The 108,367-nt window shown below is 68.8% G+C and carries 120 protein-coding genes and 2 pseudogenes (1 of these 122 cut by a window edge); 53 read left to right on the forward strand and 69 right to left on the reverse strand.

The genetic code is table 11. From position 1 onward, the window contains the following. The coding region (locus GQS65_RS13075; protein WP_303646298.1) for a TFIIB-type zinc ribbon-containing protein at positions 1-224 on the reverse strand (224 nt) is incomplete at its 3' end. Positions 225-437: 213 nt separating this feature from the next. On the opposite strand from GQS65_RS13075, the gene GQS65_RS13080 reads away from it, so the two are divergent. After that, complete coding sequence (locus GQS65_RS13080) at positions 438-959, forward strand: DUF84 family protein (RefSeq protein WP_158205087.1); 522 nt, start codon at positions 438-440, stop codon at positions 957-959. A 34-nt stretch (positions 960-993) separates the two neighbouring features. On the opposite strand, the gene GQS65_RS13085 is transcribed toward GQS65_RS13080, so the two are convergent. Both GQS65_RS13085 and GQS65_RS13090 read right to left on the reverse strand, forming a co-directional pair. After that, positions 994-2,799: a flippase-like domain-containing protein gene (locus GQS65_RS13085; RefSeq protein WP_158205088.1), complete on the reverse strand. Its 1,806-nt coding sequence runs from the start codon at positions 2,797-2,799 to the stop codon at positions 994-996. Positions 2,800-2,997: 198 nt separating this feature from the next. Continuing rightward, a complete protein-coding gene (locus GQS65_RS13090; RefSeq protein ID WP_158205089.1) occupies positions 2,998-3,153 on the reverse strand; it encodes a hypothetical protein in 156 nt (51 codons plus the stop codon). Between the two features lie 195 nt (positions 3,154-3,348). On the opposite strand from GQS65_RS13090, the gene GQS65_RS22140 reads away from it, so the two are divergent. Both GQS65_RS22140 and GQS65_RS13100 read left to right on the forward strand, forming a co-directional pair. Continuing rightward, positions 3,349-3,528 carry a twin-arginine translocation signal domain-containing protein gene (locus GQS65_RS22140; protein WP_368280195.1) on the forward strand — a complete coding sequence of 60 codons (180 nt, stop codon included), beginning with the start codon at positions 3,349-3,351 and terminating at the stop codon, positions 3,526-3,528. A gap of 97 nt (positions 3,529-3,625) precedes the next feature. After that, positions 3,626-3,895, forward strand: a complete 270-nt coding sequence (locus GQS65_RS13100; protein WP_158205091.1) for a hypothetical protein — start codon at positions 3,626-3,628, stop codon at positions 3,893-3,895. Between the two features lie 12 nt (positions 3,896-3,907). Here GQS65_RS13100 and GQS65_RS13105 read toward each other — a convergent pair whose 3' ends face one another. The 4 genes from GQS65_RS13105 to GQS65_RS13120 all read right to left on the reverse strand — a co-directional run bounded on the left by GQS65_RS13105 (position 3,908) and on the right by GQS65_RS13120 (position 8,795). Then, the gene (locus GQS65_RS13105) at positions 3,908-5,635 is read right to left on the reverse strand and encodes a radical SAM protein (RefSeq protein WP_158205092.1); all 1,728 of its coding nucleotides are present in this window, start codon (positions 5,633-5,635) and stop codon (positions 3,908-3,910) included. Positions 5,636-5,871: 236 nt separating this feature from the next. Continuing rightward, a complete protein-coding gene (locus tag GQS65_RS13110; RefSeq protein ID WP_158205093.1) occupies positions 5,872-7,104 on the reverse strand; it encodes an NAD(P)/FAD-dependent oxidoreductase in 1,233 nt (410 codons plus the stop codon). Next, complete coding sequence (locus GQS65_RS13115; RefSeq protein WP_158205094.1) at positions 7,101-7,835, reverse strand: creatininase family protein; 735 nt, start codon at positions 7,833-7,835, stop codon at positions 7,101-7,103. The genes GQS65_RS13110 and GQS65_RS13115 overlap by 4 nt, the downstream gene beginning before the upstream one ends. Positions 7,836-7,958: 123 nt before the next feature. After that, entirely contained in the window at positions 7,959-8,795 is an 837-nt protein-coding gene (locus GQS65_RS13120; RefSeq protein ID WP_158205095.1) for a DUF429 domain-containing protein, read from the reverse strand. A gap of 51 nt (positions 8,796-8,846) precedes the next feature. Between GQS65_RS13120 and GQS65_RS21425 the strand changes: the two genes are divergently transcribed. Together GQS65_RS21425 and GQS65_RS13125 are read left to right on the forward strand one after the other, a co-directional pair. Further along, positions 8,847-9,005, forward strand: a complete 159-nt coding sequence (locus GQS65_RS21425) for a DUF7559 family protein (protein ID WP_199268464.1) — start codon at positions 8,847-8,849, stop codon at positions 9,003-9,005. A 40-nt stretch (positions 9,006-9,045) separates the two neighbouring features. After that, on the forward strand, positions 9,046-9,633 hold the full coding sequence (locus GQS65_RS13125; RefSeq protein ID WP_158205096.1) for an Hsp20/alpha crystallin family protein: 588 nt from the start codon (positions 9,046-9,048) through the stop codon (positions 9,631-9,633). A 114-nt stretch (positions 9,634-9,747) separates the two neighbouring features. Here the strand turns inward: GQS65_RS13125 and GQS65_RS13130 are convergent, their stop codons facing one another. From GQS65_RS13130 to GQS65_RS13150, 5 genes are all read right to left on the reverse strand, one after another. Further along, positions 9,748-10,548 carry a DUF7388 family protein gene (locus GQS65_RS13130; protein ID WP_158205097.1) on the reverse strand — a complete coding sequence of 267 codons (801 nt, stop codon included), beginning with the start codon at positions 10,546-10,548 and terminating at the stop codon, positions 9,748-9,750. Positions 10,549-10,794: 246 nt separating this feature from the next. After that, positions 10,795-11,394 (reverse strand): NUDIX hydrolase, encoded by a 600-nt coding sequence (locus GQS65_RS13135; RefSeq protein WP_158205098.1) that lies wholly within the window; start codon positions 11,392-11,394, stop codon positions 10,795-10,797. 85 nt (positions 11,395-11,479) lie between these two features. Next, entirely contained in the window at positions 11,480-12,007 is a 528-nt protein-coding gene (locus tag GQS65_RS13140) for a DUF7109 family protein (protein WP_233265132.1), read from the reverse strand. Next, complete coding sequence (locus GQS65_RS13145; protein ID WP_158205099.1) at positions 12,004-13,101, reverse strand: glycosyl transferase family 2; 1,098 nt, start codon at positions 13,099-13,101, stop codon at positions 12,004-12,006. Before GQS65_RS13145 ends, GQS65_RS13140 begins: the two co-directional genes overlap by 4 nt. Positions 13,102-13,183: 82 nt before the next feature. Then, complete coding sequence (locus tag GQS65_RS13150) at positions 13,184-14,446, reverse strand: MFS transporter (RefSeq protein WP_368280146.1); 1,263 nt, start codon at positions 14,444-14,446, stop codon at positions 13,184-13,186. A 330-nt stretch (positions 14,447-14,776) separates the two neighbouring features. Here GQS65_RS13150 and GQS65_RS21430 point away from each other — a divergent pair, with 330 nt between their 5' ends. Further along, positions 14,777-14,947 carry an HVO_0758 family zinc finger protein gene (locus tag GQS65_RS21430; RefSeq protein WP_199268465.1) on the forward strand — a complete coding sequence of 57 codons (171 nt, stop codon included), beginning with the start codon at positions 14,777-14,779 and terminating at the stop codon, positions 14,945-14,947. A gap of 24 nt (positions 14,948-14,971) precedes the next feature. Here GQS65_RS21430 and GQS65_RS13155 read toward each other — a convergent pair whose 3' ends face one another. The 14 genes from GQS65_RS13155 to GQS65_RS13215 all read right to left on the reverse strand — a co-directional run bounded on the left by GQS65_RS13155 (position 14,972) and on the right by GQS65_RS13215 (position 29,231). After that, complete coding sequence (locus GQS65_RS13155; RefSeq protein WP_158205100.1) at positions 14,972-16,063, reverse strand: aldo/keto reductase; 1,092 nt, start codon at positions 16,061-16,063, stop codon at positions 14,972-14,974. A 79-nt stretch (positions 16,064-16,142) separates the two neighbouring features. Further along, on the reverse strand, positions 16,143-17,042 hold the full coding sequence (locus tag GQS65_RS13160) for an NAD-dependent epimerase/dehydratase family protein (RefSeq protein ID WP_158205101.1): 900 nt from the start codon (positions 17,040-17,042) through the stop codon (positions 16,143-16,145). After that, positions 17,039-17,467 (reverse strand): DUF5791 family protein, encoded by a 429-nt coding sequence (locus GQS65_RS13165; protein ID WP_158205102.1) that lies wholly within the window; start codon positions 17,465-17,467, stop codon positions 17,039-17,041. The genes GQS65_RS13160 and GQS65_RS13165 overlap by 4 nt, the downstream gene beginning before the upstream one ends. A gap of 69 nt (positions 17,468-17,536) precedes the next feature. Continuing rightward, on the reverse strand, positions 17,537-20,479 hold the full coding sequence (locus tag GQS65_RS13170) for a DUF7286 family protein (RefSeq protein ID WP_158205103.1): 2,943 nt from the start codon (positions 20,477-20,479) through the stop codon (positions 17,537-17,539). Further along, positions 20,479-21,294 (reverse strand): DUF7284 family protein, encoded by an 816-nt coding sequence (locus tag GQS65_RS13175; protein ID WP_158205104.1) that lies wholly within the window; start codon positions 21,292-21,294, stop codon positions 20,479-20,481. The genes GQS65_RS13170 and GQS65_RS13175 overlap by 1 nt, the downstream gene beginning before the upstream one ends. Further along, positions 21,291-21,698, reverse strand: coding sequence for a DUF7285 family protein (locus tag GQS65_RS13180; protein ID WP_158205105.1), 408 nt, complete (start codon positions 21,696-21,698; stop codon positions 21,291-21,293). The genes GQS65_RS13175 and GQS65_RS13180 overlap by 4 nt, the downstream gene beginning before the upstream one ends. Continuing rightward, a complete protein-coding gene (locus tag GQS65_RS13185) occupies positions 21,676-22,146 on the reverse strand; it encodes a DUF7283 family protein (RefSeq protein ID WP_158205106.1) in 471 nt (156 codons plus the stop codon). Before GQS65_RS13185 ends, GQS65_RS13180 begins: the two co-directional genes overlap by 23 nt. A gap of 106 nt (positions 22,147-22,252) precedes the next feature. Next, positions 22,253-24,079, reverse strand: a complete 1,827-nt coding sequence (locus tag GQS65_RS13190; RefSeq protein ID WP_158205107.1) for a type II secretion system protein — start codon at positions 24,077-24,079, stop codon at positions 22,253-22,255. Continuing rightward, on the reverse strand, positions 24,076-25,953 hold the full coding sequence (locus GQS65_RS13195; protein WP_158205108.1) for an ATPase, T2SS/T4P/T4SS family: 1,878 nt from the start codon (positions 25,951-25,953) through the stop codon (positions 24,076-24,078). Before GQS65_RS13195 ends, GQS65_RS13190 begins: the two co-directional genes overlap by 4 nt. A gap of 21 nt (positions 25,954-25,974) precedes the next feature. Next, a complete protein-coding gene (locus tag GQS65_RS13200; protein ID WP_158205109.1) occupies positions 25,975-26,400 on the reverse strand; it encodes a DUF7311 family protein in 426 nt (141 codons plus the stop codon). Between the two features lies 1 nt (position 26,401). Next, positions 26,402-26,863 carry a DUF7310 family coiled-coil domain-containing protein gene (locus tag GQS65_RS13205; RefSeq protein WP_158205110.1) on the reverse strand — a complete coding sequence of 154 codons (462 nt, stop codon included), beginning with the start codon at positions 26,861-26,863 and terminating at the stop codon, positions 26,402-26,404. A 115-nt stretch (positions 26,864-26,978) separates the two neighbouring features. Then, complete coding sequence (locus tag GQS65_RS13210) at positions 26,979-28,328, reverse strand: alkaline phosphatase family protein (protein ID WP_158205111.1); 1,350 nt, start codon at positions 28,326-28,328, stop codon at positions 26,979-26,981. 107 nt (positions 28,329-28,435) lie between these two features. Continuing rightward, positions 28,436-28,561 carry a hypothetical protein gene (locus tag GQS65_RS21935; protein WP_267902917.1) on the reverse strand — a complete coding sequence of 42 codons (126 nt, stop codon included), beginning with the start codon at positions 28,559-28,561 and terminating at the stop codon, positions 28,436-28,438. Positions 28,562-28,697: 136 nt separating this feature from the next. Further along, positions 28,698-29,231 carry an inorganic diphosphatase gene (locus GQS65_RS13215; protein ID WP_158205112.1) on the reverse strand — a complete coding sequence of 178 codons (534 nt, stop codon included), beginning with the start codon at positions 29,229-29,231 and terminating at the stop codon, positions 28,698-28,700. Positions 29,232-29,437: 206 nt separating this feature from the next. Between GQS65_RS13215 and GQS65_RS13220 the strand changes: the two genes are divergently transcribed. Continuing rightward, a complete protein-coding gene (locus GQS65_RS13220; RefSeq protein WP_158205113.1) occupies positions 29,438-29,800 on the forward strand; it encodes a PadR family transcriptional regulator in 363 nt (120 codons plus the stop codon). A gap of 37 nt (positions 29,801-29,837) precedes the next feature. On the opposite strand, the gene GQS65_RS13225 is transcribed toward GQS65_RS13220, so the two are convergent. Continuing rightward, positions 29,838-30,425 carry a DUF7108 family protein gene (locus GQS65_RS13225; protein ID WP_158205114.1) on the reverse strand — a complete coding sequence of 196 codons (588 nt, stop codon included), beginning with the start codon at positions 30,423-30,425 and terminating at the stop codon, positions 29,838-29,840. Beyond that, positions 30,418-31,008 (reverse strand): ribonuclease HI, encoded by a 591-nt coding sequence (gene rnhA, locus GQS65_RS13230; protein ID WP_158205115.1) that lies wholly within the window; start codon positions 31,006-31,008, stop codon positions 30,418-30,420. The genes GQS65_RS13225 and rnhA overlap by 8 nt, the downstream gene beginning before the upstream one ends. Before the next feature lie 164 nt (positions 31,009-31,172). Between rnhA and GQS65_RS13235 the strand changes: the two genes are divergently transcribed. The 4 genes from GQS65_RS13235 (at position 31,173) to GQS65_RS13250 (ending at position 34,002) form a co-directional block, all read left to right on the forward strand. Then, positions 31,173-32,129 (forward strand): transcription initiation factor IIB, encoded by a 957-nt coding sequence (locus GQS65_RS13235; protein WP_158205116.1) that lies wholly within the window; start codon positions 31,173-31,175, stop codon positions 32,127-32,129. Positions 32,130-32,288: 159 nt separating this feature from the next. Next, a complete protein-coding gene (gene nreA, locus GQS65_RS13240; protein ID WP_158205117.1) occupies positions 32,289-33,560 on the forward strand; it encodes a DNA repair protein NreA in 1,272 nt (423 codons plus the stop codon). Beyond that, complete coding sequence (locus tag GQS65_RS13245; RefSeq protein WP_158205118.1) at positions 33,557-33,703, forward strand: hypothetical protein; 147 nt, start codon at positions 33,557-33,559, stop codon at positions 33,701-33,703. Before nreA ends, GQS65_RS13245 begins: the two co-directional genes overlap by 4 nt. 44 nt (positions 33,704-33,747) lie before the next feature. Continuing rightward, positions 33,748-34,002: a preprotein translocase subunit TatA gene (locus tag GQS65_RS13250; protein WP_158205119.1), complete on the forward strand. Its 255-nt coding sequence runs from the start codon at positions 33,748-33,750 to the stop codon at positions 34,000-34,002. On the opposite strand, the gene GQS65_RS13255 is transcribed toward GQS65_RS13250, so the two are convergent. Both GQS65_RS13255 and GQS65_RS13260 read right to left on the reverse strand, forming a co-directional pair. Then, on the reverse strand, positions 34,003-34,446 hold the full coding sequence (locus tag GQS65_RS13255) for a DUF302 domain-containing protein (RefSeq protein ID WP_368280149.1): 444 nt from the start codon (positions 34,444-34,446) through the stop codon (positions 34,003-34,005). A gap of 109 nt (positions 34,447-34,555) precedes the next feature. Further along, positions 34,556-34,978: a DUF5789 family protein gene (locus tag GQS65_RS13260; protein WP_394351451.1), complete on the reverse strand. Its 423-nt coding sequence runs from the start codon at positions 34,976-34,978 to the stop codon at positions 34,556-34,558. 72 nt (positions 34,979-35,050) lie between these two features. On the opposite strand from GQS65_RS13260, the gene GQS65_RS13265 reads away from it, so the two are divergent. From GQS65_RS13265 to GQS65_RS13275, 3 genes are read left to right on the forward strand one after another with little or no spacing between them, the layout of a single operon-like run. Further along, positions 35,051-35,488 carry a DUF5788 family protein gene (locus GQS65_RS13265; RefSeq protein ID WP_158205120.1) on the forward strand — a complete coding sequence of 146 codons (438 nt, stop codon included), beginning with the start codon at positions 35,051-35,053 and terminating at the stop codon, positions 35,486-35,488. Beyond that, positions 35,485-37,290, forward strand: coding sequence for a helix-hairpin-helix domain-containing protein (locus tag GQS65_RS13270; RefSeq protein WP_158205121.1), 1,806 nt, complete (start codon positions 35,485-35,487; stop codon positions 37,288-37,290). The genes GQS65_RS13265 and GQS65_RS13270 overlap by 4 nt, the downstream gene beginning before the upstream one ends. Positions 37,291-37,292: 2 nt before the next feature. Then, on the forward strand, positions 37,293-37,745 hold the full coding sequence (locus GQS65_RS13275; RefSeq protein ID WP_368280150.1) for a Mut7-C RNAse domain-containing protein: 453 nt from the start codon (positions 37,293-37,295) through the stop codon (positions 37,743-37,745). Positions 37,746-37,763: 18 nt separating this feature from the next. Here GQS65_RS13275 and GQS65_RS13280 read toward each other — a convergent pair whose 3' ends face one another. Next, on the reverse strand, positions 37,764-38,654 hold the full coding sequence (locus tag GQS65_RS13280) for a DUF7139 domain-containing protein (protein WP_158205122.1): 891 nt from the start codon (positions 38,652-38,654) through the stop codon (positions 37,764-37,766). Between the two features lie 109 nt (positions 38,655-38,763). Here GQS65_RS13280 and GQS65_RS13285 point away from each other — a divergent pair, with 109 nt between their 5' ends. After that, positions 38,764-39,150: a hypothetical protein gene (locus GQS65_RS13285; RefSeq protein WP_158205123.1), complete on the forward strand. Its 387-nt coding sequence runs from the start codon at positions 38,764-38,766 to the stop codon at positions 39,148-39,150. A gap of 3 nt (positions 39,151-39,153) precedes the next feature. On the opposite strand, the gene GQS65_RS13290 is transcribed toward GQS65_RS13285, so the two are convergent. Then, positions 39,154-40,023: a CPBP family intramembrane glutamic endopeptidase gene (locus GQS65_RS13290; protein ID WP_158205124.1), complete on the reverse strand. Its 870-nt coding sequence runs from the start codon at positions 40,021-40,023 to the stop codon at positions 39,154-39,156. Between the two features lie 6 nt (positions 40,024-40,029). Further along, positions 40,030-42,057 (reverse strand): ATP-dependent protease LonB, encoded by a 2,028-nt coding sequence (lonB, locus tag GQS65_RS13295; RefSeq protein ID WP_158205125.1) that lies wholly within the window; start codon positions 42,055-42,057, stop codon positions 40,030-40,032. A gap of 166 nt (positions 42,058-42,223) precedes the next feature. Here lonB and GQS65_RS13300 point away from each other — a divergent pair, with 166 nt between their 5' ends. After that, on the forward strand, positions 42,224-42,748 hold the full coding sequence (locus GQS65_RS13300) for a nicotinamide-nucleotide adenylyltransferase (protein WP_158205126.1): 525 nt from the start codon (positions 42,224-42,226) through the stop codon (positions 42,746-42,748). Between the two features lie 11 nt (positions 42,749-42,759). Here GQS65_RS13300 and GQS65_RS13305 read toward each other — a convergent pair whose 3' ends face one another. Continuing rightward, the gene (locus GQS65_RS13305; RefSeq protein WP_158205127.1) at positions 42,760-43,308 is read right to left on the reverse strand and encodes an NUDIX domain-containing protein; all 549 of its coding nucleotides are present in this window, start codon (positions 43,306-43,308) and stop codon (positions 42,760-42,762) included. Between the two features lie 77 nt (positions 43,309-43,385). On the opposite strand from GQS65_RS13305, the gene GQS65_RS13310 reads away from it, so the two are divergent. The 3 genes from GQS65_RS13310 to GQS65_RS13320 all read left to right on the forward strand — a co-directional run bounded on the left by GQS65_RS13310 (position 43,386) and on the right by GQS65_RS13320 (position 45,330). Next, the gene (locus GQS65_RS13310; RefSeq protein ID WP_158205128.1) at positions 43,386-44,177 is read left to right on the forward strand and encodes an SAM hydrolase/SAM-dependent halogenase family protein; all 792 of its coding nucleotides are present in this window, start codon (positions 43,386-43,388) and stop codon (positions 44,175-44,177) included. After that, positions 44,177-44,791, forward strand: a complete 615-nt coding sequence (locus GQS65_RS13315) for a trimeric intracellular cation channel family protein (RefSeq protein WP_158205129.1) — start codon at positions 44,177-44,179, stop codon at positions 44,789-44,791. The genes GQS65_RS13310 and GQS65_RS13315 overlap by 1 nt, the downstream gene beginning before the upstream one ends. Before the next feature lie 101 nt (positions 44,792-44,892). Then, positions 44,893-45,330 carry a hypothetical protein gene (locus GQS65_RS13320; protein WP_158205130.1) on the forward strand — a complete coding sequence of 146 codons (438 nt, stop codon included), beginning with the start codon at positions 44,893-44,895 and terminating at the stop codon, positions 45,328-45,330. Here GQS65_RS13320 and GQS65_RS13325 read toward each other — a convergent pair. From GQS65_RS13325 to GQS65_RS13345, 5 genes are all read right to left on the reverse strand, one after another. Beyond that, positions 45,273-46,124, reverse strand: a complete 852-nt coding sequence (locus GQS65_RS13325) for an alpha/beta hydrolase (RefSeq protein ID WP_158205131.1) — start codon at positions 46,122-46,124, stop codon at positions 45,273-45,275. The genes GQS65_RS13320 and GQS65_RS13325 overlap by 58 nt on opposite strands. Positions 46,125-46,265: 141 nt before the next feature. After that, positions 46,266-47,837, reverse strand: a complete 1,572-nt coding sequence (gene thsA / locus GQS65_RS13330; protein ID WP_368280153.1) for a thermosome subunit alpha — start codon at positions 47,835-47,837, stop codon at positions 46,266-46,268. A 112-nt stretch (positions 47,838-47,949) separates the two neighbouring features. After that, positions 47,950-48,936, reverse strand: coding sequence for a glycosyltransferase family 2 protein (locus tag GQS65_RS13335; RefSeq protein ID WP_158205132.1), 987 nt, complete (start codon positions 48,934-48,936; stop codon positions 47,950-47,952). Between the two features lie 33 nt (positions 48,937-48,969). Next, positions 48,970-49,677 (reverse strand): methyltransferase domain-containing protein, encoded by a 708-nt coding sequence (locus GQS65_RS13340; RefSeq protein WP_368280155.1) that lies wholly within the window; start codon positions 49,675-49,677, stop codon positions 48,970-48,972. 60 nt (positions 49,678-49,737) lie between these two features. Beyond that, on the reverse strand, positions 49,738-50,136 hold the full coding sequence (locus GQS65_RS13345; protein ID WP_158205134.1) for a pyridoxamine 5'-phosphate oxidase family protein: 399 nt from the start codon (positions 50,134-50,136) through the stop codon (positions 49,738-49,740). A gap of 179 nt (positions 50,137-50,315) precedes the next feature. Between GQS65_RS13345 and GQS65_RS13350 the strand changes: the two genes are divergently transcribed. The 5 genes from GQS65_RS13350 to GQS65_RS13370 all read left to right on the forward strand — a co-directional run bounded on the left by GQS65_RS13350 (position 50,316) and on the right by GQS65_RS13370 (position 53,339). Further along, complete coding sequence (locus GQS65_RS13350) at positions 50,316-50,612, forward strand: MarR family transcriptional regulator (protein WP_158205135.1); 297 nt, start codon at positions 50,316-50,318, stop codon at positions 50,610-50,612. Positions 50,613-50,656: 44 nt separating this feature from the next. Next, positions 50,657-51,469 (forward strand): MBL fold metallo-hydrolase, encoded by an 813-nt coding sequence (locus GQS65_RS13355; RefSeq protein ID WP_158205136.1) that lies wholly within the window; start codon positions 50,657-50,659, stop codon positions 51,467-51,469. 58 nt (positions 51,470-51,527) lie between these two features. Then, complete coding sequence (locus GQS65_RS13360; RefSeq protein ID WP_158205137.1) at positions 51,528-52,358, forward strand: YkgJ family cysteine cluster protein; 831 nt, start codon at positions 51,528-51,530, stop codon at positions 52,356-52,358. Between the two features lie 40 nt (positions 52,359-52,398). Then, the gene (locus GQS65_RS13365; RefSeq protein ID WP_158205138.1) at positions 52,399-52,791 is read left to right on the forward strand and encodes a TRAM domain-containing protein; all 393 of its coding nucleotides are present in this window, start codon (positions 52,399-52,401) and stop codon (positions 52,789-52,791) included. 311 nt (positions 52,792-53,102) lie between these two features. After that, entirely contained in the window at positions 53,103-53,339 is a 237-nt protein-coding gene (locus tag GQS65_RS13370; protein ID WP_158205139.1) for a DUF7123 family protein, read from the forward strand. Positions 53,340-53,385: 46 nt separating this feature from the next. On the opposite strand, the gene GQS65_RS13375 is transcribed toward GQS65_RS13370, so the two are convergent. The 11 genes and pseudogenes from GQS65_RS13375 to GQS65_RS13425 form a co-directional block, all read right to left on the reverse strand. Continuing rightward, complete coding sequence (locus tag GQS65_RS13375) at positions 53,386-54,000, reverse strand: MarR family transcriptional regulator (protein WP_368280157.1); 615 nt, start codon at positions 53,998-54,000, stop codon at positions 53,386-53,388. Positions 54,001-54,045: 45 nt separating this feature from the next. Continuing rightward, positions 54,046-55,284: an SPFH domain-containing protein gene (locus tag GQS65_RS13380; RefSeq protein ID WP_158205140.1), complete on the reverse strand. Its 1,239-nt coding sequence runs from the start codon at positions 55,282-55,284 to the stop codon at positions 54,046-54,048. A 72-nt stretch (positions 55,285-55,356) separates the two neighbouring features. Next, positions 55,357-55,947, reverse strand: a complete 591-nt coding sequence (locus GQS65_RS13385) for an NfeD family protein (protein WP_158205141.1) — start codon at positions 55,945-55,947, stop codon at positions 55,357-55,359. A 148-nt stretch (positions 55,948-56,095) separates the two neighbouring features. Then, positions 56,096-56,332 carry a DUF7312 domain-containing protein gene (locus tag GQS65_RS13390; protein WP_158205142.1) on the reverse strand — a complete coding sequence of 79 codons (237 nt, stop codon included), beginning with the start codon at positions 56,330-56,332 and terminating at the stop codon, positions 56,096-56,098. A gap of 77 nt (positions 56,333-56,409) precedes the next feature. Beyond that, positions 56,410-58,494: a methionine--tRNA ligase gene (metG, locus tag GQS65_RS13395; RefSeq protein ID WP_158205143.1), complete on the reverse strand. Its 2,085-nt coding sequence runs from the start codon at positions 58,492-58,494 to the stop codon at positions 56,410-56,412. 272 nt (positions 58,495-58,766) lie between these two features. Then, positions 58,767-59,339, reverse strand: coding sequence for a YqaA family protein (locus GQS65_RS13400; RefSeq protein WP_158205279.1), 573 nt, complete (start codon positions 59,337-59,339; stop codon positions 58,767-58,769). Positions 59,340-59,463: 124 nt separating this feature from the next. Continuing rightward, positions 59,464-60,525 (reverse strand): tyrosine decarboxylase MfnA, encoded by a 1,062-nt coding sequence (gene mfnA, locus GQS65_RS13405; protein ID WP_158205144.1) that lies wholly within the window; start codon positions 60,523-60,525, stop codon positions 59,464-59,466. A 49-nt stretch (positions 60,526-60,574) separates the two neighbouring features. Further along, positions 60,575-61,471, reverse strand: a complete 897-nt coding sequence (locus GQS65_RS13410; RefSeq protein ID WP_158205145.1) for a DUF7537 family lipoprotein — start codon at positions 61,469-61,471, stop codon at positions 60,575-60,577. A gap of 111 nt (positions 61,472-61,582) precedes the next feature. Further along, positions 61,583-63,869: pseudogene (gene ppsA, locus GQS65_RS13415) on the reverse strand (phosphoenolpyruvate synthase). Positions 63,870-64,022: 153 nt separating this feature from the next. Continuing rightward, positions 64,023-64,919, reverse strand: a complete 897-nt coding sequence (locus GQS65_RS13420; protein WP_158205146.1) for a PhzF family phenazine biosynthesis protein — start codon at positions 64,917-64,919, stop codon at positions 64,023-64,025. A gap of 119 nt (positions 64,920-65,038) precedes the next feature. Beyond that, on the reverse strand, positions 65,039-65,266 hold the full coding sequence (locus GQS65_RS13425) for a hypothetical protein (RefSeq protein WP_158205147.1): 228 nt from the start codon (positions 65,264-65,266) through the stop codon (positions 65,039-65,041). Positions 65,267-65,430: 164 nt separating this feature from the next. On the opposite strand from GQS65_RS13425, the gene GQS65_RS13430 reads away from it, so the two are divergent. From GQS65_RS13430 to GQS65_RS13440, 3 genes are all read left to right on the forward strand, one after another. Beyond that, on the forward strand, positions 65,431-65,823 hold the full coding sequence (locus tag GQS65_RS13430) for a pyridoxamine 5'-phosphate oxidase family protein (protein WP_158205148.1): 393 nt from the start codon (positions 65,431-65,433) through the stop codon (positions 65,821-65,823). Positions 65,824-65,922: 99 nt separating this feature from the next. Continuing rightward, positions 65,923-66,615: a phosphoribosyltransferase gene (locus GQS65_RS13435; protein ID WP_158205149.1), complete on the forward strand. Its 693-nt coding sequence runs from the start codon at positions 65,923-65,925 to the stop codon at positions 66,613-66,615. An 81-nt stretch (positions 66,616-66,696) separates the two neighbouring features. Then, on the forward strand, positions 66,697-67,626 hold the full coding sequence (locus GQS65_RS13440; protein WP_233265133.1) for a prenyltransferase: 930 nt from the start codon (positions 66,697-66,699) through the stop codon (positions 67,624-67,626). Here GQS65_RS13440 and GQS65_RS13445 read toward each other — a convergent pair. Further along, positions 67,603-68,355, reverse strand: a complete 753-nt coding sequence (locus GQS65_RS13445; protein WP_158205150.1) for a DUF547 domain-containing protein — start codon at positions 68,353-68,355, stop codon at positions 67,603-67,605. The two genes, GQS65_RS13440 and GQS65_RS13445, sit on opposite strands and share 24 nt — an antisense overlap. Before the next feature lie 72 nt (positions 68,356-68,427). Between GQS65_RS13445 and mtnP the strand changes: the two genes are divergently transcribed. Further along, positions 68,428-69,276, forward strand: a complete 849-nt coding sequence (gene mtnP / locus GQS65_RS13450; RefSeq protein WP_158205151.1) for an S-methyl-5'-thioadenosine phosphorylase — start codon at positions 68,428-68,430, stop codon at positions 69,274-69,276. A 30-nt stretch (positions 69,277-69,306) separates the two neighbouring features. Here mtnP and GQS65_RS13455 read toward each other — a convergent pair whose 3' ends face one another. From GQS65_RS13455 to GQS65_RS13470, 4 genes are read right to left on the reverse strand one after another with little or no spacing between them, the layout of a single operon-like run. Further along, the gene (locus GQS65_RS13455; RefSeq protein ID WP_158205152.1) at positions 69,307-69,768 is read right to left on the reverse strand and encodes a hypothetical protein; all 462 of its coding nucleotides are present in this window, start codon (positions 69,766-69,768) and stop codon (positions 69,307-69,309) included. 41 nt (positions 69,769-69,809) lie between these two features. Then, a complete protein-coding gene (locus tag GQS65_RS13460) occupies positions 69,810-70,838 on the reverse strand; it encodes a segregation and condensation protein A (RefSeq protein ID WP_158205153.1) in 1,029 nt (342 codons plus the stop codon). Further along, positions 70,831-74,397 (reverse strand): chromosome segregation protein SMC, encoded by a 3,567-nt coding sequence (smc, locus tag GQS65_RS13465; protein WP_158205154.1) that lies wholly within the window; start codon positions 74,395-74,397, stop codon positions 70,831-70,833. The genes GQS65_RS13460 and smc overlap by 8 nt, the downstream gene beginning before the upstream one ends. Before the next feature lie 25 nt (positions 74,398-74,422). After that, a complete protein-coding gene (locus GQS65_RS13470; RefSeq protein WP_158205155.1) occupies positions 74,423-74,683 on the reverse strand; it encodes a DUF7518 family protein in 261 nt (86 codons plus the stop codon). Between the two features lie 177 nt (positions 74,684-74,860). Here GQS65_RS13470 and GQS65_RS13475 point away from each other — a divergent pair, with 177 nt between their 5' ends. From GQS65_RS13475 to GQS65_RS13490, 4 genes are all read left to right on the forward strand, one after another. After that, positions 74,861-75,727 (forward strand): alpha/beta fold hydrolase, encoded by an 867-nt coding sequence (locus tag GQS65_RS13475; RefSeq protein WP_158205156.1) that lies wholly within the window; start codon positions 74,861-74,863, stop codon positions 75,725-75,727. Positions 75,728-75,885: 158 nt separating this feature from the next. Beyond that, the gene (gatB, locus tag GQS65_RS13480; RefSeq protein WP_158205157.1) at positions 75,886-77,367 is read left to right on the forward strand and encodes an Asp-tRNA(Asn)/Glu-tRNA(Gln) amidotransferase subunit GatB; all 1,482 of its coding nucleotides are present in this window, start codon (positions 75,886-75,888) and stop codon (positions 77,365-77,367) included. 143 nt (positions 77,368-77,510) lie between these two features. Continuing rightward, positions 77,511-78,119 carry an ArsR/SmtB family transcription factor gene (locus GQS65_RS13485; RefSeq protein WP_158205158.1) on the forward strand — a complete coding sequence of 203 codons (609 nt, stop codon included), beginning with the start codon at positions 77,511-77,513 and terminating at the stop codon, positions 78,117-78,119. A gap of 6 nt (positions 78,120-78,125) precedes the next feature. Continuing rightward, a complete protein-coding gene (locus tag GQS65_RS13490) occupies positions 78,126-79,706 on the forward strand; it encodes a S8 family serine peptidase (RefSeq protein WP_158205159.1) in 1,581 nt (526 codons plus the stop codon). Positions 79,707-79,708: 2 nt separating this feature from the next. Here GQS65_RS13490 and GQS65_RS13495 read toward each other — a convergent pair whose 3' ends face one another. Beyond that, a complete protein-coding gene (locus tag GQS65_RS13495) occupies positions 79,709-80,200 on the reverse strand; it encodes a hypothetical protein (RefSeq protein ID WP_158205160.1) in 492 nt (163 codons plus the stop codon). A 247-nt stretch (positions 80,201-80,447) separates the two neighbouring features. Here GQS65_RS13495 and GQS65_RS13500 point away from each other — a divergent pair, with 247 nt between their 5' ends. Next, a complete protein-coding gene (locus tag GQS65_RS13500; protein WP_368280162.1) occupies positions 80,448-82,934 on the forward strand; it encodes a DNA topoisomerase I in 2,487 nt (828 codons plus the stop codon). A 35-nt stretch (positions 82,935-82,969) separates the two neighbouring features. Here the strand turns inward: GQS65_RS13500 and GQS65_RS13505 are convergent, their stop codons facing one another. Together GQS65_RS13505 and GQS65_RS13510 are read right to left on the reverse strand one after the other, a co-directional pair. After that, positions 82,970-83,284 (reverse strand): ArsR/SmtB family transcription factor, encoded by a 315-nt coding sequence (locus GQS65_RS13505; protein WP_158205161.1) that lies wholly within the window; start codon positions 83,282-83,284, stop codon positions 82,970-82,972. A 111-nt stretch (positions 83,285-83,395) separates the two neighbouring features. After that, positions 83,396-83,893 (reverse strand): ester cyclase, encoded by a 498-nt coding sequence (locus GQS65_RS13510; protein WP_158205162.1) that lies wholly within the window; start codon positions 83,891-83,893, stop codon positions 83,396-83,398. A 135-nt stretch (positions 83,894-84,028) separates the two neighbouring features. Here GQS65_RS13510 and GQS65_RS13515 point away from each other — a divergent pair, with 135 nt between their 5' ends. From GQS65_RS13515 to GQS65_RS13560, 10 genes and pseudogenes are all read left to right on the forward strand, one after another. Further along, positions 84,029-84,745 carry a phosphoglycerol geranylgeranyltransferase gene (locus GQS65_RS13515; RefSeq protein WP_158205163.1) on the forward strand — a complete coding sequence of 239 codons (717 nt, stop codon included), beginning with the start codon at positions 84,029-84,031 and terminating at the stop codon, positions 84,743-84,745. A 37-nt stretch (positions 84,746-84,782) separates the two neighbouring features. Next, positions 84,783-85,415 carry a helix-turn-helix domain-containing protein gene (locus GQS65_RS13520; protein ID WP_158205164.1) on the forward strand — a complete coding sequence of 211 codons (633 nt, stop codon included), beginning with the start codon at positions 84,783-84,785 and terminating at the stop codon, positions 85,413-85,415. Positions 85,416-85,454: 39 nt separating this feature from the next. Next, on the forward strand, positions 85,455-86,759 hold the full coding sequence (aspS, locus tag GQS65_RS13525; protein WP_158205165.1) for an aspartate--tRNA(Asn) ligase: 1,305 nt from the start codon (positions 85,455-85,457) through the stop codon (positions 86,757-86,759). 154 nt (positions 86,760-86,913) lie between these two features. Further along, positions 86,914-87,153 (forward strand): annotated as a pseudogene (locus GQS65_RS13530) (cation:proton antiporter domain-containing protein); the annotation flags it as partial. A 134-nt stretch (positions 87,154-87,287) separates the two neighbouring features. Further along, positions 87,288-88,478 (forward strand): MFS transporter, encoded by a 1,191-nt coding sequence (locus tag GQS65_RS13535; protein WP_158205166.1) that lies wholly within the window; start codon positions 87,288-87,290, stop codon positions 88,476-88,478. Between the two features lie 81 nt (positions 88,479-88,559). Then, positions 88,560-89,393, forward strand: coding sequence for a pantoate kinase (locus GQS65_RS13540; protein ID WP_158205167.1), 834 nt, complete (start codon positions 88,560-88,562; stop codon positions 89,391-89,393). Positions 89,394-89,450: 57 nt separating this feature from the next. Next, complete coding sequence (locus tag GQS65_RS13545; protein ID WP_158205168.1) at positions 89,451-90,458, forward strand: M48 family metallopeptidase; 1,008 nt, start codon at positions 89,451-89,453, stop codon at positions 90,456-90,458. A gap of 53 nt (positions 90,459-90,511) precedes the next feature. Next, the gene (locus GQS65_RS13550; protein WP_158205169.1) at positions 90,512-91,267 is read left to right on the forward strand and encodes a 4-phosphopantoate--beta-alanine ligase; all 756 of its coding nucleotides are present in this window, start codon (positions 90,512-90,514) and stop codon (positions 91,265-91,267) included. 105 nt (positions 91,268-91,372) lie between these two features. After that, positions 91,373-91,531, forward strand: a complete 159-nt coding sequence (locus tag GQS65_RS13555; RefSeq protein ID WP_158205170.1) for a hypothetical protein — start codon at positions 91,373-91,375, stop codon at positions 91,529-91,531. 90 nt (positions 91,532-91,621) lie between these two features. After that, positions 91,622-92,545, forward strand: coding sequence for an FAD-dependent oxidoreductase (locus tag GQS65_RS13560; protein WP_158205171.1), 924 nt, complete (start codon positions 91,622-91,624; stop codon positions 92,543-92,545). A 52-nt stretch (positions 92,546-92,597) separates the two neighbouring features. Here GQS65_RS13560 and GQS65_RS13565 read toward each other — a convergent pair whose 3' ends face one another. The 7 genes from GQS65_RS13565 to truD all read right to left on the reverse strand — a co-directional run bounded on the left by GQS65_RS13565 (position 92,598) and on the right by truD (position 96,636). Then, complete coding sequence (locus tag GQS65_RS13565; RefSeq protein WP_158205172.1) at positions 92,598-92,855, reverse strand: DUF3194 domain-containing protein; 258 nt, start codon at positions 92,853-92,855, stop codon at positions 92,598-92,600. Positions 92,856-92,858: 3 nt separating this feature from the next. Continuing rightward, positions 92,859-93,263 (reverse strand): prefoldin subunit beta, encoded by a 405-nt coding sequence (locus GQS65_RS13570; RefSeq protein WP_158205173.1) that lies wholly within the window; start codon positions 93,261-93,263, stop codon positions 92,859-92,861. Between the two features lie 166 nt (positions 93,264-93,429). Further along, positions 93,430-93,756, reverse strand: coding sequence for a KEOPS complex subunit Pcc1 (locus GQS65_RS13575; RefSeq protein WP_368280166.1), 327 nt, complete (start codon positions 93,754-93,756; stop codon positions 93,430-93,432). Between the two features lie 4 nt (positions 93,757-93,760). Beyond that, positions 93,761-93,895, reverse strand: a complete 135-nt coding sequence (locus GQS65_RS13580; protein ID WP_158205174.1) for a DNA-directed RNA polymerase subunit P — start codon at positions 93,893-93,895, stop codon at positions 93,761-93,763. A gap of 23 nt (positions 93,896-93,918) precedes the next feature. Next, positions 93,919-94,194 (reverse strand): 50S ribosomal protein L37ae, encoded by a 276-nt coding sequence (locus tag GQS65_RS13585; RefSeq protein WP_158205175.1) that lies wholly within the window; start codon positions 94,192-94,194, stop codon positions 93,919-93,921. Positions 94,195-94,465: 271 nt separating this feature from the next. Next, entirely contained in the window at positions 94,466-95,188 is a 723-nt protein-coding gene (locus GQS65_RS13590; RefSeq protein ID WP_158205176.1) for a DUF2103 domain-containing protein, read from the reverse strand. A 74-nt stretch (positions 95,189-95,262) separates the two neighbouring features. Next, positions 95,263-96,636 (reverse strand): tRNA pseudouridine(13) synthase TruD, encoded by a 1,374-nt coding sequence (truD, locus tag GQS65_RS13595; RefSeq protein WP_158205177.1) that lies wholly within the window; start codon positions 96,634-96,636, stop codon positions 95,263-95,265. Between the two features lie 181 nt (positions 96,637-96,817). On the opposite strand from truD, the gene GQS65_RS13600 reads away from it, so the two are divergent. Then, positions 96,818-97,906: an NADH:flavin oxidoreductase/NADH oxidase gene (locus tag GQS65_RS13600; RefSeq protein WP_158205178.1), complete on the forward strand. Its 1,089-nt coding sequence runs from the start codon at positions 96,818-96,820 to the stop codon at positions 97,904-97,906. A 19-nt stretch (positions 97,907-97,925) separates the two neighbouring features. Here GQS65_RS13600 and pth2 read toward each other — a convergent pair whose 3' ends face one another. Further along, on the reverse strand, positions 97,926-98,264 hold the full coding sequence (gene pth2 / locus GQS65_RS13605; protein WP_158205179.1) for a peptidyl-tRNA hydrolase Pth2: 339 nt from the start codon (positions 98,262-98,264) through the stop codon (positions 97,926-97,928). 87 nt (positions 98,265-98,351) lie between these two features. On the opposite strand from pth2, the gene GQS65_RS13610 reads away from it, so the two are divergent. The 5 genes from GQS65_RS13610 to GQS65_RS13630 all read left to right on the forward strand — a co-directional run bounded on the left by GQS65_RS13610 (position 98,352) and on the right by GQS65_RS13630 (position 102,344). After that, a complete protein-coding gene (locus tag GQS65_RS13610) occupies positions 98,352-99,074 on the forward strand; it encodes a Yip1 family protein (RefSeq protein ID WP_158205180.1) in 723 nt (240 codons plus the stop codon). A gap of 106 nt (positions 99,075-99,180) precedes the next feature. After that, a complete protein-coding gene (gene dcd, locus GQS65_RS13615; protein ID WP_158205181.1) occupies positions 99,181-99,768 on the forward strand; it encodes a dCTP deaminase in 588 nt (195 codons plus the stop codon). Between the two features lie 34 nt (positions 99,769-99,802). After that, positions 99,803-100,699, forward strand: coding sequence for a thiamine-phosphate synthase family protein (locus tag GQS65_RS13620; protein WP_158205182.1), 897 nt, complete (start codon positions 99,803-99,805; stop codon positions 100,697-100,699). Then, positions 100,696-101,376 (forward strand): methyltransferase domain-containing protein, encoded by a 681-nt coding sequence (locus GQS65_RS13625; RefSeq protein ID WP_368280169.1) that lies wholly within the window; start codon positions 100,696-100,698, stop codon positions 101,374-101,376. The genes GQS65_RS13620 and GQS65_RS13625 overlap by 4 nt, the downstream gene beginning before the upstream one ends. A gap of 110 nt (positions 101,377-101,486) precedes the next feature. Continuing rightward, entirely contained in the window at positions 101,487-102,344 is an 858-nt protein-coding gene (locus GQS65_RS13630; RefSeq protein ID WP_158205183.1) for a DUF7537 family lipoprotein, read from the forward strand. 404 nt (positions 102,345-102,748) lie between these two features. Here the strand turns inward: GQS65_RS13630 and engB are convergent, their stop codons facing one another. Beyond that, positions 102,749-103,366, reverse strand: a complete 618-nt coding sequence (gene engB, locus GQS65_RS13635) for a GTP-binding protein EngB (protein ID WP_158205184.1) — start codon at positions 103,364-103,366, stop codon at positions 102,749-102,751. Between the two features lie 72 nt (positions 103,367-103,438). Here engB and GQS65_RS13640 point away from each other — a divergent pair, with 72 nt between their 5' ends. Beyond that, positions 103,439-104,140 carry a 5-formyltetrahydrofolate cyclo-ligase gene (locus tag GQS65_RS13640; protein WP_158205185.1) on the forward strand — a complete coding sequence of 234 codons (702 nt, stop codon included), beginning with the start codon at positions 103,439-103,441 and terminating at the stop codon, positions 104,138-104,140. Here the strand turns inward: GQS65_RS13640 and GQS65_RS13645 are convergent. Continuing rightward, positions 104,130-104,954, reverse strand: coding sequence for a hypothetical protein (locus tag GQS65_RS13645; RefSeq protein WP_158205186.1), 825 nt, complete (start codon positions 104,952-104,954; stop codon positions 104,130-104,132). The genes GQS65_RS13640 and GQS65_RS13645 overlap by 11 nt on opposite strands. A 153-nt stretch (positions 104,955-105,107) precedes the next feature. On the opposite strand from GQS65_RS13645, the gene GQS65_RS13650 reads away from it, so the two are divergent. Next, a complete protein-coding gene (locus GQS65_RS13650; protein ID WP_368280171.1) occupies positions 105,108-106,466 on the forward strand; it encodes a TIGR00341 family protein in 1,359 nt (452 codons plus the stop codon). Here the strand turns inward: GQS65_RS13650 and GQS65_RS13655 are convergent. Beyond that, entirely contained in the window at positions 106,454-107,440 is a 987-nt protein-coding gene (locus GQS65_RS13655) for an NOG1 family protein (RefSeq protein ID WP_158205187.1), read from the reverse strand. The two genes, GQS65_RS13650 and GQS65_RS13655, sit on opposite strands and share 13 nt — an antisense overlap. Before the next feature lie 116 nt (positions 107,441-107,556). Between GQS65_RS13655 and GQS65_RS13660 the strand changes: the two genes are divergently transcribed. Beyond that, complete coding sequence (locus GQS65_RS13660; protein WP_158205188.1) at positions 107,557-107,916, forward strand: DUF5518 domain-containing protein; 360 nt, start codon at positions 107,557-107,559, stop codon at positions 107,914-107,916. 143 nt (positions 107,917-108,059) lie between these two features. Then, a protein-coding gene (locus GQS65_RS13665) for a DUF5518 domain-containing protein (protein ID WP_158205189.1) crosses the window boundary here: on the forward strand, positions 108,060-108,367 show its 5' portion. The gene runs 103 nt beyond the window's last position; only the first 308 of its 411 coding nucleotides appear in the window; the start codon lies at positions 108,060-108,062; its stop codon lies beyond the right edge, outside the window.

The following is a 108,367-nucleotide window of genomic DNA, read 5'->3' on the forward strand; positions in this document are numbered from 1 at the left end:
TTTTGGTCTTTCTCCGCGGAGTCGAACGCCCGCCACTCGGGGCCGCGGTCGACGGCGTCCTCCTCGACGACGAGCCCGCAGTCCTCACAGACCGTCTCGCCGTGTTCGCTGTCGTTGATCAGTGAGCCTCCGCACTCCGGACAGTCGAGTCCCTCGCGCTCGTCGCTCCGCTCACTCTCCGCTTCGGTCGTTCTCTCTCGGGTTCTGGTATTCGGGTCACTCATTGGCTGAGGGCGCACGCTATCCGGGCAGGTATCCCCCGAAAATCCCGGACGGCTGGTTAGTGGATTACGTTCGCCCGAAACGTTCTTAACCATTCCGATACTCCTTCGAGTGGATACCAGAGATAACAATACTGTCACTTTGGTGTGAGTGTCCCACGTGCCCGACGGAGACGGTCCGCAAGAGCGAACATCCGGCGTGCGCACCACCGGTTCATGTACGTCGTCGTCGGGAGCGGTAACCCCGTCAAGCGCCGGGCCGTCGAGTCGGTCGTTCCATCGACGTGGACCGTCGAAGCGAGACGCGTCGCCTCGGGCGTCGCCGAACAGCCACGCGGACACGTCGAGACTCGGACCGGTGCGGAGAACCGCGCTCGTGCCGCATTCGAGGCCGCAGACCACCGCGAGGGCCGGACGCTCGGCGTCGGCATCGAGGGCGGTGTCGGCACGTTCGAGGGGAGCGAGACGCCGTTTCTCGTCAACTGGGCGGCCGCGACGGACGGCGAGCGCGTGACCTGTGCGGGCGGACCGTCGTTCCCGCTGCCCGAGCACGTCGCCCGCCGCGTCGCCGACGGCGAGGAACTCGGCCCCGTGATGGACGACGAACTCGGGGAGTCGGACGTCAAGAAGAAACAGGGCGCGGCGGGCGTGTTCACCGCCGGGATGGTCGACCGGGAGACGAGTCTCTCGACGGGCGTCGCCGCGGCGCTCGGCCCGTTCGTCTCCGAACAGTACTGAGCGCGACGGACCCGACGTGGTCGGACGCGTCGGGTCAGTCGTCCGTCTTCGACGCGTCGGGGGTCACGTCGCGTGACTCCTCGACGGCCGTCGTCAGCGAGACGTTGAGCAGGAGCGTCGAGACGACGCCACCGGCGAGCGTCACGAGGTTCTTCACCGCGTGGTCGACGACGGCCGCGCCGATGACGACGGGGTACGAGAGGGGCGTGAGCGCGACGAAGATGAGCGAGAACGCACCCTCGTAGAGGCCGATACCGCCGGGAGTCAGCGGGAGCACCTTCGCGAGGTTCCCGACGCTCACCGCGAAGAACCCCACGCTGACGAGTACCACCGGCGACAGCGTGACGTCGAACGCCGCGAACACGAGCAGCGCCGTGAGCACGTCCAGCGACCAGATAGCGAGACTCGACGCGCCGATGCGAGCGAAGGCGCGTCCGTCGCCCGCCACCTGCTGGACGTCACCGACGAACCGTTCGATGACGCCCGCGACGTAGTCGGCGTAGGAGTCGGAACTCAGTCGGCGGACCCCCCGGCGGACGAGGTTCGTCTCGGCGCGCGCGCTGACGAGGATGAGCGACACCGCACAGAGCGTGGCGACACCGACGAACGCGGCGACGGTGAACGCCTGTCGACCGCTCTGTGCGAAGTCACCCTCGACGGCCCCGAACCCGGTCGGGTCCGACAGTCCCGTCGCGGCCAGTCCGAGCAGGACGCTCCCTGCCAGCACCGTGATGGTCAGCAGGTCGAAGACGCGCTCGACGGCCAGCGACGCGAACCCCGAGGGGTACGGAATCCCCCGGCGGGCCTTGACGATGTACGCCCGGACGCCGTCCCCGAGTCGGGCGGGGAAGACGAGATTCCCCGTCTGTGAGATGAACACCGCCCCGGTCAGGAACCCGACCTTCTCGTGGTAGCCCAACTCCGCGAGGATGTCGTGGTAGCGCGCCCCCCGAAGCGGCCACGACAGCAGGTAGACCACCGCCGCCGCGACGACGTACGTCGGGTCGGCCTGCGCCATCTCGGCGAGGACCTGTTCGAAGTCGATGTACGACGTCATCAGGAGGACGGCGACGGCGACCAGCAGCGTCCCGGCGGCCATCGTCGCTCGTGGCGTCGCCCGCGGTTTGACGGAGAACTCGTACCAGCAGCGCAGAATCTGGCTGCCCATCCCGAAGACGTCCCGGACGAGGTCGACCTTCGTGTCGCCCTTCGGCGTCCAGCGCACGGGGAACTCGTTGATGCGGTAGCCCTGGCGCTGGGCGCGAACGAGCACCTCGGTGTCCCAGAACCAGTGCTGGTCCTCCACGTCGTCGAGCAGCGAGAACAGCGCCTCGCGGTCGAACGCCTTGAACCCACACTGGTGGTCACGGACGTCCGACCCGAGCATCGTCCGGGTGAGCGTGTTGAATCCACGGGAAGGGACGCCACGCTTCCGGGGGCGTTCGGCCACCTCGCCGGGCATCCAGCGCGATCCGGTCGCCACGTCGTACTCCCCGGTACGCACGGACTGGACCAACTCCTCGAGGTGGCGCATGTCCGTGGCGAGGTCCGTATCGAAGTAGACGAGCGTCTCGCCGTCGGCCTCGCGGAACGCCCGGACCAGCGCGCCGCCCCGGCCGAGTCGCTCGTCGGAGTGGACGTGTCGGACACGGTGGTCACGCCCCGCGAAACGAGCGGCTATCTCCGGGGTACGGTCGGCACAGCCGTCCTCCGCGACGATGACTTCGAACGAATCCTCGGGGAGAAACGAACCGAGCGTGTCGAGGGTCGTCTCGATGGTCCCCTCGATGGTCGCCTCCTCGTTGTACGCGGGGAGGACGACGCTCACCTCGATGGTCATTGCTCGCGGTTGCGCGCTGTGACGTATGAACCTTCTGGGTGCGTATCGAATCAGGCGTGGATGGATCGCCGGAGACAAATCAAAACAGGCGGCGGTCAGTACTACAAGCGGAACGCAAGACACGATATCGACCGTTTCGCAACCACGGATAAGTACCACCCATCGATGTGTCGGGAAGTCGAACCTCTCGGAGACGGACTACTGGAGTGCTGACCGCACCAGCTGTACGGCCACCATCACGATAGCGACAAATGCAGCAGCGACGCCGCCGAAGAACACGCCACGAATCAGTACCTCGAAGAGCGATGCGTCGCCTCCGGTGATCCACTGATGCGCAACGAAGAGGAGTATCATCAGTACGAGGAGCCACCCCATTCAGTCGAAGTGCGTGGAGCATGAACGCTGGTCATCAGACTGGTCAGATGCGCTACGGAATAGTAACGCTGCTTACTCTTTTCTGTGCATACAACTAAGTCGAGCGGTATCTAGTGACAGAACAAGCTTGAGCTGGATTGAAGCCATCGGTGTTCTCAGAACTACGAGTTCTAAATCGATAACAACAGTCGTCGGGATTTCATGAAGGCAATGGGAGTCGGTGCAGCTTCACTGATGCTGACGGGGAGTGTCTCCGCGAAGCCGGGAAAAAAACAGCCAAACCGGAGACGGGGGAGACAAAAACGGGCCCGAGGTCCAACCGCAATTCATCACAAACGCAACGGGAGTGTTTAGCCCACAGACTGTCAACACTGGTCAATACACCACGCTTCAGAGTACTTGGGGGGTGACCACGCCGACGGTTACCGACTATCATCAGTTCGATGTACTCGTGGAAGCCGATAAGGTCTACAGACCCACGATAACCTCCGGGAACTTCCAGGCGGGGGATATCAAGAAGAACTGGGTATACGCGAGTGATAGTCCAATCGGGCCTGCATACCACTTCCAGGCAAAGACGTGGATAACCGCACCCTTCGGCACAACCGTCTATCTCAACTCGAAGATGAAGGCGAACGCTGCCAGCGGACGAGCAAAGTCGTACACTGGCGCGTACTGGCCGTACCCAGCGTGGGCAACTGCTTGGTTGGACAGCAACTGAATTTGTCCGTACTCAGTCCGCGCCTTCGGGCGACCGAACCTCCGCGAAGTCGACCAGCGAGGTCTCCACACGCTCTTCGGCGTCCGAGAGCGCGTCGAACGGCCGGTCCACCACGAGGTTCCCGGCACGCTGCTTGCCGAGACCGGGAATCGCGGTGAGTTCGTCCATCGACGCCGCGTTGACGTCCAGCGGGTACGGCACCCCCGACACCGAGCGATAGCCGTGGTCGGTGACCGCGAGGTCAAGCGTCTGTCCGAGTTCGTGTTCGCCCGGAATCGCCACGAGCAGGGGGTAGGTCCCCAACTGGCGGCCGAACGTCTTGCCGTCCTGGTGGTACTCCAGGTGGACGTCCGGCAGGCGTGTGCCGGCGGGGGCCACGCGGCGCAGCATCGGCCGGTCGATCTCCTCGCGGACGCGGGTCTTGTACTGCTTGAACAGCTTCTTGTGGTCTTTCGCTATCTGTGACCCCGTCTCGGACATCTCGGTGCCGTCGAACGCCATCACCTGCCGGATGTTGACCCGCCGGAGCATCAGGCCCGCGTCGTACACCCGGTGGAGGAACTGCTCGTTGAGTTCGTAGGTCTCGCGGGTCTCGCCCTTCAGCCCGTGGAGCAGGTTGATGCCGGGCAGGAGTTTCGGGAGTCGTGTAGCCGCGTCTTCCCCGTGTGTGGGGGCCTTCGAGGGGTCTTCACCCGGTCGCCACCCCGCCGCCTCGTTGACGATGCGGACCGCCTCGAAACACTCGTCGGCGGTGACGTTGAGATTGTTCTCCTCCTGGACGACGGGGTCGGCGGATTCGAGGCCGAACGCGGCGGTGTCGCCGGGCGTGTTGTGTTCGGCGATGACCTCGATACCCTCCCGCGAGCGCTCGGGGTACTCCACGACGGTGATGGGGTTCATATTGTCGAGGTGGAGCGTGCCGAGGTCGGGGGCCACCGCCCGAATCCCGCCGTACAACTCGCGTAGAGCGTCGGGGTTCGGAGCCTCGCCGTCCCCACCGTACGCGAGGATGTCGGCCTGTCGACCCAGTCGGAAGTGCCGGACACCACGTTCGTAGAGTGCCTCGACCTCCGAGACGACCGTCTCGGGCGGCCGGAAGGTGGGGTTGCCGTACAGCGGTTCCGTACAGAACGAGCAGCGATACGGACAGCCCCGACTCGTCTCCAACTCGGCGATGAGGTAGTCGGGGTGGTTCGGGTGACTCTCGACGACGAACGCGCCCTGCTTCGCCCAGCGCGTCACCTCCTCGACGTCGCGCATCCGGTTGTTGAACCCTTCGAGGCCGCTCTCGACGAGGTCGAACGCGGCCGCCTCGACGTCGCCCTTGGCGACGAAGTCGTAGTCGAGGTCCTTGCGCTCCATGTCGCTCCCGCCCTCGTTCTGGTCGCCGACGCCGAAGCGGACCGGCCCGCCCATCAGCGTCGTCCCGTCGGCGGTCCACGCCATCCGACGGACCTCGTCGGGTTCGGCGGGCGTGCCGCCGACGTACTTGCCGGGAACGGTCATCCCGCCGATGTAGACCAGCAGGTCGGCCTCCTCGACGTCCTGCCACTTGCCGGGCGTCTCGCGGAGCGCGTCGATGGTGTGGTAGGTGATTCGCTCCTCGGGGACGCCGGCGTCAACGAGCGCGCCGGCGGTGTATCGGGGGTACGTCGAGACGTACGGCGGCACCCCGAAGTGTGCCGGCTCGTCGACGTAGCCGTCCACGAGCGTCACGTCGAGCGTCGCCGGGTCGGTCATGGGCGTCTTACCGGGCCGACGTGGAAAACGATGACGACACTGGATGGTTCGCTCAGTTCGTCTCCGAGAAAAGCAGAGGACGACACCTCGGAAGCCCCCGCGCTCACGACTCGGTACGGCGGGCGCGCTCTTCGGCTCGCTCGTTTCACTCGCTCCCCTGCGGCGCTCGCCCGTCCGCGCCTTCGCCCTGAGCGCGGCCCCTTCCAGTCCCACCCCGCAGACGACGGTCGTGGCAGTCAGTCCAGTTCCATCCCCTCGACGATGTCGAACTGTTCGTCCCCGTCGAACCGGTTCGGGTCGAAGGCGTCGATACCGTCGCCGCCGAGCATCTGGTCGGCCATCCGCTCGGCCATCGCGGGGGCACGCATGAAGCCGTGGCCCTGCCAGCCGGCGGCGACGTAGAGTCCGGGTGCACGCTCACCGAACAGCGGGTGCCCGTCGGGCGTCGCGGTACAGAGGCCCGCCCACGCTCGGTCGACGGGGTAGCTTCGTCCGAACGCGGTTTCGAGGTAGCCGGCGCAGTCGGCGACGAACCAGTCGTCCGCGTCACGGTCCCAGTCGTCCGGGTCACGCTCGATGAGTTCGGTGCCGTCACCAGAATCCCACGGGTTCTGGTTTGCTTGTGAATCGCCGCGCGATTCACAACCGTCCCCGACGAGGAGACCACCTTCACGCGGCCGGAGGTAGTAGCCGCCCGACGCGTCGTAGCACATCGGTGCGCGGTCGGTGATGGGGTCCGCCTCGGTGACGAGTGCCTGCACGCGGTAGGGTTTGAGCGGAATCGGGTGGCCGGCGTCGGCGAGCACCTGCCGAGAGTGTGCGCCCGCGGCGACGAGGACGGCGTCGAAGTCCTCGTGGCCGTCGTCCGTCTCGACCGTCGGCCCGCCCTCGCCCGGCAGGAGTCGGGCGGTCGTCCCCTCTCGAACCTCGACACCCGCCTCGCGCGCTTCGTCGGCCATCGCCGCCGTGTACGCGCCGGGGTCGGTGTAACCGGCGTTCCGGGCGACCGCAGCCACCAGCACGTCGTCGGTTCGGAGGTCCGGGAACTCCCCGCCGAGGGTCGTCGGGTCGACCAGCGAGACGTCCCGGTCGTGGTCGCGCATCCGGGCGACGCCCTCGCGGATGGCCTCCGCACGTCGCTCGTCGCCCTCCCGGACGAGGATGACGTAGGGGCAGTCGACGAACTCGAACGCGCCCGTCCCGGAGAACTCGCGGAAGCGGTCGAGCGCACGCTCCCCGAGTTCGGCGTCGATACGGTCGGCGTAGGCGTCGTAACAGACACCCGCCGCCCGGCCGCTCGCACCGTCGGCGACGGCTCCGCGCTCGTACAGCGTCGCGCTCGCCCCGCGTACGGCGAGGTCGTGGGCGGTCGTGACGCCGACCGCGCCACCACCGACGACGGCGACCTCGACGGCGCGTTCGACCTCGACGGCACCGACGGGCGTGACCGCGCTCGCACCCTCGCTCATCGGTGGGGTTCGGCGAGCAGGTCCTCGAAGGGCCGGTCGGCCAGCCAGTCCACGAAGGCGTCGAGTTCGGCGACGCTCTCCTCGAACATGTCCTCGCCGAGCATCGCCGACCCCTCGGCGGGGTGGCCGACCGCGCCGCTCTCGGTGAAGTCCGCGGTGTCGAACCCGATAGACGCGCCGTGAACGCGCTTGCCCCACGACTCGGTACCGTCCTGCTCGGCCTCGACGAGCCGCTCCTCGTCGACGAGGGCCGGTGCGAGGTGCTGGACCATGCTCGTCTCGTGCTGGTCGGCGTGGCCGATGACGTAGTTCGCCGCGTCCCACCAGTGCCACGGCGCGCAGAACGCCGTCTCCTCGGCTCTGAGGGTGCGGGCCGCCCGCTCCAGCGCGGGCTTGTTCCCGCCGTGGCCGTTGACGACCGCGACCTTCCGGACGCCGTGGCCCGCGAGGCTCTCGACGGTCTCTCGGACGAACCGCTCGAACGTCTCGTCGCTGACCGAGAGCGTCCCGTGGAACTGCCGGTGGTGGTCGCTGACGCCGACGGCGAGCGTCGGGAGGACCGTCGCGTTCGGGTTGTCGAGGGCCCCGGCGATGCGGTCGGCGACGAGGTGGTCCGTCGACAGCGGGAGGTGCGGGCCGTGCTGTTCGGTCGACCCGACGGGGAGGACGCCGACCGAGACGTCGTCCAGCGCGTCGGCGAACGACCGTGTCGTGTGGTCTGCGAGCGACATACGCGCCGATGGCGAGGGAGCCACTTAACTGCCCGAGCAGTGGCGTCGTCCGACACACCGTGATGGTTGGTTACAATACTGAGGCTCTCGGCCTGTCACGAACGGTCACGGCGGGAAGACCGTTCAGACGTAGATGTAGCCCTCCACCGGGTGGTACTCGCGGTCGGGGTCGAACCCGTCCCGACTCGCCCGACAGGTCGCGGACGCTGCGAGCACCGCGTCGAGGGCGTCCCCGCCCTCGTCGTCCAGCGCCGCGTCCCGGACCGACTCGCTCAGGGTGAGCATCTCGGGGAGTCCGTCGAGGATGCGCTCGCGGCGTTCGCGGTACTCCTCGCGGTCGGCGGCGCTGGCGTCCTTGTAGCGCTCGCTGGGGAGGTCGAGCGAGCGGAGCGTCGCGGCGGGGTAGACCTCACAGAGTGTCGGTCGGTCGTCGACCTCGGTCTCCCCGTCACGGCCCTGCATCGGTGCGACGACCGCGGCACCGTCGGTGACGAGCGGTCCGAGGACGTCCCGAATCCCGTAGAACGTCTGGTGGGCGACCAGCCAGTGGTACGGCGAGGACGCTCCGACCTGTTCGTCGGTCGTCCGGTCGACGAACGTGCGCTCGCCGTCGGTCCGGTACTCGACGCGCTCGCTACAGACCGCCTGCATGTCCTCGGGGCCGTCGAACTCGCCGGGGAACCAGCGGAGGAACTCCGGCCAGTACTCCGCGTCGTGGACCGCCACCGGGAGACCGAACGAGAAGTCCAGCCCGGCGGCGTCCGCCCGCTGGAGGCGCTCGACGAGTTCGGCGAGTGCCGGCCCGCGCTCGGCCGTGCCTGCGAGGTCCGCCAGCGAGCGACACCGTTCGACGTGGAGGCCGTCGGGTCCGTCATCGTCGGCTTCGAGACGAGCCTCGGCCAGCCACGTCTTCTCGCCGGCCGCCGCCGCGCCGCTGAAGTCGACGCCGTAGATGTCCATACCACACACGAGGCCGCCGTATTGATTAGCGGTCCGGGCGTAGCCCCGTCCATGCCGAAGACGATGGAGGTCAAGTGTACGGAGTCGGAGTGCGAGTTGGACATGTTCGAGCTACACTACACCTACGATATGCCCGACGAGACGGGCATCGAGGACTTCACCTGTCCGTACTGTGGCTCGCGGGACGGACTCGAAGAGATCGTGCTCTGAGCGGGGAACGACTAAGAGCATGACGGGCGAACCTCGACACATGTTCAAGGAGTTGGGCGAGCGCGTCGAGAGTACCGTCCTCGAAGGCATCGGTCGGTCCTCCGCGCGCTGGCAGGAGCGCACCCCGCTGAAGGTCGACCTGTTGGAGAGCGACGAGGCCTTCCTCGCCGTCTTCGACGCCCCCGGCGTCCGCCGTGAGGACGTCGAGGTCCGGTTCGACGAGAACACGCTGTTCGTCCGTATCGACCGCTTCCGGGAGTTCTACGACGACCACGACATGCGTCTCCCCGGTCGCGGCCTCTCACTGGACGGGTCGGTCGACCTGCCGACGGACGCCACCGTCGACGCCCGCGAGGCCGAAGCGACCGTCACCCAGAACGGCACGCTCCGCGTCCGCATCCCGAAGACCGAGACCGGCCGCGAGGTGACCGTCGACGACGAGTCGGTCCCTCACGACACCGACGGCGACTCGACGGAGGAGGGGTCCAGTGACGCGCTCGGTGACACGAGCGTCGACACCGACGACGTGGGCAGCGCCAACGACGCCGAGACGGGACTCGACGAAGAGGAGATTCCCGACGGCCCCGAGGACGACGCGTTCGAGGGACCGGACGACGGCGAGCAGTAGCGAGTCCCCGTCTGCCGGCGAATCGTCGGGGCGTACCGTCGAGAGGACAACGACGAGGAGCAGTCCGCACACCCACACGACCGTTCTCCGCTCTCTGCTCTCTACCCCGCGGCGCTACCGGAACGCGTCGAGGCCACGTGCCGGGTAGCCGACCACCGTCTCGACGCCCGCCTCGTGGAGCCTCTCGACCCGTTCGGCCACCTCGGCGGGCGTCCCCGCCAGCGCGTAGTCCGCACTCGCCGCGAGCAACACCTCCCGAGCGCGGCCCGTCGCCGTCGCGTCCGTCGCACAGCCATCGGGCAGTGCCGCCCGGACGGGACCGCGCCGTGCGACGTACCCACCGAGCGCGTCGAGCAGCGCGTCCTCGTCGTCGGTGAGCACCGTCGGTGCGTACACCGCGAGCGACCCGTCGAACCCCATGCGACGCATCGCGCGGATCTCGCCGACCGTCGAGCGGTCGAGCAGGTCGTACTGGACGGCCTCGTCGGCGACCGAGAGCGCGAGTCGTTCGACGCTCTCGGTGCCGACCCACGGCGTCACGTCGCTCCCGTGCTCGGCGTGCCAGTCCAGCGCGGCCCGCAAGCGGGGGGCGACGGCTCGTGCTCGCTCGGCGTCGTCGAGGTACGCGCCGTTGCCCGCGACGAACGTCAGCGCGACGTTCTCGGGGACCGCCCGGAGCAGCGAGTCGTCGCCCAGCGGGTCGAACCCGTCGGCGCGGACCGGCGCGGTGAGCAGGAGCGTGCGGTCGGCGGCGAGGGCGACGAGCGTCTCCGGGTCCGGCAGGTGGGCACCGCCCTCGTAGTCCAGCGCGAGCGTGTCCACGTCGAGGCGGGCGGCGACCGTGAGGTCGTGTTCGATCGGTTTCAGCGCGAGCGCGTCCAGTCCGGTTCGGGTGTAGGTGTCACTCGTCAACATAGCGTTCGTCGGGTCGAGAAGGCGTGGCTATAGCGAACGCGGAACGCGACCAGCCACGGGTGCGACCATAGACGTGTTCGGGTGTGGGACGGGTAAGAGCGTGTCGCTGTCCGGCAGGAATTGCCTCGGTGGAGTCGTTCAGTTCGAGGTTGATTCCGTTAGAGCAGTCCCGAACAACGCTGAAGCCCTCGCACGGAGGACTCGCTCGAGACCACGAACTCGACCACAGAGCCAGTCATCGAACACTCAAACGGGGAAGTCGGCGTCCGGGTCGACGACCCGGTCCGGTTCGGCGGGCGCACGCCAGTCGGTCGCCAGTTCGAGGAACTGCACGAGCATCCGGCCGGTCGCCCCCCAGACGGTGTAGCCGTCGACGTGGAAGTAGTGGATACGGAACGACCCACGGCGCGGGTCGTCGCGGCGCTCGGACTCGTAGTTCGCCGGGTCGGTCAGGTCCGCGACCGAGAGGATAGCGACCTCGGCGACTTCGCGGCCGTCGGGGACGAACTCCGCGTCCGGGACGCGAGCGACGAACGGTCGCACGGAGTAGTCGGTGATGGTCGGGATGTCGTCGAGTCGTCCCACGACCTCGACGGTCGAGGGGTCGAGCGCCACCTCCTCGTTGGCCTCGCGTAACGCCGTCGCCAGCAGGTCCTCGTCGTCGGGTTCGGCTCCACCGCCCGGAAACGCCATCTGCCCGGCATGCTCCCCGAGGTGGTCGGCACGCTTGACGAACACGACCGCAGGACCGTCGGGTCGGTCGACGACGGGCACCAGCACGGCCGCCTCGCGGCTCGGACCGGTCACGCCGACCGGGTCGTGCGCGGCGAGACGGGAGAGGTCCATACCCCGCAGACGGCGGGCGTCGATTTACGTCCTACGCCCCCCGTGTTGTGTGGTACCACTCCCCGTCTCGTGTCGGGGCAGTCACTCAGTCGGGTCCGGCGTCGTCGAGTCGCTGTCGGACCTCGCGCACGTCGACCGGTCCCCACGCTTCGAGGTCGTAGCTCACGTCGACCAGTCGCTCGACGGTGGACGCGTCCTCGACCCCCTCACCCGGACCGAGTGCCCGTGCTGCCTCCTCGCGGAACCGCTGCTCGGCGGCCCGGGCGACGGCCTCGGTCGGCGGCGTCTCGTGGGTCACGTCGAGGATGTGCGGGAGGTCCGCGGCGTTCTCGGGCAGGGTCGGGAACGCCGCCGGTCCGACCACGAGCAGGCCGTCGTACTCGACGAGGTGGTAGGAGGCGACTGCCTCCTCGACCACGGTGTCGGGCGGGGTGTCGACGCCGCGTTTGAACGCGAGTTCGGCGAGCGCCTTCCGCAACTCGGCGGGCGCGAGCGCCCCGAACAGGTCGACGATACCCGCGAGGTCGTCGGCGTCGACGGCGAGCGTCTCGGTCTCCGACCCCTCCGGCGCTCCCGCCGCCGACTCGTCGTCCCCGTCGCTCTCCTCGCTCATCGCTCGGCCTCCACGTCGACGGTCGTGGCCTCGTGAACGTCGTCCCCCGAGATGGGCGCGTCGCGCCACGCCGGCAGTCGCGCGTCGGTCTCGGGCGCGCGGATGGCTCCCGCGTACTCCGCGACCTGCTGGCGTTCGCCCGCGGTGTCGTACTCGAAGCCGTTGAACGCCGCGTCGGTGGCGTACTGACGAACGAGCGCGTCGGCGGCCTCGCGGTAGGCGTCGGGAAGCGTCCCGAAGTCGACGTCGAGACCGACGTCGGCGAGCGCGTGGAACAGCGCGTCAGCGACCTCCTCGCTCATCGTCCCGAGACCGCTCGGCCCGGAGACGGCGCGGTGGTCGTGCTCGTGGAACCCGAGGTCGACCTGTGCGGTGCCCTCGAAGCCGGCGTGGGCGAACGCGTCGCCGAGCGTGCCGACTTCGAGGCCCCACCCGCGCTGGACGCGCAGGGTCGCCGCGAGGTCCGCCGTCGCGGCGAACTCGCCGGCCAGCGCGTAGCGGAACGCGTCGAGGTAGTCGAGCAACGGCGCGTCGTGGCGCGATTCGAGCGCCCGGACCAGCGGCGTGTAGAACAGCCGAAAGAGCCGTCCGTAGAGTTTCTGGTCCTCGACACGGGCGTAGTAACCCTTCGTGAAGGCGAACCCGCGAGCGAGCGGGAACAGCAGGCGGGCGACGTGTCGCTCGGAGTAGTTCGTCGCGTCGGCGTCGTGGACGACGACGTACTCGCTGTCGCCGGCCAGCGCGACGCCGAGTGCCAGCCAGACGTCCCGGCCCTTCCCGCGCGTGCCGTTCAGGTCGCTCGCGTCGAGCAGGTCGTGAATCCGTGGCCCGTCACACCAGACGACGTCGACGGGCAGCGAGAAGCCGTCGAGCCAGTCGACGACGTCGCCGAGACGGTCGGGACTCGCTCTGAGGGCGACGACGACGCGGGCGGGCGAGAGCCGTTCGAGCGTGCGGAGGACACCCTCGGCGGCGAGGCTGGCGTACTCGCGTTCGGTCATCGGGACGACGACGCAGGCGCGGTCGGTGGGGGCGGTCGGAACCGGGTCCGCGAAGTCGTGGAGCGTCGTGACTCGCTCCTGTACGTACTCCATCGAGGGGACGTGCGGGCGGCGTGAGCAAAAGTCCGGGCGGTTCGACCCGTCGGGGTCGGAGGCTCCTCCGGTCGTCGGTGGGTCAGTCGTCGGTCATCGGGTCCGACCGCGGCGTGCTCGCGGGGCGTTCGCCGCCGACCGCTCGCTCCGGGAGGAGGTCGGCCTGATAGAGCGCGAACAGGATACCCATCGCGCCGAGGACGACCATCGCTGCGCCCGAGACGAGCGGGTCCCACGCGATGCCCGTGTCCAGCAGCGCACCGAACACTACCGACCCGAACGCCTGCGGGAGCATCATCGTCCCGCTGAACACGGCGTAGGTACTCGCACGCTGGTGGTCGGGGGTCGACGAGAGCATGTAGGTGTCGGCCGCGGGGAACAGCATGTGGATGACGAACCCGACGACGGCGCTGACGAGCGCCAGTGCGAAAAAGCCCGAGACGGTCGAGAGCACGAGCAGCGACAGCGCGAACGTCGTCGAGATACCGATGAGAAACGGGACCTTCGGGAGGCGCTCGACGAGGTCACCACCGGCGACGAACGCCGGGATGCCCGCCGCGAACAGCACCGTCAACAGCGTGTTGGCGGCCGGGTCCGACAGCGCCTTCGCCTCTATCATGTACTTGACGTAGAAGTTGAAGACGCCGTTCCAGACGAGGCCGGTGACGGCGACGAACGCGATACCCGAGACGATGAGTTTCCACTGCGTCCTGGCCGCCCCCACAAGGTCGCGGTCGGTCGTCGCGCTCTTCGTCTCCGTCGAGCGGCCCACGACGTAGGTGGCGAGCGTGGCAAGCGCCGAGACGGCCGCGAGCAGGTAGAACGTCGCCCGCCAGTCGGCGACGATGAGGACGGCGACGACGATGGGCGCGGCGAGGACGGCCGCGAACTGGCTGGCCGCGCCGTGGACACCCATGACGCGCCCCACCCGGTCGGGGAACAGCTGGCTCAACAGCGGGTTCGCCGAGAGGAAGTACGCCCCGCTGGCGGTGCCGAGCGCGAACGCACCGATCATCAACGACCCGACCGGCGTGAGCGTCAGCGTCCGGCCGAGCACGTCGACGGAGAACGACGGCGCGAGCGCGGTGAACAGCGAGGAGCCGACGAGGACGACGCCGGAGGCGAGCACCATCGTCTCGCGGGACACCTTCGTCAGCAGGTAGCCGACGGGGAAGCGTGGAATCGCCGACCCGAACCACGTCAGTCCGGCGATGACGCCGAGCGTCGACGCCGACACCCCGAACTCGGCTTCGAGCGGGACGACGAGCGGCGCGAAGACGATGCGCGCGAGGTTGACGAGGAACACCATCGCGCACAACGAGCCGAACAACTGGCGACGAGACACGGAACAGAGTATCAACTGCGCGTGTTCAAAGCTTGCGGAACAGTCAGTCTCTGTCGTGGTGTGCCGTGGCTTGGATGTGGGGTTGTGAACTGTGACAACTGTCGTGGGATACTGGCTGCGGTTACCTCGAAAGCCCCGAGACGCTCGTGAACCGAGACGACGTAAGCACAGGAGCGAGCGCTAGCGAGCGAAGCGCGCAGCGAGTCGCCCGAGTCCTCGCACCGGGGGCTTTCGAGGTGGTCTCGACTCTACTCCACTCACAGTACCCAGAGAAACGGACACCTGCTAGCGGACGGCGCTTTTTTTACCCCCCTTCCCCCACAGCAGGCTATGGAATCAGTTCGGAAGGGCCTGCGCGCAGGCGACATCGAGAAGGACACCTACGAGCGGTTGGTCTGTGCGGCCTGTAGCGAACAGCTCGACACGAAGTCCGACCCCGACGAGATAGGGAAGGTGCGACGCTGTCCGGAGTGTGGCACCGAGTGGCGACAGCTCGGTTGAGTCGGCCGACGCGTCCCACCCCCGCTACTCGAACGTCTCGTCGAACGCGTTCGCGCCCATCGGCTCGAACGTCCCCGCCGCCACGTTCTCGTCCAGATGTTCGACCGAACTCGCCCCGACCAGCGACGACGTCACGCCGGGAGCAGAGCGCGCGAAGTTGATCGCTCGCTGGGCGGGCGTGTCGCCCGCGAGTCTCGACGCGACGGCGTCCGGAATCGACCCCGCCTGCGCCAGCTCTCCCTGTGCGATGGAGGCGCTCGTGAACACGTTCAGTCCCGACTCGTGGGCGAACCGGAGCGCGCTCTGTGGCCCGTCGACGGAGTCGTGGGGCGCCACGGTGAACGCGTCGGCCATGTGGACGTTGAACGGCAACTGGACCGCCCGGAAGTGCGTCGCCTCCGTCCCGGCCGCGTCCGAGGCCGCCCGCGCCCGGTCGACCAGTTCCGACAGCGAGAGGTGTAACTCGTGGTCCGCGGACACCCGCAACGCCTGCCACGTCGCCACGCCGTAGTGGTTCAGGTCGCCAGCGGCCGCCCGCTCTTCGAGCCGTGTGAACGTCGCCTCCAGCTGGTCGTACACCGCCTCGCGCGAGCGCTTGCCCAACTGTGTCTCCGGGTTGTGGACGTAGTAGCAGTCGACAGTGTCGAGGCCGAGGTTCGACAGCGAGCGACTCAGCTGGTCGTCGATGAACTCGGGGGCGATGCAGTGGACGCCGCGGGCGAACTGGTCGGCGTCGGCGATGCCCGAGTCGAGGTACTCCTCGCGGACGTACGCACCGGGGTCGTCCGGGCGCACGGCGTCGAAGCCGACGAAGCCGCCCTTCGTCGCCACCATCACGGCGTCCCTGTCGACGTGACTCTCGGCGAGGGCCTTCCCGACGACGCGCTCGGAGCGCTGGTTGCGGTAGTTGATGGCCGTGTCGACGACGTTGCTGCCGTGTTCGAGCGCCCGCTTGACCGTCGTCTCGTAGCGCTCGTCGACCGCGTCCGTCGGGTCGCCGAGGTAGGTCCCGAGACCGACGCTCGACACGACGCCCTCGCCGAACCGCCGGAAGTACGTCCGGGCGAACTCGGGGTGCTCGTTGCGATACGCCCACGTCGCCTCCTTCGTCACCATACCCGGCCTACTGGCTCGGCGGGCTTCAGTGGTCCGCGACGGGGACCGGTCCCGAACGACGGCGCGAACCGCGGGGCGTTCAGTCCGTCGACCCGAGGTCCGCTCGGTCGGCCTCGACGGCCGCTCGATACCCCTCGCGGTAAGTCGGGTAGGCGAACTCGTAGCCGAGTTCGTGCAGACGGTCGTTCGAGCAGCGCTTGCTCGTCCGCAGACGGCGCTCGGCGGCCGCCGAGAGGTCGCCCGCGTCGAGTCGCTCCTCGACGGTCCGTTTCTCCGGCGGTTCGACGCCACACTCGTCGGCCAGCCAGTCGGCCAGCGACCAGCGGTCGACCGGTTCGTCGTCCACCGCGAGCACCACGTCGTCGTCCGGGTCGGTGTCGAGGACGAACTCGACGACTCCGGCCGCATCGTCGCGGTGGAGCATGTTGAGGTAGCCCTGCGTTACCGGTCCCTCGACGTACCGTTCGAGGCGGTAGCGGTCGGGGCCGTACAGGCCCGCGAACCGGACGACGGTACCGTCGATGCCGTGCTCGGGCGCGTCCTCGCGGGCGACACGCTCGGCCTCGACGAGCACCTCGGCCTTCTCGGTCTGCGGGTCGAGCGGCGTCCCCTCGTCGACCCACTCGCCGTCGTGGTCGCCGTAGACGCTCGTCGAGGAGGTGTAGACGAGTCGCTCGGGCGGCGAGGGGCGCTCGGCGAAGTGCTCGACGACGGTTCGGAGGCCGTCGACGTACACCTCGCGGGCCGCCTCCGCGCCACGGCCACCGGAGGAGGCGGCGAACACGAGGGCGTCGCAGTCCGGCACCACGGAGAGTTCGGTGTCGTCGGTGACGTCCGCACGGACGGCGCTCGCGCCGGTCGCCTCGATGGCGGCGATACCGGCGTCCGAGCGGCGAACGCCGGTGACGTCGTGGTCGGGGTGGAGACGGCGACACAGTTCGACGCCGACGTAGCCCGCGCCGAGGACGACGACCCTCATCGTTTGCGCGTCTCGATGGCGTGGTGGATGCGAGCGTACTCCCCCAGCGAGACCGGGAAGCGCCCCTCTATCATCTGTTGGATCTCCTTGGGTTCGAGTTCCGCACCGACGTCGCTCGACAGCGTCTCCACGTCGACGACGGCCATCGACATCCCCATCATCAGCGCGTCGAGCGCCTCGGCCCGGATGGCGTCGGCGTCGGGCGTCTCGGCGTCGAGGGCGAGGACGGCCGCGGCCTCCTCCAGCGTCACCTCGACGTCCTCCTCGGCCGCCAGCGCGTCGACCGTCCTCCGCGGGACGCCGGCGTCGCTGGCGACGGTCCCGGCTCCGAGCGCGTCGATGGTCTCGCGCAGGCGGTCCTCGTAGCTCGTTCGGAGTTCCGCGACGGAGAGCGCGGCCGGGTCGTCGACCGTGTCCTGGATCATCACCCCACCGTAGCAGGTGCGCGTTCAAGTGCGTTTACGTGTCGCCGGACGGGCGTGGCGAGACCGGCCTCACTCGTAACCCGGCGACGACTCGCTCTGCTGGCCGTCCGCGTCGGCGACGCCGCGTCTTCCGGGCGGGACGACGACCACGACCGTCGTCGACGCCTCGAACGACAGCTTCGGTGCGTTCCCCAACCGCTCGGACTCCCCGTCGTCGTCCACGTCGAGACCGACCGACGACCCATCACGCACGTAGACCGTGTCGCGCGCGGCGCGGCGCGACCTGACGGTGAGCCGTTCGTACGTCCCCTCGACCGAGACGGACCAGCCGTTCAGGGTCGCGTACCAGTAGCCGGGGACCGGAGCCACCGGAATCCCCATCGGCACGTCGTCGAGCGTCCGGTTGAGGTACCGCTGGGTCGTCCGGTCGACCGCCTCCTCGCCAGTCCGCGTCGCCACCTCCTCGATGCCTCGCTGGAGGGCCGCCCGGTTCGCATCGGAGACGCCACGAACGGCCGACTGCGGCGGACGAGCCGCGTCCTCGACGAGCGCCTCGCGGGCCGTCGTCCGGAGCACTGCGGCGAGTCGACGGCGTTCGGACTCGGCGTCCGCCGCCGTCGCCGCGACACGCTCGGCGGCCGACCCGTTCGCGAGCGCGAGCGCCCGGTCCGCAGGCGTCTGCCAGTGACCGAGGCCCGCGTCGACGACGCCACGACAGTCGGTCGTCGTCTCGCACGCACCCTCTGCCCGGAGTTCGCCGGCGAGTCGGTCACGGACGAACGCGACGCTGTCGCGTACTTCCCCGCGAAGCGCCTCACGGTCGGCGTCGGAGCGCGGCGACCCGTCGGGGCGGTGACGGCCGGCACGGAGCGTCCCGGCCGCGGCGCGCAACGAGACACGCTCCGGACCGGCGACGAGACGCGAGACCCAGCCTCCGGTGTCGCCGTAGGGGACGGTCACCCAGTTGACGTTCCGCGTGTCGAGCGGCGTGACCTCCCCCGGTCCGTCGCCGAAGTCCGCCCGCGGGCGGGGCGTCACGTCGAGGTACGTCGGTGCGGTGTCGACGGTGACGGCGAGCGGCCCCCGAGCCTCGGCCGTCTCGCTACTGCCCTCACCCGACGCGGCCGCGTCCAGCGACTCCTGGACCCGACCGAGCGAACTGTCGTGCTCGCCGAGCGTCTCGTTCAGGGTCGCTCGGCGCTCCCGGTGGGCGGCCGCCCGCGTGTCCAGTTCCGCGAGCACCGCGTCGAGGTACGCACGACGCGCCGCGACGCGAGCCTTCCCGGCGACGCCGTCGTAGGTTGCCGGCGCGTCGAGCAGGGTCGCTCGCTTCGCGCGAATCCGGGCGGCGAGGCGGGCCGGCGGGGAGACGGCGTAGGTCCCCACGTCGGCCTGCGAGAGCGTCACCGAGACGGTCCGCACCTCCCGGTCGAGGCGGGCGAGGTCGGCCCGAAGCCACTCGCGGAGTTCGGCGGGACGCTCGCCCGTCAGTCGCCGTGACGACGTGTCGATGTCGCCGGCGACCGCCCGACGGGCGAGCGCGTCGTGGCCGCCACGGTCGACGACGAGACGGTCGGTCGCACGTGCCGGAACTCCCCGGAGGTTCGGACCGCCGCGCACGCCGGCCCGTTCGTAGACGCCCGCGACGCCACGCCGGGCGACACGACTCTCGGGGGAATGGCGACCGACGACGGCGAGGCCGACGCGGTACGTCTCGACACGAACCGTGGTGGTCGTCTCGGTCCGGTCGCCGCGTCGCCAGCGCGTCGTCGTCACCGTCCGGACGGTGACGCGGCGTTCTGCTCGCTCGAAGGCCGTCCAGCCGGCAGGGGCCGAGGCCGCCGGCGCGTCGACGTCGTCGCCACGCCCCACCGACCGGTCGGTCCGGGTCGTCGCACCCACCCGCGTCCAGTTCCCGTCCGGTCGTGCGTCGCGGTCGACGGTCGTCTCGGGGGGCGAGACGGCACTCACCACGCGGGCGTCGACGGCGTAAGTTCGGCGGCCGACCGCGTCGAGCGTCTCCCCGGCCGCCGCCGTGAGCGCGGCGTCGGCCGCGACGTCCGGCGAGACGGTCGTCGTCTCCTCGCGTGGGTCGTCGAGACGGCGGAGTCCCCGTTCGCCCCGTTCGAGCGTCTCGTCGACGAGCGGTCCGGGTATCGACCCCGGTGTGAGGTCGGTCGCTAATGCGTTCCCCCAGGCGAGGCGCGATTCGTGGGCCGCTTCGGGGTCGGTCGTCCCGAATGTCTCGCGCTGGACGCCGAGAGCGGCGTCGTTGGCCGCGAGCGCGACGTGGTCGGTGCCGACCACGTTGGCGACGGGCGCACCCTGATACTGTGCGGCCCCGCGAACCCACGCCAGCGCGTACATCCCGGCGGTGAACCGGCGCTCGAACCCCGGTTCGGTGAGGCCGGCGTCGAGTCGCCGTTCGAACCGCTCGGCCCGGTCGTGGAGTTCGAGGGCCGGCACGGCGACGGTCAGCGTCGGCGCGATGCGCTTCTCACCGATGGTTCGCTCCCCGTCGACCGCTCGGACGCTGATACCCTCGATGCGGACTCGGAGGGCGGTTCCGTTCGGCCCGGCCCGCGAGAGGTGGACGCGGCGCTTGGCGGCACGGAGGTCGGCCGGCGAGTCGACCGCCGGGAGCGACGCCCTCGCTCGCACGTCGCCGGTGCTCGCGGAGACGGCTCCGAGTCGCTCGCGGACGAGGAGGTAGATCCGGACGCGAAGCGCGTCCTCGAACGGCTCCGACTCGTTCAGTACGTCCCCGTAGGGTGTGTTCGCCGGCTGAGTGATGGGGTCACGCGCCGCCCGTCGCGCGGCGTCGGTCACGGCCGTCCGGAGGACGGTCTGTGTCGTCGCCGTCGCCTCACGCATCGCGCGGTCGACCGCCGGTTCGGTCGGGTCGGACGTGCCCGTGAGCTGTGTCGTCGCCACCGTCGCGCTCGTGACGAGCAGGAGGACGCCGAGGAGGGCGAACGGGACTCGGCCACGGGTGTCGTCGGCCAGCCGCATCACCACGTCACCACCACGAGTCGGACCGTACCGGGCCGCTCGCGGACGGCGTCGGCGGCGACCGACGGCGTCTCGAACCGCGCTCGCATGTCGGCCGCGAGTCGAGTCGCCAGGGCATCGACGAGTCGGGCACGTGCCGTCGCGGCCGACCCGTCGCCGAGCGGCCCGCGAACGTCCGCGCCGGTGACCGCCGCGAACCGACGGTATCGAGCGGCGGTCCGGTCGCGGACCGCGGGGTCGGCGAGGTTCGAGCGCGCCGCGCCGGGCGGGAACGACCGGTCGACGAACCGCTCGGCGACGAGCGTGGCGAGTGGCCGGTAGCCGTCGGCCGCCGCCGCGTCGAGGCGCGCGTCGGTGACGGCCACTCCGCTCGGGACGGTGACCGTCTCGACGTCCGTCCGCACGTCGCGTGGCGGCGGTGACCCGACGGCGACACGGCCGGCCAGCGAGGCGTTCGAGTACGGCTCCCACCGGGCGACGAGGTGGACGTCGGGCGTCGGTCGCGTCGCCCGGACCCGACTCCGGACTCGCCGTGGGAGCGCCCCAGGTAGTAGCCGGCGGTCGTCGAGCGTCGCGTTCGCCAGCGCCGCTCGCGCGAGGAGTCCGGCGGGGGTTCCGTGCGCACGCCGTCTCTCGTCGCCCGCCGTCGCGGCGACCGGAACCGAGAGGGTCGTCGTCGTCAGCGTCTCGGCGGTCGACTCGGCTCGCGGCGGCGGCGACGGTGACGACGACGGCACGACGACGAGCGTCCCGACGGCCGCCGACACCAGCACGAGGAAGACCAGCGTGTCGGCGACGGTGCTGACGGCTCTCACGACCAGACCACCACGACGAGCCGACAGGGCCGAACCACACCCGGCGCGACGCGGACGCTCACCGGTTCGCGGGCGCGAGACGCTCCGACAGGCGGCGGCGCGCCGGTGGTCCACGCCCGCTCGCGGCAGGCGAGTGTCGCGTTGAACCGGTAGCCGTCGGTGACGGCGGAGAGTCGAGGCGGGGCCGCGACGCCGGCCGGCGCGACCCGGTCTCGAACCCGGTCTGCGACCTGCTCGGCCGGCCCGTCGTCGTCGGTCGACACGCCGGCGAGCGCACCGTCGAGGACACCCGCGTACAGCGAGAGGGCAGCACAGACGACCGCCAGCGCGACGAGCGCGGCGACCGGTTCGACCTGCCCGCGGCCACGGCCGACGGGTGCGTCACGTCCCGACGAGCGTGACATCGACCTCACCCCACGAGATGTGGCGGGCGTGCAGTTCGCTCGTCGTCGTGACGACGGGCGCTCGCTGGCGGGCGCGTTCGACCGCCCGGCGGAGTGTGGCCGGCGAGTCGAACACCGACTCGGGCGCGACCCCGGCGACGACGGCCGCGAGCGACGAGTCGGCGGCCACCGGGACGACCGGACCGAACTCGAACGTGGCGTGAGCACAGGCGTCCCCGCGACACCGGTCGAGGCCGTGCGGTCGGAGTTCGACCCGCGAGCGGGTCCGGAACGATACGGTCGCGGACGCGTCGTACGACGAGGACGCCACCTCGTCGACGGTGCTGGCCGGCTCCGTCGCGTCGGGAGCACCGGTCGGGAGGCCGACGACGACGCCGAACAGCGCGAGGCTGGCGACGGTCAGGCCGGTCCAGACCGGGAGGAGGTCGGTCGGAGCGTCGGTTGGCATGGCCGGCACTGGTCGCCTCCCCCTACTTGAACCTCCGGACGGACGACCGCTCCGAGACCGGCGGAGGCGTGGTGAGGAGCGCGACGGAGGCGAGCGGACCGCCGAGTCACACCATCGCTCCGGCGACGAGGTACGACCCGAGGTAGAGGACCGTCGCCACGGGGAGCACGAGACCGACACGGTAGCCGATGTGCGCCCGGTCACCGCCGTGTTCGAGCGCCGTCGCCAGCGCGGTCAGCAACGCCGCGAGCGACAGGACGTACGCACCGACCGCGAGCGCGAGGCCGTCGACCGGGATGCCGCTTCCGGCGGCCACAGTCGTGGTGGCGGCCGAGGGCGAGAGGCCACCGGCCGGAGACGGCGAGTGGCTCGTCCCGGACACTGCACCGAGTCCGGTCGTCCCCCCGGCACCGGAGACGCGACCACCCATCGACGCCGCGAGCGCGACGGTGACGCCACCGACGAGCGGGCCGAACACCGCGGCGGTGTTGGTCAGGGTGCCCGTCACCCGCCGGAGCTCCCGACGAGCGTCGCGTTCGACCGTGTGGAGGCGTTCGACGTGGTCGGCGACGACGACGAGCGCGTCGCCGGCCGGTGCGCCCTCGCGGGCGGCGACGACCAGCAACCCAAGCGTCCCGTCGACACGAGCGCTCGGGACCGTCGACAGCGCACCGTGCTCACCGTACAGCGCCTCGCCGACGCCGACACGGAGCGTCCGCTGGCGGCGGGCCGTGTCGGCCAGCACGTCACCGATGGGGCCAGACACCTCCGCCGAGACCGTCTCGATGGCCGCCTCGACGGCCCGGCCCTCGCCGACCCGTCGACCCACGAGCGCTAGCGCGTCGGGCAGACCCTCCTCGACCGCTCGGGTCCGGGTCCGCACCGCGACGGCCGGACGGAACCAGCCGACGAGCGCGAGACCGACACCGGTTCCGAGAGCCGCGAGCGGGGCCATCCACGACGCGAGGAGGCGAGCCACGAGCAGCCAGGCGAGCGCGGCGAGGAGCGTCGCCGCGACCACGACCGGCCACCGTCGCTCGGGGAGGTCGGGGTGGTCGGCGGGGACCGGTGTCGCCGGGAACGTCGCCGGACGACGCAGGAGGAGCCAGCCGCTCGCTACCGCTATCGTCGCCGGCAGCGCGACGTCGTAGAGCGCCACGACCACGGGGAGCGTGAGACCCAGGCCGGCGACGCGGGCCGCCGGGAGCACCGCCACCAGCGCCAGCGGCAGGAGGACGCCGAAGGCGTACAGCGCCGTCACCGGCCCGTGGAGCGCCGCGGCGGCCGCCGCCGTTCGGTCGCCGGCCCCGTCGAGGATGGCTCGCATCGCCCGGTCGAGCGTCCGACTCCGGTCGCCGGCGGGCGCACGACCCGCGGCCTCGACGAGCGACGCGGCGCGACGGAGGGCCGGGAACCGCTCGCCCCACCGGTCGCCCCACGCACCCAGGCCCGACGCGGGCGTCCCGCGGGCACGCCGGACGTGTTCGGCGAGCGACCGGGCGAGCGGGCCGTCGTCGGCGCTCGCGGCGAACGCGGCCGCCCGCTCGACGGTCGGTTCGAGGCGCATCCGCAGGACGGCACGGGAGACGAGAACCGGCGCGGCACCCAGCGCCGCCTCCTCGCGGGCCGACGTCAGCACGTGCGGAAGCCGACGGAGGCCGTACCAGCACGCGGCCGTCCCCGCGACACCGAGCGGTGCGACCCACGGTGCGAGAATCGCCAGCCCCAGCGTCACGAGCCCTCCGACGAGCGCCGCCGCGTCGCTCGTCCGACGGACCGTCGCCGGGGAGAGAGACCACCCGAGGACGACCATCGCGTCGGCCAGGGCGTCGGTGTCGTCCGTCCCGGTGTCGAGGCCTCCGAGGAGTCGTGACGCGGCGTCGTCGAGAGCGGCCCCGACCGTCGAGACGAGGGCCGCGAACGGTCCCGTCATCGGCCGCGCCGTCGGGCGTGAGCCGCGACGACGTGTTCCGGCGCGAGGTCACCGGCCGTGACCGTCCGGTCGAGCCACCGTCGGCGAGCGTCGAGGGCGTCGCGCACGTCGGCGTAGGACTCGGTCGGTCGCGCGAGGCCCGCCAGAAACCGGCTGTTCCCACGGGCGATGCGGTCGCTGGCGACGAGGTCGGCACCCGCTCGCTCGAACAGTGTGGCGAAGTCACCGGCGCAGGTCACCTCCTCGATGCGGGCCACGCGCCGGCCCGTCTCGACACGTTCGCAGGTCACGAGCAGGTCCGTCGCGGCGAACGCACCGTCGTCGACCCCGTGCTCGCGGAGACGGTCACCGACGCCTGCCGCCCCCTCCCCGTGGACGGTGCCGAGGACCGCACCGTCGTTCGACCCGACGCGCATCGCCTCGAACAGCGACGGCGCTTCCTCGCCGCGGACTTCGCCGACGACGAGCGCCCCCTCACCGAGACGGAGCGCGGTCCGCAACGCCTCGCTCGGGCCGAGTCCCTCCTCGTCGACCCGGAGGCGCTGGACGTCGTGACCGTGACGCTGGAGCGCGTCGACGGGGAGTTCCGGCGTGTCCTCGATGGCCACCGTCCGCATCGCCGCCGGTAGCTCGAAACAGAGCGCACCGAGGAGGGTGGTCTTCCCCGCCCCGCGCCCGCCGGCGACCAGCGTGGCCGCACCGCGCTCGACCGCCAGCGAACAGAGTGCGGCCGCGTCGGGTGGGAGGGTGTCGCCGTCGACGAGGCCGGGGAGCGTCCACGCCTCGCGGTCGTGGGCACGGAACGCGAACGCGACGCCGTCGCTGACGGGGTCGGTGACGCCCGCGACGCGGACTCGACGGTCGCCCGCTCGGGTCGTCGCGTCGAGCGTCGGCGAGGCGCGGGAGAACGCCCGACCGCTCGCCCGGCGGAACCGCGAGGCGAGCGTCTCGACGCCGCGCTCGGTGAGCCGAACGTTCGTCCGCATCGGTTCGCCGTCGGCGTGGACCCGGAGCGTCCCCTCGGCGGCCGGTGCGGTGACGAACACGTCCGAGCAGGCGGGGTCGGCGAACAGGTCGTCGAGGACGCCGTTGCCCCGCGTGTGTTTCCGGAGGACGCGACGGAGCGTCTCGGCGTCACCGGCAGTTCCGTCGCTGCCGGTGGGGGCCGCCTCGGTGACCGTGCGGACCGCACGAGCGGGTGCGCGTTCGCCGCCGGCGACACGTCCGGCGGCGAGTCGTTCAGCGGCGCGTGCGAGCGTCGACAGTGCCGCGCCGTCGAGACCGAGTTCGACCGGTTCGAGGTGGTAGGTCCGGAGGTCGTCGCCGGGTCGCTCGTAGACGCGAGCGACGGCCCCGGTCGACAGTTCCCGGTGGTCGACGAGGGTCGCACCGGGCGGGAGGTCCCGCGCGATGCGGGACCGAGCGACCGTCGGCCCGACGAACGGACGGAGTGCGTCGCCCTCGTCGGTGGCTCGCGCCGCCAGTTCCGCGAGTCCGGTCTCGGCGGCGATATCGGCGACTGGACCGGCACGCCCGGTCGCCTGTCGGGCGACGGCCAGGGGGTCGCGGCCGACACGGCCGGCGAGGGACTCGTCGTGGACCGCCGCCAGCGCGGCGAACCGGCCAGCGGCGACGAGGAGGGCGGCAGCGTCGGTCTCGTAGGCACGCTCGACACCGTCGGCGCGGGTGACGACTCGGTCGACGTCCCGGTCTCGCAGTGCTCGGACGACGGTCGCTCGACAGGCGGGGGCGGCGGCGAGTCGACCGTCGCCGGGGCAGTCGGTCGCGTCGACGAGCAGACGGTCCGTCTCGAACGCCGGGACGCAGCGACACGCCGGGTCGGTGTCGCCACGGAGGTGGTCGAGCAGTGACATGGGGGCGCTGGTCGCCCGTTCTCACTTCAACCCTCGCCGGACGACCACGACCGGGCGGCCGTCGCGCACCCGGTGGGTGAACACCAGCCGCGCCGATCCGGAGACGACGAGCGGCCCGTCCGGGACGGCGAGGTGTGGGGCGCGCTCGACGTGCCAGGGGCCGTCGCCGACGCGCCAGGCGAGTTCGCCGTCGTCGACCCGCAGGCTGCCGGCGCGTGCCCCCCAACCGCGCGTCGGGAGGTCGAGGCTGACGACCGTCCGTGCGGCCGGCCCGACGGCCGTCACGTCGCTCGTCGCTCGGAGACGCGCCCCCGCCGTCCGGAGGTGGTCGGTCGCGGCGTCGAGGCTCGCGGCGGTCCGGTCGGTCCGCGCCTCCTCGACTGCGGGCACCGAGACGGCCAGTAGTGCGACCGAGACGACGACGGCGAGGACGACTCGGAGCGCCATCTCAGAGCGTCTCGGTGACGCGAGCGAGGATGCCCGTCGGGCCGTCGTCGGCCGGCGTGGTGTCGGACGCGTCGGTCCTCTCGGTGGACGCGTCGACCGGCTCCGGGTCGGGAATCACGCGCCCCGTCGGGGCGAACAGGTCTCCGAGGGCGTCGTCGGGACCGTCCGGGCCGGTCGGCGTCGGTGGAGCGACCGACGAGGTGTCTCGACCCTGTCGGGTGTGGTCGGCGTCGGCCGGTCGGTCGAGGCCGTCGACGACGCCACGGAGCGCGTCGACGGACGCGCGCAGGGCTTCGAGGTCCGCTTCGAGTGCCTCGACCCGTTCGGTGGTGACCCGTGGAGTCCGGAGGGTGGCGTCGTCGCGTGGGTGGCCCTCGGGGTCGGTGTCGTCGGTCAGTGCACGCTCGATGGCGGCGACGCGGTCGGCCAGCGAGCGGTCGGCGGTGGGTGAGCGGTCGGTCACGGCCGTCGCTGGTCGCGGTCTGGTACTTGAACGCTCGGGCGTGAGAAGCGAGTGCGCGTTCGGTCGCCGTCCCGACGCGGTGGTGGGCGAGACCGGGTGGTGGCAGGGGTCGAGTTCAGGCGCGGGTGAGGCTGGACCCGTCGAACGTGGTGCGGTCGTACTCCAGGTCCATCAGGTCGAGGATGGTCGGGGCGATGTCGAGCAGGTCGGCGTCACCGACGTTCACGTTCTCGTCGTCGACGAACAGACAGGCGTTGTCGAAGCTGTGCATGCCGTTGCGCGGACCGGTCGTGAACACGTCCTCGGTGTGTTTGAACCCGGCTTTGAGGTCGTAGCCGTGGTTCGGAACGACGACGAGGTCCGGGGCGATGTCGTCGTGGTCACCGCGGAACGCCTCCTCCTTGGTGACGACACGGTCGGCGACCGTCTCGCCGTCCGGTCCTTCCATCGCTTCGAGTTCCGCCTTGAGTTCGTCGCGGACGGTCTCGTAGTCCTCCTCGGCGACGCTTCCGCGCGGTTCGCGGCCCTCGAGGTTGATGTAGAACCGACCGGGGATGAACGCGTAGGCGCGGGAGTCCTCGGCGATGTCGGCCAGCGAGTCGTGGTCGTCCCCTTCGAAGCTGAGCCAGCCGTTCTGCTGGAGCCACGCGTTGAAGTGGACCTCGTAGTCGAGGCTGGTGAATCCGTGGTCGCTGGCGACGACCATCGTCACGTCGTCGGGCAACTGCTCGCGGAGGTTCCCGAGGTGCTCGTCGACGCGCTTGTAGAACTCGACGAACAGTTCCTTCTGGTCGGTGTCGTCCTCGTAGTCCTTGAACAGGAAGTGGTTGACCCGGTCGGTCGTCATGAAGACGCCGAAAAAGAGGTTCCAGTCGTCCTCCTCGATGTAGTGGCTGAACGCCTCGTAGCGAGCGTCGAGCGTCTCGTAGGCGTCCTCGATGAACTCGCTCTTGTCCTCCTGGTGGCCGAGTTTCGAGTTCATGTCGATGCGATAGCCGCCGGCTTCGAGCGTCTCGCGCAGTTCGTCGGGGTAGGCGGCCTTCTCGACGCTGGGTGAGAGGAAGCCGCTGACCATCCGCTGGACGTCGCGCTGGGGCGGGAACGTGACGGGCACGTTCATCACCGTCGCCTCGCGGCCCGCGTCGGTCACGCGGTCCCAGAGACGGGTCGCCTGCACGTCGCGTCCCATCGGGACGTACGTGTCGTACGAGCCGTTCTCGCGGTCCTGAAAGCCGTACACCCCCGTCTCGCCGGGGTTGACGCCGGTCGTCAGGGAGGGCCAGCAGGCGCTGGACTCCGGCGGGACGATGCTGTCGATGGCACCGGCGGTCCCCTCGCTGGCGATAGCCGAGAGGTTCGGGAACGTCTCGGGGTTCTCGCTGACGAGGCTGTAGGGGACACCGTCGATACCGAAGAAGGCAACGCGGGGGCCCTCACCGCCGCGAAGCCGGTCGAACAATCCCATGGTACGCCTACCACGACTAGGATACAAGAAGCTACCCCTCTCCCGTGCGGGCTGTCAACGACCGACAGCGCCGGACTGACGGCAGTCGATGGGGGAGACCGTCGACGCTACTCGGCGCGGACGGCGTCCGCCGACTCGGAGTCGTCTTCGAGGTCGGCGGTCGACTCGCTGGGCCGCTCGAAGTTCTCCGGGACGACGGTCCGATGGTTCATGCCGAACGAACGGGCGCTCATAACGGTAACACCTACCGCATCTACGGACTAATAATTACCCATAATCATAACACATGCGTCGCTCGCCGGTAGATTACCGACGAGAATAACGTGGTGGGTGGCCGGAGTGGACGGTCGGTCGGCGTGGACGGCGCGTTCAGCCGAAGTGCTGCTCGTAGAGGTCCTGTGCGTGTTCGATGGCGTCGTGGGCGGCCTGCTTGTCCTCCCAGCCCAGCGTCTCGACCTCCTTGCCCTCCTCCAGGTTCTTGTACGTCGAGAAGAACTCGTCTATCTCGTCGCGGGTCTGTCGCTGGATGTCCTCGAGGTCCTGGACGTGGTCGAAGCGCGGGTCCTCTTCGGGGACGGCGATGACCTTGTCGTCCTGTTCGCCGTCGTCGTCCATCTTCATGAGTGCGACGGGGCGGGCCTCGATGACACAGCCGGGGAACGTCGCGTCCTCGACGAGGACGAGCACGTCGAAGGGGTCCTCGTCGTCGTAGTAGCTCCGCGGGATGAACCCGTAGTCCGAGGGGTAGTGGACGTTCGAGTGGAGCACGCGGTCGAGGACGACGCCGGGGACGTCCTTGTCGTACTCGTACTTGTTGCGCTCGCCTTTCAGACACTCCACGACGGCGTAGATGGTCTCGGGTGCGTTCGGCCCCGTCTCGAGGTCTTCCCAGAGGTTCGTCATCGTCGGATGTGCGCGGATAGGCCAAAAAGTACTTTCGGGACGCCGGCCACAGTACGAACGAGAAATGTATACATCGAGTACTGTCTATAAATAGCGATTCTATCTGTATAATTATGGTTGGAAATCCCCGCCGAGTAAGGCGATATTGTCGAGAAACACGTTGCTGGTTGAGAAGTTTTAAATAGAGGCGTAACCTCCGTTCGCTCATGTCAGAGGCACAGTCAGTAGCAGGCGACCCGGGCATCAGTCGTGAATTGACAGCGTTCCAGCAGAACATCCTCGTCATCCTCGCCGAGGAACCACGGTACGGGCTCGCCATCAAGCGCGAACTCGAAGAGTACTACGACTCCGAAGTCAACCACGGGCGGCTCTACCCGAACCTCGACGACTTGGTCGAACTCGACCTCGTCGAGAAGAGCGAACTCGACAAGCGGACGAACCAGTACGCACTGACCGACGACGGCAAGCAGGCCGTCCTCGACCAGCTCAACTGGGTGTTCACCCGCTACGTCACCGACGAGTCTCGCGCGGACGACCTGCGCGAACTCATCGACGCGATCGAGCAGTAGACAGACCTGACATACGGCACGGGCATTCTTTCGGGCGCTACCGGTCCCGAGCGACGGCCATCGTCTTCTCGACGGACTCCTCGACGAGCGCACGCTGGTCCGCGCTCGGCCAGGCGTTGCGCGGGAAGTACTCCGCGAGGAACTCCGCGCGCATCCGGTCGGTGGCCGCCTCGATGGGTTTGAGGTAGTGGTTACCCATGAAGTCGGCGAACGCCGCCGCGTTGTCGCCGTGGACCTCGCCGTGGTGGTCACGGACCGTGGCGACGATGGCGCGGTTGTGTGCGTCGACGGCGTCCCAGTCGGCGTCGTCGTTCGGTGCTTCGAGCGGAATCTCGACGGCGCGGTCGGTGTCGTCGACGCGTTCGACCCGGACGGACCCGTCCTCGTCGGCCCACTCGGCGGGGTGGAGCACGAGCACGTCGTCGTCACGCTCGCGGGCCAGGAACTCGTGGTCGTCGAGAACCGAGTCGCGCTGGTCGCGTGCGGCCGACGCCTCGCTCGGGTCGGCGGCGTCGCGTGCCAGTCTGGTGAGTCGTTCCGCCTCTTCGGCGACCGGTTCGGGGAGCGTGTCGTCGGCTGACTCCTCGGAGGTCAGGGACTCGGGAGTGGGTGTGTCGTCAGTCATCGAGTGCCTCGTTGGCTAGTTCGTCGGCGCGGTCGTTTATCTCGCGCGGTACGTGGTCGAGGCTCCACTCGTCGAACTCGCGGAGCAGTTCGCGCGCTCGGACCCGCTTCTCTCTCAGTTCGGGGTCGTTCGTGTTCCACGCCCCCTTCACCTGCTTGACGACGAGCTGTGAGTCACCCCGAATCTGGAGGCTGTCGAAGCCGTAGTCGGCGGCGGCTTCGAGCGCGTGGAGCAGCGCCTCGTACTCCGCCTGGTTGTTCGTCGCGCGGCCGATACACTCGCTCCCCTCCGCGGCGATGCCGTCCCCGGTGACGATGACCCACCCCACCGCTGCGGGGCCGGGGTTGCCGCGGGACGCCCCGTCGAAGTAGACGTGCGCCCGGCCGCCACCGCCCTCGATGAGGCCGACGAGTCGGGTGGGGTTGCCGCCCTGAACGACCACCTTGTCGTCGTAGGCGACGGCGGTCGCTCCCTCGTGGTCGGCACGCCACCGTTCGTGGTCGGTGTTACCCTCGTGGACGGCGACCCCCGCGGCCACGAGTCGTTCGTGGGCGTCGTCGGGGTCGCACTCGATGACCGGCATACCTGCCGCTCGCGGCGGTGGCACGAAGTGGGTTGCGGTCGGCGTCCACACCGGAGGTAAACTCGCCCGAAAATCGCGTCACGGAGCGGGGTTACCGATGTGTCGCTCGGAACCCAACTGATGCAAAGATTTAAATAAGGTTCCCGTAATACTATAAAAACGCGATGACACGGCCCACCCGTACTCGGGAGCGTGAGCAGGAGTCAGAATCGGAGCAGGAACAAGAGCGGGTGTGTCCGGAGTGTGGGTCGGACCACCTGGTCAAGTCGACGGATAGAGGCGAGTTGGTGTGTGACGACTGTGGTCTGGTCGTCGAGGAGGAGAAGATAGACCCGGGTCCGGAGTGGCGAGCGTTCAACCACCAGGAACGACAGCAGAAGTCCCGTGTGGGTGCCCCCACCACCCAGACGATGCACGACAAGGGGCTGACGACGACCATCGACTGGAAGGACAAGGACGCCTACGGGCGCTCTATCTCCTCGAAGAAGCGCAGTCAGATGCACCGCCTGCGCAAGTGGCAAGAGCGCATCCGCACGAAAGACGCCGGCGAACGGAACCTCCAGTTCGCGCTCAGCGAGATCGACCGGATGGCCAGCGCACTGGGCGTCCCGCGCTCGGTACGCGAGGTGGCGTCGGTCATCTACCGACGTGCGCTGAGTGAGGACCTCATCCGTGGCCGCTCCATCGAGGGCGTCGCCACGAGCGCACTCTACGCCGCCTGCCGCAAGGAGGGTATCCCGCGCTCGCTCGAAGAGATTTCGGAGGTCTCGCGGGTCGAGCGCAAGGAAATCGGTCGCACCTACCGCTACATCTCTCAGGAACTCTCCCTGGAGATGGAGCCGGTCGACCCCAAGAAGTACGTCCCGCGGTTCTGCTCGGAACTCGAACTGAGCGAGGAGGTGCAGTCGAAGGCCAACGAGATCATCACGACGACGGCCGAGGAAGGCCTGCTGTCGGGGAAGTCCCCGACGGGTTACGCCGCCGCGGCCATCTACGCCGCCTCGCTGCTCTGCAACGAGAAGAAGACCCAGCGCGAGGTCGCAGACGTCGCGCAGGTCACCGAGGTCACCATCCGCAACCGCTATCAAGAACAGATCGAAGCCATGGGCATCCACTCGTAAGGACGCCCCTCACGCCCCCCGAGTCGCTTCGTTTTCGTGGCCGAAACCCTCCCAGCGACGGCGCCCTGCGTGGTTCTGTCCGGCGAGACGTCACACGCCGCGTTCACTTCCACCGCGCTGGCGAGGGGTTCTTAGGCGACTGGCCCGAGGGACGAACGTATGGATCTGGGCGAGTACTTCCACGAGCTAGAGGAGGACGAGGCGGCCAGGAAGCGCCGTCTGGCCCGCGAGAAGTCCTACGAGATAACGGAGTACCTCGCCGACGTGGAGCGACAGTTCGACGAGACGATGCAGGGCGACTCGCTGTTCGGGTCGACGGCCCCCTCCATCTTCGTCGGGCGCTCGTCGTACCCCGACGTCTCGGCGGGCGTGCTCGCACCGGTCGCCGACGCCGACAACGCCGAGGCCTACGAGACCGGTCCCCACTGGTACCGGTCGGGCTACACCATCTCGGACGTCTTCCAGGCACGGACGAACCTGTTGAACTCCAACCAGCGCACCAACGTCCACGTCGCCGACGAGTGGGACGGGTTCACCGGCGTCCAGCGCGAGGTGGCCATCGCCGACCGACCGGTCGACGTGGAGGTCGGTCTGGACGGACCGCTCGACATCGACCTCGACATCGCCATGGAGGACATCTCGACGCCGACGGGGCCGCGAGCGACCGCCGAGTCCGCCGAACTCACCGAGAACCCACACGTCCCCCGTGCCGTCGAGAAGACGCTCTCGGACGACGACTGGCGCGCGGAGGGCGCGATGAACTACCTCTACAACCGCGGGTTCGACGTCTACGACATCAACACCATCCTCTCGGCGGGGGCGCTCGGACAGACCCGCCAGCGGAAACTCGTCCCGACGCGGTGGTCCATCACCGCCGTCGACGACACCGTCGGGGACTTCCTGCGCGGGTCGGTTCGGAACGCGCCGAGCGTCGACGAGACGAAGGTGTGGTACAACGAGTATCTGGGAAATCGGTTCTGGGTCGTCGTCGCCCCTGGCGACTGGGAGTTCGAGTTGGTCGAACTGAAAGCGCCGGGGAGCATCTGGAACTGGAAGGACGGAGACTACCTCGTCGCCGCCGACTACGAGAACTACGAGGGCCGCTCGAACTACGTCGAGGAGACGGCGGGTGCGTACTACGCCGCGCGTCTCGGTGCGCTCGAACACCTCGCGGACGCGGGTCGGCAGGCGAAGGTGCTGGTGCTCCGCCACGTCACCGAGGATTACTGGGGGCCGGCGGGTGTCTGGCAGGTCCGCGAGACGGTCCGCAACGCGTTCTCCGAGGGCGACCCCGGCGTCGCCGAGACGTTCCACGACGCGGTGACGCAGTTGGAACCGCGCCTCCCGGTGTCGATGGCCCGCCTGCGGCGGAACTCGGAGATGGTCGCCGGCCTCCAGTCGAGTCTCGCTGACTGGGGTGTCGGTGGGTGACCCCGACGACGCTCCAGTCCACGGCCACGCTGTTGCAGGTGTCGGGGACGGACCTGGTGGTCGTCGCACTGCTCGCGTTCGCGTGTTTCGGTCTGCCGGGCATCGCAGCGATGCTCTACCTGCAGTATCGGTCCGGCGACTGAAGCGTCGAAAGAGCTTTTCGTGTTCGCTTCAGGTATCCGAAACGATGGTCCCCACAGTCCCGCTGTTCCCCGGCATTCCCGGTGGTATCGAAGTGTTCATCGTCCTGTTGGTCTTCGTCGTGCCGTTGGCGTTGCTCGCACTCGCCGCCGTCGCCGGAATCGGGTTCTTCCGGAGTCGGTCCTCGAACGACGAGGAGGTCGAACGACTCGAACGTCGCGTCGAGGAACTGGAGCGCGAGCGTGACGACGACGGGACCCGTGATGCCGACCGGAGCGGGTGGAACGACGGCCAGAGCTGATTACGCCGAGTCCAGGGTGGCGAACGCTTCGTCGACCATCTCGCCGGTGTCGGCACAGAGGGCGGCCCACTCCCCGGAGTCGGGGGCGATGCCGAGCAGTCGCCCGGCACGCATGATGGAGAGGTGGTACACCTGCTGGACACCCGGTTCCTCCTCCCAGACGACGACGTTACACGGCATCAGGCCGCCCAGTTCCATGCTCATGTCGAGCGCCCGGTCGGCCATCGCCGGGTTGCACGCGCCGAGCACGTAGTACGGGTCGCGGTTCGCGTCGACCTTCTCGTTGAGCAGTTCGGCGGGCGAGAACTCGACGGGAACGCCGAACCCGGCGTCGGCGAACGTCTCCCGGACGTGTTCGACGGCCGCCTCGTGGTCCATTGTGAGTGTTGCACGTTTCTCACCGATGTCCTCCGCGTCGATGGCGCTGGGGTCGATAGGTAACACACTCCCGATACGGGGGCAGAGAGGAAAGTCGTTTGCTCCTCGCGGGTCGCTCGCGCTCGCCCGCTCGGTCGTCCGAGAGCCTCACTCGCAGTCGCTCGTTCGCGTCTCGCTACTCCTCGTCGGACTCGTCCGCTGGCGCGTCCGTGTCGTCGCCGTCGGTGGGCACGTCGTCGGCGTCGGCCGCCCCGTCCGGAGCCTCCTCGTCCGTGTCGTCGGTGTCGTCTTCGCGCTCGCGGGTCGGAACCGCTCCCGTCCCGACGATCCCCTCGACGGTCGTCCGGAGGGACTCGGCGGTCGGGAAGTACGTCTCGTCGGTCTCGTCGAGGACCGACTCGATGGTCCGTGGGCCGTCGGGCGTGCGAATCTCGGTGTCGCCCTCGCGTCGAACGACCTCCGAGTGCTCGATACCGAAGTGGAGGCGCGAACTGATACGCGAGAGCGGTGCGCCGTCGACGGCGGGGCCCTCACCCAGTTCGACGATGGGTCCGTCGTCTTCTTCCGAGGCAGCGGCCTCGCTATCGTCGTCAGCCATGCCCGAATCTGGGACAGGGGGCGGGGTATGCCTTTCGTTTGGGCTTTTGTCGGTGCGCCCCGAACGGCTCGTATGAAGGAGTTCGAGCGGAAGGGGTTGCTCGAACGCGTCGACCGCGAGGGTGCGACGGTCGGGGCGTCGATCCCGGACGAGATCGAGGTGCAGGGCGAGGAGATCGCACTGCGGGAGTTCGTCTTCGAGATCAAACGCAGGGACACCATCCCGCCGGGCGAACGGGAGCGGGTCGATCGAGCGAAGAAGAACCTCCGGCGCGAACGCCTCCAGCGTCGTCAACGCCTCGAAGCGGCCGACATCAGCTACGAGGAGGGCGAGGAACTCGTGGGAGCCATCGTCGGCCTCGACCGGGCGCTCTCGGCGCTGGAGAGCCTCGGCGAGGCGGACGTCGAGCGACAGGCGAAGGCCAGCGACGCCGCCGACCAGAAACGCTGGATGAACTTCCTCCGGCAGGCGCTCGGTCGTGACAGCAGCAACGCGAGGAACCGCCGATGAGCGAGCGGAACGTCCGCAACGACGAACTCGCAGAGCTGTTCGAGGAGTTCGCCGACCTGCTCGAAGCACGGGACGTGGAGTACAAACCGCGCGCCTATCGCCTCGCCGCCGAGAACATCCGGGACTACCCGGAGAACGTCGCCGAGATGGCCCGCGAGGGCGGCGCGGAGCGCGTCGGCGAGATCGACCGCGTGGGCGACGCCATCGCCGCGAAGGTCGTCGAGTACGTCGAGACGGGCGAGATAGCGGAGTTAGAGGAGGCGCGCGCCGAGTTGCCCGTCGACATGGCCGGTCTGACCAGTGTCGAGGGCGTCGGCCCGAAGTCCGTCGCCAGCCTCTACGACGCGCTGGGTATCGAGGACTTAGACGACCTCGAAGAAGCCGCCCGCGAGGAGCGGATACGGGAGATCTCGGGGTTCGGTCCGAAGACCGAACAGAACATCCTCGACAACGTCGACTTCGCCCGGCAGACCCAGCAGCGCCAGTTGCTCGCGGACGCCCGGCCGCTCGCCGAGGACGTCCTCGCGCACGTCGAGACCATCGACGCCGCGAACCGCTGGGAGGTCGCCGGGTCGCTCCGGCGCTGGCGGGCGACCATCGGCGACGTCGACGTCCTCGTCGCCAGCGCCGACCCCGAAGCCGTCGTCTCGGGGTTCACCGACTGGCCCGACGCCGACGACGTCATCGAGGCCGGGACGAACAAGGCGTCGGTCCGGTCGCGGGGCATCCGCGTGGACCTCCGGGTGACCGACCCCGAGGAGTTCGGCGCGGCGCTCCAGTACTTCACCGGGAGCAAGGCCCACAACATCCGCGTCCGTGACCGCGCCATCGACCGCGACCTGAAGGTCAACGAGTACGGCGTGTTCGACGTGTCGGGCGTCGAGGACCCCGGCTCCGGTGAGGGAACCGACGGGTCCCGAACGTCGTCGGACGAGTCCGACGGAAGCCAACGCGTCGGCGAGAAAGTCGCCGGCCACACCGAAGCGGAGCTGTACGACGCCCTCGACCTCCCTCTGATTCCGCCCGAACTCCGCGAGGACCGCGGCGAGGTGCAGGCGGCCGCCGAGGACGCACTACCCGACCTGCTCGAACTCGACCAGATGCGCGGTGACCTGCACTGTCACACGAACTGGTCGGACGGCCGGAACAGCATCGCCGAGATGGTCGCTGGAGCCGAGGAGCGAGGCTACGACTACGTCGCCATCACCGACCACGCGACGGGACCGGGGATGGTCGGCGGCGTCGGCGTCGAGGACGACGACCTCGAAGCCCAACTCGCAGAAGTTCGTGAAGTCGACGACGATGCCGACATCCGCGTCTTCGCCGGCGTCGAGGCCAACGTCGACAGCGAGGGCGAAATCTCGGTCCGGGACTCGCTGCTCGAGGAGTTGGACTGCGTCGTCGCCTCCCCACACGCCGCCCTCGACGGCGACGGCACCGAGCGTCTGATTCGCGCCGCCGAGCACCCGAGCGTGAACGTCGTCGGTCACCCCACCGGTCGCCAGTTGAACCAGCGGCCCGGACTGGACGTCGACTTCGGTGAGCTCGCGGCGGCCGCGGCCGACGCCGGCACCGCCCTCGAAGTCAACGCCAACCCGAACCGTCTCGACCTGCGCGGTGGCGCGGTCAAAGCCGCCATCGACGCGGGGGCGACCATCGCCATCGACACCGACGCACACCGCCCCGAGAGCTTCGACCTGCTTCGCTACGGCGTCCACACCGCCCGTCGCGGGTGGGCCGAGCGCGACGACGTGCTCAACGCGTGGTCGCTCGACGAGGTGGAGTCGTTCCTCGGACTGTAGCCGTGCGCCTCCTGCTCGACACGATGTGTGGCGGCCTGCGCGCCTCCCTCCGAATGTGCGGCCACGACACCGCCTACTCGCTGGACCGGGACTGTGAGGCCGGTGGGGAAGTCCTCGAACTCGTGGAGTCCGAGGACCGCACGCTCGTCACGCGGAACGTCCAGTTGGCCGAGCGTGTCGACGAGTCCATCCTCCTGCGTGAACGCGACGTGGTCGACGAACTCGGGGAACTCCACCGGGCAGGCGTCGACCTGACGCTCGACGAGTCACCGGCGTTCTGTGGGGCCTGCAACGGCTCGCTCGAACGGGTCGGTCCAGCAGAACCGACCGCCGAGGACGCGCCCGACCCCCGGACCGAGGCCGTCTGGCGCTGTGCGGACTGTGGCCAACTGTTCTGGAAGGGGAGTCACTGGGAGCGTGTCGCGGAGACGCTCGAAGCGGTTCGAGACGGGTGAAAAGACGGGTCGGTCGGCTCAGTTGTTGCGCTGCCACTGCGAGCACGGCTCCATGTCGTCCATCAGTTCCTCGTGGACACCGCAGTACGGCTGGAGGCCCTCACCGGTGCGGACGTACCGGAAGTGCGCACACGACCCGCAGTAGCGGTCGGTCGCATCCCGCGGGTCGTCCTCGCCGAGCACCGTCGCCGAGTCCGGCACCGGGTCGGGGCTCCCGGTCGGCGTCGAGACGGTGTCGGTAGCCGTCCCACCGTCCGAGCGGGGACTCGGCGTCGGCGTGGCTCCCGACCCTGCCGTCTGGGTCTCGACCTCACCGTCGGGGTCGTTGCCGAGCAGGCCGACACCACCCATCCCACCGATGGAGCCGAGACCGCCGAGCGACGAGAGTTCCGACCGGTCGACTTCGACGACCCGTGTCTCGCCTTCCTGAGTGATTTCGAGTTTCACCGTGCCGCCGGGGTCGTTGCGGGTCTTGAAGTTCGCCACGCCGACGAACAGACACCAGAAGGTGACGACGGTTCCGAAGAGGTAGACCGCGATGACCGGGAACGCGTAGCTCACATCCGCCAGAATCCAGTTTTCCGGGTAGACGGCACGGAACATGAGGACGCCGACGACGGCGATGGCAGCACCGGCCGTCGCGGCGGCCTTGACGCGGCGACTCGACGGCAGGACAGCGAGGATGCCGACGAACACCGCCGGGACACCGAGCCCCGCGAGTGTGATACCGAGTTCGTGTTCGACCGTCCAGTGGAACCCGAACCACGCACCGCCGAGTTCGGTGGTCGCAAACACCATGCCGCTCAGGACGAGCACCACGCCGACTGCGAACAGCGAAACGCCGAGGTACAGCCGTCGGAGGTTCGCCCCGCCAGCGCCCCCGTTGTATACCTCCGTGAGGCTGGTCATGGGCGGCATTGTCACTCGCCACACAAAGCTCTGCGTCAGACGCTCGTCAGACGGTCGAAGTCGCCGTACTCGTCCGAAGGTCGATACGTCCGTTCGACGAGAACGAGTCGTGACTGGTCCCCACGAGCGACTCCGGTACGCGACGACGCGCACGGCGGGCGTCGTCGCAGTGACTGCTGGATACGTCCACTGGCGGGAGATACCGAAACCGGCGCTCGGCGTCTTCGCGGGGCTGTTCGCCGTCGGCGTCCTGGACGCCATCAAGCGCCTGTTCGACTGGGCGTACGCCCGCCGCGACGACCCGGCCGCGGGAGTGGAACTCCCGGTTCTCGGCGTCGACTCGGTGTACGGACTCTCCTGTGGCACTCACCTCCTCCTTCCACTGCTCGTCGGTGGGGTTCTCCTCGTCTTCGGTGGGTTCTGGGTCGTCGCTGTCGACGGCGACGCCGGGACGGAACGTGCTCCCGACGCCGAAGCCGAACCGGCAGTCGAGTGACGCTCAGTGCCACTCGACGCCGAGGTAGCCCCCGACGACGAACTCCAGGGCGTTGACGAGGTAGTGGGCGACGACGACGGCGAGCAGACTGTTGGTCAGCACGAACACGACCGCGAGGACGAACCCGAGGACGCCCGTCACGAGCATCCCCATCCGCCCCTGTGCACCGTGCCCGAACGCGAACGCTATCGAGGAGACGACGGCGAGGAGCCACGGGGACAGCGCCAGCCCCTCGCCGAACGCGCCGACCAGCGCCGCGCGGAACAGGAGTTCCTCGAAGCCCGCGATGAGCGGGAGCACCGCGAGCAGAAGGAGTCCCCAGCCACCACGCGAGGCCGGCGTGAGCACGTCGCGCAGTGACTCGTCGTACTCGAAGCCGGCGGCGGCCGCGGCCGCTGCGCCCGCGACGTTGACGAGGTAGAGACCGACGCCGACGCCCACACCGACACCGAGCGCCGGCAGGCCCGTCGAGAGCGGGTCCGCGAGGTCGACACCGAGCGCTGGCAGCGGGACGCTCGCGTAGAACGCACCGAACAGGAGGAACGCGCCGAGCACGCCCTGCGAGAGCGCGACGTTGAGGAGCAACGCGGCCGTCGGGAGGTCGGGGTCGCCGAGTCCCGCCACCGTCCGCTCGGCGGGTGACGGCGCGTCGGGATAGCGCCCGACTTCGAGGGGTGCGTACTGTGCGTCGCGGTCGACGGCCGCCGTCACGTCGAGGCCGGGCGTCGACTCGGTGAGCGGGGCCGGACTCGCCGCGTCGGCGTCGGTCTCGTCGGCCCGGTCGGAGCCGACGCTCTGGGAGAGTCGTGCGAGTGTGAGCAACAAGAACAGGACGACGGTCGTCACCGCGACGAACGCCGTCCACTCGGTCATCGGGTGTTACTGCGGGCTCGGGGAGCCACGACCGGGCGACCCGGAGCCGGATTCGAGGGCCTGCCCGGTGATGTTCTTGAGCCGGTCGACCAGCGAGTCCTTCTCGGGTTCGCCGGCCAGCGCCACGTCCAGCACCTCGCTGATGTGGCTGACCGGGATGATCTCGATCTGGTCTTTGAACTCGTCTTCGATCATCACGTCCTGCATGTTCGCCGCCGGGATGATGACGGTGTCCATGCCGGCCTTCGCGGCGGCCTCGATCTTGTGGGTGACCCCGCCGACCGGGAGCACGTCGCCACGGACCGAGAGCGACCCGGTCATCGCCACGGACTGGCTGACCGGGATGTTCTCCAGCGCGCTGATGACCGCGGTGGCCATCGTGACGCTCGCGGAGTCGCCCTGGACGCCCTCGTAGCTCTGGACGTACTGGATGTGGATGTCCTGCTTCGAGATGTCCTCGTCGGAGAACTTCTTGAGGATGGCCGAGACGTTCATCACGGCCTCCTGGGCGATGTCCTGGAGCTTCCCGGTGGCGATGACCTCGCCGGGGCCCTGCGAGGGCGCGACCTCGGCCATGACGGGCATGACCATCCCGGAGTCGCCGCCCATGACCGCGAGGCCGTTGACCCGACCGACGACGTCGCCCTCCGCGACGGTCATGTCGTAGTCCTTGCGGCGCTCGATGTACTGGTCGGCGAGTTGCTGTTCGATGGAGCGACTACGGCGCTTGGCGCGGAGCACGTGGTCGCGCGTCGTGTACTCGGCGTCCTCGGCGCGGGCGATGTCGCCCGCGACACGCACGAGGCCACCGAGATTCCGCAGTTCGAGGGTGAGGTGGCCCTTGCGCTGTGCACGGCGCTGGGCTTCGAGGATGACCTCCTCGACGGCCTCGTTGTCGAAGTGCGGCAGGCGGCCGTCCTTCTCGACCTCCTGGGCGATGAACCGGGCGTACTTCCGGCGCATCTCCGGGGTGTCCTCGATGGTGTCGTCCATGTACACCTCGTACCCGTACCCCTTGATGCGCGAGCGGAGCGCCGGGTGCATGTTCTCCATCGCGTCCATGTTCCCGGCGGCGACCATGACGAAGTCCGTCGGGACGGGTTCGGTCTGGACCATCGCACCCGAGGAGCGCTCGCTCTGCCCGGTGATGGAGAACTCGCCCTCTTGGATGGCCGTCATCAGCTTCTGCTGGGAGCGGATGTCGAGCGTGTTGATCTCGTCGACGAACAGCACGCCCTTGTTCGACTTGTGAATCGCGCCGGCCTCGACGCGGTCGTGGCTCGGCGTCTCCATCCCGCCGGACTGGAACGGGTCGTGACGGACGTCGCCGAGCAGCGCGCCGGCGTGAGCACCCGTCGCGTCCTCGAACGGCGCGGTCTGGTGGTCGGCGTTGTTCACGAGGAGGTTCGGAATCATCGCGTCGCTGCCCCGCGAGGAGTAGCGGAACGCGAGGTAGATGACACCGGCCGCGAGGATGCCGAGGAGGACGGCCCCCTCGACGATGAGTGCGTAGCCGATGACGATGGCGATGATGATCCACATGAGGAAGCTGCGCATCTGGTTGCGCTTGCGGGCCTCCTCCTTGTGGGCCTCGACGATCTGTTCACCTTTCCCTGCGGGAACGGTGCGAATCTTCGGCTCGTTGCCGTCGTCCGGGTTGTGGTAGACGAGGACGTCCTGGAGCTCCTCGCGGGGGAGGAGCTGACTCATCGCCTTGGCGAGCATCGACTTCCCCGTCCCCGGAGAGCCGATCATCATGACGTGGCGGCGCTGTTTGGCCGCCTTCAGGATGATGTCGCGGGCGTGGTCCTGCCCGATGACCTGGTCGACGAGACGGTCGGGGACCTCGATGTCGGCGGTGCTCCCTATCTGGAGTCCACCCAGGAGGTCGTCCGTCGCGTCCTCGTCGACGACCATGTCGGCAGAGACGTCGCGTCCGAGATCAGGCTCGGTTCCCTCCGTGTCTGGCTGGTCGGCCGGAAGTTCGACCTCCCCATCCTCCGAGGGTACCTCGTCTGCGTTGTTGTCGCTCATAGAACCGTTGCTATCACCACAAACGACGGGCCGTCGATTGATATACTTTCTCCCGCTCCAGTCCCGTCCACACAGCCGAAAACGCCCGATTGCGGGCGAATGGGACGATACGTCGCCAACGGGGGTACTCCGGAGTCCTTATTAAACGAGCGCCACAGGGAGGAGTATGCTGCGGGGGTGCTACATCGGCCGCTTCCAGCCCTATCACGACGGTCATCACCGGATGGTCGAGGAGATCGCCGAAGAGGTGGACGAACTCGTGCTCGGTATCGGGAGCGCCGACCTGTCACACACCACACACGACCCGTTCACCGGCGGCGAGCGACTCATGATGATCACGAAGGCCGTCGCGGACCTCGACATCATCTCCTACGCCGTACCGCTCGAGGACCTCAACCGGAACGCCGTCTGGGTCAGCCACGTCGAGAGCATGTCCCCGAAGTTCGACGTCGCCTACTCGAACAATCCGCTCGTGATTCGCCTCTTCGAGGAGGCCGGCACGGAGGTCCGCTCCTCGCCGATGTTCCGGCGCGACGAACTCGAGGGCTCCGAGGTCCGCGAGCGCATCCGGACCGACGGCGACTGGCGCGGCCTCGTCCCCGACGCCGTCGAGGAGGTCGTCGACGAGATAGACGGCGTCGGCCGCCTCCGACAGGTCTCACAGAGCGACTCCAACGGGAACGGGCTCTGACCGGCCCGGACTCAGTCACGGTGCTCCCCGACGGTCTCGATGGCCCGGAGCACCTGCTCCAGCCCCGACGCACGCAACTGCGGCGGGTCAGCGACCAGTTCCTCGCGCGACCAGAACCGGGCGTCCACGGCGTCGTCGCCCGCTTCGAGCGTGCCGGTCGCGTCCGCGACGTCGCCGACGTAGTCGATCGAGACCATCGTCAGTCCGCTCTGGAACCGCAGGAACCCGGTTCCGAGGAGCGTCAGGTCGTCGGGGTGTATCGAGAGGCCGGTCTCCTCGGCGAGTTCACGGGCCGCACCGACGGCCGGTGGTTCCTGATGGTCGAGGTGCCCGCCTGCGAGTGCCCACTCCCCGACGTTCGAGCCACGACCACGTGCGACGAGCAGTGCGCTGTCGCCGTCGACGAGCGTCGCTCGACCCATCGGCACGGGGTTGCGATACAGCGTCCGCTCACAGGAATCGCAGTACGGCAGGTCCCAGCCCTCGTGACTCCGAGCCCCCAGTGACTCGCCACACCACGGGCAGTACTCGGGCGGAGCGCCCTGTATCGTCCACGCCATGTCGGACCGTCCGGGAGCGAGCCGAAAGCGTCCCCGGTTCCGATTGCGTTTAGCCGTTCGCACCCGGACCGTCGAGTATGATTACTCTCGCGTCGGACTTCGGGACGCCCTACCCCGCCGCGATGCGCGGCGTGATTCTCGACCGCTGTGACGCCCGTGTCGTCGACGTCGCTCACGACCTCCCCAGACAGGACGTGCGAGCGAGTGCGTTCTGGTTGCGCGAGACGCTGCCGTGGTTCCCGCCGGCCGTCCACTGCGCCGTCGTCGACCCCGGCGTCGGCACCGACCGGGCGGCGCTCGTCGTCCGCGTCGGCGACCACGCGCTCGTCGGCCCGGACAACGGTCTGCTCTTGCCGCCCGCTCGTGAGATAGCCGAACGAACCGACGCGACGGTCGAGACCTTCGACTGGCACGTCGACGACCCGGCGAGTTCGACGTTCCACGGTCGAGACGTGTTCGCGCCGGCCGCGGCCGCCGTCCACGAGGCCGGTGTCGACGCCATCGGGACGCTCGACGCCGCGACACCGACCGACGAGTTCGTCGACCTGCGGTTTCCCGACCCCGAAATCGCGGCCAGCGCCACCTCCGCGACCGGCGAGGTGCTCGTCGTCGACGGCTTCGGCAACGTCGTGACGAACCTCCCCGGTGACCTGCTCGCCGGCCGCGAACGCGTCCACGTCGGTCCGGTCGACGCGAGCGGTGGCGCGGTCTACCCGGTCACACCCGCGTACGCCCACACCGAGGCCGGCGAACCGCTGGTGACGGTCGGGAGTCACGGCAACGTCGAACTGGCCGTGAATCGGGGGCGTGGTGACGAACTGTTCGGCCTGGCCGTCGGCGACGGCGTCCGGGTGACGGTCGAACGCTGATGGTGGACGCCTTCACCGTGATGAACGCGCTCGGCCTGCTCGCGTTCGCTGCGGCGGGTGCACTCAAGGGTGCGGAGGCGGACCTCGACCTGTTCGGCGTCGTGGTGCTCGGCGTGCTGACGGCGCTCGGTGGCGGGACGCTCCGGGACGTGCTGGTCGGCCGAGTCCCGGCCGCACTCCGGTCGACCGCGGACGTGACCGTCGCGTTCGTCGGCGTGGCCCTCGCCGTCGCGTTCGTCGTCCTCAGCGAGGACGTCCGGGGCCACCCCGCGCTGGTCGTCTCGGACGCCGTCGGACTGGCGGCGTTCGCCGCGACGGGCGCACTCGTCGGCGTCGAGGCCGGTCTCTCGCCGTTCGGCGTCGTCGTGCTGGCGACGCTCACCGGCGTCGGCGGCGGGAGCCTGGCCGACCTGCTGTTGACGCGCGTCCCCGTCGTCCTCCGGGAGGACTTCTACGCGACACCGGCGGCCGTCGGCGGTGCGGGCTTCTGGGCGGCGACGGTGGGGGGTGCTACCTCCGAGCAGGCACTGCTCGGCACCGCCGTCGCCGTGTTCGCGGTACGAATGCTGGCGGTCCGTGGCGACTGGCGACTGCCGACGCTCTCGGCGGTCTGAGCGGCACACGAGGTGACGGCCCAGAGCCGGCCGTCGGGACGTATCCGGCCATGAATGGTCAAGGAGAACGCTGGTACGAGGGGCACGACGAGTCGTGCCCCATGAGCGATGGGAAGTTGGGGCTGAGCGGGGCGACGGCCATCGGTCTCGGCGGGATGATCGGTGGCGGCGTCTTCTCGGTGCTCGGTGTCGTCGCCGCCATCGCCGGGGCCGCGGCGTGGGCGGCGTTCACCGCCTACGGCAGCCTCTCGGGCATCACCTCGTTCGGGTCACTGGCGTTCATCGTCGTCTTCGGCGTCATGAGCTTCATCGCCTTCCAGCGCCGCGACGAGGACGCGATTCGCGGAGCGATTCCCACCCTCGGCGTGCTGGGGACGACCGCCGCGTTCCCGCTGCTCCTCTACCACCTCTACACCGCCGAGCGGGGCACGTTCTACGCCGTCGCGCTCGTCTCCGTCGCCGTGGTCGCCGTCGAACTGCTCTACTTCGAGCGCGACGAACTCGCCGACCTGGTCGCGGAAGCCGAACGGCAGGTCTGAGCGACGGGACTCGGAGAGACGGCCACCGGTCGTGCGTCGGCGGTTCGGTCCCCCTCGGTGAGCCAGTCCGCGACGGCCGTGGCGACACGCTGACGGGCCTCGACGTTCGGAATCGTCCCGTCGGTGTCGGCCTGCCCCGAGTAGACGCCGACCTGCGTGTGGTTCATCCCCTCGACGGCGACGAACCGCGCGTCGTCGGGGACGAGGGCACGCGAACGTTCGACGGCCGCGCGGTTCACGACGCTGTCACGAGTGCCGACGACGGTCAGCACGTCGAGGTCCGTGTCGCGCACGTCGGCCTCACAGTACGCGCCGAGCAGGACGACACCCGCCAGTTCGTCGGCGTTCGCATCCGCGTACCGACAGGCCATCGCCCCGCCCAGCGAGTGGCCGCCGACGTACCACCGGTCGACGTCGGGGTGTGCATCGACGACGGCGCTCGCCGCGTCGACGTCGAGGATGGCGAGGTTCAGCGGCACGTCGACGAGATGCACCGCCATCCCGGCTTCCCGAGCGACGTCACCCGCGAGCGGAACGTACGCTTCGGTCGGGACGAGCGCACCGGGGTAGAGGATCAGACCCTCGGCGGGGTCGCTTCCGGCGGGGCGGACAGTGAGTCCCGAGTCCGTCTCTTCGACCGTGAGCGTCGGGTCGTCTCCGACGGCTTCGATGGCCCGCTCGTCGACCGGGTACGGGACGAGGAAGTAGACCCCGACGCCGGCGGCGACGACGAGCACGGCGACCAGCCAGACGGCGAGGCGTTCCCGATTGCGAGCGAACCACGCGCGAATCACGGCGTCGCTACTCGGCGCGTGGACAAGAATGACGCGGCGCTCGCCGGCGTGTGAAAGAAACGAGGAGTCGGGGTGAGTGCGCGCTGCCTCGCGGTTACACCGCTCGGCTCGGCCGCGGTTCTCGCTCCGCTTCGAACCGCGCTAGTTCGAGGCGATGACGTCGTCGATACGGACGATCATCGTCGCGGCCTCGGTGGCGCTCTCGATGGCCTCGCGCTTGACGGCGGCGGGGTCGACGATGCCCGCTTCGATGGGGTCGCCGATCTCGCCGGCTTCGGGCGTCGTGACGATGCCCGAACGGCCCTCGCTCTCGAACGTCGAGCGGAGTTCGACGAGTGCGTCGATGGGGTCCATGCCGGCGTTCGCGGCGAGCGTGCGCGGCAGGACGTCGAGCGCATCGGCGAACGCCTCGACGGCGAGCTGTTTGCGGCCGGTGATGGAGGCGGCCTCGGTGCGGATGTGGTCGGCGATGGCGATTTCGGTCGCGCCGGCACCGGGGACGACGCCGCCCTTGTCGAGCGCGGCGGTCGTCACGTCGAGCGCGTCGTTGAGTGCGCGTTCGAGTTCGTCGACGACGTGCTCGGTGCCGCCGCGGGCGAAGACGGTGACCGTCTCGGCCTCCGCGCCGCCCTCGACGAACGTCAGTTCGTCGTCGCCGTACTTCTCGACGCGGACGAGGTCGGCGTGGCCGAAGTCCTCGGTGTCGAGGTCCGAGAGCGTGCCGACGCGCTTCGCGCCGGTCGCGCGGGCGATGGACGTCGCCTCGTCGTCGCTGACGGACTCGAAGGCGAGGATGCCCTCGCTGGCGAGGAAGGAGGCGACCCGGTCGTCGATGTCGCCGGTGACGAACGCGACGTCCACGCCGGACTCCTTGAGGCTCTCGGCGTAGCCCCGGAGTTCGTCCTCCTCGGCGGTCAGGGCGGCTTCGAGCTGGTCGATGTCGGTGATGTTGTACTCGGCGTCGATCTCGCCCTCACGGACTTCGAGGTCGAGGTTGAGCACGCCGATGGTGGCGTCCTCGACGCGGCGAGGCATGTTCTCGTGGACGGGTTCGTCGTCGCTGACGACGCCCTCGACGAGGTCGGTCGCGCTGGAACTCGAGCCGACACGGGTGCGGACGGTGACGTTGTCGCGCTGGACCTTCTCGCCGTCGTGGACCTGCCGGATGGCCTTGACGACCGTCTCGGCGAGCGGGCCGGCACCGACGTCGCCGGTGCCCTTCCCGGTCATCGACGAGCGGGCGACCTTCCGGAGCAGGTCGTCGTCGAGTTCCTCGTCGAGTACCTGCCCGTCGATGGCCTCCTGAGCGAGGCGAGCGGCCTCGTGGTAGCCCTCGACGATGGCCGTCGGGTGGACGTCGTCTTCGAGCAGGTCCTCGGCACGGGCGAGCAGTTCGCCCGAGAGCACGGACGCCGTCGTCGTCCCGTCGCCGACCTCCTCCTCCTGGGTCGTGGCGACCTCGACGATCATCTGCGCGGCGGGGTGCTCGATGTCCATCCGTTCGAGGATGGTCGCCCCGTCGTTCGTGATGGTGACGTCACCGGAGTCCGAGACGAGCATCTTGTCCATCCCGCGCGGACCGAGTGTGGTCCGGACGGCGTTGCTCACCGCTTTCCCGGCCGCGATGTTCGAGGACTGAGCGTCCTGTCCCCGAGTTCGCTGGCTGTCCTCCGAGAGGATGAACATCGGCTGACCGCGCATCTGTTGAGCCATAATCAATCGGGACATGGTTTGCGATTCTATATAAAACTGTCGTCGGAGGCGTCGAAAACCGCGTCACGGAACGCCATGCCACGCTACCGCATGACGAGGGTGGTCGTGCTTATCAGTCGCTCGACCCGTCCCGCCGGTCGTAGACGGCGACGGCCCGGTCACCGCGCGTCGAGAGGCCACTCGGGTTCCGGACGGACGAGCGGTCGCGGAACCGAGCGCCGACGCCGTCTTTGAGGCCGACGAGCGCCCCGACGGCCACGTCCGACCCGTTAGCCCACCACTTCGACGGTGAGGACTCGCCGCGGGCGACGTCGGCGAGCGCTCGTCCGCCGTCGCCGAACGCGTGTCTCGTGACCCGCCACGCGGTCGACGGCGTCCCGTAGTTCTTCGTGAGACGGTAAGAGAGCGACCGATACCGCCAGTACCAGTCGCGCTGGTGCTCGCCACCGTCCGCCCGGAGTGAGGGCTGGCGTATCTCGCCCGCCGTCTCCTCGCGGCAGACGGTCATCTTCGGGAGCCACTCCACGTCGTAGCCCGCGGCGGCGAGACGGTGGGCCGCGTCCCGCGCACCGCCGGTCAGCAGGTACTCGTCGAACCCGTCGACGGCGTCGAGCACCTCACGGGCGAACGCGACGTTCCCGCCGGCGAAGTACGTCACCGACCGACCGCCGATGGCCCGGCGTTCGGCGGACTCGGTGCTCACGCCACCTCGGAGCGACCGGTGGACCGGCCCGGTGACGACCGAGGCGAGGTCCGGTCCGTGGCCGCTGGCGCGGTGACCGCCGGCCGTTCCGTCGAGTGACTCGCGGATAGCGTCGCTCCACCCGGCTTCGACGGTGTACGCGTAGTCGAGGAAGGCGATGGCGTCCCCGCTCGCCCGCTCGATGCCGGCGTTCCGGGCGACGTTGACGTTCCGCTCGTCTATCTCGACGAGCACGTCGACGTCCGAACGGTCACGGACCATCCCCGTCGTCCCGTCGACGCTCGGGCCGTTGACGACGAGCGTCTCGGCGTCGGGGGCGTGTGTCCGCAGGGAGTCGAGACAGCGACGCAGGTGCTCCCGGCCGTTGAGCGTCGGAACGACTACCGAGAGCTTCATACCTCTCACAGATGGTCCGGAGTGATAAAAGCGCTACTTGACGCTCGCGTCCCAGTACGACACCGAGGCGAGGCGCTGGCCGACGGTGCTGTCGCCGACGGCGAGGTCCATCCGTCGGAACGGTTCGGCGATGTCGTTCGGAATCGCTCGGTAGAAGCCGTAGGGGAGCAGGAAGTCGTGTTCCTCGTGTCGGAGTCGAAGCCCCGCCCCGTGGAGCAGTCTGAGCACCTCGCTCTCGGCGTAGAGCCGCGACCCCATCGGGAGCGCCCAGTTGTAGATGGAGCGCGTCGAGAGACTGTTGAACGTGTCGAAGAACACCTGGTCCTTCGAGACACGGCACATCTCCGAGAGGAACGAGGCGGGGGTGTCCGCGAGGTGGAAGAAGCGCATGGCGAACACCGCGTCGAAGTAGTCGTCGGGGAACGGCAGGCGGGCGGCGTCGCCACGCATGAACTGGAGGTGGTCGGCGACCCCGGCACGCTTCGCTTTCTCCCGGCCCTGCTGGAGCATCTCTTCGGAGATGTCCAGACCGGTGATGTCCGCGCCGCGTTCGGCGAGCATCACGGTGAACCGACCGGTTCCGCAGGCGATTTCGAGGACACGCTTGTCGTCGAGGGGTGACAGCGCGTCGAGGACGGCGCGCTTCTCGCGGTCGTCGATGAGTCGGCCACCGCGGGAGAACCGCTTGTCGTCGTACTCCTCGGCCACCTCGTCGGCCTGATACCACTCCTGGCCCTTCACTACGTGCACCAACCTCGGCGGTCCATAAAACGGTACTGGATTGTCGGATTCGACGACCGGTCAGGAGGTCACTACCTCGTCGGTCGAGATACGGAGGATCACTCGCGGATGCTCCTCCCCGTCGCGGTTCGGGTACTCCTCGACGTCGAAGTACCGCTGGGCGAGGGCGTCGATGTGTTCGTCGGCCCCCGCCTCGACCATCTCGACGACCTCCCCCCGGACCGAGACGAACCGATAGGGGTCGTCCGGGTCGACCATGCTGACCCCCACCTTCGGGTCGCGCTGGACGTTCTTCTCCTTTCGCCGCCGTCGTTCGGTGTTGACGAGGAGGTGGCCCGACTCGGCGTCGTAGTCGACCCACACCGGCGTCACCTGCGGCGTGCCGTCGGGCATCAGCGTGGCGAAGTGTGCGAACGTCTGCTTCTCGAAGAGGTCGTGGAACGCCTCCGGGATTGCCATGACCCGTCTACACACCCCCGGAGCAAAGCCGTTCGGTCGAGCGCGACCCCCCGAGAGTCACCGCCAAGCGGCGTGACAGCCGAGCAGTATATAAGGTCGTATGGATTCCTTACAGAGTTGGTATTGTACTGATTCCCCTATAGCGAAGCTTTACACGGCAGATTGCCCCTCGTCGTGGTATGAGCACGCACGCGGAGGAGCGGGTTGCCGAAGAGCAGGTCGCGGAAGAAGAGGAGAGCCCGTTCACGGACACCGACTTCAGGGACCGACTGCAGGAACTCCCACCGAGCGCGAAGCTGGTGGCGAAGGTTCTGGAAGGAGAAGCACCGCTCTCGCAGGGCGAACTCGCCTCCGAGTCGCTGCTGCCGGACCGGACGGTTCGGTACGCGCTGAACCGACTCGCGGAGGCCGACCTCGTCGAGTCCCGCTACAGCTTCCGCGACGCGCGCAAGCAGGTCTACTTCCTCTCGGCGTAACGCCGTCCGCCGTCTTTACTTCGGAGCCACACCCACACCGAGCCATGCCGATTCGGAGCTTCGGCGGGCCACACGCCATCGACGTCGAGACGGCCGCCCCCGAGGGGGCGACGAACTGCTACGTCGTCGACGACGAGGCGGCCCTGCTCGTCGACCCCGCCGGACGCGACGAGGGTCTGGAGACCCTACTCCAGGACGCGGGCGTCGACGTCGGACACGTCGCCGTCACCCACCACCACCCGGACCACGTCGGCGCGGTGGCGTGGGTGGCCGAGGCCACCGACGCCACCGTCTGGTGTCGGACCGGCCGCGAACGGGCGTTCGAGGGCGCGACGGGGGTCGCTGCCGACCGGACGTTCCACGAGGGGACGCGCATCGAGACGGGCAACGGGGCGGTGACCGTCCTCGACACCCCAGGCCACGCCCCCGAACACGTCGCGTTCTCGTTTTCCGACCCCGAGGGGGCCGGCGAGGCGGTGCTCTCCGGTGACCTCGCCGTCGCCGAGGGAAGCGTCGTCGTCGGTGCCCCCGAGGGCGACCTGCGAGCGTACCTCACCTCGCTCCGGCGACTCCACGCCCGACACCCCGACCGACTCCTCCCCGGTCACGGCCCGGTCGTCGGGACACCGCGCGAGACGCTGCGACGCCTCCTCGGTCACCGTCTCGACCGCGAGGAGCGCGTCCTGACCGCCGTCGGGTCGGGAGCGAGGACCGTCGGCGAGGTGACCGACGCCGCCTACGAGAAGGACGTCTCGCACGTCCGGAGTCTGGCGGAGGCGACGGTTCGCGCCCATCTGGAGAAACTCGCCGTCGAAGCCCGCGTCGTGTTCGACGGCGAGCGAGCGACACCCACCTGAGTCACACGGCGTCTCGCGCGAACGTCGGCCTTTTGCCCGGTCACCACGGAGCGGACCCATGGAGTCACTGGAGTCGGAACTCGACCGGGCGCGTACCCTCTCGGTGAGCGACCTCGCCGACGCCATCGAGTCCATCGGCTTCGAGTGCACCCGCTGTGGGGCGTGCTGCAAGGGCTACGACGACGAGGACGGCGAACACGAACCCCACACCGCGACCGTGTTCCCCGAGGAGGTACGGACGCTGACGGACGCGGCCGACGACGGGGACGAGTCGGGCGACTCGGGAGGCACTGGGACGACGTCGGACTCCAGCGCGGACACGTCACGGGAGTCACGGCACGACGGGGGCACGCCGGACCCTCGTCCAGGGGACGAACGAGCGTGGCGCGACGTCGCTCGCCCGATGCCCTACGGCCTCCACGAGGGACCGGACGGTCCCGAGGGCGAGACGTTCGAGTGGGCGCTCCAGACCGACGGCTGTGGGGACTGTACGTTCTACGCCGAGGGCGACGACGGCCGCGGAGCCTGCACGGTCCACGAGTCGCGGCCGCTCATCTGCAGGACCTACCCGTTCAGCGTCGCGCTCGCGGGGACGAGTCAGCCGATGGGCGAGGTGGTCGAGAGCGTCGCGCTCCCGGCGCGACGAGAGGTCGACGACCCCGACGAACCGGACGGCGTCGTCCGCGCACACGAGTGTGAGGGACTCGGCCGTGACATCTCGCGGGCCGACGCCGAGGAACTGGCGGCCGCACTGCAGGAGCGAGCGGTCCGGGAACTGGAGGAGGCCATCGCCGTTCGGGACAACTACGAGACGGTCGACCGCAGTCCGGGCGACGTCGTCGTCCACGACTCCGAGGGCGCGAAACGGCCCGACGGCACCCCGTGGTAAGTTCTTTGTTCCTCGACGGTGAGGGTTCGCCCGAAGCTCTATGGAAATCTCAGAGAAGCTCCTGTGTCTGTTTAGTGCGGACGTCTCTACGGAGGGCGACCGCTATATCGTCGAGGTGCCGCGGCGCGAAATCGAGACCGGGTCGGTCGACCCCGACGAGACCTACCGGGTCGCACTCATCGCCACGAGCGAGGGGACGACCGAAGAGGAGACGGCGAGTGCGACGACCGCACCCGGCGAACCGCAACCGCCCGTCGAGATCGGCGAGGTTCGCTACGTCGAGGTCGAGGACCTGGGCAAGCAGGGCGACGGCATCGCACGCGTCGAACGCGGCTACGTCATCATCGTCCCCGACGCCGAGGTCGGCGAGCGAGTGAAAATAGAGGTGACGGAGGTCAAGTCGAACTTCGCGGTCGGCGAAATCATCGAGTGACGCGACCGCTCGTCTACTGGCGGGCACGCTCGTCCTGTAAACTCCGACCAAACGGTATCCACAGCGGTTCTCACGACGACGCTCGACGAGACGCTCACCGCGACCGACCGGTCGCGTAAGGAGAGCCTAGCTCCGACGCCCGACCGCCGGGCCGGCGGAGCGCTTCCCCGGTCGAACGGGTTGCCTCCGTGTACCAGCCAGCGGGGAATCGGCCGTCCGCTGGGGCCGGTTCGAGGCCAGAACCGCACGACAGCGCCGTGTTAACCCACCGTACCAAACTCCCTTTACGTCACTGGTGCTTCGGGTGGAACATGAGCACGAGCGCGACGACGACCACGACGATGAGCGAGAAACAGCGGCGCATCGCCCGATTCCTGGAGGAGAACGCCGCCACGAAGACGTACTTCAAATCGCGGCTCATCGGCGACGAACTCGACATGAGTGCGAAGGAGGTCGGGGCGAACATGCGTGCGGTCCGGGACGCCAGCACGCTCACCATCGAGAAGTGGGGCTACTCCTCGGGGACGACCTGGAAGGTCACGGCGTAGCACTGCGGCAAGCGGCGACGACAGGTGGCGAGAACGAGCGACGCGCTCACGGGTCGTAGGTGAACAGCGACGCGGCGTCGTCGGCCAGCGCCTTCGTGGCGTCGTCGAAGGAGTCGGCGTAGCGAACGAGCAGCGTGAGGAGGAGTTCGGGCTGTTCGACGCTGTAGCCGCCCTCACGGTCCAGCAGCCCTGCGGTTTCGAGTTCCTTCGCGTACTTGCTCACGGTCGGCCGCGAGACGTCGAGCGTCGCCGCAAGGTCGCTGCCCGTCGCCGTCGGATCGCGCAACAGCGCGACGAGCATTCCACGTGGCGTGTCACGGCGCAGGTAGCCCAGCGCCCGTTTCTCGAACGTCGAGAACCGACCCGCGGAGACGTAGCGGCGGTACTCGCCGTCCTTGAACGACTCGACCCCACCGGCGTCGACGAGTCGGCGGAGGTGGTGTTGGGTCTCGCCGGTCCCCAGCGACAGGTCGTCACGGATCTTCGAGAAGTGTGCGCCGGGGGTGGTGGAGAGGTAGCCGGCGATGGCGTCGCGTGCGGGGCTCTCCGTTCCGGAACTGTCCGCGAGTCGAGCGAGTGGCCCCGCGGCCCCGAGCGCGGCGAACCGTCTCAGGGTCGCACGCTTCTCCTCGTCCACTCCCGTTCCTGACTCGCCGGTCACGGTAACTCCTTGTAGAGACGACAGTAAAACCGCTTCGGCCCGAGACTACTCCGACTCGGGTTCGGGTTCGCGCTCGGTGTCGGCCGACTCCGTGGCTTCCGACGCGTCTGCGCCGTCCGAGGCACCGTTCGTTCCGGAGTCGTCGGGCGAGTCCATCGCGGGGCCGCCCATCTCCGAGTCCATCTCCTGGATGACCTCGTCGGGGTCCTTGATGTCGGCGGTGTCCTCGCCGGACTTGATGGCCTGAGCCTCCTGTTCCATCTGCTCGACGTCCATCTCGGCGGCGTCGTCGATCTGGCCGAGGATCTCCTCGATGTCGTCGAGACCCAGCATCTCGCGGGTCTCCTCGTCGAAGTTCAGGCTGTCGAGGGAGGTCCCGTTGGTGGCCGTCGCCACGTCGCTCCCGGAGAGGTGCTTGCCGTAGCGCCCCACGAGCGAGGTGAGTTCCTGCGGGAGGACGAACGTCGTCGACTCGCTGGTCCCGATGTCGCTGAGCGTCTCCATGCCCTTCTCGATGATGGCCCGCTCGCCCATCGACTCGGCGGACTTCGCACGGAGGACGGTCGAGATGGCGTCACCCTGTGCTTCGAGGATCTGGGACTGCTTCTCACCCTGTGCGCGGATGATGTTCGACTGCTTCTCACCCTCCGCGGTCTCGACGGCGGAGCGGCGTTCACCCTGCGCTTCGAGGATCATCGCACGGCGACGGCGCTCGGCGGAGGTCTGTTGCTCCATCGCCTGCTGGACGTCGGCGCTCGGGTTGACCTCACGCACCTCGACGGACTCGACGCGGACCCCCCACTCGTCGGTGGGTTCGTCGAGTTCCTTGCGGATGCGGGCGTTGATCTCCTGGCGCTTGTTGAGCGTGTCGTCGAGTTCCATGTCACCCAGGACGGCACGGAGGGTGGTCTGGGCGAGGTTGGAGACGGCGCGCTTGTAGTCGTCGACTTCGAGGAACGCCTTCTTGGCGTCCATCACCTTGATGTAGACGACGGCGTCGGCGGTCACGGGCGAGTTGTCGCGCGTGATGGCCTCCTGTCGGGGGACGTCGAGCGTCTGGGTCCGCATGTCGAACGCGTACGTTCGGGAGACGAACGGCCAGACGAAGTTGATACCCGGTTCGAGCAGGCGCTGGTACTCACCGAAGCGCGTGTAGGCACGCTTCTCGGTCGCCTGGACGATTTCGATGGCGCTGTACACCGCCGCGATGGCGATGAGCAACACCACGAGCCCCACGAACGTGAGGACCACACTCGCGCCTTGCAGCGGTACGACGGGGAACATACCTTGAGGTTTGGTGAGCGGTGTCAAAAACGTTCGCACTGTCAGGTCGCTCTCGGGACGTATCGACAGCCGTCAGGCGGTCTCGCGTTCCTCGTCGCGTTCGGAGCTCTCCGAGTCGCCCCCGGTAGTTCCTTTCTGCTCGCGGTCACGTCGAAGCTGGCGGTCGATTGAGTCCTCGACGGCGTCGACCGGTTCGACGGTGATGACGTTCCCCCCACCGGGGTCGACGACCATCACCTCCGTCCCCTCGGGAATCTCGCCCTCCATCGACCGGGCGCGGTAGTAGGGGTTGAACCCGCCCGCGTCGAGTTTCACCTCGCCGTCGCTGGTGGAGACGCGCTCGGTCACGCGACCCGTCGTCCCCTTCAGCGAGTCCGAATCGCGGGTCCGACTCGACCCGCCGCTCCCGTAGACGTCGTACTCCCGGAACGCGTAGAACGTCGCCGCGCCCGCGACGAGCATCGAGAGCGTCATCGCCAGCAGACCGACCAGCCCCGCTCCGAAGACGAGGCCGACCAGCCCCGCGACCAGGAGCGCGACACCCAGGACGACGAACTGTGCGCCGGGAGCGACGGCCTCCGCCACGATGAGGCCCGTCCCGGCGAGCAACAGCAACACCGGGACGGAGAGACCGAATATCTCGCCGAGCTGGAGGACTTCCATAGGCTACCCTACGGACGGTTCCCGATTAACGCTTCGCCCGGTGGTGCGTGCGGTCACATGCTGACGCCTCGCCCGGTGGTGCGTGCGGTCACGTGCTGACGTCTCGGTCAGGGACGGCAGTCGGTGTCCCGGTGACCGCCCGTGTCTCTCAGACGACGAGCAGCGCGAAGATGCCGACCATCGTCACGGCCCCGACCAGCACGAAGAAGGCGTTCTCGGCGGTGACCGGTTGCGGTTCGGGGTCGGCGAACGCGCCGTCGTTGCGCCCGAGGACGCCCTCGCCCTCCGACTCGCCGTCGGCCGTCGAGTCGCGGCGTTCGTCGGCCGTCGACGCCTCCGGTCCGACCTCGTCGGTGCTGAACCGCCACTCGTCGTCGTCGCTCATGGGACGTACTACGACGCCACGTCGAAAAAGCTGTCCGCTCGGTCACGTGCTCGGCAAGGGCGGTGTGACGACCCGTCCTACCGAATCTTCGTCCCCAGCGGCGCGTCGCCGTGGGTCGTCAGCAGGTCGGCCTCCTCGCCCGCGGCCAGAACCATCCCGTTGGACTCGGTGCCGAACAGTTCGGCCTTCTCCATGTTGGCGACGAGCACCACGCGCGTCCCCGGCAACGACTCGGCGTCGTGGAGTTGGCGCAGGCCGGCGACGACCTGTCGGGTCTCGACACCGATGTCGACCTCCAGTCTGAGGAGTTCGTCCGCGCCCTCGATGGGTTCGGCCGAGACGATTTCACCGACGCGCAGGTCGAGCGCCTGGAAGTCGCCGAAGCCGATGCGCTCGTCGGCGAGTGCCTCGACGTCGGTGTGGACGTCGACCGTCTCGGCGGCGTTGGCGGTGTCGTCGGTCTCGTCTCGGCCCGCGGCCTCCTCCTCGGCGGCCTCGGTCCGCTCGGCGAGTTTCTCGTTGAGTTCCTCGACACGCTCGTCTTCGACCTTCTCGAACAGTTCCGTGGGGGCGTCGAAGGTGGCGGGCGGCGCGGTCAGTGCGTCGTCGAGCGTCGCGTCGGCGACACTCCCCGCCTCGTTCAACTGCGCCCAGACGCGGTCGGCCGCGGCGGGGGCGATAGGCTGGAACAGCACGGCGATGGCCTTCACGAGCTGGACGCAGTCGCGGATGACCTGTGCGGCCTCCTCGGGTGACTCGTCGGTGAGCTTCCACGGCTCGTTGCGCTGGATGTACTCGTTGCCGAAGCGTGCGAGGTCGGTGACGGCGAGGCCGACCTTGCGGACGGAGTAGTCGTTGACGCCCGCCGCGAAGTCGTCGACGGCCGACTCGATGCGGTGGCGCACGTCGTCGCTGACCTCGGCCTCCGGCGTCCCCTCGTAGTTGCGCTGTGCGAACAGCAGCGAGCGGTAGACGAAGTTGCCGACGGTGCCGACGAGGTCGGAGTTGACCCGCTCTTGGAACTGCTCCCACGAGAAGTCGAGGTCCTGCTGGAACCCGCTCTGGGTGGCGAGGTAGTACCGCAGGGCGTCGGGGTCGAACCCCTCGTCGAGGTACTCGCGCGCCCACACCGCGCGGTTCCGGGAGGTCGAGAACCCGTCGCCCGCGAGCGTGACGAACCCGCTGGCCATGACGGCACGCGGTTCGTTGTAGTCGACGCCGTGGAGCATCGCCGGCCAGAACACGGTGTGGTGCTGGATGATGTCGGGGCCGATGACGTGGACGATTTCACCGGCGTCCGTCCACACCTGTTCCCAGTCGTACGTCTCGCGGCCGACCCGCTCGGAGTAGTCCTTCGTCGAGGCGACGTACTCGATGGGTGCGTCGACCCAGACGTACAACACGAGGTCGGTCCCCTCCTCCGGGTAGTCGATACCCCAGTCCATGTCGCGGGTGATACACCAGTCCTGCAGTTCGCCCTCTATCCACTCGCGGGGCTGGTTGCGGGCGTTCGAGGTGCCTTCGAGGCGGTCGATGAACTCCTGGAGGTACTCCTGGAACGCCGATAGTTCGAAGAACTTGTGTGTGCGTTCGCGGTACTCGGCCGGGTTGCCCGTGACGACGCTCGTCGGGTCTTCGACCTCGCCGGGTTCGAGGTGTCGCCCACAGCCCTCGTCGCACTCGTCGCCACGGGCCTTCTCGCCGCAGTACGGGCAGGTCCCCTCGACGTACCGGTCGGGGAGCGGTTGCTCCTCGGTGGGGTCCCACGCGACGAGGATCTCCTTCTCGTAGACGTAGCCCCGGTCGTCGAGCGTGCGCACGATCTCCTGGGTGAGTTCGACGTTCGACCGTTCTCGGGTGTGACCGTAGTTCTGGAAGTCGACGTTGAACCCCGCGAACGTCTCCTCGTACTGTTCGTGATAGCGCAGCGCGAACTCCTCGGGGTCGACGCCCTCCTGTTCGGCGTTGACCGCGATGGGCGTCCCGTGCATGTCCGACCCGCAGACGTAGGCGGTCTGCTGGCCGAGACGGCGGAGCGCGCGGGCGTAGATGTCCGCGCCGATGTTGCCTCGGAGGTGGCCGATGTGCAGGTCGCCGTTGGCGTAGGGCAACCCGCAGGTGACCACCGCCGGGTCGTCGGTCGGGAAGGTGTCGTGACTCATACGTGCGATGCCTCCTGGACGGGCCTAAAGCCCGCCGATTTCGGGTGTTGGTGTGTCGTGATACGCATCGTTCCGGGTGAACTGCGAGACGGTCTGCCGACGGTACGAGAAAGGTGCGGCGGGTTCACGCCACCGAACGACCGTATGAGGGTCCAGCGTGACGATTCACCGACGCAGCGACGGCTCCATCCGCATCGAGCGAGTTCGAGAGAGCCGTGCTGTGGGCACGGTCGTACCGAGTCGACGGACGGACAAAAGTCGGTCGGCGGCGGTCACTGGAGGAACTCGCCGCCGTGAGCGACGATGTCGACGCCCGCGGCGTAGAGGAGGATGGTGACGAGCAGGCGACCGACGCTGCCGACGAACGTCGCGGCGGCGAACTTCGGGTAGTCCTCCTCCAACACCGTGAACGCGTAGATGGAGAGCGTATCGGGGAAGAAGGGCACCGACAGCGCCACTGCGAGGCCGATATAGCCCCACTTCCGGGCGATTTCGACGGTACGACGTTCGGACCACGCGACCACGTCGAACCGCGAACGCTGGAGGGCGCGGGTGATGGGGCCGTACTCCTTGGCCTCGTTGCCGATCTTCAGTGCGACGACGCTGCCGGCGGCCTTCCCGAGGCCGCTGACGAGCATGATGATGGCGTAGGTCCCCCACGTGCCGAGACCGAGGTCCAGCGGTGCGGCGAGGACCACCTCGCTCGGTAACGGCAGGACGATGGCGATGAGGAAGGAGTAGACGGCGATGATGAGTAGCCCTGCCGGACCGGTCGCGGTCTCCACGGCTACCTGCAGTGCGTCGAGCAGACCGCTCTGGAGCGCCTGAAACACCGTGGCGAGCAGGGCGACGAGGTTCACACTTCCGTCTTCGGGGGTTCGGCTGTAAGCCTTACGTGAAACAGGCGTAGCCTCACCGCCGCCGACCGGCTACGTGTGTTACCCCGACCGGCGAACCGCCACCGAAGAGCTACCCGAGACGGTCCAGGTCGGCGAGGACGGACGTGAGCGCCCCGCGCGTGACGTGGGGCATGACGACGACACGCGCCTCGCCCGACCCGGTCTTCGAGAGTCGCCACCCGGCCTCCCGAAGCGTCCCGATGGTCGCCTCGGGGAGGGCGGCGGCCACCAGCGGGAGGGTCGGGTCGACCACGTCGTAGCCGCGTTCCCGGAGTTCGTCGGCGAACCACTCGGCGAGGGCCTGTGCGCGTTCGTACTCCGTGCGGTAGCCGTCGGCCCACAGTTCGCGCATCGCGGCGACGGCGCTGGCGACGCCCGCCCCCGAACGGGTACCCGTCAGCGTCACCTGCCCCGTCGATTCGAGGTACGGTGTGTCGACGGCGAGCGTGTCGAACAGTGCCGACGAGCGAGCGAGCAGGCCGCCGGCGGGGATAGCCGCCTGCCCGAGTTTGTGCGGGTCGATGGTCATCGTGTCGACGGCGGCATCGGCGAAGTCCCACGCGTACTCGGTGAACGGCAGGGCGAACCCGCCCCACGCGGCGTCGACGTGGAACAGCGCGTCGGCCTCCTCGGCCAGCGCCGCGAGGTCCGGGATGGGGTCGACGCGGCCGTACTCCGTCGACCCGGCGACGCCGACGACGCCCACCGTATCCGCGTCGACGAGGGCGGCCATCGCGTCGAGGTCCGCGCGGTAGTCCTCGTCCAGTGGTGCGCGTCGCAACTCGACACTCAGCAGGTCCGCCGCTTTGCTGAACGAGAAGTGGGCGTGGTCGGGGACGACGACGTTCGGCCGGTCGACGGCGTCGCGCGTGCGGTTCCGGGCGATGCGAATCGCCTGGATGTTCGCCTCGGTGCCGCCGGAGGTGACGTAGCCCGTCGGGTCGGGGAGACGCGTGACCTCGCCGAGCAGGTCGACGGCCTCGCGTTCGAGGTCCGCGACCGTCCCGTAGGTGCCGGGGTCGCCGGGGTTCGTCGCCAGGAATCGTTCCGCCGCCGCACGCGCCGCTGGATGGGGTTCGGTGCACATCGACGACAGCACCCGCGCGAACTCCTGCGGTTCCGGCCGCTGCATTACCTCTCCGTACCGGGTACGCTCGTTTATCCGTTGCGTTGTCGGACCGTCAGGTCGGCGTACTCGTCTGTACCGGTTCCTCCGTCGGCGTCGCCGCCGCCAGTGCCCGCGCGGCCCACTCCGGTTGCTCGAACTCGACGCCGCCCTGCCGGACGACCTCGTACGTGATCGCGAGGTCCCGGCGCTCGCCACGGAGGTCGTACGTCGCCGACAGTTCGAGCGACCGGACGACCCCGGACTCGCTCACGACGACCGTCGCATCGTACTCCTCGTAGTCGCTCGACCCACGGACGAACAGGTCCGAGTCGTTCTCGACGGCCAACTCGTCGGCGGTGAGCGTCACGAGCGTCGTCCCGTTTCGCGTCGTCGTCTCCTGGACGGTGAAGTTGCCCGATTCGAGGTACGCTCGGAGCGAGCGCTGGGAGACGAGACTGGAGACCGGTTCGGACTCCCCGACGCTCGGCGGCCGGACCACCTCGTCGCCCTGGAGCGCCCGGAACACGCGCACCGAGTCGTTACCCCAGGCCTGAAGCCGGAAGCCGGTCGCGGAGTCCGTCTGCTGGTAGCGGTACGGACTGCCCCCCTCGCCCGCGACCACCTGCTGGACGATAGCCGTCCGGGCGACCTGCGAGGAGTTCGGCCCCGTCGGGACGACGACGCTCGCGTTCTGGACGCGCCGGGTCTCGAAACTGCTCGCCGTGAGTGCTTCCGCGTGTGCGGTGGCGAGCGCCTCCGCGTCGACGAGTCGACCGTCCTCGACACCGGGGACCGCCACGTCACCGGCCGTTCCGGTCGGCGAGCCGTCGGTCGGGACGGGAGACGGTGATTCACCGGGGGCGGTGGTCGGCGACTGCTCGCCACCGCCGGGGAGCGAACACCCGGCGGTGACGAGCAACAGCGCCACCACGAGGGCAGGGAGGGCGCGTCGGAAGCCTCTGAGTCGCATGTCCTGTCGTGTGGCGGGCGAGCGCAAAAACTCGGGGGGTTTCGAGCCGGCCGGAAGGTGGAGACGTCCGCAGGGCGGGGGCGGCGGTGTCCGCCACGCCGATCGGCAGCGTTACCGAACCGAGTCCAGCAGCAACTGCTGTTCGACGCGCTTGACCTCGTGTTGGACGTCGCGGACCGCGTCGATGTTCGCCGAGATGGAGGAGATGCCGGCGTTGACGAGGTAGCGAATCATCTTGGGCTTCGACCCCGCCTGCCCGCAGATGCTCGTGTTGACGCCGTGTTCGCGGCAAGTAGCGATGGTCTCGCCGATGAGTTTCAGCACGCCGGGGTGGAGTTCGTCGAACCGGTCGGCGACGTTGCCGTTGTTCCGGTCGACGGCGAGCGTGTACTGCGTCAGGTCGTTCGTCCCGAAGGAGGCGAAGTCGATACCCGCCTCGGCCATCTCCTCGACGCAGAGCGCGCTTGCGGGCGTCTCTATCATGACGCCCCACGAGCGCTTCTCGGGGTCGATGCCGGCCTGCTCCATCAGGTTCCGCGCCTGAATCACGTCCTCGGCGTCGTTGACGAGCGGGAACATGACCTCGACGTTGTCGTAGCCCATGTCGTAGAGACGGCGGAACGCCTCCAGTTCGTGGGCGAACACGTCGGGCGTGTCGAGCGAGCGGCGAATCCCGCGGTAGCCGAGCATCGGGTTGTGCTCTTTGGGTTCGTCCTCGCCGCCCTGCAACTGGCGGAACTCGTCGGTCGGCGCGTCGAGCGTGCGGACCCGGACCGGTCGCGGGTAGAACTCGTCGGCGACGGTCTGGATGCCGTCGACGATCTCCTCGACGTACTCGTCGGCCCCGTGGTCGCGGATGTAGCGTTCGGGCGTCTTGTTCGTCGAGAGGATCATGTGCTCGACGCGGAGCAGGCCGACGCCGTCCGCGCCCGTCACGGCCGCGCGGTGGGCCGCTTCGGGGATGGAGACGTTGACCTTCACCTCCGTCGCCGTCATCGGCTTGACGGGGTTCTGCGGGCGCACGTCGTCGAGCGGGTCGGCCTCCTCCTCCTTGGAGGCGACCTTGCCGCTGCGAATCGTACCCTTGTCGCCGTCGAGCGTGATGACCTGGCCGTCGTCGAGCTGGCTGGTCGCGCTGGACGTGCCGACGACCGCGGGCACACCGAGTTCACGCGAGACGATGGCGGCGTGGGAGGTCATCCCCCCTTCGTCGGTGATGATGCCCGCCGCGCGCTTCATCGCGGGGACCATGTCGGGCGTCGTCATCTCGGTGACGATGATGTCGCCCTCGCCGACCTTGTCGAGTTCGTCGAGTTTGTCGACGATGCGGACGGGCCCGGAGGCGATGCCGGGACTCGCACCGAGACCCTTCAGGATGACCTCGTTGTCGTCCTCCGCTTCCATCTGCACCCCGCTCCCGTCGGTGGCGCTCGCCGCGGCGCTCCCGCCGGACCCGGAGATGGTCGTGATGGGCCGGGACTGGAGCATGTAGACCTCGCCCTCGAAGACCGCCCACTCGACGTCCTGCGGGGTGCCGTAGTGGTCCTCGACCTGTCGGCCGAGTTCGACGAGGCGCTCTATCTCGCTCTCGTCGAGCACCTGCTGGTTGCGCATGTCGTCGGGGGACCGGACGCTCGACGGTCTCGCCCGTCTCGGCGTCTTTCTCCATCAGGATCTTCTTGTCGGCGACGGTGACCTCCTCGACGGTGGCCGTCTCGCGCTCGACGACGTAGTTGTCCGGCGAGACGGAACCGCTGACGACGGCCTCGCCGAGACCCCACGCCGCCTCGATGATGATCTCCGGGTCGCCCGTCGAGGGGTGAGAGGTGAACATCACGCCCGACTTCTCGGCGTCGACCATCCGCTGGACGACGACGGCGATGTCGACGATGTCGTGGTCGAACCCCTGCTCCTCGCGGTAGTAGATGGCACGCTGGGTGAACAGCGACGCCCAGCACTCCTTGACGCGCTGGACGAGGTCCTCGCGGGTGATGTTGAGGAACGTCTCCTGTTGCCCGGCGAAACTCGCGTCGGGCAGGTCCTCGGCGGTCGCCGACGAGCGGACCGCGACGAACGCCTTCCCGTCGCCCAGGTCGTCGTAGGCGTCGAGGATGCCCTGTCGCATCTCCTCGGGGATGTCGGTCTCGAGGATGAGTTCTTCGGCGCGTTTCGACGCCTGCGCCAGCGCCTTCGAGTCGTCGCTGTCGACGTCGACGGCCGCGAACAGTTCCTCGTCGATACCGGTCTCCTCGATGAACGACCGATACGTCCCCGCCGTCACCACGAATCCGGGAGGGACGGGGAGGCCCGCGCCCGTCAACTCGCCGAGCGACGCACCTTTTCCACCGACGGCAGCGAGGTCGTCGGACCCCACATCGTCGAGCCAGAGTACAGCCATTGCGTATCGGGTCCGTCTACGGAATCGTTAAAGAACCTTCCGAACCTCCCAACCGTTTCCCAACCCGTAACGCCGTGGTAGCAGTTCGCTACTCGTCGAAATCACATAGTACACCGAAGTACGTAACGCCGTAGTTCGGAGCGGCGTGGGCGGTTAGGCGACGACGATGTCCTCGTCGTCGGCGTCGGGTATCGCCAACTCGCCGTCGAGCGACACGACCGCCCGACCACCGACGCGAATCTCCTCGGCGGCCCGGACGCGAATCCGCCCCGGCCGGTCGAGGAAGTGCCCCTGTTCGTAGACGAGGTCCGCGTAGGAGTCCAGCGCGTCGTGTGCGCGGAGGTACGCCGTCACCGCGCCGCTGGCGGTTCCGGTACAGGGGTCCTCGGGCACGCCCGCGCCGGGCGCGAACATGCGTCCGTGGAGCGTGGCGTCCGGGTCGATGGTATCGAACGTGAACGCGTAGACGCCCGTCGCGTCCACCTCCTCACAGAGCGCCTCGACGGCGGCCATGTCCGGGTCGGCTCCCCCGAGTTCGTCGAGATAGGTGACCGGCACACAGAGGAAGCCCAGACCCGTCGACGCCCACCCGAGCGGTAGGTCCGCTTCGAGGTCGGTCAGCGCGTCGAGGTCGACGCCCACTGCGGCCGCCACCTCCTCGTAGCTCACGTCCACGTCGTGGGCCTCCGGTGGGGCCTGCGTCATCCACACGCTCCCGTCGGCCGCCACCTCGACGTCGAGGACGCCGACGTTCGTCGAGAGCGTGTGCGTGCCGGCGTCGATGGCCTCGGCCTGGTGGAGGAAGGCGTGGCTGGCGATGGTCGCGTGACCACAGAGGTCGACCTCCGTCTCGGGGGTGAAGTAGCGAATCCGGCGGTCGGCCTCCTCGCTGTCGGTGAGGAAGGCCGTCTCGCTGGCGTGCAGTTCGCGTGCGACCGCCTGCATCTGGTCGGCGTCGAGGCCGTCGGCGTCGGGGACCAGTCCGGCGGCGTTGCCGGTGAGGGCGTCGGTCGTGAACGCGTCGACGATGAGTGCGCGTCGGGTGTCCATACCGCCCCCATCGGTTGGCGGCGGTTTCAATGGCGGGGCCGGTGGGCCGGCGGAGTCGCTGTACCGACGAGTCACCGGGAGAGCGGCCGCGAGCGTCGGCGGGGCCGACGGGCGTGCCGTCAGTCGTGGACGACGACCTCCCCGCTCCCCGTGTCGATGACGTGGACCGAGTGGGGGTCGTCCTCGTAGGTCGTCAGTGCCGCGTGGGTCCGTGCGTCGTCCTCTGCCAGCGCGAACGCCGACCGAGCGGTGGCCGACCGGACGATTCGCGCCCAGTCACACGTCTCACAGTACACCCACGACCGTCCGGTTCCCCCGAGTTCCTGCTCGTTGCTACCAGTAGTCATGGTAGACGACCACATCCGAGGAGTCTTGTCGTTCACGTCTACACGTGTAGACCCGACGGACGGGCGTCTGCCACTCGTCGGCCGCGTGTCGGACGGTCGCTGCCCGACCGGTGACCGGTGTGTGCCGGAGCGAGGGTTTTGGTCGCGCGGCCCCTCTCGAACACATGAGCGACGCCGTCCCGCCCGAGGCCGAACGACGACTGACCGGGGAACCGGAGACCGCCCACCTCGCGACGTGCGTCGACGGACGACCGCACGTCGCGCCGCTGTGGTTCCACTACGCCGACGGTGTTGTCGAACTCGTCACGAGCGGTCGGAAACTCGACAACCTGCGGGCGAACCCGAAGGTGTCGCTAGCGGTCGAACGCTCGACCGACGGCGTGCCGAAGTGGACGGTGACGCTGTTCGGCACGGCGACGGTCGTCGAGGACCCGGCGAAGACCCGCGAGGCCAACCACCGCATCAACCGCCGATACGGCGTCCCCGAGGACGCCTGGGAGGACGAGAACACCCTCGTCCGTATCGACGTCGGGTCGGCCAGCTATCGGACGTACTGAGCCGGGAGCGGGCCGCGGACGACGGCCGTGTTCGTCTGCCACACGCCGCGACGCCGCCTGTAAACCCTTATGGTCGGGCGCGGGCGACAGTCGAGCGGAATGAGCGACCTCCCGGACGATTTCAAGTGTACGATCACCAACTGGGACTACATCTACGACCTCTGCCGAGAGGTGAGCGAGGAGGTCAAACGCGCGGAGTTCGAACCGGAAGTGGTCGTCGCCCTCGCGCGTGGCGGCTGGTTCGCGGGGCGCTGTCTCTGTGATTTCCTCGGCCTCGACGACCTGGCGAGCCTGAAGATGGAACACTACGTCGGCACCGCCCAGAAGTCGGGCGAACCGACCGTCCGCTACCCGATGCCCGAAGGGAGCGTCGAAGGGAAGAACGTCCTCATCATCGACGACATCGCCGACACCGGTGGCTCCATCGAGCGCGCCGAGGAGTACGTCGGCGAGCGCAACCCCGGCGAGGTCCGCACCGCCACGCTCCAACTGCTCCAGACCAGCGAGTTCGAACCGGACTTCATCGGCGAGCGCCTCGAAGAGTGGACGTGGATGGTCTACCCGTGGAACTTCATCGAGGACATGACCGACGTCGTCTCGGGCGTGATGGACCGCGACGACGACGGCCCCTACACCCAGGAGGACGTCCGCCACCTGCTCAACGAGTACCACCAGGTCGAGCGCATCGAGATGGAGATCGCCCAGCCCGGCCGGATGAACGAGGTCCTCTTGGAGATGGAGCGACGCGGCGTCCTCACCTCCTCGGGCGGCGGCTGGGAACTGGCCGACTGAGGCGCACGCCACGCCGCGGGGGCCGAGCGCTCGTGAACCGTCGACCGGCGCGTTTACGCCGCGAGCACTCGACGCTCACCCATGGAGTCGGACGACCCGGGAGGGACTGGCGACGCGTCCCTGTCGCCGGTGGGGGTCGAGACCCGTCTGTGGGCGTACTGGAAGATGAGCCGACCGTCACAGCTCCTGCTGGTGCTCGTCGTCTACGCGCTCGGCGCGAACGTCGCGCTGGCGACCGGCGCGACCCTCGACTGGCTCGCGCTCGCCGTCGGTACGGGCGCACTGCTCGGCGTCGCCGCGAGCGTCCACTACGCCAACGAGTACGCCGATTACGAGACCGACGCGGTCACCGACCGAACACCGTTCTCCGGCGGGAGCGGCGCACTCGCCCGAACCGGCCTCTCACGAGCGGTCGCGCTCCGGGCGGGTCTCGGTTCGCTCGCGGTGGGCGGCGTCGTGGCGGCCGTCGGTCTGCTCGGGGGCGTCCTCACGCCACCCGCGTTCGCGTCGCTGGCCGTCATCGCCGTCTTCGGGTGGCAGTACTCCGTCGGACCACTCGAACTCGCGTGGCGCGGGTGGGGCGAACTCGACAACGCCGTGCTGGGCGGCCTCGTGCTCCCCGGATACGGGACGGCCGTCCTCGGTGGACCGGTCGGGTTCACGCTGCTGGTCTGTCTCCCGCTCGCCCTGCTCGTGTTCGCCAACCTGCTGGCGACGCAGTGGCCCGACCGCCGCGCCGACGCGAGCGTCGGAAAGCGGACGCTCGTGACGCGACTCCCGGCCCCTCGGCTCAGAGCGCTGTACGTCGCCGTCGTCGTGAGCGCGTTCGGCAGCCTCCTGCTCCTCACGAGAGGGCCGCTCCCGACGCTCGTCGCCGGTGCGAGCCTGCTCGTCGTCCCGCTATCGGTGTGGGGGGCGGCCGGCTACACCGAACGGGAGGTGCCGTTCCCCAGCGTGGCCGCGATGGTCGCGCTCGTCGCCGTCCAGCTACTCGCGTGGAGCCTCGTCTGAACCCGGTTCGGACGCGAACCGGTCGAGCGCGAGCGACCAGTCGTACGACCGATACCGGATTCGGGGGGTCGCGTCCGCGGGAATCACCCCGTAGCGACGGAGCAGGCCGAGGACACCCGCTCGCCCGCCGAAGTCGCCGCGATACCAGAGCAGGAGTCGTGGCACGCGAACCACGCCCGCGTCGGCGTCGTACTCGGCCTCGCCGTCGAGATAGCCCGCCGTCGCGGTGTCGAGTTGCTCGTCGACGGCCTCGTGGTCGTACGCGAGGATGGGCGGACAGCTCTCGGCCCCGCAGTTGACCGCGAAGTGGATGCGCGGGTCGCGCTCGTCGACGCGGTGGGTGCGCTCGAACCCGTCGGCCCGTCGCGGGAGGTAGCCCAGCCCCAGCGAGTGCATCGAACGGCGGAGGATTCCGTGTTCGACGTCGTCCAGACTCAGGTCGTGGCCCGCGCATGCGACCACTGGCGCACCGAAGAAGCGTCGGCGGTCCTCGTACTGCTCGGGCGCAGCCGCGAGGACGAGTTGGACGTGGGCGTTGTAGACGTTCAGCCAGAACGCGAGGCGTCGGTCGTCCGTGTCGAGCGCCGCCGCCAGCCCGTCGGGGTCCAGGTCCCGAAGCGCGCGCTCGTGAGCGGTCGTCGGTTCGTCGTAGCGAACCGCCCGGAGGAAGTCGGCGGCGAGTGCGAGCGGGTCGTCCGTGACCGTCGCGGCGAGGGGGGCGTCGCTCATACGGGGTAGTCACGCGCCGAGGCCATGGTCGTTTTCCGTAGTGTTTAACCGGCGCACGAGGGAGCAACGGGTATGATAGGGTTCATCGGAGGCAGTGGGATCTACGACGCGCTCGACCTGGAGAACGTCCGCGAGGAGGACGTCACGACGCCCTTCGGCGACCCGAGCGCACCCGTCACGGTCGGCGAGATGGCCGGCACGGAGGTCGCCTTCCTCCCGCGCCACGGTCGCAACCACCAGTACAACCCGACGAACGCCCCCTACCGCGCCAACATCCACGCGCTGAAGCAGTTGGGCGTCGAGCGAATCCTCGCCAGCAACGCCGTCGGGAGTCTCCGCGAGGACCTGCCGCCACAGGCACTCCTCGTCCCCGACCAGATTTTCGACCGCACCAGCCACCGGCCGTACTCGTTCTTCGGCGAGGGGATGGTCGTCCACATGGGGTTCGCGGACCCGTACTGCCCGCACATGGTCGACCACCTCGCCGAGTCGGCGGGGACGGCGACCGAGGAGGGAGCCGAGAAGGGCGGCACCTACGTCTGCATCGAAGGTCCGCAGTACTCGACGCGTGCCGAGAGCGAGTTCTTCCGCGCACAGGGCTGGGACGTCGTCGGCATGACCGCCATCCCCGAGGCGAAACTCGCCCGCGAAGCCGAGATGTGCTACGCGACCATCACCGGCATCACCGACTACGACGTCTGGAAACAGGACGCCGAGGTCACGCTCGACGAGGTGCTGGAGAACGCCGCCGCCAACGAGACGGCCATCAAGCGGGTCATCGACCACGCTATCGAACACCTGCCCGACGAACGCGACTGTGACTGTGGGCACGCGCTCGAAGGCACCATCAACACGCCCAGCGAGGAGATCCCCGAGGCGACCAAACAGCAGGTCGACCTGCTCGCCGGCGAGTACCTGTAGGAGGAGTCGCCCGCTCCCCTCGTCGCGGTTCTACGCGAGTTCGAGGAGTGCGTCGTGGTCGACGCGCTCCTCGTCGCTCGTCAGGGACTCGCGTGCTCCGTCTCCCTCCCGGCAGTTCTCACAGTAGACGTTGACACCCCAGTCACCGGTCGACAGCGGAACCCCGAACGCGAACGTCCGCTCGGCGAAGCGGCGTTTCTCACCCACCTCGACGTGGCCGCCACACTCGTCACAGGTCTCGTCGCGGGCGACGGCGTACTCCACCTCCCGTTTCGTCCCGAACGTCGTCACGGGGTGTGTGCGAGCGCCGTTCGCGGCCCACAGGAGGAGGATGGTCGCGAACAGCGACGCGACGACGAAGAGCGGCGGGGCGTCCAGCGCACGCGGAAGCGCCACCGAGAGGACGACGGCACCGACGGCGAGTGCGAGGTCGACGAGGAAGAGCAACTTCTCACCGAGGCTGTCGGCGAACGTGGAGGGGCGGTCGGACATACGAACCGGTTACTGTAACAGAACGAAAACGCTTGCGGAGGTCAGTCCGCGATGGCTTCGGCGGGCGCGTCGGTCGCCGCCGGGTCCCGAATCCAGAGGTCGCCGAACAGTTCGTCCTGTTCGAGGCGAATCTGCTTGCGGTGCGCGAGGAACAGCAGTGCGAGGAACGTCTCGACGCGTGCGCCGCCGGCGTCCTGAATCTCGGCGAACAGCACCTCGTCGCGCCCGGCGTCGTACTGCTCGCGCAGATCACGGTAGACGTGCTGGATGGTCGTCTCCATGTCCTCTTGATGAGCAGTGCCGGTGACGTCGTCCGCGGTCGGTTCGTCGTCCAGTCGCAGGTCGTCGGCCGTGTGGTAGTCGAGGGTCTGCGTTCCCCTGCGAAAACCCTTCGGTGAGTCGCTGGTGTCGTACGTTCGGGACTCCTTCCACCACGACCCGCGCTCGGCTTCCCGCAACTCACGCACGAGTTCGTCGAGCGTCTCGGGCATCCCACGGGCGCGCTTGCGTTCGAGGCGGCGGTCCATCTCGCGGTCCAGCGCGTCGAACGGGTCCGGTCGCCAGTCCTCGTCGGCGTCCGCGGGTGGCGCGTCCCACGGCTCCTCCCACGGTTCCGGCTCCTCGGGTTCGTCCGGTTCCATCAGCGCGTCGGACTTCATCCGCAGGAGGACGCTCGCGTAGAACAACGCGCGCCCCCCGGTCCGGATGTCCGGGTCGTCGATGGCGTCGAGGAACGCGTCGGTGACGGCGACGATGTCGATGTCCCACGGCTCGATTTCGCCACGGTCGGCGAGTTGCACGAGCAGTTCGACCGGTTCGACCGCCTCGCCCTCGTCGTCGGTCGGGAGGTCTTCGGGGGCGTCGACGGGGCGTTCGGAGTCCTCGTCGCCGCCCTCGTCGACACCGAACAGCGCCGCCGCGTCGTCGGTGCCGTTCTCACGCTCGTGCTTTCGCTCGTCGTGACCCGCGATGTTCAGCGAGACGCCGTCGGCGACCTCCTGTCCACCGTCGGTGTAGAACGCCTCGCGGTCTTCTCGGTCGCGTTCAGCCTCGTCGCCTCGTTCAATCATCCGCCGGCACCCCCTGCCCGCTCAGGTCGATACCAGTGACGGCGCTCACGTTGTCGTCCATCATCGTCACGCCGATGGCGCGCTCGGAGCGTTCGAGCAGCGCCGAGCGGTGCGAGACGACGATGAACTGCGCGTCGTCGGCCAGCGCGTCGACCATCTCGCCGACGGCCTCGGCGTTGGCGGCGTCGAGGAACGCGTCGACCTCGTCCAGCGCGTAGAACGGGGCCGGGTTGTGGCGCTGGATGGCGAAGATGAACGCCAGCGCGGTCAGCGACTTCTCCCCACCGCTCATCGCGTCGAGGCGCTGGACCGGCTTGTCTCTCGGCTGAGCCTTCATCGTCAGGCCGCCCTCGAACGGGTCGGTCTCGTCTTCGAGGACGAGCGTCCCCGACCCGCTGGAGAGGCGCTCGAAGATGTCCTCGAAGTGCTCGCGGATGGCCTCGTAGGACTCCATGAACGTCGCCTTCTTCTTCGCCTCGAACCCCTCGATGCGCTCGACGATACCGTCTCGCTCCTCGACGAGCGTCTCGCGTTTCTCTTCGAGGTCCGCGAGGTCCTCGGCGACGGCGTCGTACTCGTCGATGGCGAGCATGTTGACCGGTTCGAGCGCCTCCATCTCGACGTCGAGACGGGCGATTTCGGCCTCGACGGTGTCGTGGTCGGGGACGTCCTCGGGGTCGTAGTCGCCGACCTGCGCGGCGAGTTCGTCGACCTCCCACTCCAGTCGGTCACGCTTCTCTCGGGCGTTGTCGAGACGCGACTCGACACGACCGAGTTTCTCCTTCGCGGCGTCGCGTTCCTCCCTCGCCTCCCGGAGGTCCGCTTTCAGGTCGTCGCGTTCTTCTTTGAGGTCGGTCAACTCCGCTTCGAGGTCGGCGACCTGCTCGTGTTTCTCCTCCAGAACCTCGTTCTGGTCCTCGATTTCGGACTCCAGTTCGACGACCCGTTCTTCGGCCTCTGCCTTCCGGTTCTGAGCCGACTCGATGTCGTCGTGGAGGTCCTCGATGGCCTCCTCGGCGTACTGCTTCTCCAGCTGGAGTTCGTTGAGGCGACCGTCGAGGTCGTCGGTCTCCTCGTCGAGCGTCGCTATCTCCTCGCGGATGGCCTCCGCTCGCTCGGTGAGTTCCGCCACCTCGGAGTCGCGGAGTTCGGCTTCGAGGTCCGCGATGTCGGACTCGATGGCCTCGATGGTCTCGTCCTGCTCGGCGATGTCCGCTTCGAGGTCGTCCATCCGCTCGGAGACCTCCTCGCGGTCCTCGTCGATGGCGTCGAGTTCGCCCTCCTTGCGCTCGACGGTGTCCCGAATCTCCTCGATTCGTCCCTCCGTCTTCTCCATCTCGGTCTCGACGTCGCGGACCTTGTCGGCGGCGTTGGCCTGTCGGTCCCGAGCGTCGTCGAGTCGAGATTCGACGTCACGCAACTCCTCGCGGACGGACTGGCGTTTCTCCTCCAACTCGTTGATGCGCTTGGCGACGCGTTCGAGTTGTCCCGCACCGGACGAAAAGGAGTACCGAGAGCCCGAACGCGACCCACCGGTCATCGCCCCGCTCTTCTCGACGAGGTCCCCGTCGACGGTGACCATCCGGAACTTGCCCATCAGGTCGCGGGCGGTCGCCATGTCCTCGACGACGAGCGTGTCGCCCACGACGTACGAGAAGACGTCCGCGTACATCGGGTCGAAGTCGACGAGGTTGTACACGAAGTCCACGACGCCGTCCTCGCTGGGGAGCGAGGGGAGCGAGCGTCCGTGCATCTTCGACATCGGGAGGAACGTCGCCCGACCCGCGTTCCGGGACTTCAGGAACTCGATACAGCGCTGGCCGACGCCGTCGTCCTCCACGACGACGTTGGCGAGTCGACCGCCGGCCGCGGTCTCACAGGCCGTCGCGTACTGCGGTGAGACACCACCGAGTTGGCCCACGGTGCCGTGGACCCCCTGTTTGTCGGCGTTGAGGACGGTCGTGACGGCCCGTCCGTACGACGAGTCGCCCGACTCACCCGCCTTCGCTTCGAGTTCGGCGTACTCCGCCTGGGCGGCGCTGACCTCGTCGTCGACCGAATCGAGGTCGTCCTGTAGCTCGTACTTCTCGGCGCGCAGGTCGTCGACGACCGACTCGATGGTCGTCTTGTTCTTCCGCGCCTTCTCCAACTCCGCTTCGAGGTCCGCGATGTCGGCTTCGAGGTCCGGAATCTCGCTCTCGAGGTCCGCTATCTCCTCGCGCAGGTCGCGCTGTTCGTTGGTGCGCCGACGCGCCTCGTCGAGCAGGCGGTCCTGCTCGCGCTGGAGTTCGTTCTTCTCGACTTTCGCCTCCTCCAGTCGGTCGCGTGCGTCCGCGAGGTCGGTCTTCAGCTGTTCGTACTCGTCGTCGACGGCGGCGATGTCCGCCTCGACCGATTCGAGTTCGGCCTGCTTCTCCTGTCTGTCGGCCTTGAGCGACGCTTTCTCGACCTTGACGTTGCGGACCTTCGCGTGCAGGTCGTCGACCCGTTCCTGTTTGCGGTCGACCTTCACGAACGCCTGTCGCCGCTTGTTCTCGGCGTCCTTGATGCGTTCGCGGGCGCTCTCCATCTGGTCTTCGAGCCGGGATATCTCGCCTTTGACCTCCTCTATCTCGCGTTTGACCCGCAACTGCTCGTCCTCGCCCGTCCGCTCGATTTCGGCGTTCAGGTCTTCGAGGTCCTCCTCCAGACGGACGACGGTACCTTGCTTCTCGTCGAGTTCGCGCTGGCGGTCGGCGAGTGTCTCTTCGTCGCGTTCGATCTTCGACTCGGTCCGCTCCAACTCGGCGCGCTTGTCTTCGAGTTCCGCCGCCTTGAGGTAGCCCTCGTACTCCTCGCGTTCCTCCTTGAGGTCCTGGTACTGGAGGGCGGTCTCGCGTTCGTCTTCGAGTTGGTGGAGGCGCTCTTGTTTCTCCTCGATGCGGAGGTCCGCCTCGTCGACGCGCTCTTCGACCGTCTCCAGTTCCTCCATCGCGTCCGCTTTCCGGGCGTCGAACTCCGCGACGCCCGCGATCTCGTCGATGATCTCTCGACGAGAGCCGGGGGTCATGTTGATGATTTCGGTCACGTCGCCCTGCATCACGACGTTGTAGCCCTCCGGGGCGACTCCGGCCTGTGCGAGCAGGTCCTGGATGTCCGAGAGGTTGACCGAGCGACCGTTGAGGTAGTAGTACGAGTAGTAGTTGTCCTCGGTCTGCTTGACCCGGCGCTTGATGACGATCTCGTCGGTGTCACCGACGCTGTCCGTTCCCGCCGCAGTCGTCACCTGCGACCGGGTGAGCGTCCCGTCGCCGTTGTCGAGGACGACTTCGACGGCCGCCTCGCGCTCGCCGGAGAACTCCGTCCCGTCGTCGTCGGGGTTGTAGATGAGGTCGGTGAGTTTCTCCGCGCGGATACCCGACGTGCGGGCGAGACCCAGCGCGAACAGCACCGAGTCGATGATGTTGGACTTGCCCGAGCCGTTCGGGCCGCTGATGGTGGTGAAGTCCTCGTAGAACGGTATCCGCGTCTTCCGGCCGAAGCTCTTGAAGTCGTCGAGGACGAGCTCTTTGATGTGCATGGGGGGCGCTCGTGTGCGAACCCCGTTACGCGACGATGATTTCGTCGGTGTCGGAGTCCGTACTTTCCTCCTCGTTCTCCTGGGTGGACTTGGACGTGTCGGATTCGTCGTCCGCGTCCTCACGGGTCGGCTTCCCCTCGATGATGTCCATCTCCGGGTCGACGGCGTCTTCGAGCGCACGGAGTCGTTCCTTGCACTCGACGAGTTCGTCGGTCAGTCCCGTGACGGACGCTTCGAGTTGTTTGACGCGCGCTTCCAGGTCCTCCACCCGATTCCCACTGGTCATATCTACTCTCGACTGTCCCAGACGTATAAACCTGCGTCAGACAATGACACCGTCCCGCGACACTCACCGCCCGCGGACGGTCGGCCACCGTCGGGTGGAACGACCGACGGTCTCCCGACCGCTCGGGCGGTCTGCCGCTGGCGACAACACTTCACTGGCCGCCCCCGTAGCGGTCGTATGCGCACGGAGACCGTCCCCGGCGACTCCGAGTACGTCGACACCGGCGCGGTTCGACTACACGTCCGGACGGCGGGTCCGGCCGACGGCCCACCGGTCGTCCTCCTCCACGGCTTCCCCGAGTTCTGGTACGGCTGGCACCGCCAACTGGACGCGCTGGCCGAGGCGGGCTACCGCGTGCTCGTCCCGGACCAGCGTGGCTACAACCTCTCGGACCGGCCCGCCACGCACGAAGCGTACCGCGTCGACAACCTCGCCGACGACGTCCGGGGCGTGCTGGACGCGACGGGTCACGACGAAGCGGCCATCGTCGGCCACGACTGGGGCGCGATGGTCGCGTGGGTGTTCGCACAGGAGCACCCCGAACGCGTCGAACGACTGGGCATCCTGAACGTTCCCCACCCGGCCGCGTTCGGCGAGACGTTGCGCGGGAACTGGGAGCAGGTGTTCCGCTCGTGGTACGCCGGGTTCTTCCAGGTGCCACGGCTCCCCGAGGCGGCGATGCGCGCGCGGGACTACCGCCTGCTGGAGCGAGCGCTGACCGGGAGCGCCCGACCGGGCACGTTCACCGACGACGACCTGCGCCGGTATCGGACCGCGTGGGGCCGGACGGGGGCGCTGACGGGCATGTTGAACTGGTATCGCGCCAACGGCCTCGGCAGCGGGCTGTTCGACCGGGACGAGCGTATCGAACCGGAGACGCTGATCCTGTGGGGCACCGACGACGTGGCGCTAGTCGAGGAGAACGCCGAGCGCAGTCTGTCGTTCTGTGCGGACGGGACGCTCGAACGGTTCGAGGCGTCCCACTGGCTCCAGCACGAACGGAGCGAGGAGGTCTCGGAGCGTCTGGTCGCGTTTCTGAGCTAGCAGCGAGAGACGGCGAAACTGGTTCGAGATGCGCTCGGCGGGACGTCCGTCGCGGCCTCCGAGGTCACGAACTCCTGCGCCACAGCAGCGAAACGACACCGAACCCACGCCGGTCCCGATACGCTTTACCCCACCGAAGAAGAACCCCTCGCCAATCAATGACCGCGCAGACGACCCAGTCGCGGGACCTCGCCGTCGTCATCGGACTGGAGGTCCACGTCCAGTTGGAGACGGCCACCAAACTGTTCTGTGGCTGTTCGACGGACACCGCCGACGCCGACCCGAACACCCACACCTGCCCGACCTGCCTCGGTCTACCGGGGGCGCTCCCGGTCGTCAACGAGGCCGCAGTGGAGGCCGCCGTCAAGGTCGGCAAGGCGCTGGACGCCGACATCCCCGAGGAGACCCGGTTCCACCGGAAGAACTACTACTACCCCGACCTCCCCAAGAACTTCCAGATCACGCAGTACGACGAACCCATCTGCCAGCAGGGGAGCCTCGAGATCTCCGTCGCCGACGAAGAGCGCGGCATCGGCATCGAACGCGCCCACCTCGAAGAGGACCCCGGCAGCCTGAGACACGAGGGCGGGGCCATCGACCGCGCGGAGTACACGATGGTCGACTACAACCGCGCCGGGATGCCGCTGATGGAAGTCGTCACCGACCCGGACTTCCGCTCGCCCGAGGAGGTCCGCGCGTTCCTCGAGAAACTGGAGGAGGTCCTGGAGTATCTCGGCGTGTTCGACGCCGAACGTGACGGCTCGCTGCGTATCGACGCGAACCTCTCGGTGGTGCCCGCCGAGGAGGTGGCCGACGACGGCACCATCCCGACGGACGTCCTCGCCGACGCCAATCGCACCGAGGTGAAGAACATCTCCAGTCACAAGGGGGCCGCGAAGGCGCTCAGCTACGAGGAGACCCGCCAGAAGAACGCCGTCCGTCGCGGGCGCGCGGTCGAACAGGAGACGCGCCACTGGGACGAGGGGCGGGGGATTACCGTCTCGATGCGGTCGAAAGAGGAGGAGAAGGACTACCGCTACTTCGCGGAGGCGGACCTCCCGCCGATGCGCGTCTCGGGGTGGAAAGCGGAGATCTCGATTCCGGAACTCCCCGACGCCCGGCGCGAGCGGTTCCGAACGGAGTACGACCTCTCGACGGAGGAGGCGTCGAAGCTCACCTCCACGAAGCAGGTGGCGGACTTCTACGAGGAGTTGACCGACGAGTTCGACGCCGCGTTCGCCGCGCGGTGGGTCGTCGACCGCCTGCTCGGGGAGTTGAACTACCGCGACCGCACGCTCGACAGCGTGGACCGCGAGGCGTTCGTCCGCCTGCTCGAACTGGTCGATTCGGACGACATCACCGTCAAGAACGCCGAGGAGGTCGTCCTGCGCGAGATGCTCGACGAGGGCCGGACCCCCGACGAAGTGGTCGACGCGGAGGGACTGGGCAAGACCTCGGGAGACGCCGTCGAGGAGGCCGTCGAGGAGGCCATCGCGGCGAACCCCGACGCCGTCGAGGACTACCACGACGGCGAAGGTGGCGCGCTCAACTTCCTCGTCGGACAGGTTATGGGGGCGACCGGCGGCAGCGCCGACCCCGGAACGGTCAACGAACTCCTCCGGTCGAAACTCGACGACTGACCGCTGCCACCGACCACCCCGACCACGGACACGCGTCCCGGTCGTTACGAGACGGACAGCACTGTCACGATACGTACATCAGCGGCCAACACTGCCCATCGGGGAGCCGCAGATATTTGTACCAAGAGGATTTATGAAGAGCAATGTCAGGGCTGTTGCCTACTAGCACGGATGCCAGCTCTGAGCAGGAGGGGGACCCCCGGATGTTCTGGCTCGACGGCGAGGACACCGGCGAACTACTCTCCTCGCTCTCTTCGGATACGGCCCGTGCTATCTTGATGTCCCTGCACGAGGACCCCGCGACGGCCTCGGAGGTGGCCGGTCGCGTCGACACCTCGTTGCAGAACGCCCGTCACCACCTCACCAACCTCCAGGAGGCCGGCCTCGTCCGCGTCGCAGACACCCGGTACTCCCAGAAGGGCCGCGAGATGAACGTCTACGCGCCCAGCGAGGAGCCACTGGTTGTCTTCGTCGGCAACGAGGAGCGCAAGACGAGCTTCCTCGACTCGCTGAAGGGACTGGTCGCCGCCGTCGGCATCCTCGGGATGGTGAGCTACGTCGTCCAGCAACTCGTCGTCACCGACGCCGTCCAGTCGGAGGTGTTCCCACGGATGGCCGACGGTGCGACGGGCGTGACCGGCGGGCCGCTCCTGGCCCCGCCCGGTCTCGTCTTCTTCGCGGGAGGCCTGCTGGTGCTCGGGTTGCTGCTCGTGTATCGTCGCTGGCAACGCGTGAGCACGCCGACGGTCTGACGCGCGATGATTCCTCGTCGCGTGGTGGTGGTCGCGGTGGTCTGTGCGCTGGTACTCACACCGGTCACACACGTTCCGACCCCGACGAACGACCACGTGACGGACTTCGACGCCGGAATCCAGTCGGAGCTCCTCGAACAGCGCCAGCCGGAGCCACCGACCGTCGCGTCACGAGCCAACGTCGTCTTACGGTTGAAAGGAACCGCCGACCTCCCCGGTAGCGTCGCCGTCGACGTCGACCGGAGCTACACACGCGAGGGCGACCGTATCGTCGAGGGGTCGATGGCCTACGAGAACATCCGACAGTTGACGCGGGACCCACGTATCACGTCGGTCAGCATCACCGGAGCGAGCGTCGAAGCCGACGACAGCGTCTCGTCCGGCGTCCGAGCCATCGGCGCGGACGCTCTCCACGAGGCGGGTGTCGTCGGCGAGAACGTCACCGTCGGCGTCATCGACAGCGACTTCCGGGTGAGCCACCCGGCCATCGCCGGGCACGACACGACCTACCGCTCGTTCGGGGGCGGCGGTGACTGGCGACACGGAACCGCCGTCGCCGGCGTCGTCGCCGACACCGCCCCCGGCGTCGACCTCCGGTTGGCGGCCGTCGGCCCGAGTAGTTCCCCCGAGGAGTACCGGGCGGCCGTCGACTGGCTGCTCGCTGGCGGCGCGGACGTCGTCGTCGACTCCGGGAGCTACTACGCCCAGCCCGGTGACGGGAGCGGGACGCTCGCACGTATCGCTACCAACGCCTCCGAGGACGCGGTGTTCGTCACGAGCGCGGGCAACCACGCCAACCGCTACTGGGCGGGCAACTACACCGGTGGCGACTGGGTGAACTTCACCGACACCGGCAGCCTCGACGACGCCGGCAACTACCTCAACGACGGCGAACCGTTCGCCGGCACCGTCGACGTCTCCGTCCGCTGGGACGGCTGGCCGACCACCGATAGCGACTTCGACGTCCATCTCTACCGGCACGTCCCGAACGGCCGTGACGTGACGGTGGCGAAGGCCACCGACCACGACGGCCAACCGTTCGAGCACCTCTCGAAGACGGTTCCACGCGGCCGCTACTACGTCGCCATCCACGCCAAGAACGTGAGTGCGGACCACCGCGTCGAACTGTTCGCCAGCCACTCGCTGGCCAACCGCTCGGCCGGTGGGACGACCGCACCCGCGAGCGCCGCGGGCGTCGTCTCCGTCGGCGCGATTCACGACGGGACGCTCCAGCCGTTCAGCGCCCAGACGAACGTCGACCTCGTCGCCCCCGACGACGTGACGCTCTCCGGGGCGACCATCGACGGCGGCACCTCCTTCGCCGCGCCCTACGTCGCGGGGATGGCCGCGCTGGTGACCGGCGCGAACCCCGACCTGAACGCGACGGAGGTCCGCGAGCGACTGTACGCGAACGCGACCGACTTCGGCGAGACGGGCGTCGACGACGCGTCCGGCTACGGCGTGGTGTCGGCGGGCGGCGTCCTGACGGCGAGCAACACGACGGTGGCGGGCGGCGTGGCCGAGGAGACGGACGGCGCGACGACGACACGAGCGACGACCCAGAGACCGGCCGACCGGGACGGCTGAGGTCAGGCGTCGAGTCGTTCACGGACCGGCGGCCCGTCGTCCGCGGGCCGTGCTCGCGGGTCGACCCGGAGGAGGACGAGCAGGACGACCAGCGCCAGCGTCTCGGTGAGTTTCGAGACGCCTTCGAGCGGGTCCTGTGTCAGGTGTTCCCACGTGCTGTTCACGACGGCCGTGAAGCCGGTGCCGTGACTGTGGCCGAAGTTCGGCGCGGCGACGTTGTGGTAGACGAACCAGCCGAGCAGTTGCGCGAGCATGAAGCCGACGCCGAGCAGGTAGAGCGTCCGCCGGGAGACGAGGTCGACGCGGAACGCGACGATACCGGCACCCGTCCCGAGAATCGAGAGCACCATCAGCGCCGTCGCCAGTCGCGGGAACACGCCCGAGGCGGCGACGGCGACGACGTTCGCCCAGATGGAGTCGAGGTGGACCACCGCGTCGAGCACCACCAGTTGCAGGAGTACGAGGTGGGTGGCGTAGAGCAGATCGTCGTCCATACCCGCCCTCGGCGCTACGGGAATAAGTGACTGTCAGTTTCCGGCCGGCACGGCGGGCGACGGGCGGTGTCGGGAGTCGTCGACCCGTCCTCGTGACCCGCCACACACGTCCCGCGCCCGCGTGAGGGCGGGCGAGTGAGCGCACCCGTACACGCCGCACACGCGCGCAGTGGTGCGGTTTTCGCGGCGAAAACGTTACGTAGTGGGTCGGCTTACCGACGCCAATGACCGACAGAGGTGGGTGTCCGTGGAACTGATCATCACCGAGAAGGACAACGCGGCCCGTCGCATCGCCGAGATTCTCAGCGAGGGCGGCGCGAGCGTGGACCGACGCAACGGCGTTCCGGTGTACGAGTGGGGCGGCAAGCGCTGTATCGGCCTGTCGGGGCACGTCGTCGGCGTCGACTTCCCGCCGGAGTACAACGACTGGCGGGACGTCCGACCCGTCGAACTCGTCGACGCACGGGTCGTCAAGACCGAAACCCAGGAGAACATCGTCGCGGCGCTGCGCTCGCTGGCCCGCGAGGCCGACAGCGCCATCATCGCCACCGACTACGACCGCGAGGGCGAACTCATCGGGAAGGAGGCGTACGAACTCGTCACCGACGAGAACGAGATACCCATCTCGCGGGTCCGGTTCTCCTCCATCACCGACCGCGAGGTCACGAACGCCTTCGCCAACCCCGAGGACCTCGACTTCGACCTCGCGGCCTCGGGCGAGGCGCGCCAGATAATCGACCTGATGTGGGGCGCGGCGCTCACACGGTTCCTCTCGCTGTCGGCGAAACAGCTGGGCAGCGACTTCATCTCCGTCGGCCGGGTCCAGTCGCCGACGCTGAAGCTCATCGTCGACCGCGAACGCGAGATCGAGGCGTTCGACCCCGAGGACTACTGGGAGCTGTTCGCCGACCTCGCCAGCGACCACGACGACGAACCGTTCGAGGCGCAGTACTTCCTCTACGACGATGAGGACAACGAACAGGAACGCGTCTGGAACGAACCCGACGCCGACGCCGCCTTCGAGCAGTTGCAGACCGCGAGCGACGCGACGGTCGAGTCCGTCAACCGCCGGACCCGAACGGACGACCCGCCCGCGCCGTTCAACACGACCCAGTACATCCGGGCCGCCGGCTCCATCGGCTACTCGGCCCAGCGCGCGATGAGCATCGCCGAGGACCTCTACACGGCCGGCTACATCACCTACCCCCGGACGGACAACACCGTCTACCCCGACGACCTGGACGAACGCGAACTCCTCGAACGGTTCGCCGAGCACGCGCGGTTCGGCGACGACGCCGAGTCGCTGCTCGACCGCGAGGACATCGAACCGACCAGCGGCGAAAAGGAGACGACCGACCACCCGCCCATCCACCCGACCGGCGAGTTCCCGACCGACATCTCCGACGACGAGTGGGACGTCTACGACCTCGTCGTCCGGCGGTTCTTCGCCACCTGTGCCGAACCCGCGGAGTGGGCACACCTGAAGGTCGTCGCGGACGCTTCGGGATGCTTGCTCAAAGCGAACGGCAAGCGCCTCGTCGAGGAGGGCTACCACGCGGTCTACCCCTATCACTCGACGACGGAGAACTACGTGCCCGCCGTCGAGGAGGGCGAGACGCTCGCCGTCACCGACCCGCGCCAGGAGGCCAAGCAGACCCAGCCACCCCGTCGCCGCGGGCAGTCGCGCATCATCGAGACGATGGAGAAGATGGGTATCGGGACGAAGGCGACCCGCCACGGGACGCTCCAGAAACTCTACGACCGGGGGTACATCGAGAACGACCCGCCGCGGCCGACGAAACTGGCGATGGGCGTCGTCGAGGCCGCAGAGCGGTTCGCGGACCTCGTCGTCAGCGAGGAGATGACCGCACAACTGGAGTCGGACATGAGCGCCATCGCCGACGGTGAAGCGACCCTCGACGAGGTGACCGACGAGTCCCGCGCCATCCTCAAGCGCGTGTTCGCGGACCTCCACGAGTCACGCGACGAGGTCGGTGAACACCTCCGGAAGGCGCTGAAGGCCGACAAACTGCTCGGACCGTGTCCGGAGTGTGGCGAGGACGTACTGGTGCGGCGTTCGCGCTACGGGTCGTACTTCGTCGGCTGTGACGGCTACCCCGACTGCGAGTACACGCTGCCACTCCCCTCCAACGGCGAACCGATGGTGCTCGACGAGGCCTGCGAGGAGCACGGCCTCCACGAGGTGAAGATGCTCGCCGGCCGGGACACCTACACCCACGGCTGCCCGCTCTGTCGGGCCGAGGAGGCCGACGACGCCGAGGACCGTATCATCGGCGAGTGTCCCGACTGCGGTTCGGAGGAGGGCGGAGAGTTGGCCATCAAGACGCTGCGCTCGGGGTCGCGGCTCGTCGGCTGTGTCCGCTACCCGGAGTGTGAGTACTCACTGCCGCTGCCCCGCAAGGGCGACATCGAGGTGACCGACGACTACTGCGAGGAACACGACCTGCCGGAACTCGTCGTCCACAACGACGGGGACGACCCGTGGGAACTGGGCTGTCCCATCTGTAACTTCGCGGAGTACCAGGAGCGCACCGCGATGCGGAACATCGAGGACCTGGACGGTGTGGGCGCGAAGACGGCCGAGAAACTCGCGGCGGCGGGCATCGAGAGCCTGGACGACCTGCGTACCGCGGAACCCGACGACGTGGCCGGCGAGGTACAGGGCGTCAGCGCCGACCGAATCCGCGAGTGGCAGTCCCAGGCGGCGACCTGAGACGACGAGCCGAGGGCGGCGTGTGTCGGTCGGAGTCAGTTGGGGTTAGGAGCGTAGTCGAACCCGGAGTCGTTCTCGGCGACGGTGACGAAGATACGCTCGACGACCGCCCACTCCTGTCGGACCCGCTCGGAGGGGAGGTAGACCGCACCGTAGTCCTCGCCGCCGACCGTCACGATGCCGTTGTCCTGGAGGACGTCGAGGTGGTGTCTGACGGTCTTGTAGTCGAGGTCGAGCCGTTCTGCGAGTCGGTTGGCGTTCTGTGGGCGGTCGTGAATCGCCCTGAGGATGCGTGCGCGATTCGTCCCGCCGCGAGTACCGGTCAACACGTACCAGAGCGCAGCCTCCATACTACACCCCGAGGAGCGCGGACGGTAAAACGGGGGCGTGTCGTTGCAGCGGTTAGCGGCAACCATCGCCGTGTAGGCCGTGCGATACAGTTCGATAGTGAACGTCCGCGGTCAGACCAGCGTTCCGACCTTCTCGCGGGCCGCGTCGACGTAACCGCGGCTTAGCTGTCCGGCCAGGCCCGTCCAGTCGAGGTCCAGCCAGGTCTCGGCGACACGGTCACCTTCGTAGCGGTGGCGACCCCAGCCGTCGACGCTGAGTTCCGTCCCGCTCGGCGGGAGGGGGCCGACCCAGCCGTCGTGGGTCGCCTCGAACGTCCACTCGGTCTCGACCAGGTCCTCGGTGGAGTCGAGACGGTGGATGTCGAACCGGATGTCGGGGAACGCTCGGAGGAACAGACCGGCGACACGCCGGTACCCGGTTCGCGTGACCGACCCGACGACGGGGAACCCGTGCCCCCGGTACTCGGGCAGGTAGAGGTCGGGGATGACGCTGGGGTCCTGGTCGTGCCAGACCTCCTGGAAATCGCGGCGACTGACGCGCTCGATGTCGGGCGACACGTCGACGGGGGCGTCGGCGGGCCGACCCTCGGCGTCGGAGCAGCGGGACATGTCACCGCGTCCACCGGGCCGTAGTATATCTCTCGGGGGAATCAGTGTAGCCCCCACAACCAGCCGTGCTATACACATAGCCCCTCCAGCTGGTCGTGTCGAAGCCGTTTTGTCCGGCCGTTCGGTCCACCGAGTATGAACCCGTGGACCGAGTGGGACCACATCGTGAAGGTCGACCCCGACAAGACGCTCTACGAGGACGAGACGTTCGAGGACGTCGTGGCGACCGGTACCGACGCCATCTCCGTCGGCGGGACGCTGGGGATGACCGAGGAGAAGATGGCCGAGTACGTCCGAGGCTGTATCGAGGCGACGCGAGCACACGACGTCCCCGTCTTCATCGAACCGTCCAGTGCGGGCGTCGTCGTTCATCCCGACGGGTTGGAGGGATACCTCATCCCCATCGTCTTCAACGCCGGCGACATCGCGTGGATGACGGGCGTCCACAAGGAGTGGGCGCGAATCGACGACGACATCGACTGGGCACACACTCACACCGAGGCGTACATCGTCATGAACGAGGAGGCGTCGGTAGCGGAGTACACGCAGGCGGACTGTGACCTCGCCCCGGACGACGTCGCCGCCTACGCCGAAATCGCCGAGCAGATGTTCGGTCAGGACATCGTCTACGTGGAGTACTCGGGGACCCTCGGCGACACCGACGTCGTCGGGGCGGCCCACGACGCCCTCGACGACGCCACCCTGTTCTACGGTGGGGGCGTCCACGACTACGACTCGGCACACACGATGGGCCAGCACTCGGACGTCGTCGTGGTCGGTGACCTCGTCCACGACGCTGGCTGTGCGGCCGTGAGAGAGACTGTCGAGGGTGCAAACGACGCGAGAAACTAACCCGTCATTATATACTCCTTGCTCACGCAGGGCTGATATGAGTCTCATCGCCGCCCACCGAGTCCAGTCGCCGACGCTGGCGATGGCCGAGACGCTCGCGGCGAGCGACGTGCAGTTGTCACTCGAACGGACGACAGCCACCTCGACCGACCGGTCACGGCTCCACTTCTGGGCGAACGGCGCGGACCTCGACGCCTTCGAGACGAACCTGCGGGCCGACGACACCGTCGCCGACTTCGTCCGCCTCGACGAGGTGACCGACGAACGGCTGTACAGCGCCGCCGTCGACACGACTGCGACGCTCTCCGCCGTCGACGAGGAGTTCGACGCGATCTCCCTCAGCGTCCAGTACACCGACGGCTGGTGGCACACCGAGTCACGGTTCCCCGACGAGGACAGCCTCGACCGGTATCGGACGTGGCTCACCGACCGCGACGCGGACATCGAAGTCGAGAACGTCTACGTCGAGGACGTCTCCGACCGCGGGCCGAACCTCACGCGCCGCCAGCGCGAGACGGTCCTCCTCGCCTACGAGGAAGGGTTCTTCGAGGTCCCGCGACAGGCGACGCTGACGGACCTCGCCGTCGAGTTCGACGTGAGCGAACAGGCCATCAGCCAGCGCCTCCGCCGGGCGTACTCACGACTCGTCGCCGGGAGCTACGGGAAGTAAATCCGACCCACTTTAGCCGCTCGACCGACAGGCTGGCGTATGGACGACCGAACGTACACAGCGGACGCCGAACCGGGCGACCACGTCACCGTCGCCGGCTGGGCACACGAGATCCGCGACCTCGGTGGTATCGCCTTCCTCATCGTCCGCGACAAGACCGGCAAGATACAGGTCAAGTTCGCCAAAGACGAGATGGACGAGGACCTCGTCGAGACGGGCACGAACGTCTCGCGCGAGTCCGTCGTGCAGGTGACCGGGAGTGTAGAGGAGGAGCCGCGCGCCCCCACGGGCGTCGAAATCGTCCCGGAGAGCGTCGAAGTCGTCGCTCCCGCCGACCCCGAACTCCCCCTCGACCCCTCCGGGAAGGTCGACGCCGAACTCCCGACGCGCCTCGACAACCGCACCCTCGACCTCCGGCGCGACGAGGCGAAGGCCATCTTCGAGATTCGCGCGACGGTCCTCGCGGCCGTTCGGGACTACTTCCGCTCGCAGAACGCGACCGAGATCAACACCCCGAAGATCGTCGCCACCGGCACCGAAGGGGGCACGGAGCTGTTCCCCATCACGTACTTCGGGCAGGAGGCGTTCATGAACCAGTCGCCACAGCTGTTCAAACAGCTGATGGTCGGCTCCGGGCTGGAGCGCGTCTTCGAGATCGGCCCCATCTTCCGCGCCGAGGAGCACAACACGCCACGACACCTCAACGAGGCTACCTCCATCGACTTCGAGAGCGCGTTCATCGACCACCAGGGCGCGATGGACGTCTGCGAGGGCGCGCTGAAGGCGGCCTACGAGGCCGTCGCCGAGGAGTGCGCCGACGAACTGGAGACGCTCGGGCTGGCCGAGGCGTTCGAGGTGCCCGAGGAGGCGTTCCCGCGCCTCTCCTACGAGGAGGCCATCGAGCGCGTCAACGCGACGGGCGACCTCGACGAGCAACTGGTGTTCGGCGACGACCTCTCGACGGAAGCCGAGAAGGCACTCGGCCGCGACGTCGGCGGCCACTACTTCATCACCGACTGGCCCAGCGAGGTCAAGCCGTTCTACATCAAGGACCACGACGACGACCCGGACCTCTCGACGGGCTTCGACATGATGCACCCGAACATGGAACTCGTCTCGGGGGGCCAGCGTGAACACCGCCACGACGAACTCGTCGCCGGCTTCGAACAGCAGGGGCTCGACCCCGACGCGTTCGAGTACTACACGAAGATGTTCCGCTACGGTATGCCGCCCCACGCCGGGTTCGGTCTCGGCGGCGAACGACTCGTCATGACGATGCTCGGCCTCGACAACATCCGGGAGGCTGTGTTGTTCCCACGCGACCGCCAGCGGTTGTCGCCGTAGGCGACTCCGCAACCGTCGCGTGGAAACAGGGAGCAGCTCTGCTGCGACCGTGTTCCCGAGGGACCGGCAGCGGCTGAACCCGTAGGCGACGGTGGCTCCGGGACGGTTCGTCGCGGACCGTCTACTCGGTCTTCGTCTTCACGGTGCCCGGGGCCGGCCGCTGGCGGGCCTCCTCGCTCTGGTCGGGGTCGACCGTGACCGGAGCGAGCGTGCGACCATCGCGTTCTTCGGCGTTCGGGGGCTGGGCTCGTTCTACTACCTCGCGTACGCACTGAACCACGCGCCGTTTCCCGACGCCGACCTGCTCTGGGCGGTCGTCGGCTTCACCGTCCTCGTCTCGGTCGTCGTCCACGGCGTCACCGCGACACCGGTCGTCGAGCGACTCGGTCGGTAGCCGGGACGCTGTCGGCCCGTACCCACCGACCGCGCCCACGGAGACGGTCGGAACCCGTCGACCGCCGAGTGCCGGTTCCGGTGAGAGGGCTCCGAACCGCCGCGTTTTTCAGCGCGACCGACGCCCGGTAGCGTGTGGACCGGAAGTCGAGCGTCGTCGCCCGCTACTACGCGTACATGGCGCTGTCGACGCTGGGCTTCCTCATCCCGGTCTGGGTCGTCCTGCTCGACGACGCCCGCGGGTTCACCTACACGCAGATTTCGGTGCTGGACGTCGTGTTCTTCGGCACCATCCTCGTCGCCGAACTCCCGACGGGCTACCTGGGTGACCGCATCGGCCGGCGGAACGCGCTGGCGATCAGTTCCGTCGCCATCGGTCTCGCGGCGACGGCGTTCGGCGTCGCCGAGTCGTTCGAGTCGTTCCTCGTCGTCTACGTCGTCTGGGGCGTCGCCCAGACGTTCCGGACGGGCAACGACAGCGCGTGGCTCTACGACGCGCTCGTCCGATACGGCGAACCGGAGTCGTTCACTCGCGTCCGTGGTCGAGGATTGGCCGTCTTCCTGGCGACGAACGCCGTGACGAGCGTCGCCGGCGGCTACCTCTACGCGATGGACCCGACGTACCCGTTCTACGCGACCGGCGTCGTCAACGTCCTCGGTGGTGTCGTCGTGGCGACGCTCCCCGAGGCGGTCGTCGACGACGCCGACCGGTTCACGCTCCGGGAGGCACGGGTCGCCCTCTCACGGCTGGCCGCACCCTCGCTTCGAGGCTTCCTCGTCTACGCCGCGCTGTTCTACGCCGTCGGGTGGAGCGTCGACCTGTTCGTCCAGCCTATCAGCCTCGACGCCGGCCTCGACGCGGTCGAGTTGGGCTACCTCTACGCCCTGCTCGTCGGGGCCTCGGCGCTGGCGAGCAACTACGCCGGCGTGCTCGCCGAGCGGGTGGGTGTCGCCAGACTGCTCCACGGCGCACCGGTCGTCCTCGGCGTCGCGTTCGTCGTGCTGGGCCTCTCGCCGCTGGCGGCGGTGCCCGTCTTCCTCCTGATGCGGGTGCTGCTGAACGTCACGACGCCCGTCGCGGAGGGCTACCTCAACGACCGGACGCCGTCGCTCGGGCGGGCGACCGTGCTGTCGGCGTTCTCGATGGCCGTCTCGCTCGCCTCCATCCCGGTGAAACTGGCCAGTGGGCCGCTCGCGGACGCCACGACGCTGTTCGTCACCATCGGTGCGCTGGGAGTCCTCCTCCTCGTCGGGTCGGCGGTCGTCTTCGCGGTCGGTCGGCCCGTCGAGGACGGCGTCCCGGCACGGGTCGTCGAGTCGGACTGACGCCGAACGACGTCGACATCCCGACGCTCCCACGGAGACGGAGTGTAACGTTGAAGTGCGCGACGGGCCGACTCCGGAGCGATGACAGCCCGCGCGTTCGTCCCCGGCCACGTCACCGGCTTCTTCAGCGTCCACGCCCACGACGACCCGGTCGTCGCCGGGTCTCGGGGCGCGGGCCTCGCCCTCTCCGACGGCGTCACGGTCACGGTCGACCCGGTCGAGACGGTGGGCGACGGTGGCGTCGTCCTCGACGGTGACTCCGTCGAGATGCCCGCCGTGACCGGCGTCGTCGAGCGCCTCGGGACCGACGCTCGCGTCGTCGCCGAAACCGACCTCCCCATCAGCGCCGGCTTCGGCGTCTCCGGAGCGTGTGCGCTCGGGACGGCACTCGCCCTCGACGCCGCGACGGCGGGGGGCCACACCGAACGCGAACTCGTCGCCGTCGCCCACGCCAGCGAAGTCGAGGCCGGGACCGGTCTCGGCGACGTGGTCGGACAGGCCCGCGGCGGGATGCCGATTCGCCTCGACCCCGGCGCGCCGCCACGAGGCTACCTCGACGGCCTCCCCGCACGCCCCGACGTGGAGTACGTCACCTTCGGCGGCCTCGACACCGCCGAAGTGATCGGTGGGGACACCGAGACGCTCTCTCGGGCCGGTGAGGAGGCGCTCGAAACGCTCCGTACGTCACCCACGGTCGAGACGTTCATGCGTGCCTGCCGGCGGTTCTCGCGTGAAGCGGGGCTACAGACCGACGAGGTTCGCGCGGCTATCGAGGACGTGCAGTCCGTCGGCGGCGAGGCGGCGATGGCGATGCTCGGCCAGACGGTGTTCGCCCTCGATGATGGGTTGTCGCGGGCGGGCTACGACGCCCGGTCGTGTCGGGTGACCGCGGGCGCGACGCTGGTCGGGGAGTAGTCCCCGACACGGTCGGCGAGTGCCAACACTGATGAGAACACTCACCAACGAGATGCCATGTCCCTCGTCGGTCGCTGGCTCCTCCGCCTCGAGACGGGAGCGACACTGCTCGCCGTCGCCGTGCTGGCAGCCCTCCCGTTGCTCGCGGGACTCGCTATCGCGGGCTATCCGTTCTACACGGTGTTCGGTGTCCTCCTGTTGATTCTCGCCGGCAACGTCGGGTGGTTCCCCGTCGAGGCCGTCCTCCCCGTGACGGCGCTGCTCACTCTCGCCGCGGTGGCCGTGACGGTCCGCCTCGCGGCACGGCGTTACGACCTCGAAACGCTGCAGGTGTTCGGCACCGGTGACCTCGTCACGACGCCGGCGACGCCGGAACACCGGCCGCGACTCTGCGAGACGGTCCGGTCGGTCGCCCAGCGACTCGACCACCCGGAACCCGAGGTGCTGGTCGCAGGCCCCGACGCCCCGTCCGCGATGACCGTCGGTCTCCGACCCCGGCAGACGACGCTCGCCGTCTCGACGGCGACCCTCGACGCGCTCGACGCGGCGGAGCTGGAGACCGTCGTCGCCCACGAACTCGCACACGCCGCCAACTACGATTCGGTCGCCAAGACGCTCCTCGTCGCCCCGAACCGGCTGTTCGGGACGCTCGGTATCGTGGCGTTTCAGCTCACACACCTCCTCGCTCCGCTCGCTCTCCCGTACTACGTCGCGTTCGTGGCCGTCTCCAGCGAGTTCTCCCGGACCCGCGAACGGGCCGCCGACCGCGCCGCCGCGCGCGTCACCGGCAACCCCGCGGCGCTCGCCACCGCCCTCGAAACGCTCGGGCCGGACGGTAGCGAGCGGCCGGCCCCCGACGCCAGAGTCGCAGCCATCGACGCCCTCTCGATCGTCCCGGCGAGCGACGAGTACGCGATTCGGACCGACTGGGACCGCCGGCCGCTGGTCTGGTCGGTCCAGAGGCCGATTCGCAAGTGGTGGGCGGCGCTCGGCGCGAAACACCCACGGACCGAGGCGCGCCTCGACGCGCTCCGCGAACTCGAACGCGAACAGGAACGGGCGTGACTGCACGCACGACACAACACACCGTTTTTCTCCCGACCCGCCAACCCACAGGCATGAGCGATATCGCTGTCCCGGAGAGCCACCCCCGGTACGAGTCCCTCCTGACGCGCCACCGCATCGAGGCGGGCGTCGAGAAGGGCATCACGAGCCAGCAGGGACTCATCGCACAGGGTCGCGGCGAGGCGTTCGACTACCTGCTCGGCGAGCGGACCATCGAGAGCGCCGACGTGGCGGCCCGTGTCGCCGCCGCTCACCTCCTGCTCGCCGAACACCCCGTCCTCTCGGTCAACGGTAACGTCGCGGCGCTCTGTCCGGGCGAACTCGTCGAACTCGCCGACGTCGTGGGGGCCGACCTCGAAGTCAACCTGTTCAACCGGACCGACGAGCGGATGCGTGCTATCGTCGACCACCTCCGCGAACACGGCGCGACGGACGTGAGAGGTCTGACCGCCGACGGGCGTATCCCCGGTATCGACCACGAACGGGCGAAGGTCGACGCCGAGGGTATCGGGGCCGCCGACGTCGTGCTGGTCCCGCTGGAGGACGGTGACCGGGCGGAGGCGCTCGGCGCGATGGGGACGGTGGAACTCGTCGTCGACCTCAACCCACTCTCGCGGTCCGCACAGGTCGCCACCGTCCCCATCGTCGACAACGTGATTCGCGCGGTGCCGAACGTGACCCGCCACGCCCGGGACCTGACCGACGCGAGCGAGGCGGACCTGCGGGCCATCGTCGAGGCGTTCGACGCCGAGGCGACGCTCGACGCCGCCGAACGGGCGATTCGGGACGGGACCGAACGGGAGGCGTAGTCCGATTCTTCGCCGCCACGCGTGGCGGCACGAAAGACACTTGCTGTCCTCGAAGTGAGAGGGGACAATGACAGAGACAGGTTCGACCACGACGGGGGCCGACCGGTGACCGTACCACGACGCGTGCTCGTCGACCGAGGCGATGCGGACAGCCGTATCGGCACCAACCACCTGCTGGCGGCCGTCGACGAGTCACACTCCAGTATCGGGGCGTGGGAAGACGGTCAGCGTGACCGTAATCGGGACCTCTTCACCCTCGGCTGAGAGGACCGCCCGCTCCTCCCGTATCGGACACTGTCACCGTAGTCGGGGAGTACCGCAACCGATAAACACTGGGTTGTACTACCCAGTAGTATGTCACAGTTCGACGGATTCAGTCCGGTAGACGAGGCCGACGTGACCCGCGCCATCGCACGGTCGTGGTCCGAAGCGTTCGAGCAGCGTATCGACACCGACGTCATCGTGGTCGGTGGCGGGCCCTCGGGACTCGTCACGGCGGCGGAACTCGCACGACGAGACGTCGACGTCACCGTCGTCGAGAAGAACAACTACCTCGGCGGGGGGTTCTGGCTCGGTGGGTTCCTGATGAACAAGGTCACCGTCCGCGCACCGGCGCACACCGTCCTCGACGAACTCGGCGTCCCGTACGACGCCGTCGAGGACGTCGATGGGTTGTACGTCGCCAGCGGCCCCCACGCCTGCTCGGCGCTCGTCGAGCACGCCTGTGGGGCGGGTGCGACGATACAGAACATGACCGAGTTCACCGACGTCGTCGTCCGGGAGGGAGACCGGGTCGGCGGTATCGTGATGAACTGGACGCCGGTCCACGCGCTCCCACGGGAGCTGACCTGTGTCGACCCCGTCGCCGTCGAGTCGGACGTGGTCGTCGACGCGACGGGCCACGAGGCGCTGGTCGTCTCCAAACTCGACGAACGGGGGGCGCTCGACGCGCCCGGCGTCGCCGCGGCCCGCGACCGAGGCACGGTGATGGACGCCACCGCAGACGACGAGTACGGTGCGCCCGGTCACGACTCGCCGGGCCACGGGTCGATGCACGTCGCCGAGAGCGAGGACGCGGTGGTCGAGCGCACCGGTCGGGTCCACGACGGCGTCGTCGCTACGGGGATGGCCGTCGCCACCACCCACGGCCTCCCGCGGATGGGACCGACGTTCGGCGCGATGCTCCTCTCGGGGAAGGTCGGGGCACAGGCCGTCATCGACGAACTCGGCGTCACCGTCGACCCCGTCGAGACGACGCCCGCACCCGCCGACGACTGACGGAGCGGTCGCTGACCGGGTCGCGTCGAGAGGAAGGACGCGGAGACGCGCCTCAGTTCGACTCGTCGAACAGGTCGTCGACCGCAGTTCGGGCCGCGAGTACGGCGTCCTCGGCGACCTGTTCGTCGTCGCCGGGCGCGTCGAGGTAGACGTCGACCTCCAGTACGCCCTCGGCGAAGTGGACGGTCACGTCGACGTCACGGACCTCACTCTGCTTGTAACGGTCGAAGACGACGCCCTCCGCGGCGTCGCTGGCCGTCTGGACGACCGTCTCGTCGCTCGGTTCACCGTCGGTGACGTCGGATGCCATCGCTCAGTCGCCGCCGGGACCGCCCATACCGGGGCCGCCGGGACCCTGCGGGCCGCCCGCGCCGCCGCCCTGAAGCATCTCCTGCAGTTCCTGCTGGAGTTCCTCGAAGCGCTCCTGGACGCGCTCTTCCTGCTTGTTCAGCGTCTCGACGCGAACCTCCAGGCTGTCGACCTTCTCTTCGAGGGACTCCTGGGCCTCGCCGTACTCCGTCTCGACGAGCAGTTCGCCGACCTGCTGGTACATCGTCGTCTCCTCGTCGATGTTCTCCAACTGGTCGAGTGCGGCCTCGGACTCCGAGAGCGTCGACTCGGACTGCTGTTTCTGCATCGCCACGTTCTGGGCGGTCTCCTGCAGGTCCTGCAGTTCCTCGATCTTCTCCTGTGCCTCGGGCGGCAGATTTCCTTGCATGTCCGGTCAGTCGCCTCCCAGCCTGAAAAAGGCCCGCTATTCGGTTCGTCGACGGAACGACACGATTCCGAGCGGTTCGACGGGGTGAGCAGGGCGAACCCGCACGCGACTCACACAGGGAGAGACGGTCCACCGGCCCCGGAGATTCGGCCGGCGACGGCGCGAATCACGACTCGTTGGCTCCGGAGCTACGCTCCGAGACATCGCACGACGACGTCTTGCTAGCTGCCGAGCTACGCTCGGCAACCTCCACCAGCGTACACCACGTGTTCAGCCCTGCCCGAAGCGCGACGAGGTCCTCGGCGACGACGTCGACGGTGAGCGTCGCCCCCGTCCGCGAGAGGGTCGCGCTGGTGCGGTCGCCGTCGATGTCGTCGACCTCCTGGCGGACGCTCCGTTCGACGACGCGGGCGCTCTCGGCGTCGGGGTACGAGAACGTGAGAACGACACCGTGGGGCGAAGCCGCGTGCCCGCTGGCACGCTCGTCTGACACGACTCTACTCGACCTGGACTTCCTTCACGTCGCGGCTGCGCTCCTTGAGGAGCACGCGGTGGCCGCAGTACGGACAGCGGACGCCACCGTACTCGTCCAGTTGGACGTCACGCTTGCATCGGGAACATTTGTAGCTCATAGCTGGAGTGTGGGTCGAAGGGGTTACTCGCTGTCGGACAGCGCGGCGCGAATCGAGCGGCGGACCTGACGGCCACCGGGCGTCTCGGGACGGTACGTACCGCCGGCGAACGTGTAGTCACAGCGGCCGCACACCCAGATACCCGTCCCCTTGCGGTCGACGGTGGGCGACCCGCAGTCGGGGCAGGTGTGGTCGTCGTGCATGTCCGACTCGATCTCCGCGACGCGACGGCGGGCGACGCGGCCGTAGCGGGCACCGAAGCGACCGGCGGAGCCCACGGTTCCTTTCTTCTTGGCCATGATACGAGTCGCTACCTTCGACAGGGGTATAAATCCGTTGAGTCGCCGCTAGGAACGGTCGCTTTCGTGTGAGACTGTGTCGCGGGTGTGGACGAAGCGAGACGGGACGACAGCCCGAAAGCCCCCGATGCGACGACTCGGGCGACTCGCTGCGCGCTTCAGTCGCTCGTTACACTCGCTCCTTCCAGTGCTTACTTCGTCGGCCGTCGCTCTCACACCGGCCCCGTTCAGTCACCCGCGTGGTTCGTGGAGGCGAGCGTCGGGTGGTGGTTCAGTCGTCCTGCAGTCCCTCGTCGTGGAGGGCCTGGTCGAGGTCCGCGCGGATGCGCTCGCCCGTCTCGCGGTCACCGGCGGTGGTGACGATGCGGTTCTCCTGGACGCTGGAGCCGTCACGGATGAGCAGTCGGACGTTGCCGTGTTCGTCGGCACGGGTCGCCTTGGCACGAACGCCCGACCGCGACCCCGAACCACCGGCGTCGATGGGGCCGGGGATGACCTTCTTGACGTGCGGGTGGGCAGCGACCGTCTCGACGGCGCGGCGGCCCGCCCGATTCCCGATGAGCGTGCTGTGAGCACCGCCCAACTTCTCGTGTGGAGCCTTGTCGACGGTTTCGAGCGCGGGTTCACCGCGCCGTTCGACGACTGCCTCGACGGGGTCCTCGCCGTCGACGCGGTAGAAGGGGTAGTGCGCCTGCGCCCGGACCGACGAGAGCACCGTGCGGTCGCCCGTGGCGTACACCTCTTCGGGGCGCTTGCGGTGAATCTCGTCGGCGACGAGACCCGCGAAGTTGCGCAGTTCGGTGCCTTCGAGGTCACCCGTCTCCGGGGTCGTCGTGACGGTCCGGTCCGAGACCACCGCGTCGTCGCGGAGGGCGACGACGCGTGCTCGGTCACGGGAGAGGTCGAGGACGACGGTGTCGGCGTTGGCCGTCCGACAGACCAGACAGAAGTCGCCCGGTCTGTCGAGGTCGCTGGCGCACTGCCGACAGGTCATTGTCGGACGGTAGAGCGAGCGCCGAATAAGGGGGACGGTTTCCACGAACCGTCACGAACGACCACGGGAGAGACTCAGGCGAGCGTCTCGGGGTCGGCCTTCAGGAACTCACGGAGCACGACCGTCGCGTACGACCCCGAGGGGAGGTCGAACGTGAACCGGAGCGCGTTCTCGGAGGCGACGGACTCGATTTCGAGGTCGCTTCGCAGGCGAATCGCTCGCCGCGTGCCCTCGGACTCGAAGCCGTGGGGGTTGTCGAAGTCGGCCGGGTCGAGGCCGGCCTCGTCGAGCACCGACCGTTCGAGTTCGCCCGGGTCGCCGTCGCCGAGTTCCGTCTCGGTACCGACCAGCGGCGCGGTGACGAACGCCCGGCCACGCTCGCAGTGACGGGTGACGGTCCGAACGCGCGTCTCGTCGACACGCTGGAGGCGGTCGGTGTCCGGTCGGCCCTCCTCGTCGGTGAAACAGACCACGTCGCCCGCGACGGGGCGGTCGAACGGCAGTCCCCGCTCCAGTCGGACGGAGCAGATGCGGTTGAACAGATAGGACTGCGCCGCGTGGACGAACAGTCGCTGGAGGTTCGACGGCGCGGTTTCGAGGGCTTCGCGGAAGTCGTCGGGCGAGTCGTCGCCCTCGACGAGGCGGTGACACATCGCCCGTTCGTAGCCCAGTCGCTTCGGCAGGCGGTCGAGCGCCCCCTGCCAGTCGCGGGTCTCCTCGACGTAGCGACGGGCCTCTCGTGTCGAGTCGGGTTCGCGCTCGCTCGGATTGCCGACGTAGGCCACGACCGCGCCCTCGTAGTCCTCGCGGACGATGGCCAGGCCCACCTCGTGGGTGACGGGGCGTTTCGACCCGAAGCGCTGGTGGCCGAAGTAGTTCGGGACGCAGACCGACGTCGCCAGCGGGAGCGAGTCGTCGACACCCGACACGGTGTTCGAGTCGGCGGTGTCGGCGTCACAGAACGCCGCGAGTTCGGCGGCGACGGTCGACGCCCGCTCGGGTCGCTCCACGTCGCGGACGACGAGTTCGAACTCGTTGCCTCGCAGGTCGCCGAACAGGACCGGTCGCCCGGTCCGGCCGAGCACCTCGACGGCGGCGTTCCTCAGGTCGGGCAGGTCGTTCTCGTCGGTGTCGACCGAGAACAGCTGTGTCGTGACGGCGCGCTTGTCCTTCGTCCCCGCCCACGAGACGCGCTCGCGGCTCATCCCCAGTCTGTCGGAGAGCGCCGACGCGAAGTCGTTGGTGTCCCAGCCGTGGAGCGTCGCGCGGAAGACGAGGTGGCCGTACGAACCGGGGTCGGCGTCGACCGGTTCGACGTCGACGGCCTCCAGTTCCCGGACCCGGAAGTCCTCGGGGCGAGCGCGGAGCCGGCCGCCGATGCCGGCCGCGTCGCTGACGTAGGACGCCATCCCGACCGCCTGCTCGACGGGGTGGCCCGGCCGCGTCATCGGGCCTCCGTCGCGTCGAACGGCGTCTCAGCGTTCGTAGTCGTGGTCATACCCGGCGTAGACGTGGGGTCGGTAAGGGGTTGTCCATCGTCGGAGACCGCTCGTATCAACCCACCGCGAGGATGCGTACTCTCTGCCGATTCCGACGCGCCTTTTCTACCGACGCTCCGAGGTGAGAGCGATGGACCTGTTCACGCCCCTGACGCTGCGGGGTACGGAGATTCGGAACCGCGTGATGGTGTCGCCGATGTGCCAGTACTCCTGTGCGCTCGACGGCCTGGCGACCGACTGGCACCTCGTCCACCTCGGTCAGCGGGCCTCGGGCGGCGCGGGCGTCGTGATGACCGAGGCGGCCGCCGTCAACCCGGAGGGCCGTATCTCGCCACACGACCTCGGCATCTGGAGCCAGGAGCACGCGAACGCGCTCGCTCCCACCACCCAGTTCGTCCGTGGGCAGGGCGCGACCCCGGCCATCCAACTCGCCCACGCCGGCCGGAAGGCGTCGACCCACCGCCCGTTCGCCGACGAGTCCGGCCCGGTCCACGGCGAGCACGGCTGGACGCCCGTCGGCCCGACCGACGAACCCTACCCCCACGACGACCCGCTCGACGTGGAGGCGCTCGACCAGGACGGTATCGAGGGGGTCGTCGACGACTTCCGGACGGCCGCCGAACTGTCGCTGGACGCCGGCTTCGAAATCGCCGAGGTCCACGGCGCGCACGGCTACCTGCTCCACGAGTTCTACTCCCCGGTGACGAACACCCGCGAGGACGACTACGGCGGCGACTTCACCGGACGCACCCGACTGATTCGGGAGGTGACCGCCGCCGTCCGCGAGGTCTGGCCCGACGACAAGCCCGTCTTCGTCCGCCTGTCGGCGACCGACTGGCTGCCGGACCGCGAGTCGTGGACCGTCGACGACACGGTTCGACTCTCTCGTGACCTCGAAGCGGCCGGCGCGGACCTCGTCGACGTGAGCGGGGGCGGTATCCACTCCGACCAGCAGGTGCCGGGGACCGGCGCACACTACCAGGTGCCCTACGCCGAACGTGTCAAACACGAAGCCGAGGTCGCCTCGGGCGCGGTCGGGAAGATAACGACGCCGCAGGGAGCCGACGAGGTCATCCGCAACGAGCGGGCCGACCTCGCCATCCTCGCTCGGGAACACATCAACGACCCGTACTTCACGCTCCACGCGGGCGAGGAACTGGGCCGGATGGACGCCGTCGACGTGCCCGACCAGTACGAGAGGGGCTTCCCCTCGTCGTAGTCGAGGACGGGTCGGTCGACTACAGCAGCGAGAGGTCGCCGGTCACCTTGTCGACCATCGCGTCGTTCGCGGGGCCGACCGCGAGCGTCGTGACGGTGCCGGGGTCCAGTTGCGTGTGGCCGGCGTCGCGGACGACGGCGTGTGGAAGCCCCTCGCGGCGGGCCTGCTCTGCGAGTTCGAACACCTCGGACTCGCCGCTGGCCTCGAGGACGATCTTCTTCTGCCCGCCGGACTTCCACTCGCGCTGGGCGTCGGGACCGGCGTTCTCGTAGGCAGAGAGCGAGGCGTGGGCGACCTGTGCGGCGAGTTTGCCGGTGCCCATCCCGATGTCCGTACGGGCGACGATGGCCTGTTTCATACCCCACGCTGGGTGAGACGGCCAAAGCGCTGACGACTCGTCGGGAGCGAGGGGAAGAGCTATGCCGCAGTTGTCGAACACCCAACCATGCTCGGTCCCCTCCGCCGACCCGACAGCTACTTCCAGCGTCACACGCCCGGTCTCCGTCTCAGGCGGGCGATGACCGTCGCCCTCCTCGTCGCCCTCGTCGCCACCGCGACCATCGGCGTCTTCGGCTACACGCTCGCCGAACGGGCCGGCGACACGACGGTGACCGTCGACAACGAGAACCGGCCCGACGAGTGGGTCTGTGAACAGCACGGCGACGACCCCGACTCGCCGTTCGCCGACGGCTGTGACCAGCCGGCAGAACGCGAGGTCCGTGCGAGTTCGCTCGTCTGGGACGCCGTCGAGGGGCAGCTCCCGCTCGTCTTCTTCGCCTCGCTTTCCGGGTGGTTCTTCGGCGGCGTCGGGATGCACCTGCTGACCGCACTGGCCGGCGGCGAGGGCTCGTTCGGCGACTCGCTGGCCGTCGCAGGGTGGGCACAGGCCGCGACCCTGCCGCAGTTCGTCGTACTCGGCGTCGTGTTCTTCACGTTCGCCAGCGGGTTCGACTTCGGCGGCGGGGAGGCCGCCCTGCGCTCGCAGGTGGCGACGCTCCGGAGCGACCTCCAGCACCCGCTGGTCGTCCTCGGTGCGGTGGTGACGACGGTGTGGCAGGCCGCCGTCTACTACCACGGGATGCGCCACGCCCGGAACGTGAGTTCTGACGCCGCGCTCGGTATCGCCGTCGTCGTCGGACTGCTCTCGCTGGCCGGGACGGTGCTCTGAAGCGTCGAGTGCGCCACCGGTCGGTCACGGCGGGGCCCCGGGACGGGAACGCCGACGCGCCCGACTGACCGAGGGGTTTTACCCCCTGTCGGTCGCTCGTTCCGGCATGATACTGTCGGACGTGGACATCCTCGAACGACTGAACGACGGTACACTGGTCGTCGAACCGTTAGACGACGTCGACCTCCAGGTCCAACCCGCGAGCGTCGACGTACGACTCGGGCGAACGTTCCTGGAGTTCCAGCGTGCGAACATCCCGTGTATCCACCCCAACCGCGAGACGGAGGTCGACGACTACGTCACCGAGACGACCGTCGAGGAGGGCGGCGAGTTCATCCTCCACCCCGGCGACTTCGTCCTCGGGACGACCCACGAACGCGTCGAGGTGCCGCCGGACCTCGTCGCGCAGGTCGAAGGTCGCTCGTCGCTCGGGCGACTGGCCGTCGTCGTCCACGCGACGGCGGGGTTCATCGACCCCGGCTTCCGGGGCCACGTCACGCTCGAACTCTCCAACCTGGGAACCGCTCCGGTCGCGCTCTCGCCGGGGATGCGCGTCTCACAACTCGTCTTCACCGAGTTGAGCACGCCCGCTGCACGCCCCTACGGCAGCGAGCGTGGCTCGAAGTACCAGGACCAGGCCGGCCCGCAGGCCTCCCGGATTCGAGGCGACAGGGAGTTCGGAGGCGACCAATGAGTGTGAGAGACGACCACCCGAAGGGAGTCCGACCATGAAGTTCATCGAAGAGGTGGTCGTCGACCAGTTCCTGCCGACGTTCCGCTCGATGCTCGCCGAGGACCTCCGTGGCCGGGGCCTCACACAGCGCGAGGTGGCGACGCTGCTCGGCATCTCACAGAGCGCCGTCTCGAAGTACGCCCACGGCGACGTCGAGCGAAACGAGCGGGTGCTGGCGGACCAGCGCGTCCAGTCGCTGGTCGAACGTCTCGGCGCGGGACTCGCCAGCGAGGAGACGACCCCCGTGCAGGCGCTCGCGGAGGCGGAGGTGCTCGTCCGGCAACTCGAACGCGGTGACCTGCTGGCGACGCTCCACGAGGAGGCGATGCCCGAACTCGCCGCCTACGACGGCGAGTTCTCGATTCACGACGCCGACAGCGACCTCCGGGCCGCCGAACGCGCGCTCTCGTCGGTCCGCCGTGGGCTTCGCGTCCTGGAGAACACCAGCGGGTTCGCCGGCCTCATCCCCGCCGTCGGGTCGAACCTCGTGATGTGTCTCCCCGACGCGACGGGTATCGACGACGTCGCCGGCGTCCCCGGTCGCATCCTCGACGTGAAGGGGCGGGCGACGGTCCCCGGCGACCCCGAGTTCGGCGTCAGCGAACACGTCGCTCGCGTGCTGCTGGCCACCCGTGCAGGCGGGTCGGACGCACGCGCCGCGCTCAACGTCCACTACGACGAGTCGGTGCTCGAGGGGTTGAACGAACAGGGACTCACCGCCGTCGGGTTCGACCCCGAGGCCCCGCTCGACGACGCCATCGCGGCGGCGCTGGCCGACGTCCCGGACGTCGACGCCCTCTACCAGTCGGGCGCGTTCGGCATCGAACCGGTCGTCTACGTCCTCGCGAACGACGCGGCGACGGCGGCCCAGCGAGTCAGGAGGCTGGTGTGAGCGACCGCGACCCCGTCCAGGAGTTCTACGGCCGGTACGCCGCGCTGTACGACGCCATCGCAACCGCCCCTGGCGTCACACGCTGGCGAGCGAGCGCCGGCGACGCCCTCGACCTCGGACCGGGCGACACCGTCGTCGAGATGGGCTGTGGGACCGGCGCGAACCTGCCCCACCTCCGTGAGCGCGTCGGCCCCGAGGGTCGCGTCGTCGGACTCGACCTCACGCGCCCGCTGCTGGTGCGAGCACGCGAACGCGTCGAGCGCCACGGATGGGAGAACGTCGCCGTCGTACAGGCGGACGCGACTGCACCGCCGGTCGCCCGGACCGACGCGATACTCGGGTCGTTCGTCGTCGGGCTGCTCCCCGACCCCGCGGCGGCCGTCGCCGACTGGTGCTCCCTGACCGACGGCCGCATCGCGCTGCTCGACGGGACGAGCAGTTCGCACCCGTTCGGCGCGTTCGCCAACCCCCTGTTCGGTGCGTTCGTCGGTGCCGGTGCTCCCGCGGACTCGCTCGGCGAGTCCGTTCGGCAGGCACTCGCGGGGGGAGACGCCCGCGAGGGGTTGGACGAGAAGGTCGCTGCTGCCCGCGAGGAACTCACCGCACGGTCGAGCGACCGCAGGTACGACGAGCACGCAGCGGGGTTCGTCAGCGTTCTGAGTGGCGACGTCGGCTGACCGTTCACGAGGCTCGTGGCCGTTCCCGGCCGCCGTGGACTCGACGACGGTCCACCCGGCCTCAAGCGGCGTCACGGAACCCTTAACCGAGCGGACGCAGACGAGCGACCATGCGCCGCCTCCTCCCGCTTCTCCTCGCAGTGCTGGTCGTGCTGGCTGGCTGCAACGGCATCGGTCTCCCGGGGTCGGGAGACGAACCGGGTCTCGATACGAACACGACGGAGACACCGATGGCGACGCCGGGGACGCCGGGTGAGAACGTCACCGGCGAGTCGGTGAAAGCCGAGGCACTCGCCGCTATCGAGGCCGTCGAGACCTACCGCCTTCGGGCGAACCAGACGACGCGCTACGCCGAACTAAACCGCACCGTCAACTCGACGGTGAACGGGACGTTCGACCGGACGGTCCGGAACGCCAGTCTCGTCCAGAACCTGACGGCGAGGAGTCTCGCGTTCTCCGTCGAGACGTACGTCGACGGGGCCAGCGAGACCCGCTATCAGTACAGTCGCATCTACGAACAGGAGTACGACTCCCGGTGGATCAGGACCGACCTCTCGGGCAACTTCTCGGCGACGTGGGAGCAGTACGACACCCTCTCGCGCCAGCGAGCGCTACTCGAAGCCTCGAACGTCACCCTCGACGGCATCGAGCGCGTGAACGGAACCGACGTCTACGTCCTGACCGCCACCACCAACCGGAGCGAGTACGAGGCGCTCGGCATCGGAACGGGCGGTGCGGCCAACGTCTCGACCGTTTCGGCGACGTTCTACGTAGGTGTCGAGGACGACCGACTCGTCCGTTCGACGGTGAACGTCTCGGGGACCGAACGGGCGAGCGGGCGGACGCTGACGTTCGAGCGGACGACCGACCTCCGGTTCGACGGCTACGGCGAACCGGTAGACATCCAGCTACCGGCCGGCGCGAGCGACGCCGTGACGGTGGCCTCGCCGAACGGAACCGTCGCGTAGTCACTGGGCGCTTCTCCGACGGGGTCGGCCGACGAGCAGGCGACGCGCTGGAAGCGGCGTGGCCGTGCGTCGCGCGCCGTGGGGCCGAATCCACGGGTGAGGGGTTCCTCTCGGGCGACCACGCCGTGCTGGTCAGACGATGGCGAGGCTGGCCGCGTTCCGGTACTTGAACGTGCGGCGTCGGTCGCGGGGCGGACCGAACAGTGCGTGGTACCGCGAGCGAACGGAGTTCCCGCGAACGAAGCGAGCGGGAGCACGGAAGACGAGCGGAGCGAGTCCTCCGGAGTGAGCGAGCGGGCTGACGAGCGACCAACGGGAGCGAGGAGGCTTTTGCCAGCGAGCCGAGTGCGACCGCGAGACACTGCCGAGCGTGTCGCACTCTGGCGAGCGCAGCAAAAGGTGGTTCAGAAGAACTGGAACAGGTCGTCCCGGCCGGCGTCGTGGAGGTGGGTGCGGACGGCGTCGGTCAGCGGCGTGATGGACCCCCGTTTCGCCGTGATGGGGGCGACGGTGTCCTGCCACTGCTTCCAGGGCGGGTAGAGACCGAGGCGGTCACACACCTCGTCGAGGCGGTCGTCGCGGTCGTCGACCTTGTCCATCTTGTTGACGGCGACGACACAGGGGATGCCGAGGTCCTCGAACAGGTAGAACAGTTCGACGACGTGGGGAATCTCGTCGGGGCCGGAGTGACGGTCGATGATGTCGACGACGCTCTTGCCGTCGACGACGACGACGCCCACGAGGATGCTGTCGGCGTGCTCCTCCAGGTAGTGGACGATGTTCGTCTTGATCGCCTCGCGGTGGTCGGCCTCGACGCCCTCCATGAACCCGAAACCGGGGAGGTCAGTCAACACGAAGTCGTGGGACGACCAGTCGTAGTGGTTCGGCGAGCGCGTGACGCCCGGCTTCCCACCGGTCGAGAACTGCTTGCCCGTGAGTTCCCGCATCAGCGTCGACTTCCCGACGTTGGACCGACCGACCAACACCACCTCCGCGCCCCGCTCGGGGCGACCCTCGAACATACCCGTCGTACCCCGTCAGCGCCGATAAGTGCGGCGGGACACGCCTTTGTCACGGCCGCACGTCCCGTCGGTATGGAGAAACAGGCCATCCGCGAACGGGTCTGGGACACGCTGGAGGCGGAGGGTATCGCCCGGTTCCCCTTCCCGCCACACGGGCGTATCCCGAACTTCGACGGCGCGCCGGCGGCGGCCGAGCGACTCGCCGACCTGCCGGCGTGGCGCGAGGCGACGGCCATCAAGGCGAACCCCGACGCGCCACAGTTACCGGCGAGACGCGCAGCACTCCGCGAGGGCAAGACCGTCTACATGGCCGTCCCGCGACTGCGCGAGGAGGAGTGTTTCGTCGAACTCGAACCCGCCGAACTGGCCGATACCGACGCCGCCGCCACCGTCGGCGGGATGGACGACTACGGTGTGCGTGTCTCTCCCGACGAGATGCCGCGGGTCGACCTGGTGCTCTCGGGGAGCGTCGCCGTCACCGAGGCGGGCGAGCGTATCGGGAAGGGCGAGGGCTACTCGGACCTGGAGTTCGCCGTGTTGGGGGAACTGGGCCTCGTCGACGAGTCGACGACGGTGGTGACGACGGTCCACGAGCGACAGGTCGTCGACGACGCGGTCGAGACGGGCGACCACGACGTGCCCCTCGACGTCGTCGTCACCCCCGAGCGGACGCTCCGGACCGACGCGGCCGGACGTCCCGACGGCATCGACTGGTCGCTGCTGGACGAGGAGCGAGTCGAGGAGATACCGGTGTTGCAGCGATTCAGCGAGTAGCACGGCGAGCGGACGAGTCGCCGCCCGACGCCAGCAGCGACCGGACGGCCGCGCGGTAGCGGTCGGGGTCGAAGTCGAGCGTCGTCTCCCGGCTGAGTTCGCGTGTCTCGCCCTCCGGCCCCTCGACGGTCCGGGTGGCCGTTCGGGTCACCGTCTCGTCGGGGTAGACACTGCCGAGGACGTACAGCGTCCCCGTGTCGACCTTCCAGAGGGCGAGGAGGCCCGCGACCGAGAGGTCGAACGCCGGGACGCGAATCGGCCCCATTCGTGGCGTGTCCGGTTCGTCGTACGAGAGGGCCGGAACCGCCATCGACCCGCCGACGTCGTAGGTCCGCTGGACGCCGGTGAGGGCCTCGGCGAGCGCCGTCCGTTCGTAGGTCGGGTTCGAGACCCCCCGTTCGGCGAGCTGTGTCTCGACGGCCGGGAGGATTCGTGCCTCCAGTCGGTCGACGGTCAGCGCGGCGTTGACGTAGCTCTCGACGTCGACCCGGGTGAGCGAGGCGAGGACGACCGGCCGGTCGAACGCGCCGCGGGTCCGGTCGGCGACGCGCTCACGAGCGGGCGTGTAGGAGAACAGCGTCGTGTAGACGGCCGCGGTCACGTCGACGCCGTATCGGCCCTCCGAGAACGTCTCCGCCGTCTCGTCGAGGACCGTCCACTCGTCGGCGTCGGCCCCGTCGAGTCGAGGCTGACCGTCGTCGGTGCTCGGGAACCCCGGCGCTCCCGCCGCGACACCGTCGTCGTACAGCGTGAGCCCCGTCGCTCCACCGACGCCGACGACGCCGCACAGCCCGAGGAACCGTCGTCGTTTCATGGCTGACACTCACCGATTCGATAATATAACGTTTGCCGCTACTATCGAAGCGTCGGCGGGGGACACCGGCGACGACCGCAAGGACCGCACGAGCGGGCACAGTGGCAGGAGCGACCCGTAGCTATAACGCATCGCCGGGAGTCGAACACGAGCGTGCGACTCGTTCAGGTGGGTGTTCCGGAGGGACGGCGGGCGGTGGTGCTCGGCGTGTTGGACGACGAGGACGTCGAGTACGTCGTCAGCGACGAGACGGGCAGCCACGACTACGAGGCCATCGTCGCGTTCCCGCTCCCGACGAACGCCGTCGAGAACGTGCTCGCGTCGCTCCGTGACGTTGGCGTCGACGAGAGCGCCTACACCGTCGTCACGGAGGCCGAGACGGTCGTCTCCCACCGCTTCGACGCGCTCGAAGCGGAGTACGCCGACGCGGGGAACGGCGACCGTATCGCCCGCGAGGAGCTCCGTTCGAAGGCCGAGGGGCTCGCCAGCACGTTCAGCACCTACGTCGTGATGACCGTCGTCAGTGCCGTCATCGCCACGGCCGGCCTCCTGCTCGACTCTCCCGCGACGGTGGTCGGGAGCATGGTCATCGCCCCGCTCATCGGCCCGGCGATGGCGACGGCCGTCGGGACCGTCATCGACGACGAGGAACTGTTCGTCCGTGGGGTGAAGTTCCAGGTGCTCGGCGTCCTGCTGTCGGTCGGTGCGGCCGCCGTCTTCGCGTGGGTGACCCAGTTCACCGGTATCGTCCCGCCGTCGCTCGACCCGACCAGCCTCGGGCAGGTCCGCGAGCGGCTCGCCCCCGACGCGCTGTCGCTCGCCGTCGCCCTCGGTGCGGGCGTGGCCGGCGTCGTCAGCCTCACGACCGGCGTCTCCACGGCGCTGGTCGGCGTCATGATCGCCGTCGCGCTCATCCCGCCGGCGGCGACGGTCGGTATCGCCATCGCGTACGGCCTCCCGAGCGCGGCCATCAGTTCGAGCGTGCTGACGCTCGTCAACCTGCTCTCGATCAACCTGGCGGCGCTCCTCGTGCTCTGGTACAGCGGCTACCGCCCCGAGCGGTTCTTCCAGCGCGACCACGCACGCAGCGCGACGCTGAAGCGACTGGCCGCACTCGGCATCGCCATCGCGCTCCTCTCGGTGTTCCTCGGTGGCGTCACCTACGACAGCTACACCACCGCGACCGACGAGCAGGCGATTCGAGACGCGGTGAGCGGAGTCGTCAACGAGAGTTCGGACGTGACGCTACTGGAGACACAGATCGAACTGGAGAACCGGAACGTGCTGTTCACCGAACCGGAGCGCATCGTCGTCACCATCGGCGCGCCGCCGGGCGACCGACCGCCGGGGCTGGCGAGTCGGGTCGACCGGGCCGTCGACGAGGCCGCCGGCCGGGACGTCGAGGTACAGATTCGCTACGTCGAGGTCGAGACGGCCCGACTCGGGAGAGCCCCGTCGCCGGCAGCGGGAGACGGGCCGTCTCCCGCTCGTCGACTCGCTCAGCCGTCGTAGGGGAGTTCTATCTCGTAGTCGATGGCGGCGACGGCGGCGTCGACCGTCTCGTCGACGCCCTCGCCGGTCTCCGCGCTCAGGTAGCAGTCGGCCTCGACGTCACGCGAGCGGTCGGCCTTCGAGCAGACCGTCAGGACGGGCACGGCCGCGAACTGCGCTTCGAGTTCGTCGCGCAGCGCGAGTTGCGTTTCGAGCGGGTAGCCACACTCCTCGCTCGGGTCGACGAACACGAGGATGGCGTCGGCCGCGTGTTCGACGGCGCTCACGGCCTGTCGCTCGATGCCGTTTCGCTCCTCGGCCGGCCGGTCGAGGAGCCCCGGCGTGTCGACGAGCTGGTACCGGATGTGGTCGCGTTCGACGTGGCCGACGTGGACCTGCGTCGTCGTGAACGGGTAGGAGTCGATGTCGTTGCGGGCGTTCGTCGCCGCGTTGACGAACGTCGACTTCCCGACGTTGGGGTAGCCCGCGATGACGATGGTCGGTTCGTCGGGACGGATGTCGGGGATGTCCCGCAGGACGTCGCGGGCCTCCCCGAGCGCCAGCAGGTCGTCACCGACGGACTCGGTGATGCTGGCGAGACGGGCGAACGCCTGCTTGCGGTGTTTCTTCGCGGTGTCGGGGTCGGTGTTCCGCACCTTCGAGTGGTACTCGTCGCGGATCTTCTCGGCCTGCCGGCCCGCCCACATCACCTGCGAGAGGTGCTTGCGGAGGCCGTCGACGCCGCCGGGGCAGTCGCCGTGGGGTTCGATCATCGCGTCGGCCAAATCGCGGTAGAACGGCGAGACCACGTCGAAGTCGGGCCACGACGTCGTGACGTTCTGGAGGTTGTCCGAGACGATGTTCGACGCCGTCTGAAGCATCGACTGCTGGGCTTCCAGCCCGGATTTCGCGTGGCCCGCTCGGGCCGCCCGCGAGAACGCCTTGTCGATGAGTTCCTCCGCACGCGGCGTGGTGGGGAGGTCTTCGTAGGTCATACCACCCGTATCGGACGCGCGGTGAAAAGCACGTTCCTCCCGTCCTCGGCGTGCCAACGGGACACTCACCGGAGCCGCGCCACCACCCTCATCCGCCTCGGCGACCTACGGCGACCATGGTCAACTGGACAGCGGTCGTCGTCGGCTTCCTCGTCGAGGTGGTCGTCGGTACGATCGGTCTCGCCGTGCCGGTGCTGGGACAGCTCACCGCGGCTCTCCTCGGGGGGGTCGTCGCGGGCTACATGGTCGGCGGGAGCCTCGGCAACGGCGCGTGGCACGGCCTGCTCGCCGGTGCGTTCGGTGGCCTCGTCATCGCGCTCGTCGTGGGCGTTCTCGGGAGCGTCGCGCTCTCGGTCGGCGTCGGCCCGCCCGGCTTCCTCGCCGGACTCGGGGCGACGGCGCTGTTCGTCGCGTTCTGGCTGCTCGTCTCGGTCCCGAGCGCCGTCGGCGGTGTCGTCGGTGCGGCGGTGGCCTGAACTGCCGGCACGACCCTCCCGAACCCGCCGGAGGTGCGAACGACCCGAGAGTGGCAAAATCACCGTTCAGAGGCGATAGTTCCGGAAAATCAGGTAAGCACGCGACATCGTTTATCTCCTCTGCTAACCACCTAGCAGACGTTATGGTAGAGACTAACTGGCGTGCGGTGGGCGTCGGCTTCGTCGTCATCGCCGTCCTCGGCATCGTCGGCGCGTACGTGGAACAGCTCGCGGTGTTCGGCACCGTCCTCGGGAGCATCGTCGGCGGGTTCACCGCGGGCTACTTCGCCCGGATGGGCACCGGTAACGGCGCGTGGAACGGCCTGCTCGCGGGCGCTATCGGGGCGCTCGTCCTCGTCGCCGTCCTCGTGGTGCTGGGACTGGCGGTTTCGGTCGTCGAACTCTCGCTCGGCGGCGTGTTCGCAACCGTCGGTATCGCGCTCGCGGCGGT

Source organism: Halomarina oriensis, from assembly GCF_009791395.1.
Taxonomy (GTDB): Archaea; Halobacteriota; Halobacteria; order Halobacteriales; family Haloarculaceae; genus Halomarina; species Halomarina oriensis.

What these genes read in the sequence shown, in the direction of transcription:
- truD (WP_158205177.1), bottom strand. Translation starts at nt 96,636, where the DNA reads ATGACGCGGCCGGGCCACCCCGTCGAGCAGGCGGTCGGGATGGCGTCC.
- GQS65_RS13475 (WP_158205156.1), top strand. Translation starts at nt 74,861, where the DNA reads ATGCGCACGGAGACCGTCCCCGGCGACTCCGAGTACGTCGACACCGGC.
- GQS65_RS13085 (WP_158205088.1), bottom strand. Translation starts at nt 2,799, where the DNA reads ATGACCATCGAGGTGAGCGTCGTCCTCCCCGCGTACAACGAGGAGGCG.
- GQS65_RS13540 (WP_158205167.1), top strand. Translation starts at nt 88,560, where the DNA reads ATGACAGCCCGCGCGTTCGTCCCCGGCCACGTCACCGGCTTCTTCAGC.
- GQS65_RS13300 (WP_158205126.1), top strand. Translation starts at nt 42,224, where the DNA reads ATGCTGCGGGGGTGCTACATCGGCCGCTTCCAGCCCTATCACGACGGT.
- GQS65_RS13560 (WP_158205171.1), top strand. Translation starts at nt 91,622, where the DNA reads ATGTCACAGTTCGACGGATTCAGTCCGGTAGACGAGGCCGACGTGACC.
- GQS65_RS13130 (WP_158205097.1), bottom strand. Translation starts at nt 10,548, where the DNA reads ATGTTGACGAGTGACACCTACACCCGAACCGGACTGGACGCGCTCGCG.
- GQS65_RS13290 (WP_158205124.1), bottom strand. Translation starts at nt 40,023, where the DNA reads ATGACCGAGTGGACGGCGTTCGTCGCGGTGACGACCGTCGTCCTGTTC.
- GQS65_RS13565 (WP_158205172.1), bottom strand. Translation starts at nt 92,855, where the DNA reads ATGGCATCCGACGTCACCGACGGTGAACCGAGCGACGAGACGGTCGTC.
- GQS65_RS13380 (WP_158205140.1), bottom strand. Translation starts at nt 55,284, where the DNA reads ATGTTCCCCGTCGTACCGCTGCAAGGCGCGAGTGTGGTCCTCACGTTC.
- GQS65_RS13145 (WP_158205099.1), bottom strand. Translation starts at nt 13,101, where the DNA reads ATGGAGTACGTACAGGAGCGAGTCACGACGCTCCACGACTTCGCGGAC.
- GQS65_RS13370 (WP_158205139.1), top strand. Translation starts at nt 53,103, where the DNA reads ATGAGCACGAGCGCGACGACGACCACGACGATGAGCGAGAAACAGCGG.
- GQS65_RS13580 (WP_158205174.1), bottom strand. Translation starts at nt 93,895, where the DNA reads ATGAGCTACAAATGTTCCCGATGCAAGCGTGACGTCCAACTGGACGAG.
- GQS65_RS13520 (WP_158205164.1), top strand. Translation starts at nt 84,783, where the DNA reads ATGAGTCTCATCGCCGCCCACCGAGTCCAGTCGCCGACGCTGGCGATG.
- GQS65_RS13355 (WP_158205136.1), top strand. Translation starts at nt 50,657, where the DNA reads ATGCCGATTCGGAGCTTCGGCGGGCCACACGCCATCGACGTCGAGACG.
- engB (WP_158205184.1), bottom strand. Translation starts at nt 103,366, where the DNA reads ATGTTCGAGGGTCGCCCCGAGCGGGGCGCGGAGGTGGTGTTGGTCGGT.
- GQS65_RS21430 (WP_199268465.1), top strand. Translation starts at nt 14,777, where the DNA reads ATGGAATCAGTTCGGAAGGGCCTGCGCGCAGGCGACATCGAGAAGGAC.
- GQS65_RS13320 (WP_158205130.1), top strand. Translation starts at nt 44,893, where the DNA reads ATGAGCGATGGGAAGTTGGGGCTGAGCGGGGCGACGGCCATCGGTCTC.
- GQS65_RS13460 (WP_158205153.1), bottom strand. Translation starts at nt 70,838, where the DNA reads ATGATTGAACGAGGCGACGAGGCTGAACGCGACCGAGAAGACCGCGAG.
- GQS65_RS13440 (WP_233265133.1), top strand. Translation starts at nt 66,697, where the DNA reads ATGGAGTCGGACGACCCGGGAGGGACTGGCGACGCGTCCCTGTCGCCG.
- GQS65_RS13190 (WP_158205107.1), bottom strand. Translation starts at nt 24,079, where the DNA reads ATGACGGGACCGTTCGCGGCCCTCGTCTCGACGGTCGGGGCCGCTCTC.
- GQS65_RS13455 (WP_158205152.1), bottom strand. Translation starts at nt 69,768, where the DNA reads ATGTCCGACCGCCCCTCCACGTTCGCCGACAGCCTCGGTGAGAAGTTG.
- GQS65_RS13345 (WP_158205134.1), bottom strand. Translation starts at nt 50,136, where the DNA reads ATGGCAATCCCGGAGGCGTTCCACGACCTCTTCGAGAAGCAGACGTTC.
- GQS65_RS13410 (WP_158205145.1), bottom strand. Translation starts at nt 61,471, where the DNA reads ATGCGACTCAGAGGCTTCCGACGCGCCCTCCCTGCCCTCGTGGTGGCG.
- GQS65_RS13430 (WP_158205148.1), top strand. Translation starts at nt 65,431, where the DNA reads ATGAGCGACGCCGTCCCGCCCGAGGCCGAACGACGACTGACCGGGGAA.
- GQS65_RS13115 (WP_158205094.1), bottom strand. Translation starts at nt 7,835, where the DNA reads ATGTCGCTCGCAGACCACACGACACGGTCGTTCGCCGACGCGCTGGAC.
- GQS65_RS13385 (WP_158205141.1), bottom strand. Translation starts at nt 55,947, where the DNA reads ATGGAAGTCCTCCAGCTCGGCGAGATATTCGGTCTCTCCGTCCCGGTG.
- GQS65_RS13180 (WP_158205105.1), bottom strand. Translation starts at nt 21,698, where the DNA reads ATGTCACGCTCGTCGGGACGTGACGCACCCGTCGGCCGTGGCCGCGGG.
- rnhA (WP_158205115.1), bottom strand. Translation starts at nt 31,008, where the DNA reads ATGCCGGTCATCGAGTGCGACCCCGACGACGCCCACGAACGACTCGTG.
- GQS65_RS13365 (WP_158205138.1), top strand. Translation starts at nt 52,399, where the DNA reads ATGGAAATCTCAGAGAAGCTCCTGTGTCTGTTTAGTGCGGACGTCTCT.
- GQS65_RS13425 (WP_158205147.1), bottom strand. Translation starts at nt 65,266, where the DNA reads ATGACTACTGGTAGCAACGAGCAGGAACTCGGGGGAACCGGACGGTCG.
- GQS65_RS13195 (WP_158205108.1), bottom strand. Translation starts at nt 25,953, where the DNA reads ATGTCACTGCTCGACCACCTCCGTGGCGACACCGACCCGGCGTGTCGC.
- GQS65_RS13490 (WP_158205159.1), top strand. Translation starts at nt 78,126, where the DNA reads ATGATTCCTCGTCGCGTGGTGGTGGTCGCGGTGGTCTGTGCGCTGGTA.
- GQS65_RS21425 (WP_199268464.1), top strand. Translation starts at nt 8,847, where the DNA reads ATGCCGAAGACGATGGAGGTCAAGTGTACGGAGTCGGAGTGCGAGTTG.
- GQS65_RS13645 (WP_158205186.1), bottom strand. Translation starts at nt 104,954, where the DNA reads ATGAAACGACGACGGTTCCTCGGGCTGTGCGGCGTCGTCGGCGTCGGT.
- GQS65_RS13090 (WP_158205089.1), bottom strand. Translation starts at nt 3,153, where the DNA reads ATGATACTCCTCTTCGTTGCGCATCAGTGGATCACCGGAGGCGACGCA.
- pth2 (WP_158205179.1), bottom strand. Translation starts at nt 98,264, where the DNA reads ATGAAACAGGCCATCGTCGCCCGTACGGACATCGGGATGGGCACCGGC.
- GQS65_RS13545 (WP_158205168.1), top strand. Translation starts at nt 89,451, where the DNA reads ATGTCCCTCGTCGGTCGCTGGCTCCTCCGCCTCGAGACGGGAGCGACA.
- GQS65_RS13155 (WP_158205100.1), bottom strand. Translation starts at nt 16,063, where the DNA reads ATGGTGACGAAGGAGGCGACGTGGGCGTATCGCAACGAGCACCCCGAG.
- nreA (WP_158205117.1), top strand. Translation starts at nt 32,289, where the DNA reads ATGGATCTGGGCGAGTACTTCCACGAGCTAGAGGAGGACGAGGCGGCC.
- GQS65_RS13470 (WP_158205155.1), bottom strand. Translation starts at nt 74,683, where the DNA reads ATGACCAGTGGGAATCGGGTGGAGGACCTGGAAGCGCGCGTCAAACAA.
- GQS65_RS13265 (WP_158205120.1), top strand. Translation starts at nt 35,051, where the DNA reads ATGAAGGAGTTCGAGCGGAAGGGGTTGCTCGAACGCGTCGACCGCGAG.
- GQS65_RS21935 (WP_267902917.1), bottom strand. Translation starts at nt 28,561, where the DNA reads ATGAGCGCCCGTTCGTTCGGCATGAACCATCGGACCGTCGTCCCGGAG.
- GQS65_RS13335 (WP_158205132.1), bottom strand. Translation starts at nt 48,936, where the DNA reads ATGAAGCTCTCGGTAGTCGTTCCGACGCTCAACGGCCGGGAGCACCTG.
- GQS65_RS13505 (WP_158205161.1), bottom strand. Translation starts at nt 83,284, where the DNA reads ATGGAGGCTGCGCTCTGGTACGTGTTGACCGGTACTCGCGGCGGGACG.
- GQS65_RS13105 (WP_158205092.1), bottom strand. Translation starts at nt 5,635, where the DNA reads ATGACCGACCCGGCGACGCTCGACGTGACGCTCGTGGACGGCTACGTC.
- GQS65_RS13630 (WP_158205183.1), top strand. Translation starts at nt 101,487, where the DNA reads ATGCGCCGCCTCCTCCCGCTTCTCCTCGCAGTGCTGGTCGTGCTGGCT.
- GQS65_RS13550 (WP_158205169.1), top strand. Translation starts at nt 90,512, where the DNA reads ATGAGCGATATCGCTGTCCCGGAGAGCCACCCCCGGTACGAGTCCCTC.
- GQS65_RS13185 (WP_158205106.1), bottom strand. Translation starts at nt 22,146, where the DNA reads ATGCCAACCGACGCTCCGACCGACCTCCTCCCGGTCTGGACCGGCCTG.
- GQS65_RS13315 (WP_158205129.1), top strand. Translation starts at nt 44,177, where the DNA reads ATGGTGGACGCCTTCACCGTGATGAACGCGCTCGGCCTGCTCGCGTTC.
- smc (WP_158205154.1), bottom strand. Translation starts at nt 74,397, where the DNA reads ATGCACATCAAAGAGCTCGTCCTCGACGACTTCAAGAGCTTCGGCCGG.
- thsA (WP_368280153.1), bottom strand. Translation starts at nt 47,837, where the DNA reads ATGGCTCAACAGATGCGCGGTCAGCCGATGTTCATCCTCTCGGAGGAC.
- GQS65_RS13310 (WP_158205128.1), top strand. Translation starts at nt 43,386, where the DNA reads ATGATTACTCTCGCGTCGGACTTCGGGACGCCCTACCCCGCCGCGATG.
- GQS65_RS13420 (WP_158205146.1), bottom strand. Translation starts at nt 64,919, where the DNA reads ATGGACACCCGACGCGCACTCATCGTCGACGCGTTCACGACCGACGCC.
- gatB (WP_158205157.1), top strand. Translation starts at nt 75,886, where the DNA reads ATGACCGCGCAGACGACCCAGTCGCGGGACCTCGCCGTCGTCATCGGA.
- GQS65_RS13080 (WP_158205087.1), top strand. Translation starts at nt 438, where the DNA reads ATGTACGTCGTCGTCGGGAGCGGTAACCCCGTCAAGCGCCGGGCCGTC.
- GQS65_RS13270 (WP_158205121.1), top strand. Translation starts at nt 35,485, where the DNA reads ATGAGCGAGCGGAACGTCCGCAACGACGAACTCGCAGAGCTGTTCGAG.
- GQS65_RS13235 (WP_158205116.1), top strand. Translation starts at nt 31,173, where the DNA reads ATGACACGGCCCACCCGTACTCGGGAGCGTGAGCAGGAGTCAGAATCG.
- GQS65_RS13570 (WP_158205173.1), bottom strand. Translation starts at nt 93,263, where the DNA reads ATGCAAGGAAATCTGCCGCCCGAGGCACAGGAGAAGATCGAGGAACTG.
- GQS65_RS13435 (WP_158205149.1), top strand. Translation starts at nt 65,923, where the DNA reads ATGAGCGACCTCCCGGACGATTTCAAGTGTACGATCACCAACTGGGAC.
- mtnP (WP_158205151.1), top strand. Translation starts at nt 68,428, where the DNA reads ATGATAGGGTTCATCGGAGGCAGTGGGATCTACGACGCGCTCGACCTG.
- GQS65_RS13585 (WP_158205175.1), bottom strand. Translation starts at nt 94,194, where the DNA reads ATGGCCAAGAAGAAAGGAACCGTGGGCTCCGCCGGTCGCTTCGGTGCC.
- GQS65_RS13250 (WP_158205119.1), top strand. Translation starts at nt 33,748, where the DNA reads ATGGTCCCCACAGTCCCGCTGTTCCCCGGCATTCCCGGTGGTATCGAA.
- GQS65_RS13655 (WP_158205187.1), bottom strand. Translation starts at nt 107,440, where the DNA reads ATGACCTACGAAGACCTCCCCACCACGCCGCGTGCGGAGGAACTCATC.
- GQS65_RS13640 (WP_158205185.1), top strand. Translation starts at nt 103,439, where the DNA reads ATGGAGAAACAGGCCATCCGCGAACGGGTCTGGGACACGCTGGAGGCG.
- GQS65_RS13305 (WP_158205127.1), bottom strand. Translation starts at nt 43,308, where the DNA reads ATGGCGTGGACGATACAGGGCGCTCCGCCCGAGTACTGCCCGTGGTGT.
- GQS65_RS13390 (WP_158205142.1), bottom strand. Translation starts at nt 56,332, where the DNA reads ATGAGCGACGACGACGAGTGGCGGTTCAGCACCGACGAGGTCGGACCG.
- GQS65_RS13260 (WP_394351451.1), bottom strand. Translation starts at nt 34,978, where the DNA reads ATGGCTGACGACGATAGCGAGGCCGCTGCCTCGGAAGAAGACGACGGA.
- GQS65_RS13445 (WP_158205150.1), bottom strand. Translation starts at nt 68,355, where the DNA reads ATGAGCGACGCCCCCCTCGCCGCGACGGTCACGGACGACCCGCTCGCA.
- GQS65_RS13350 (WP_158205135.1), top strand. Translation starts at nt 50,316, where the DNA reads ATGAGCACGCACGCGGAGGAGCGGGTTGCCGAAGAGCAGGTCGCGGAA.
- dcd (WP_158205181.1), top strand. Translation starts at nt 99,181, where the DNA reads ATGATACTGTCGGACGTGGACATCCTCGAACGACTGAACGACGGTACA.
- GQS65_RS13215 (WP_158205112.1), bottom strand. Translation starts at nt 29,231, where the DNA reads ATGACGAACCTCTGGGAAGACCTCGAGACGGGGCCGAACGCACCCGAG.
- GQS65_RS13160 (WP_158205101.1), bottom strand. Translation starts at nt 17,042, where the DNA reads ATGAGGGTCGTCGTCCTCGGCGCGGGCTACGTCGGCGTCGAACTGTGT.
- GQS65_RS13485 (WP_158205158.1), top strand. Translation starts at nt 77,511, where the DNA reads ATGTCAGGGCTGTTGCCTACTAGCACGGATGCCAGCTCTGAGCAGGAG.
- GQS65_RS13120 (WP_158205095.1), bottom strand. Translation starts at nt 8,795, where the DNA reads ATGGACATCTACGGCGTCGACTTCAGCGGCGCGGCGGCGGCCGGCGAG.
- GQS65_RS13200 (WP_158205109.1), bottom strand. Translation starts at nt 26,400, where the DNA reads ATGGCGCTCCGAGTCGTCCTCGCCGTCGTCGTCTCGGTCGCACTACTG.
- GQS65_RS13125 (WP_158205096.1), top strand. Translation starts at nt 9,046, where the DNA reads ATGTTCAAGGAGTTGGGCGAGCGCGTCGAGAGTACCGTCCTCGAAGGC.
- GQS65_RS13495 (WP_158205160.1), bottom strand. Translation starts at nt 80,200, where the DNA reads ATGGACGACGATCTGCTCTACGCCACCCACCTCGTACTCCTGCAACTG.
- GQS65_RS13135 (WP_158205098.1), bottom strand. Translation starts at nt 11,394, where the DNA reads ATGGACCTCTCCCGTCTCGCCGCGCACGACCCGGTCGGCGTGACCGGT.
- mfnA (WP_158205144.1), bottom strand. Translation starts at nt 60,525, where the DNA reads ATGCAGCGGCCGGAACCGCAGGAGTTCGCGCGGGTGCTGTCGTCGATG.
- GQS65_RS13590 (WP_158205176.1), bottom strand. Translation starts at nt 95,188, where the DNA reads ATGACCTGTCGGCAGTGCGCCAGCGACCTCGACAGACCGGGCGACTTC.
- GQS65_RS13510 (WP_158205162.1), bottom strand. Translation starts at nt 83,893, where the DNA reads ATGTCCCGCTGCTCCGACGCCGAGGGTCGGCCCGCCGACGCCCCCGTC.
- GQS65_RS13210 (WP_158205111.1), bottom strand. Translation starts at nt 28,328, where the DNA reads ATGGGATTGTTCGACCGGCTTCGCGGCGGTGAGGGCCCCCGCGTTGCC.
- GQS65_RS13620 (WP_158205182.1), top strand. Translation starts at nt 99,803, where the DNA reads ATGAAGTTCATCGAAGAGGTGGTCGTCGACCAGTTCCTGCCGACGTTC.
- GQS65_RS13610 (WP_158205180.1), top strand. Translation starts at nt 98,352, where the DNA reads ATGCTCGGTCCCCTCCGCCGACCCGACAGCTACTTCCAGCGTCACACG.
- GQS65_RS13515 (WP_158205163.1), top strand. Translation starts at nt 84,029, where the DNA reads ATGAACCCGTGGACCGAGTGGGACCACATCGTGAAGGTCGACCCCGAC.
- GQS65_RS13280 (WP_158205122.1), bottom strand. Translation starts at nt 38,654, where the DNA reads ATGACCAGCCTCACGGAGGTATACAACGGGGGCGCTGGCGGGGCGAAC.
- GQS65_RS13165 (WP_158205102.1), bottom strand. Translation starts at nt 17,467, where the DNA reads ATGATCCAGGACACGGTCGACGACCCGGCCGCGCTCTCCGTCGCGGAA.
- GQS65_RS13140 (WP_233265132.1), bottom strand. Translation starts at nt 12,007, where the DNA reads ATGAGCGAGGAGAGCGACGGGGACGACGAGTCGGCGGCGGGAGCGCCG.
- metG (WP_158205143.1), bottom strand. Translation starts at nt 58,494, where the DNA reads ATGAGTCACGACACCTTCCCGACCGACGACCCGGCGGTGGTCACCTGC.
- lonB (WP_158205125.1), bottom strand. Translation starts at nt 42,057, where the DNA reads ATGAGCGACAACAACGCAGACGAGGTACCCTCGGAGGATGGGGAGGTC.
- GQS65_RS13225 (WP_158205114.1), bottom strand. Translation starts at nt 30,425, where the DNA reads ATGACTGACGACACACCCACTCCCGAGTCCCTGACCTCCGAGGAGTCA.
- GQS65_RS13660 (WP_158205188.1), top strand. Translation starts at nt 107,557, where the DNA reads ATGGTCAACTGGACAGCGGTCGTCGTCGGCTTCCTCGTCGAGGTGGTC.
- aspS (WP_158205165.1), top strand. Translation starts at nt 85,455, where the DNA reads ATGGACGACCGAACGTACACAGCGGACGCCGAACCGGGCGACCACGTC.
- GQS65_RS13170 (WP_158205103.1), bottom strand. Translation starts at nt 20,479, where the DNA reads ATGCGGCTGGCCGACGACACCCGTGGCCGAGTCCCGTTCGCCCTCCTC.
- GQS65_RS13600 (WP_158205178.1), top strand. Translation starts at nt 96,818, where the DNA reads ATGGACCTGTTCACGCCCCTGACGCTGCGGGGTACGGAGATTCGGAAC.
- GQS65_RS13110 (WP_158205093.1), bottom strand. Translation starts at nt 7,104, where the DNA reads ATGAGCGAGGGTGCGAGCGCGGTCACGCCCGTCGGTGCCGTCGAGGTC.
- GQS65_RS13360 (WP_158205137.1), top strand. Translation starts at nt 51,528, where the DNA reads ATGGAGTCACTGGAGTCGGAACTCGACCGGGCGCGTACCCTCTCGGTG.
- GQS65_RS13220 (WP_158205113.1), top strand. Translation starts at nt 29,438, where the DNA reads ATGTCAGAGGCACAGTCAGTAGCAGGCGACCCGGGCATCAGTCGTGAA.